This is a genomic window from Pinibacter soli, assembly GCF_029961145.1.
Lineage (GTDB): Bacteria > Bacteroidota > Bacteroidia > Chitinophagales > Chitinophagaceae > Pinibacter > Pinibacter soli.
The window spans coordinates 519,043-612,023 of sequence record NZ_JASBRG010000003.1 but is presented as its reverse complement, the minus strand read 5'-3'; the positions used below and the strand labels follow the sequence as shown (position 1 = coordinate 612,023).

At 42.7% G+C, this 92,981-nt stretch carries 81 protein-coding genes and 1 tRNA gene (1 of these 82 running past the window's edge); 33 read left to right on the top strand and 49 right to left on the bottom strand.

The window, feature by feature from the left end:
• Positions 1 to 182 precede the first annotated feature (182 nt).
• Complete coding sequence (locus QJ048_RS06875) at positions 183 to 2,501, bottom strand: hypothetical protein (protein WP_282333604.1); 2,319 nt, start codon at positions 2,499 to 2,501, stop codon at positions 183 to 185.
• Between the two features lie 154 nt (positions 2,502 to 2,655).
• Complete coding sequence (locus QJ048_RS06870) at positions 2,656 to 5,382, bottom strand: glycoside hydrolase family 38 N-terminal domain-containing protein (protein ID WP_282333603.1); 2,727 nt, start codon at positions 5,380 to 5,382, stop codon at positions 2,656 to 2,658.
• A 356-nt stretch (positions 5,383 to 5,738) separates the two neighbouring features.
• On the opposite strand from QJ048_RS06870, the gene QJ048_RS06865 reads away from it, so the two are divergent.
• The 3 genes from QJ048_RS06865 to QJ048_RS06855 all read left to right on the top strand — a co-directional run bounded on the left by QJ048_RS06865 (position 5,739) and on the right by QJ048_RS06855 (position 8,066).
• Positions 5,739 to 6,143 (top strand): hypothetical protein, encoded by a 405-nt coding sequence (locus QJ048_RS06865; protein ID WP_282333602.1) that lies wholly within the window; start codon positions 5,739 to 5,741, stop codon positions 6,141 to 6,143.
• A 109-nt stretch (positions 6,144 to 6,252) separates the two neighbouring features.
• Complete coding sequence (locus QJ048_RS06860) at positions 6,253 to 7,272, top strand: hypothetical protein (RefSeq protein WP_282333601.1); 1,020 nt, start codon at positions 6,253 to 6,255, stop codon at positions 7,270 to 7,272.
• Positions 7,273 to 7,349: 77 nt separating this feature from the next.
• On the top strand, positions 7,350 to 8,066 hold the full coding sequence (locus QJ048_RS06855; protein ID WP_282333600.1) for a LuxR C-terminal-related transcriptional regulator: 717 nt from the start codon (positions 7,350 to 7,352) through the stop codon (positions 8,064 to 8,066).
• A 43-nt stretch (positions 8,067 to 8,109) separates the two neighbouring features.
• Here QJ048_RS06855 and QJ048_RS06850 read toward each other — a convergent pair whose 3' ends face one another.
• A complete protein-coding gene (locus QJ048_RS06850; RefSeq protein WP_282333599.1) occupies positions 8,110 to 9,132 on the bottom strand; it encodes a TlpA family protein disulfide reductase in 1,023 nt (340 codons plus the stop codon).
• Between the two features lie 175 nt (positions 9,133 to 9,307).
• Between QJ048_RS06850 and QJ048_RS06845 the strand changes: the two genes are divergently transcribed.
• Genes QJ048_RS06845 through QJ048_RS06830 form a run of 4 tightly spaced genes read left to right on the top strand, consistent with a single transcriptional unit; the run spans position 9,308 to position 12,655 of the window.
• Positions 9,308 to 9,832 (top strand): RNA polymerase sigma factor, encoded by a 525-nt coding sequence (locus QJ048_RS06845; protein WP_282333598.1) that lies wholly within the window; start codon positions 9,308 to 9,310, stop codon positions 9,830 to 9,832.
• 43 nt (positions 9,833 to 9,875) lie between these two features.
• Positions 9,876 to 10,916, top strand: a complete 1,041-nt coding sequence (locus tag QJ048_RS06840; RefSeq protein ID WP_282333597.1) for a hypothetical protein — start codon at positions 9,876 to 9,878, stop codon at positions 10,914 to 10,916.
• 24 nt (positions 10,917 to 10,940) lie between these two features.
• On the top strand, positions 10,941 to 11,438 hold the full coding sequence (locus QJ048_RS06835; RefSeq protein WP_282333596.1) for a protein-disulfide reductase DsbD domain-containing protein: 498 nt from the start codon (positions 10,941 to 10,943) through the stop codon (positions 11,436 to 11,438).
• Between the two features lie 20 nt (positions 11,439 to 11,458).
• On the top strand, positions 11,459 to 12,655 hold the full coding sequence (locus QJ048_RS06830; RefSeq protein WP_282333595.1) for a TlpA disulfide reductase family protein: 1,197 nt from the start codon (positions 11,459 to 11,461) through the stop codon (positions 12,653 to 12,655).
• 693 nt (positions 12,656 to 13,348) lie between these two features.
• Here the strand turns inward: QJ048_RS06830 and QJ048_RS06825 are convergent.
• The gene (locus QJ048_RS06825) at positions 13,349 to 14,692 is read right to left on the bottom strand and encodes a Gfo/Idh/MocA family protein (RefSeq protein ID WP_282333594.1); all 1,344 of its coding nucleotides are present in this window, start codon (positions 14,690 to 14,692) and stop codon (positions 13,349 to 13,351) included.
• Between the two features lie 456 nt (positions 14,693 to 15,148).
• On the opposite strand from QJ048_RS06825, the gene QJ048_RS06820 reads away from it, so the two are divergent.
• Entirely contained in the window at positions 15,149 to 15,541 is a 393-nt protein-coding gene (locus tag QJ048_RS06820; RefSeq protein ID WP_282333593.1) for a VOC family protein, read from the top strand.
• Positions 15,542 to 15,630: 89 nt separating this feature from the next.
• Here the strand turns inward: QJ048_RS06820 and QJ048_RS06815 are convergent, their stop codons facing one another.
• Positions 15,631 to 16,281 (bottom strand): alpha/beta hydrolase family protein, encoded by a 651-nt coding sequence (locus tag QJ048_RS06815; protein ID WP_282333592.1) that lies wholly within the window; start codon positions 16,279 to 16,281, stop codon positions 15,631 to 15,633.
• A gap of 261 nt (positions 16,282 to 16,542) precedes the next feature.
• Here QJ048_RS06815 and QJ048_RS06810 point away from each other — a divergent pair, with 261 nt between their 5' ends.
• Positions 16,543 to 16,938, top strand: a complete 396-nt coding sequence (locus QJ048_RS06810; RefSeq protein WP_282333591.1) for an AraC family ligand binding domain-containing protein — start codon at positions 16,543 to 16,545, stop codon at positions 16,936 to 16,938.
• A gap of 91 nt (positions 16,939 to 17,029) precedes the next feature.
• Here QJ048_RS06810 and QJ048_RS06805 read toward each other — a convergent pair whose 3' ends face one another.
• The gene (locus QJ048_RS06805) at positions 17,030 to 18,166 is read right to left on the bottom strand and encodes a glycerate kinase (RefSeq protein WP_282333590.1); all 1,137 of its coding nucleotides are present in this window, start codon (positions 18,164 to 18,166) and stop codon (positions 17,030 to 17,032) included.
• Positions 18,167 to 18,462: 296 nt separating this feature from the next.
• Between QJ048_RS06805 and QJ048_RS06800 the strand changes: the two genes are divergently transcribed.
• Both QJ048_RS06800 and QJ048_RS06795 read left to right on the top strand, forming a co-directional pair.
• Complete coding sequence (locus QJ048_RS06800; protein WP_282333589.1) at positions 18,463 to 18,801, top strand: Bor/Iss family lipoprotein; 339 nt, start codon at positions 18,463 to 18,465, stop codon at positions 18,799 to 18,801.
• A 30-nt stretch (positions 18,802 to 18,831) separates the two neighbouring features.
• Entirely contained in the window at positions 18,832 to 20,337 is a 1,506-nt protein-coding gene (locus QJ048_RS06795; protein ID WP_282333588.1) for an FAD-binding protein, read from the top strand.
• Between the two features lie 60 nt (positions 20,338 to 20,397).
• Here the strand turns inward: QJ048_RS06795 and QJ048_RS06790 are convergent, their stop codons facing one another.
• On the bottom strand, positions 20,398 to 20,898 hold the full coding sequence (locus tag QJ048_RS06790) for a hypothetical protein (RefSeq protein WP_282333587.1): 501 nt from the start codon (positions 20,896 to 20,898) through the stop codon (positions 20,398 to 20,400).
• 158 nt (positions 20,899 to 21,056) lie between these two features.
• A complete protein-coding gene (locus QJ048_RS23435) occupies positions 21,057 to 21,302 on the bottom strand; it encodes a DUF1214 domain-containing protein (RefSeq protein ID WP_425607788.1) in 246 nt (81 codons plus the stop codon).
• 526 nt (positions 21,303 to 21,828) lie between these two features.
• Between QJ048_RS23435 and QJ048_RS06785 the strand changes: the two genes are divergently transcribed.
• Complete coding sequence (locus QJ048_RS06785) at positions 21,829 to 23,634, top strand: DUF885 domain-containing protein (protein ID WP_282333586.1); 1,806 nt, start codon at positions 21,829 to 21,831, stop codon at positions 23,632 to 23,634.
• A gap of 225 nt (positions 23,635 to 23,859) precedes the next feature.
• Here QJ048_RS06785 and QJ048_RS06780 read toward each other — a convergent pair whose 3' ends face one another.
• On the bottom strand, positions 23,860 to 26,223 hold the full coding sequence (locus QJ048_RS06780; protein WP_282333585.1) for a triple tyrosine motif-containing protein: 2,364 nt from the start codon (positions 26,221 to 26,223) through the stop codon (positions 23,860 to 23,862).
• 7 nt (positions 26,224 to 26,230) lie between these two features.
• Here QJ048_RS06780 and QJ048_RS06775 point away from each other — a divergent pair, with 7 nt between their 5' ends.
• The 6 genes from QJ048_RS06775 (at position 26,231) to QJ048_RS06750 (ending at position 36,181) form a co-directional block, all read left to right on the top strand.
• A complete protein-coding gene (locus tag QJ048_RS06775; RefSeq protein ID WP_282333584.1) occupies positions 26,231 to 28,906 on the top strand; it encodes a SusC/RagA family TonB-linked outer membrane protein in 2,676 nt (891 codons plus the stop codon).
• A 17-nt stretch (positions 28,907 to 28,923) separates the two neighbouring features.
• Positions 28,924 to 30,561 (top strand): RagB/SusD family nutrient uptake outer membrane protein, encoded by a 1,638-nt coding sequence (locus QJ048_RS06770; protein WP_282333583.1) that lies wholly within the window; start codon positions 28,924 to 28,926, stop codon positions 30,559 to 30,561.
• 47 nt (positions 30,562 to 30,608) lie between these two features.
• A complete protein-coding gene (locus QJ048_RS06765) occupies positions 30,609 to 31,157 on the top strand; it encodes a glycoside hydrolase family 16 protein (protein WP_282333581.1) in 549 nt (182 codons plus the stop codon).
• Positions 31,070 to 34,195, top strand: a complete 3,126-nt coding sequence (locus tag QJ048_RS06760; protein ID WP_282333580.1) for a T9SS type A sorting domain-containing protein — start codon at positions 31,070 to 31,072, stop codon at positions 34,193 to 34,195. Before QJ048_RS06765 ends, QJ048_RS06760 begins: the two co-directional genes overlap by 88 nt.
• 146 nt (positions 34,196 to 34,341) lie before the next feature.
• Positions 34,342 to 35,730, top strand: coding sequence for a glycoside hydrolase family 2 protein (locus QJ048_RS06755; protein WP_282333579.1), 1,389 nt, complete (start codon positions 34,342 to 34,344; stop codon positions 35,728 to 35,730).
• Positions 35,654 to 36,181, top strand: coding sequence for a glycoside hydrolase family 2 TIM barrel-domain containing protein (locus QJ048_RS06750; RefSeq protein ID WP_282333578.1), 528 nt, complete (start codon positions 35,654 to 35,656; stop codon positions 36,179 to 36,181). The genes QJ048_RS06755 and QJ048_RS06750 overlap by 77 nt, the downstream gene beginning before the upstream one ends.
• 633 nt (positions 36,182 to 36,814) lie before the next feature.
• On the opposite strand, the gene QJ048_RS06745 is transcribed toward QJ048_RS06750, so the two are convergent.
• On the bottom strand, positions 36,815 to 36,949 hold the full coding sequence (locus tag QJ048_RS06745) for a hypothetical protein (protein ID WP_282333577.1): 135 nt from the start codon (positions 36,947 to 36,949) through the stop codon (positions 36,815 to 36,817).
• Between the two features lie 32 nt (positions 36,950 to 36,981).
• Here QJ048_RS06745 and QJ048_RS06740 point away from each other — a divergent pair, with 32 nt between their 5' ends.
• Positions 36,982 to 37,395 carry a DoxX family protein gene (locus QJ048_RS06740; RefSeq protein ID WP_282333576.1) on the top strand — a complete coding sequence of 138 codons (414 nt, stop codon included), beginning with the start codon at positions 36,982 to 36,984 and terminating at the stop codon, positions 37,393 to 37,395.
• 102 nt (positions 37,396 to 37,497) lie between these two features.
• Here QJ048_RS06740 and QJ048_RS06735 read toward each other — a convergent pair whose 3' ends face one another.
• From QJ048_RS06735 to QJ048_RS06675, 13 genes are all read right to left on the bottom strand, one after another.
• Positions 37,498 to 38,181 (bottom strand): hypothetical protein, encoded by a 684-nt coding sequence (locus QJ048_RS06735; protein WP_282333575.1) that lies wholly within the window; start codon positions 38,179 to 38,181, stop codon positions 37,498 to 37,500.
• 217 nt (positions 38,182 to 38,398) lie between these two features.
• The gene (locus QJ048_RS06730; RefSeq protein WP_282333574.1) at positions 38,399 to 39,172 is read right to left on the bottom strand and encodes a DUF1223 domain-containing protein; all 774 of its coding nucleotides are present in this window, start codon (positions 39,170 to 39,172) and stop codon (positions 38,399 to 38,401) included.
• A gap of 144 nt (positions 39,173 to 39,316) precedes the next feature.
• On the bottom strand, positions 39,317 to 40,078 hold the full coding sequence (locus tag QJ048_RS06725; protein WP_282333573.1) for a LytR/AlgR family response regulator transcription factor: 762 nt from the start codon (positions 40,076 to 40,078) through the stop codon (positions 39,317 to 39,319).
• On the bottom strand, positions 40,059 to 41,075 hold the full coding sequence (locus tag QJ048_RS06720; protein WP_282333572.1) for a sensor histidine kinase: 1,017 nt from the start codon (positions 41,073 to 41,075) through the stop codon (positions 40,059 to 40,061). Before QJ048_RS06720 ends, QJ048_RS06725 begins: the two co-directional genes overlap by 20 nt.
• A 47-nt stretch (positions 41,076 to 41,122) precedes the next feature.
• Positions 41,123 to 42,607 carry a heme-binding domain-containing protein gene (locus QJ048_RS06715; protein WP_282333571.1) on the bottom strand — a complete coding sequence of 495 codons (1,485 nt, stop codon included), beginning with the start codon at positions 42,605 to 42,607 and terminating at the stop codon, positions 41,123 to 41,125.
• A gap of 56 nt (positions 42,608 to 42,663) precedes the next feature.
• Positions 42,664 to 43,113, bottom strand: a complete 450-nt coding sequence (locus tag QJ048_RS06710) for an organic hydroperoxide resistance protein (protein ID WP_282333570.1) — start codon at positions 43,111 to 43,113, stop codon at positions 42,664 to 42,666.
• Positions 43,114 to 43,148: 35 nt separating this feature from the next.
• The gene (locus QJ048_RS06705) at positions 43,149 to 44,183 is read right to left on the bottom strand and encodes an alpha/beta fold hydrolase (RefSeq protein ID WP_282333569.1); all 1,035 of its coding nucleotides are present in this window, start codon (positions 44,181 to 44,183) and stop codon (positions 43,149 to 43,151) included.
• Positions 44,184 to 44,531: 348 nt separating this feature from the next.
• The gene (locus QJ048_RS06700) at positions 44,532 to 45,464 is read right to left on the bottom strand and encodes a phosphodiester glycosidase family protein (protein ID WP_282333568.1); all 933 of its coding nucleotides are present in this window, start codon (positions 45,462 to 45,464) and stop codon (positions 44,532 to 44,534) included.
• A gap of 44 nt (positions 45,465 to 45,508) precedes the next feature.
• Entirely contained in the window at positions 45,509 to 46,591 is a 1,083-nt protein-coding gene (locus QJ048_RS06695; protein ID WP_282333567.1) for an SGNH/GDSL hydrolase family protein, read from the bottom strand.
• Between the two features lie 80 nt (positions 46,592 to 46,671).
• Positions 46,672 to 48,429 (bottom strand): RagB/SusD family nutrient uptake outer membrane protein, encoded by a 1,758-nt coding sequence (locus QJ048_RS06690; RefSeq protein WP_282333566.1) that lies wholly within the window; start codon positions 48,427 to 48,429, stop codon positions 46,672 to 46,674.
• An 11-nt stretch (positions 48,430 to 48,440) separates the two neighbouring features.
• Positions 48,441 to 52,019: a TonB-dependent receptor gene (locus QJ048_RS06685; RefSeq protein ID WP_282333564.1), complete on the bottom strand. Its 3,579-nt coding sequence runs from the start codon at positions 52,017 to 52,019 to the stop codon at positions 48,441 to 48,443.
• Between the two features lie 191 nt (positions 52,020 to 52,210).
• Positions 52,211 to 53,407, bottom strand: a complete 1,197-nt coding sequence (locus tag QJ048_RS06680; RefSeq protein WP_282333563.1) for a FecR family protein — start codon at positions 53,405 to 53,407, stop codon at positions 52,211 to 52,213.
• A gap of 65 nt (positions 53,408 to 53,472) precedes the next feature.
• Positions 53,473 to 54,087 carry an RNA polymerase sigma factor gene (locus tag QJ048_RS06675; RefSeq protein ID WP_282333562.1) on the bottom strand — a complete coding sequence of 205 codons (615 nt, stop codon included), beginning with the start codon at positions 54,085 to 54,087 and terminating at the stop codon, positions 53,473 to 53,475.
• Positions 54,088 to 54,662: 575 nt separating this feature from the next.
• Between QJ048_RS06675 and QJ048_RS06670 the strand changes: the two genes are divergently transcribed.
• Positions 54,663 to 54,917, top strand: a complete 255-nt coding sequence (locus QJ048_RS06670; RefSeq protein ID WP_282333561.1) for a response regulator — start codon at positions 54,663 to 54,665, stop codon at positions 54,915 to 54,917.
• Between the two features lie 37 nt (positions 54,918 to 54,954).
• Positions 54,955 to 55,515 carry a helix-turn-helix domain-containing protein gene (locus QJ048_RS06665; protein ID WP_282333560.1) on the top strand — a complete coding sequence of 187 codons (561 nt, stop codon included), beginning with the start codon at positions 54,955 to 54,957 and terminating at the stop codon, positions 55,513 to 55,515.
• Positions 55,516 to 55,672: 157 nt separating this feature from the next.
• Here QJ048_RS06665 and QJ048_RS06660 read toward each other — a convergent pair whose 3' ends face one another.
• From QJ048_RS06660 to QJ048_RS06650, 3 genes are read right to left on the bottom strand one after another with little or no spacing between them, the layout of a single operon-like run.
• On the bottom strand, positions 55,673 to 57,337 hold the full coding sequence (locus tag QJ048_RS06660) for a SulP family inorganic anion transporter (protein WP_282333559.1): 1,665 nt from the start codon (positions 57,335 to 57,337) through the stop codon (positions 55,673 to 55,675).
• On the bottom strand, positions 57,330 to 57,668 hold the full coding sequence (locus tag QJ048_RS06655; RefSeq protein ID WP_282333558.1) for a hypothetical protein: 339 nt from the start codon (positions 57,666 to 57,668) through the stop codon (positions 57,330 to 57,332). The genes QJ048_RS06660 and QJ048_RS06655 overlap by 8 nt, the downstream gene beginning before the upstream one ends.
• A gap of 60 nt (positions 57,669 to 57,728) precedes the next feature.
• Positions 57,729 to 58,358: a methyltransferase domain-containing protein gene (locus QJ048_RS06650; RefSeq protein ID WP_282333557.1), complete on the bottom strand. Its 630-nt coding sequence runs from the start codon at positions 58,356 to 58,358 to the stop codon at positions 57,729 to 57,731.
• A gap of 221 nt (positions 58,359 to 58,579) precedes the next feature.
• On the opposite strand from QJ048_RS06650, the gene QJ048_RS06645 reads away from it, so the two are divergent.
• Positions 58,580 to 59,287, top strand: coding sequence for a Crp/Fnr family transcriptional regulator (locus tag QJ048_RS06645; RefSeq protein ID WP_282333556.1), 708 nt, complete (start codon positions 58,580 to 58,582; stop codon positions 59,285 to 59,287).
• A 629-nt stretch (positions 59,288 to 59,916) separates the two neighbouring features.
• Here QJ048_RS06645 and QJ048_RS06640 read toward each other — a convergent pair.
• Positions 59,917 to 60,153, bottom strand: a complete 237-nt coding sequence (locus QJ048_RS06640) for a hypothetical protein (protein ID WP_282333555.1) — start codon at positions 60,151 to 60,153, stop codon at positions 59,917 to 59,919.
• 22 nt (positions 60,154 to 60,175) lie between these two features.
• Here QJ048_RS06640 and QJ048_RS06635 point away from each other — a divergent pair, with 22 nt between their 5' ends.
• The 3 genes from QJ048_RS06635 to QJ048_RS06625 all read left to right on the top strand — a co-directional run bounded on the left by QJ048_RS06635 (position 60,176) and on the right by QJ048_RS06625 (position 62,278).
• Positions 60,176 to 61,108 carry a hypothetical protein gene (locus tag QJ048_RS06635; RefSeq protein WP_282333554.1) on the top strand — a complete coding sequence of 311 codons (933 nt, stop codon included), beginning with the start codon at positions 60,176 to 60,178 and terminating at the stop codon, positions 61,106 to 61,108.
• 79 nt (positions 61,109 to 61,187) lie between these two features.
• Positions 61,188 to 61,775, top strand: a complete 588-nt coding sequence (locus tag QJ048_RS06630) for a hypothetical protein (protein WP_282333553.1) — start codon at positions 61,188 to 61,190, stop codon at positions 61,773 to 61,775.
• A 263-nt stretch (positions 61,776 to 62,038) separates the two neighbouring features.
• Positions 62,039 to 62,278 (top strand): VF530 family protein, encoded by a 240-nt coding sequence (locus QJ048_RS06625; protein WP_282333552.1) that lies wholly within the window; start codon positions 62,039 to 62,041, stop codon positions 62,276 to 62,278.
• 268 nt (positions 62,279 to 62,546) lie between these two features.
• Here QJ048_RS06625 and QJ048_RS23430 read toward each other — a convergent pair whose 3' ends face one another.
• The 6 genes from QJ048_RS23430 to QJ048_RS06600 are packed head-to-tail and all read right to left on the bottom strand — an operon-like array spanning position 62,547 to position 68,782.
• On the bottom strand, positions 62,547 to 62,912 hold the full coding sequence (locus tag QJ048_RS23430) for a transposase (protein WP_425607787.1): 366 nt from the start codon (positions 62,910 to 62,912) through the stop codon (positions 62,547 to 62,549).
• Entirely contained in the window at positions 62,890 to 63,888 is a 999-nt protein-coding gene (locus tag QJ048_RS06620) for a glycosyltransferase family 2 protein (RefSeq protein WP_282333551.1), read from the bottom strand. Before QJ048_RS06620 ends, QJ048_RS23430 begins: the two co-directional genes overlap by 23 nt.
• A gap of 13 nt (positions 63,889 to 63,901) precedes the next feature.
• Entirely contained in the window at positions 63,902 to 65,833 is a 1,932-nt protein-coding gene (locus QJ048_RS06615) for a glycosyltransferase family 2 protein (protein ID WP_282333550.1), read from the bottom strand.
• Positions 65,823 to 67,031, bottom strand: a complete 1,209-nt coding sequence (locus tag QJ048_RS06610) for an ABC transporter ATP-binding protein (protein WP_282333549.1) — start codon at positions 67,029 to 67,031, stop codon at positions 65,823 to 65,825. The genes QJ048_RS06615 and QJ048_RS06610 overlap by 11 nt, the downstream gene beginning before the upstream one ends.
• On the bottom strand, positions 67,028 to 67,873 hold the full coding sequence (locus QJ048_RS06605) for an ABC transporter permease (RefSeq protein WP_282333548.1): 846 nt from the start codon (positions 67,871 to 67,873) through the stop codon (positions 67,028 to 67,030). The genes QJ048_RS06610 and QJ048_RS06605 overlap by 4 nt, the downstream gene beginning before the upstream one ends.
• Before the next feature lie 42 nt (positions 67,874 to 67,915).
• Entirely contained in the window at positions 67,916 to 68,782 is an 867-nt protein-coding gene (locus tag QJ048_RS06600; protein WP_282333547.1) for a beta-1,6-N-acetylglucosaminyltransferase, read from the bottom strand.
• A gap of 204 nt (positions 68,783 to 68,986) precedes the next feature.
• Here QJ048_RS06600 and QJ048_RS06595 point away from each other — a divergent pair, with 204 nt between their 5' ends.
• The 4 genes from QJ048_RS06595 to QJ048_RS06580 all read left to right on the top strand — a co-directional run bounded on the left by QJ048_RS06595 (position 68,987) and on the right by QJ048_RS06580 (position 71,142).
• Positions 68,987 to 69,313, top strand: coding sequence for an ArsR/SmtB family transcription factor (locus tag QJ048_RS06595; RefSeq protein ID WP_282333546.1), 327 nt, complete (start codon positions 68,987 to 68,989; stop codon positions 69,311 to 69,313).
• Between the two features lie 4 nt (positions 69,314 to 69,317).
• Positions 69,318 to 69,797: an SRPBCC domain-containing protein gene (locus QJ048_RS06590; RefSeq protein WP_282333545.1), complete on the top strand. Its 480-nt coding sequence runs from the start codon at positions 69,318 to 69,320 to the stop codon at positions 69,795 to 69,797.
• A gap of 12 nt (positions 69,798 to 69,809) precedes the next feature.
• Positions 69,810 to 70,382 carry a dihydrofolate reductase family protein gene (locus QJ048_RS06585; protein ID WP_282333544.1) on the top strand — a complete coding sequence of 191 codons (573 nt, stop codon included), beginning with the start codon at positions 69,810 to 69,812 and terminating at the stop codon, positions 70,380 to 70,382.
• A gap of 283 nt (positions 70,383 to 70,665) precedes the next feature.
• The gene (locus tag QJ048_RS06580) at positions 70,666 to 71,142 is read left to right on the top strand and encodes a T9SS type A sorting domain-containing protein (RefSeq protein ID WP_282333543.1); all 477 of its coding nucleotides are present in this window, start codon (positions 70,666 to 70,668) and stop codon (positions 71,140 to 71,142) included.
• 479 nt (positions 71,143 to 71,621) lie between these two features.
• Here QJ048_RS06580 and QJ048_RS06575 read toward each other — a convergent pair whose 3' ends face one another.
• From QJ048_RS06575 to QJ048_RS06515, 14 genes are all read right to left on the bottom strand, one after another.
• Positions 71,622 to 72,356: an alpha/beta hydrolase gene (locus tag QJ048_RS06575; protein ID WP_282333542.1), complete on the bottom strand. Its 735-nt coding sequence runs from the start codon at positions 72,354 to 72,356 to the stop codon at positions 71,622 to 71,624.
• Positions 72,357 to 72,560: 204 nt separating this feature from the next.
• Positions 72,561 to 72,761, bottom strand: a complete 201-nt coding sequence (locus tag QJ048_RS06570; RefSeq protein WP_282333541.1) for a hypothetical protein — start codon at positions 72,759 to 72,761, stop codon at positions 72,561 to 72,563.
• 60 nt (positions 72,762 to 72,821) lie between these two features.
• Positions 72,822 to 73,145 carry a class I SAM-dependent methyltransferase gene (locus QJ048_RS06565; RefSeq protein ID WP_282333540.1) on the bottom strand — a complete coding sequence of 108 codons (324 nt, stop codon included), beginning with the start codon at positions 73,143 to 73,145 and terminating at the stop codon, positions 72,822 to 72,824.
• Between the two features lie 75 nt (positions 73,146 to 73,220).
• Complete coding sequence (locus QJ048_RS06560; protein WP_282333539.1) at positions 73,221 to 73,952, bottom strand: alkaline phosphatase family protein; 732 nt, start codon at positions 73,950 to 73,952, stop codon at positions 73,221 to 73,223.
• 5 nt (positions 73,953 to 73,957) lie between these two features.
• Positions 73,958 to 75,085, bottom strand: a complete 1,128-nt coding sequence (locus tag QJ048_RS06555) for a YncE family protein (protein WP_282333538.1) — start codon at positions 75,083 to 75,085, stop codon at positions 73,958 to 73,960.
• A 42-nt stretch (positions 75,086 to 75,127) separates the two neighbouring features.
• Positions 75,128 to 77,989, bottom strand: coding sequence for an exo-beta-1,4-galactosidase (locus QJ048_RS06550; RefSeq protein ID WP_282333536.1), 2,862 nt, complete (start codon positions 77,987 to 77,989; stop codon positions 75,128 to 75,130).
• A gap of 176 nt (positions 77,990 to 78,165) precedes the next feature.
• Positions 78,166 to 78,975: a hypothetical protein gene (locus QJ048_RS06545; RefSeq protein ID WP_282333535.1), complete on the bottom strand. Its 810-nt coding sequence runs from the start codon at positions 78,973 to 78,975 to the stop codon at positions 78,166 to 78,168.
• A 72-nt stretch (positions 78,976 to 79,047) separates the two neighbouring features.
• Positions 79,048 to 79,575 carry a hypothetical protein gene (locus QJ048_RS06540; protein WP_282333534.1) on the bottom strand — a complete coding sequence of 176 codons (528 nt, stop codon included), beginning with the start codon at positions 79,573 to 79,575 and terminating at the stop codon, positions 79,048 to 79,050.
• Positions 79,576 to 79,746: 171 nt separating this feature from the next.
• On the bottom strand, positions 79,747 to 80,295 hold the full coding sequence (locus tag QJ048_RS06535; RefSeq protein WP_282333533.1) for a hypothetical protein: 549 nt from the start codon (positions 80,293 to 80,295) through the stop codon (positions 79,747 to 79,749).
• Positions 80,288 to 80,674, bottom strand: a complete 387-nt coding sequence (locus QJ048_RS06530; protein ID WP_282333532.1) for a phage integrase SAM-like domain-containing protein — start codon at positions 80,672 to 80,674, stop codon at positions 80,288 to 80,290. The genes QJ048_RS06535 and QJ048_RS06530 overlap by 8 nt, the downstream gene beginning before the upstream one ends.
• Positions 80,598 to 81,107 carry an Arm DNA-binding domain-containing protein gene (locus QJ048_RS23425; protein WP_425607786.1) on the bottom strand — a complete coding sequence of 170 codons (510 nt, stop codon included), beginning with the start codon at positions 81,105 to 81,107 and terminating at the stop codon, positions 80,598 to 80,600. Before QJ048_RS23425 ends, QJ048_RS06530 begins: the two co-directional genes overlap by 77 nt.
• A 244-nt stretch (positions 81,108 to 81,351) precedes the next feature.
• Positions 81,352 to 81,424: transfer RNA gene (locus QJ048_RS06525), tRNA-Lys, on the bottom strand.
• 47 nt (positions 81,425 to 81,471) lie between these two features.
• On the bottom strand, positions 81,472 to 82,866 hold the full coding sequence (locus QJ048_RS06520) for a dihydrolipoamide acetyltransferase family protein (RefSeq protein ID WP_282333531.1): 1,395 nt from the start codon (positions 82,864 to 82,866) through the stop codon (positions 81,472 to 81,474).
• A gap of 182 nt (positions 82,867 to 83,048) precedes the next feature.
• On the bottom strand, positions 83,049 to 84,299 hold the full coding sequence (locus QJ048_RS06515) for a CinA family nicotinamide mononucleotide deamidase-related protein (RefSeq protein WP_282333530.1): 1,251 nt from the start codon (positions 84,297 to 84,299) through the stop codon (positions 83,049 to 83,051).
• 122 nt (positions 84,300 to 84,421) lie between these two features.
• On the opposite strand from QJ048_RS06515, the gene dacB reads away from it, so the two are divergent.
• Complete coding sequence (gene dacB, locus QJ048_RS06510) at positions 84,422 to 85,819, top strand: D-alanyl-D-alanine carboxypeptidase/D-alanyl-D-alanine endopeptidase (protein WP_282333529.1); 1,398 nt, start codon at positions 84,422 to 84,424, stop codon at positions 85,817 to 85,819.
• 50 nt (positions 85,820 to 85,869) lie between these two features.
• Here the strand turns inward: dacB and QJ048_RS06505 are convergent, their stop codons facing one another.
• Entirely contained in the window at positions 85,870 to 86,031 is a 162-nt protein-coding gene (locus QJ048_RS06505; RefSeq protein WP_345774533.1) for a DUF6515 family protein, read from the bottom strand.
• A 214-nt stretch (positions 86,032 to 86,245) separates the two neighbouring features.
• Here QJ048_RS06505 and QJ048_RS06500 point away from each other — a divergent pair, with 214 nt between their 5' ends.
• Positions 86,246 to 86,728, top strand: a complete 483-nt coding sequence (locus tag QJ048_RS06500; protein ID WP_282333527.1) for a YybH family protein — start codon at positions 86,246 to 86,248, stop codon at positions 86,726 to 86,728.
• A gap of 182 nt (positions 86,729 to 86,910) precedes the next feature.
• Here QJ048_RS06500 and QJ048_RS06495 read toward each other — a convergent pair whose 3' ends face one another.
• A complete protein-coding gene (locus tag QJ048_RS06495) occupies positions 86,911 to 88,062 on the bottom strand; it encodes a dermokine domain-containing protein (protein WP_282333526.1) in 1,152 nt (383 codons plus the stop codon).
• Positions 88,063 to 88,661: 599 nt separating this feature from the next.
• Between QJ048_RS06495 and QJ048_RS06490 the strand changes: the two genes are divergently transcribed.
• Both QJ048_RS06490 and QJ048_RS06485 read left to right on the top strand, forming a co-directional pair.
• Positions 88,662 to 90,416 carry a cellulase family glycosylhydrolase gene (locus QJ048_RS06490; protein WP_282333525.1) on the top strand — a complete coding sequence of 585 codons (1,755 nt, stop codon included), beginning with the start codon at positions 88,662 to 88,664 and terminating at the stop codon, positions 90,414 to 90,416.
• 155 nt (positions 90,417 to 90,571) lie between these two features.
• Positions 90,572 to 92,981, top strand: the 5' portion of a protein-coding gene (locus QJ048_RS06485) for a triple tyrosine motif-containing protein (RefSeq protein WP_282333524.1). Its footprint extends 506 nt past the window's final position; the window shows 2,410 of its 2,916 coding nt (coding positions 1-2,410); it begins with the start codon at positions 90,572 to 90,574; the stop codon falls past the right edge of the window.

The window sequence follows — 92,981 nt, the reverse complement described above, 5'->3', positions numbered from 1 at the left end:
GAACGATAAACTATAATCCTTCTGGGTCCTTTTTAGATTACCACTCTTTGTTGCTTTCATTGTATAAGTCAACTTTTGTGTCAACTTATTTCAGGACGAGGCAATCTTTAAATAAAAATGGGGCTAACAGGCGGAGATGCTCCACTGTAAGCCCCATTCTCAAATCCTCAAATTTTCACATTCTACAGCTGTTCTGTCTTTTCAGACAGCCTCACCGTAATCACCGCTTTCACAGATCCATTGGCATCCATACCTGCTTCAAACGACAGAGAGTGTGTCCCCTTCTCAAGAACCGGCAATTGATTGGTGAGTTCTATTTTTTTAATGAATTTTCCTTTGCTGTTATAAATGCTAGCAACATTTCCTTCACTCATTGCAAGGCTTTGTCCTGCCGCAAGCGTAACCGGTATTTCAAGACGAAAGGCATTATCGATTTCTATTACAGGATTTATGATGGAACCATCGTCTCCATGAGCCGTTATTGTTATCTGTGGCCTTTGTTTTTCTTTGTTGTTAATGAAGGTAAAATTTGATGTTGCAGGTTCGCCGGGTTGTAACACTTTTGCTTTATGTTCAAACGAAAACTTGTGAAAGGACTCGAGATAATAACTATTTTCCTTTTTACTAAGACGCACTTCATTGGCTGGATTTTTCAACCACTCAATTTGCGATTGATTAAACATCTTTTTCTTTTGAGCCTCGGTCCACAGATTTATTTGCTCAATGATGCGCGGCATATTCTTGTTTGCCAGTGCATCCTGTCTTACCACCAAAGCATATCCCGCATTGAAGCCTGCAGCCCTTGCCAGCATCCAGTCGATATCATCAGGGGTTGAATTAGCTGTGATAAGAAACCATCCAAGCATATTGGGCATATAATTATCCTGCAAATATTTTTGGTTGTCTATCCTGTAATCTGTCTGGCTTTCCCTCATGCTGCCGTACCATGGCTCGCCCCAGTTCAGGTAATTGTTGATGTGCCAGAAATAATGATTGGCGCGACTTGAGCCAAACACCACAGGGTGCTTTACCTGCCTGAACACATCATCCGCAAATGAACACATGCCAAGGTCGCCCATGCCGCAGGAATACGTGCCTTCATGACCGTCGAAGTCCATTTGATCAGCGCCTGTTTCATTTATAAAGTCTGCAATGTTCTTTGCTACTTCTTTTTGCAATTGGAAATCAGGGAAGAAAACATGGTAAGGATAATCTACCAAACGGCTCACCCGATCTTTCGCTTTGTGAGCACTTTTTGTAGTTCCAAATGCACCACGTGTACATCCGCTTAATTTGTATGGAGCATCAGTGCTCACTGACATATAACGAACGATCTCATCTCCGATGATAACGCTGTTCAAATCGCTGCGCATAGTAAAGTGCAAAGGACTGTTTACTGTTATTTCTGTTGCATCTGCTGTAACATCTCCTGCCAATGTATCCGTGCCTGCCAAAGCAAGGTGCTGGCTGGGTTTCGGCGATACATAAGCATCATTTGTTGTCATAAAAGTGGTGAGCGTATGAAAGCCCACACGAAGCCCCATTGAATGAGCTTTATCAACGCATTTCTTAAACCCTTCCCTTCCATTGGGAAAACTTTTTTTATCCAACACAAAATGCCCCCAGGTTTCAAAAGGCCCTTCATGATAGACGCCGGCCATTCCCATTTGCTTTGCAACGGTCAGGAAACTATCAATATTATTTTCACTAAAACTGGTGATCATATACGGAGCACCACTTGCAGCGGAAGCTTTTATCCATTCTCCGTTCCATGTTGCAAAAGGCAGATTCTCCTGTTTTGTAATCGTCTTAATGGTGTTAAGCACCTGCGAAGGGCTGCAGCCAAAAATAGCTACGGCAGAGCCTTTCAGTCCGCCTTCAGGACTTCCCTTTACTGTAGCTCCCTGCCATTTTTCCCACACGGTAATTACACGATCGTGCGATCTGTTAATGGTAAAAGCTTGCAGTGAAGACCCGAAAGCAGCAGCAGTTGCAGTGGTGCCTCGCTCATATACTGCCCCCTCATCGTTCACCATTTTTCCTCCGGTTGTTTTTTCGTTCAGACATTGTATGCCAAACGCAAACTCTTTATTACGTACAACTCCCACTGTGTTGCCGATGGTATCTTTTATACTATTGTTGAGTGGCCCCCAAATAACAGCATCAATATTATCGCTGATGTCGGTCAGCTCAAAACGCACGTAATCCTTATTCACACTCACTTTTACAGCAGCTTTATATCCTCCCGGATAGAGAAGTGCAATTATTCCCTTTTTGTACTCTGCTTTTGTTGGAGCAATAGTTCCCCCATTCTTTACCAATTGCAACAGTAATCCCGGATCGCTTGCAACGGAATATTCTGTTGACTGATTATTGCGAATCGATGCGACCGACCCTTTGTCATTTAATTGCAGGGAAAATGTTGAAGTATTATACTGCTGCGCAAACAGCATATTCTGAACCAATACGGCTCCAATCAAAAGCAATACGTTTTTTAACATGGCACTTCTAATTAATAGTTGGGCAAGTTATTTATTCTTTGCTCCGTCTGATTGTTTCAATCTTTTTATTTACTCCTGATTATTACCCATCTCAACGATTTTGAAAACGTTTGGAGACTAAGCACCAGGCCGACAAAAACGATTCTAAAACTTTTTATTTCAAAATGAATGTACGCGGTTGATTTGCACCAATTTCAAATTGAAAAGAATTGTTGTTGATGATAATTCCTTTTTTATCTAACAGCTCACCACGTAAATTACACAGGTACGCTTTTTTAAATGTTGCATTCGCAGGCAATGTTGCTGTGCATTTCCCTGAACGCCCCGCTTCTTCCCAAAAACGCACAGATGCTTCGTTTCCTTTTTTATTGAAAGAAGTAACAATAACGCCTTTACGATCCAACGACAGCCCTCCCTGCATATTGGGCAACACACCTTTTGTTTCATAGTTATACGCATAGGATTGCCACGAAGGCTGGTAGAACGCACCGCTTAGCGGCGTGCGTGTTTCTTCAGCAGGTGTAATCAACGTTGGCTCAGCATCGTAGTTTTTGTAACTCCATATGTAAAACTTTGCCGTATGCGAACCTTCGATCCATTCTGTAAAATTGGTTCCCCAAACATTGTTATATAAATTAGAAAACACGGTACCGGTTGATAATGTTTTGGCCGGAGAAAATTTTCCGATACCCGGTTCATCGATACTTACACCAGGCGTGTGCGGACAATTCAATCCAATGCCACCTGCATTGTCATACATTGCCATTGATGTATTAAGGAAATAGAAATCGTGATTTGAATTCTTTACCAAATCCTTTTGCGGATCCACAATACCGCCTGTTCTCAACAACCTGTACTCCGGTTTATTCAGGGCAAATGGAAAAGCGATCCAACCGGCTTCAGGCAATGCCACTGGTTTCTTACCGTCGAGCCCGATAGTAACTTCGATATAGGGTTCGTTTTCATAAAGCGTATAGCTAACAAGATATTGTTGATTGCTACTATCAATTAAGCGGCACATTGCAGTAGCGCGGATCATGCTTTCATTTTTGAGCCACACCAGCTTCTCACACTTTCCTTTGAATGTGAGCGTGTGCTGGTTTGGTATTTGGCTGGGTAACCTGATAAACTCCTGCTCTCCCCAATCCAATGCACTGGGCTTAATATACCCTTTATTGTATTGCCTAATTTCCTCCTGTCCCAACTGTTGATACACATATTCGCCAAAAGCATATTTGCTGTTTACATCAACAAGCTCGCGGTTGTTTTGTTTGTCGAAAACAGATTGCAAAGTGCCCGTTGCCGGATTGACTATTAGCTTAAAAAATTTATTCTCGACTATGTTGTACTGCTCACTCGCATTAAGCGTTGATGAAGCCGTAACTGCATTGTCAGTTACCACAAAAGTCTTGTATCCGCCCGCCGGTACTTCCGTTGCATCGAAAGAAAGCAGGTTGCGTTCCTGGTACACCGGAATGATCTTTCCCGTTTCCAAATCCTTCAGCGCTTTAATGGCAGGAACAGGGTTGTTCGGGTTTTCATAATTGCTTTGAAAAAGTTTTACACGCCCGCTTCTTGGCCATGGCAGCGGGTTGTAAACGGTAACATGCGACGATGTATCCCGAACCGATTTTACCAGTTCAAACAACAGGTTCTCCTTTACCGGCCACATGAGCTTCTCCGCCTTTCTTGCATAGGCTGATTTTTCTTCCCATGACTTTTCAAGGAAATAATAATTATCCTCAGATTTGTTGATCTTAAATTCATCACCATACTTCCAAAACTGCTGACTGCCATGTGATAGGGCTCCGCCAAAAGTATGTTCATTAAACAGTAGCATGTTTTCAGTTGCTTCATTCACCTGCCGGTCAACAGAAACATCTTTGCCTTTCCATAAGTTCATGTGAGTATTGAGCTGCTGGGCAACATAAGTTTCGCGTTGAAAAGTTTTGTCGGTTTTTACTTCTTCAGGCGCCGACATGAAACCATGGATCCATGTATCAGGCATATCTCCTTTTACCACCGGCAGCGTTGGATTTTCCTTCATTAACAGATCATAGAAATCAGACATCCGGCCAATGTGTACGCGAGCATTGGGCATCTTTTCTTTTGCCTCTTTTAGTAATGCAGCTACTTCTTTTGGATCAGGCGCACCGGTATTCTCATGCGTCATGATCATGGCCAGCCATGTTTTGTATGGCCAGTCTTTTGGAGGTAAAATTCCGGAACCATAATATTGCGACCAATAAAACGTGAGCAGCTTTGAGCCGTCGGGCCCCTGCCACCAAAAAAGTGTTGGTACATCAGGAGCCGTAGAACCGGGATTGCAACCAATGTGTAAAATATCAACCCCGGCATTTTTTAATAGGGTTGGGATGAACCAAGAATGTTCCGGTACATCACTCAGCTTCGCATCCCTTGCAGGCTTTAGTCCGAAACGATGGTTAATGCTATCGGCGAATGACAAACTACGTGTAAGGTTTTCCATATCGCTCGCCTCCGTCTCCATAGTAAATGGCAAGGCGTGTGGAATGATGCGCTTTTCCTTAATGGCTTTTTCCAGTCTTACTTTATTTTGAGAAGTGCAATGATCAAGCATATACTGCAGCGGCCATGCAGGAATTGTCCAGATAAATTGTTCAGCCTTTGGCAGCGATGCAGTCTGGTCGATAAATGCCAGCGTTCTTTCAAGCATTGGTCCGGAATATTTTTGCAGCACGGCCTCGGCCCAGTCTGTGTATCCAATGTCTACGTGCATTTTAAATGCCACAACAATATCCGTAACATTCTTATTTTCCGATCCCTTACCCGCATCAGTGGCGCTGATCTGCGCTTGCAGCAAAGCGGGAAATAACAAACAAGCAATCGTAAGTCTTTTCATATTGGGAATGAGTTGTGAGTGACAAGTTTTGAATCGCTTCTTCCAAAAACACAAATCTATTTCCATTGTGTTGAATATTCCAACAAATGCATTGACGAATGTTTACACTATTTTGACCTGTTTTGGATTGTCAGAGAAACTTCGCCGAATTTCAACAAAATTGTTTATTTAAAAATACAGATGGTTAAAGCCAGCATCTCAGGACTATTTCGATTTTGCCGAATAATTAGTAAGTTCACAGTGCACACGATTTATTCATACCAGTAACAAATAGAATCTATTATAGGAGCCGCCCCTTTCCATTGATGTAAACCGACGGCCGCCAATTTTAAATGTCACCCCTAAATTTACCCGTTATGAGAAAGATTGTTTTTTGCGCAATGCTAGTGCTAAGTACAGTAACCTCTTTTAGCCAGCAAACCACTGCAAAGCAAGCGATGACAAAACAAGCCCATTACCTCACAAAAAGCAGGCACCAAAGGACTGCGGCCTGGATACTACTCGGCGGCGGCCTTACACTCGGCGTCTATGGGGTGCTTTGGGCAGGCTCAGCCTGGAACAGTGACGGCCCTTATTATCTTTGGGCAATAGGCGGTACGGCCATTGTGGCCAGTGTACCTCTGTTTATTGCTTCGGCAATCAACAAAGGCAAGGCCCGCAAGGCATCTGCTTATTTGGAATTGCAACACGCTCCTATGCTAACGCAAAATGGAACATCTTTGCAAAATTTCCCAGCCTTGTCCGTAAAAATTGCTTTTTAGTATACCGAAATCTCTACCTTCGACAATAGCACTTTGTTTAACCCAGAAATTCTTTTGCCCAACCTTCCCTGGACACGGCGGTAAAAAATAACAGCAACCCATTTTAAATATGTTACATAGAGAAAGCAGAAAGATAGTCGCTGCCATCATTGTCACCTGTTTGGCATTTTCTGTAACTTATGCGCAGGATCTGTTGGACAACATTAAAGACAACTCAAAGTTGACGAAAGAATTGAAAGATGTTTATCGGGCATTTCATATCAACAATATCATAGTTGAACAAAAGGAATTGATAAATATTTACCAGGACGCAGAGGAAACGGATTTGAAAGAATTATACACCAGTTCTATTAAAGCTTGCGACAGTCTGAAACAAATCCATTTTTATAATGACACTTTAAATTCCCTTGTCAGCAAATATTTGACTTCGACCATCCGGAGTTACAATATTTTGCAGAGCAAGGGAATTAATTCTGTCGATTATAAAAAAGACTTTGAAAAATACAAAGCAGAGACAGAGAAGTACATGAAATACCTGTACTCCACTTATTCGACCAATCATTTTGTAAATCTTACAGAAGATGTATACTGGAAAGCCAACGACAAGAACAATTACATCAAATCAAAAGAATATCCAGGCTACGGAACTTTAAAGACAAAGGACCTGAAAGAGGCATTGGCCCTACTCGAAAGCATTGCAAAACAAACCACGGATTTCCAGGAATATTCCATCTATCAGATAGAACTCGCTGATCAATACGAAAAGAATAGAAAAAGCTTGGGAGACAGTGCCAGTGAAATAGCTGTTGAAAAATACAAAACCATTTTAGATCAGCGGAAATATTCCATTTATTTGTTTGAAGTATGGCTGAAATGGAGAACCGTTACGCAGCAAAATGTTTACGGGCTTTCCAAGACGTCAGAAATTCCAAACCGTGATTACGACAGGCTGCGCGAACAGGTTGCGTTGACGATTCTGCATTTTATTGTTGACCACCCAAAGGACGAAATGGCCATAAATGAGTTTCTGCTAATGGCAACTCATGATATCGTTAAACGATTTGGCGACTACCCGTATGGTAACCAAAACACTGTCGAGTATCACGATTTTTTTGATGAGGCGAAATAATTCAATCCAATTATTGCTAACTTGAACTCATAATCCCTTTATCTTAGCAAATGACCCTAAAGCATACAAGCCAGCTTATGATCAGACAACCGGATGAAGCAACAAATATCGAACGCCATTTGAATCCTTCACAGGGAAGTTTTTCTGAAAAACTCGATAGATTGAAGATGATGGTTGATTTTCTGCCTACGGTGGTCATTGTCCACGACATGACCAATGGCGCGTCAGTGGTTTATATGTCAAAATCAGGACAAGCTATCTTAGGCTTCTCGCTGGAAGAGCTTCAGAAGCTTGGTGTTGAATACCATGACCGATTTTTTAATCCGGATGATATCGTACAATATTATGACAAGGTGCTTAACCTTATGACTAATGGAGATGATGACCTCATCATTTCTTATTTTCAACAAGTAAGGCCTTCGCCGGAGGTAGAATGGAAATGGTACCTGACGAGTTCCAGGATCTTTCACAGAATGGAAGACGGAAAAGTTTCTCACTTAATTTCTACAGCAATCCCTATTGACAAGGAACATCACATTACCGCAAAAGTTGACCGGCTACTTGCAGAAAACAACTTTCTTCGCCGCAACCATGACGTGTTTGCCTCTTTATCGAAACGTGAAAAAGAAATACTTGCCCTGATGGGCAGCGGACACAGTGCGATAGAAATTGCCGAAAAATTACACATCGCAGAAAGCACTGCCAATACGCATCGCCGCAATATCAGATCAAAATTGAACGCACAATCTAATTACGACATTTTATATTTTGCACAAGCTTTTAATTTGCTTTGATGACAGCGAATTTGAACTGTAGCGCCTGCAGTGCCTCGACTACTTATTTTTCCTTTTTTTCTATTTTTTTTAGATACCTGTTTATCTCTTTGTCTGTTTTAGTACACTGAAGAGTCTGAAGGAGAAGACGTTTAGCAAGTTCATAGTCCGGAGTACCGGAAACCTTTACTATAAGATCGCGTTCATACCATATAGCGAGGGGTTCTACAATGTAGGTTGCTACTTTCTTTAATACCACAGGAGCATTATAGTAATCCTGCAAAACCTTTTCCCCGTAAGCTTTAGCTGCCGCCGGATCGACCTTTGTGAGAAGTGCATATTTCGTACCGGTTGTATATTCGGCCCAGTACGGCCACATCAGCGCCATTGAATCAACGAGCTTGATGGCATCTTCATTTCTATGCTCTTTCAATGCCACTTTCAACCTTTCTGAAATTTGCACACCATTGTCGTAATCTTGCTTACATTTCTCTTTGATGGCAACACTGTCCGATGGCTTCAGTGTTCCCGCCCTGGCCAACACAACCGCATCTTCCAATCCCCTGTACGGCATGCCTATCCACCCTATTCTGCCGCTTGCATCCACAACGAAAGATGCCGGAATTCCTTTCGTTCCGGATGCTTCCATCCATTCCCTTGGCATAGCTCCTCTTATGTCGGCAAATGCAACATTATAGGACATCATGTCGCCCGAGGCTTTCACAAACTCAATCGCCTTTTGCGAATCAGCAATGTTTGTTTCCCAGGCGTCCACTCCAATAAAAGTGACGTCGTTATATTTTTTTGCCAGGTTAGACAAATGCGGCATGCTTTCGATGCAGGGCCAGCACCAGGTTGCCCAAAACTCCACCACATAAACTTTTCCACGTTCGAAGCTATCAATTGGAGTTCCTTTCAGCCATTTCATGATATTCAGTTTTGGAGCCGGCGAACCCGGCACCAGTGTAACCGGTATAGTGTCGCGAGGCGATTTTTGTGACTGGGCAAATAACTGTACGGGTAAATAAAGCAATGAAGCGAACGCTACGATATTGCAAATTCGCTTGAGGGGTTTTAGGGATTTCATTTTAATAATTTTATTGCATTCTTCGGGCAGCTTCAGCGTTACACTGCGGCGGGTTATTCAAAGGACAGCCAGCGATTCATGCTGCGTGGCGCGGTGGAACAGAGGAATAATTATAAAAAGGTGCGACATCCAGTAATAGGTAGTTTAAGATAAAAAAAATCATTAACAAAGCAAAATGAACCGGACTTTTTTGCTTTTGCATTTTGATTCGATGCAGCCTCACAATCTAACTATTATTTCAAATCATCGTGACGAACCAATCACCTTTATCTTTATATTTACCACCATGGACCAACCAACTGCTTACTCTGACAAGGTATTGTTAGAAAAAATCAACAATAGCGATAAGGAAGCATTTGCACAATTCTACAGAAGGTATTGGGAGCAATTGTTTTCTACTGCCGCAAAAACTTTGCGCAGTAAGGAAGAGGCGGCGGACCTGGTGCAGGACATATTTGTGTCACTTTGGAACCGCAGGGGTAGCCTGCATATTGAAGGTCCGGCTTCTGCGTATCTTCAGCAGAGCGTAAAATACAAATCAATACACTACATAGAAAAAAACATTACCCGCCGTGATTATCTGGCTGTGTTTTCCGATACAGTCGCTTACAATACACCTCCTTCGGCGGAAATAGACATTGAACTGAAACAAGTAAAACAAATTGTCAATCAGGCTGTAGCAGCCATATCTGCCGGATAATTTTTCCAAACCTGTTGTCTTCATATCCAGCACTGCATCAGAAATGGGCGCAGCCATTGGCCTCAAGCTTGATTGGCTTTGCTTATGCCTGAATGCAGATGCACACCATCTCAATAGCGATCATGCTATTTTCAAAGGCCCGGTAGAACGCGTTAAGCCAACGATGGAAATGAAAAACACACCCGATGGCGTATATCATTACACTACTGGCGCAAACATTCCCAAACAAATACCTATGTGGCAAGTGCAAACCGTTGGATACGAAAGCGGCAAATGCAGAATAGGATTGGTTTCAAGAGGTAACAGGTTTACCGAAGGACCCGATGCAGAAATGATCTCAAGCGGTGTTTGTCAGAAAGATGTAGGGGCTGTTGCATTAGGCAGACAAGGCAATTTCTTTTTATGGGGATTTGGTGCCAACCCTACACAAATGACTGATGAAGCAAAAAAGGTTTTTGTGAATGCGGTGGCTTACATGAAACAATTTAACGGCAAGACGCCTATCACAAAAAAATACAATGAAAAAATGGCTACCACTGATGACGTTCGTGAGGTAATAGCAAACGCATCAAGAAAAAGCTATGAAGAGTATGCAAAAGAAATAACAGCATTCAACGAACATAATAAAACCGAGAAAAAAAGACTGGACGATAAGAAGGCTGCCGGCCAGGCATTAACACCTGAAGAGCAGGAAAGCCTTGCGTACATTGGCAATCAACAGCCGATACCGGAATATGAAGTATTCCTGAAACAACAAATGGGTGCTTATGCTCCACAATTTGGGACAGATGCGGATGCATATCAAAAATTCATGACCAGTAATTTCAACTACCTCTATTGCGATGCCAATGAATTTTTCTCATACAAGATAGATGCTGATGTACAAAAAATAGGTGTGGCTAATCACAGCCTTCAATTGCTAGACACTTGTGTGAAGATGATAGCAAGCAACAAATCAATCCGACCTTGCATTGACAGTGCTGAAAAGATACACATGGGAAAACTTTGCCAGCGCACAGGAATGGAGCAAGTGGCTATCGAAGAACAAAAGCAAGCTGTACTTCTCCGAAACGAATGGATATAAATTCATGATCAACACATACAACTAATGAAGTGGTTATTCATTTTTCTATTATGCTTTCCTGTGTTGTGTGTTAAGGCACAAAAATCCTTCAATGCAACAATTGCACAAACGGTAGAACAACTAAAGTGCCTGCCCGCAGATGAAAGAGAGCCAGTTACACTCAACGCACAATTGGTAAATACAAAAGACAGTATAGCGGTGGTGGTAAAAGTGCAATTGGCACCCGGGTGGCATATATACGAATTTGTACCATCTACCCTGCCTTATATAGCTCTTGAACGGATCCTGCAGGTTCCTGAAAACATTCGCCTGACAGGCGATTGGGATAAAACAAACCCGGCAACATCAGTAAACGATCCGGGAGTGTTGATCTATGAGCAAGAAGCAGTATTTGTACACAAAGCAGTTAAGCTCGATACAGGAAAAAAGGACAATACCATTCGTGCGGGATTATACTATCAAACCTGCAACTTACGGCAATGCTTACCTCCTGTTGAAAAAGTTTTTGAATTAAAATTTTAGAACAAACAAGTTAATCACTCATGAAATACACCATCGTTACAGGTCTGCTCGCATTTTCGGGTTTACAAATACAGGCGCAAACTCCAGCGGGCAATCCATTTCAACTCAAAGGCACTTTGAAAGGAATACAGGATACGGTTTTATACATTCACTATACCGATGCTTCCGGAAAGAACATTAAGGATAGTGTACGTACAGTAAAGGGCCAGTTTACATTGAAGGGCAATATCAGTGAGCCTGCAGCTTCTATGCTATATATTAAATCAGCAAGTGCCTATCCTTCAGATATGGCTACCATCTACCTTGAACCAACCGTTATAACGGCGCAGCTACAATACAATCAATTCAAAGATGTTGTGGTGAAAGGCTCACACACGCAACAGGAACTCGACCTCCTGAACAGCCAGTTGAAACCTGTACAAAATAAGATGAAGCCTGCATCGGAAGCGTACGACAAAGCCAACAAGATTTACATGGAGGCGGTAAAAAATAAAAAACCTGACGCCGAATTGGACTCATTGAAAAATGTTGCATCCAATGTGAAAGACGGATTGGATCCGTATTATGAAGAGATGAGAGCAATCAATTATTCTTTCTTCAAAGAGCACCCCAACTCCTATATTACATTAAACAACCTGCGCTACTATGTAAGCAGCCTGCCGCTCGATTCTTTGCAGGCACTCTACAATAAAATGTCTCCTCAGATGCAACAAAGCAGGAATGGAAAAGAGTTGGCCGTAGAAATTGAAAAATTGCGTGGAGGCTCACCCGGCAGCATGGCAAAAAACTTCACGACGGTAGACATGGATGGTAAAGCCATTAGCCTGGCAGACTATAAAGGAAAATATGTATTGCTGGATTTTTGGGCAAGCTGGTGTGTGCCATGCCGCAAGGGCAATCCGCATCTTAAAGCATTATATGCAAAATACAAAGACAAAGGCATTGAGTTCATCGGCATATCCGACGATGACCGCAACAATGCAGCCTGGAAGAAAGCAGTGGAAAAAGATGGCCTGCCCTGGAAACATGTATTGCGCGGTTTAGACATGGATAAAAGAATGAAGAACGAACCGTACGATACAGACATAAGCGAGAAATTCGGCATTCATACCTTGCCTACTAAAATATTGATCGATCCCAATGGCAAGATCATTGGCCGTTATAGCTCAGAAGAAGAACCTTTGGATATAAAATTGAAAGAAATATTCGGCACCTAAACTGAATACATCTATTCATGGTTATTTTAGAAAAAAGCGCACCTCAATAATATGAAGTGCGCTTTTTTTGTGGGCATTTTGGCCCCAAATAACAACTACATATAAATGATATCTGATGCCGGGATTTTTTAAAATTCTGGTCTGCTATTTTTCCATTCTTCAATGTGCCCTTCAATTGTAATGCTATTGACATTTTTTGTTTTATTATTATTGTTGCTAACACAGCTCATATGGACGGCAGCAATAATGATTAAGATTAGTTTCGTTTTCAAAATATTTTTTTCATTAACACAAGTAAATGACCACGCTCTTCGACATATTTCGCAGCACACGCCGAATAAAAGATACCAAGGAATTAAAATCCCTAAATCAATCGCTCGTTTGTACAGGATTTATATCCGTTGTATCTATCGTTCGAGATGCCCTGCGGAACATCTCGAACAGCACACTGTTTTTTATGCCGTTATTGTTTAATATAAACCGTTGACCCGGCCATGGTGGTTTGTGGCAATGCGATCTTTTGCTGACTGCCATTAAAAGTCAAATAGTCCATTCTCATGTTCTTTTAAAACATAATAGTCCCTCTTTTAAATTTACCTCTATATCACTTCTGATTTTAACGCAATATCAACTACTCCAAAATCATTGAAGACAAAGCTCAACTTAAAACAGTTTCGCTACAATTTGTACAGCTTATATGCTACTCGTTTTTTTTGCCTGCGGAACAAGGTTTGTGAGACTGGCTATGTCGATGGGTTTTCCGGTATCAATACTATTTCTGGCCGCGATGCCTATCAGTATGGCCATGGAACCATCTCTACTTCCGGCTGATTGATGCAGCGGATCACTTTCATTCATAAATATCTGTTTTCGTAAACGCATATCTCCTCCGCCATGTCCCTCTTCATTGTTAGGGATGCGAAATATTTCTCTTTTACCAAACATCTTGGTGAGTTGTATTTCATCGAAAGCATCTTCCTCCCACGGCTGCTTTTCTTTGATCCAGGCATCCAGTTTGCCTTTCGTGCCATTAAATGAAATACGATAACCTTCATATGGAGAATAGGCGGTGAGAGAATAACTCACCTGCACCTGGTTGGCGTACATGATCTGCACCGCCATTTTATCAAAGATGTCTATGTCTTCTTTAAACACGCAACCATCTCTCAAATATCCGTCGTACTGCTCATTGGCTGCATAAATATTCATAAGGCGTTTGTCAGCCGTCATATCGAAATAGAAATTGCATTTGCTTTTATGTGGGCACGGTCTACAATTGGTATGACGGAACGTTCCATTCTTGCCATATACCTCCAGGTTGCCATAGCCAAAAACCTGTTTGGGGTCACTGTCTATCCACCAGTTCAGTAAATCAAAGTGGTGCGAAGCTTTATGGACCAACAAAGAGCCGCTGTTCTTTCGTAGCCTGTGCCAACGACGGAAATAATCTGCACCATGACTGGTGTCCAGGTACCAGTGGAAATCCACTGATTTGATATCACCGATTTCGCCGCTTCTCAACAGCTCATATATTTTTACACGATGCGGGGAATAACGGTAATTGAAAGTCACCCTTACCTTTTTCCCTGTTCTTTTTTCCGCGTCTAAAATTTCCTGACATTTCTTCTCATCGGTGGTCATCGGTTTTTCCGTAAGAATATTGGCGCCATACTCCATGCCTTTCACGATAAATTCGTTATGCGTTCCATCTACAGTTGTCACGATCAATGTGTCTGGTTTCGTTTCTTTCATCATTGCATCAAAATCCGTGTAGGTGGCACAGTCAACTTTCAGTACTTTTTTGGCGTACTCCACTCTTCCCTTATTGATGTCGCACAAGCCAACAAATTTTACATGTTCGGGAAATTCTGCGACTACTGGTTCTCCCCACATCCCCAACCCACGGTGACCCGTACCTACCATTGCTACACGCATTGGTTTTACTTGACTATTAAAGGCGGCTTTTAATGCTCCGGGAATCAGCAGGGAGCCTGCGGCAAGACCCGTCGTTTGCTGTAGAAATTTCTTTCTGTCCATTACTGGTTTGTTTTTTAGGTAAAATGGTATAAGATGTTTATGCTTTTACTCCTTCGTGTTTGTTAATGGGAAACTACTAAAAAATAAGGTAGTGAATAATCATGAAATAACACAACGAAAAAAACATTTTTCAAGTTAGTTGTGGAACAGTTATCCTGCTTTTTTTATTCAATAATAGAACTGTTTTAATCATACAATTCAAATTTGCCTGGAAGGAACATTTTTTCCAATACATTTCGTTTGGGTGACGACCCGAAAATATATTATTCTCGACACGAAATTATTAATTTGGCTATTGAATAAATCATCAACAACCATTCAGGAATCAGCAGCAGTTCCAGCGCGACTGAACGCTAATATCCAGACTGCTGCAATACCCGTTCACTGATGACAACGATACCTGACAATCTATTCGAGACGGTCGTAAAATGTTATTAATATTAAAAAAATAACTTAATGGAACAGGAAAAAAATATATCCTCAAAAATTCATAGTACTGTTCCGGTTATTGGCACGGACAATATTAAAAAGTCAATTATTTATTATACAAAAGTGCTTGGATTCTTATCTGATTTTGAATATGGAAACCCGGTTGTATATGCAGGAGTAAAATCGGGAGATGCAGAAATATATTTTTCTTACGACCCCGAAATTGTCAATTTGATAAAGGATAAAAAAATTAGCCCTGAAATTTTTATATGGCTATCTGATGCAGATAATTTATTTAAAGAACATGTAAAAAATGGTGCAGAAATAATTGAACCTATATCTGACAGACCTTGGGGCGCAAGACAATATGTAGTAAAGGATATTAATGGTTATCATTTGAAATTTGCGCAGCCGCTATGACAGTACATAATTTACCCGGCGCATACTGGCTCAAACTAACAACAAATAATGGCTGCTCATTTGCAGACATAATCAATGTTCGTTCATTATTACACCCTTATCCACTCGTGCGTCGCATTAACCAATATGCTCATAACATCCACTTTCTTGCCCGCCTTGAACGAGTGGTCTGCGCCCTCAATCTTCACCAGGGTGGCCTTCTTCAATGACGCACATACCTGTTCTATCAAGTCCCATTGCGCCAGTGTATCCTTGGTGCCCTGCAAAAAGAGCATCGGCACTTTCACTTCCGCCAGATGCGCCGCCCGGTCAGTACCAGGCTTGCCAGCAGGATGCAACGGGAAGCCGTAAAAGACGAGCCCCGCAACATCTTTACGTGGATGGAGGGACAGGTATTGGGAAGACATCCTTCCGCCAAATGACTTCCCTGCCACAAACAATGGAAGGGAAGGCAGTAGTTTAAGCGCCTTATCAATGGCCGCGGCAATTGCCTGGTGGGCCACTGCCGGCGTATCCGGGCGGCCTTTGCCATGTTCCATAAACGGGAAATTAAACCGCAGTGTGGCGATGCCCGCGACCGCAAGGGCGGTGGCGAGTGATTCCATGAAAGCGTGTTCCATATTAGCGCCTGCACCATGTGCGAGTGTCATGATACAAACGGGTTTTTCCGGTGTTATGTAAATAGCGGAAACTTTTTCCTGCGGCGCAGCTAGTGAAAGCGATAGCCTGGTGGTTTTCATACTTAGTATTTTATGTGATGGCGCTGGAAACTTTTAAATGAATTGCTTCCCAAATTATACAGTTCAATTTACACTTTTTTACACGCAATTTTCTTTGCCCGGCGCGGGCAGCCTACTTTAGTCTTGTTTGATCCAGATTCAGACATTTATTTAATAATAATAGTTTCTAAATCTGTATATTCATCTGATAAAATTATGTGGATAGACCAGTGATGCATGAGCGATTGTTAAATGCTGCTACACTTAATAATAAAGAATTAAATGGAGCTAAGTGAAAGAACCGGCATAAGCCATTTTGATAATCTGGAACTATTGCAATGCAAGTCAACTTCTCATGAATTTCCATTACATTATCACAGCACCTTTTACTTAAGTATAATTCATGACGGTATGATGGGTGAAAATGAAATTGTGGCTCCTGTAGGCGCTTTACTGATTTCTCATCCTTTTGAAATACATCAAAATAAATTAATTAATCAAACAGCTTATTCTTTTACGACCTTTTATATCTCCCCGGATTTGTTTGGTACTGCTGCCAAATCAAAGACAATATTTTTTAAAGAGAAAGTAATATATGACAATTCATTGGTCCGATCTTTTAACCAACTGGCCAGGCAGATATTACTTTCAACTGGGGTTGATGGGGATGTATTGTAACAGCAAGATAAAAAATAACGCATATATTACAACGCTAGCAAAAATGAACATTGTGAATCCTTTGTTCAAAACGGTAATTGTAGTACAAAAATCAGGAACGATATAACGCCAATAGATCCCCCACTTCACGTGCAGTTCTGGTCAGGTTGGCTGCGGTGAGGGATAATGCCTCTTCAAGTGTACCGGCGCCATTTCCGATGGGCAGCAGGATATCAAAAAATTCTTTAAGACGGTCAATATTTTTCACATCAATTTTTCCGGCAAATGCCAACACCGGTATGCCCATGGATTTGGCTTGTTGCGCGGCACCCGTCGGGGCCTTTCCTTGTAATGTCTGCAGATCTATACTCCCTTCACCGGTAACCAGCATACTACTGCTTTTTAACACCTTGTTGAATCCTGTCAACTCCAGGAAATATTCTGTTCCGTTTACCAGTTTTGCATCCAACCATGCGCATAACCCGGCAGCGGCACCTCCCGCTGTACCACCATGCACCAACTTTCCCATGTCAACGCCTTTTTGTCTTTCGGTTACTTCTTTAAAAATGGTCAGGCCTTTTTCCAATACTGCAATGTCGTTGGATGACGCTCCCTTTTGTGGACCAAATACCGCTGCTGCGCCGTTTTCTCCAAGCAACGGATTGTCTACATCACACAAAATAATTATTTCACATGCGCTTATTGCTGCTACCAGGTTCGTGTCGTCTATTGAATGTAGTGCAAAAAGTTGAGCGGGTAAATCGGACAACAAATTACCACCGGCATCAAGGAAACGAATGCCTAGTGCTTGCAATATGCCTGTTCCCCCGTCCACTGTTGCAGAACCTCCCATGCCAATAATTATGCGCTTTACTCCCCGCCGTAAGGCTTCAAGCATTGCCGCACCGGTTCCACGGGATGATGCTTTCAAGGGATGCAGTTCGGATGATGACAGCAATCGCAAACCAGCCGCATCGGCCATTTCAATGATGGCCGTTCTACCTTCCTCAATCAACCCAAAAGAAGAAGCAATTGGGCGACCTAAGGGATTTGTAACGGTTACGGGTATACGCTCTCCTGCAAAATGTTGAATAATCAGGCTACCGGTACCATCACCGCCATCTCCGATAGGAAAACAGGTACAGGCACATGCAAGCTTGCTTTGCTCAAATCCCAGTTTGATGGCATTTGCAGCCTCCGTGGCCGTAAGACTGTTTTTATATGCATTGGGCGCTATCAATATTTCCATAATCTGGTTAAATATTTGTAAAGTTATGGTACAGCAAGATGAATAAAAGAAGGCAACCCTCCAATAATGATAGGATATTGATACATCCGCCAGCTTCACGTCCCAACGTCCTGTTTTACGGGAAAAACAGTTACTTATACTACAACAGAAAGCTGTTCTCTTGATACCAGTAAACGTTAAATTTGAGGTGGATTATAATGGCAAGCCCATCCACATAAAAAGTAAGGAAACGGCCAAAAGAGTCCGGCTCCTTGCTTTTGTCCCGCTCGCTTTCTATATTTAAGAAACATAAGTTCATGCGTTTACAAAGTATGATCGCAGCAACTTCGTTAGTTTGTTGTTGCAGTTTCAGCAGTTGTTATTCCTATCGCTTAGCTACACATGCGCAATCTTCCACCGACGATATCTATCCGAATCATAAAAAAGTGCATAGTATGTTTTGGGGTCTCCTCAATAGTCCACAGGTTATACAAACACCGGTTTGTGATTCGCTGCATGTCCTGGGCGTTTCAGAAGTGCGCATTAAAGTGGGTTTTGGCAACGCGCTGCTAACGGTTTTTACACTAGGCATTTATTGTCCGGCAACCGTTTATTGGAAATGTTCCAAACCCTGCCCCATTACTGATTCCCTTTAATTTTTTGTAGAACAAGCCAGACAACCGCATATGAAGATTCTGAAACACGGACCGCTTACCTGGAGCAATCAACACCTGAATGTCACGCAGCAGTTGGCTGATTATTACGATCTGGCGAACGAAAATGTTGGTTCACCTTTACAGATATACAACGATACTACCAGGGGCATTCAGCAGATCATCAAGGATGCCATTGCGAGCAATACGCCACTGCGTGCACTCGGCGCCAACTGGTCCTTGTCTCCCGTTGCGGCCACTAAAGGAATTATCCTGAATACCAAACCGCTCAATATTTGCTTTACGATTACAGCCGGTAGTATTTCGCCGGCATACAAAGGCGAGTCCAGGAAACTGTGCCTGGCACAGTGTGGGACGGGCATCTGGGAGCTGAATGATTTTTTACACCAGAGAGGTTTGTCATTGTCTGCGTGCGGTGCCAGCAACGGCCAAACTATTGCGGGTGCGATCGCTACGGGTACACATGGCGCCGCTATTGCTTTTGGCGCTACGCAGGATGCGGTGGTGGGTTTGCACATCATTACCGGGCCGGATACGCATATCTGGCTGGAGCGTGCCTCCTACCCGGTGTTGAGTGATGCTTTCCCTGGCAAATTAGGGGCTACACTGATGCGTGATGATGAAGCTTTTTACGCCGCGCTTGTGAGTTTTGGCTCCTTTGGATTTGTGCATGGCGTTTTACTGGAAGCAGAAGATGATTATTTGCTCGAATGCTATATGCGCCGCGTGAAGTACGATCAGTCATGGACAGAAATGGTGACGACGCTCGACTTCACCAATCCCAACTTTCCCTACACCACTGAAGCGCCATTTCATTTTCAAACGATGCTCAATCCTTACGATCTCGGCAACGGCGCGTATATGACAACCATGTACAAACGCCCCTACCGCAGCGACTATACGTCTCCAAAGCCTAACGGTGCGGGCGTTGGCCCCGGTGACGATGCCGCGGCTTTTATCGGGAAGATCACTGATTATTTGCCGGGCGCCATTCCGTTTGTCGTCAATAAAGTATTGGCATCCAGCCTGACCCCTTACGAAAAACAGTTCGGTCGTTTGGCTGAAATTTTCAACAACACCACGCTTAGAGGAAAAATTGCAAGCGCAGCAATTGCGATCCCGGTATCGCAGGTTGCCACTGTGGCGGGTGCCCTCTTAGATGTGAATGAAACGGCAGGACCATTTCCCGGGATGTTTGCTTTCCGTTTTGTGAAATCTTCGAAAGCCACCATGGCGTTTACACATTTTGCACCGGTAAGTTGCGTACTGGAACTCGATGCAGTGCAATCCCAAACCACACAGCAATTCTACAGCGAAGTCTGGCATCGCCTCGAACAGCTTGACATTCCTTTCACATTTCATTGGGGTAAAATGAATGCGCTCAATCCAACGCGGATGAATAGTATGTACGGGAACAATCTGAATCGTTTTTTGGCGGCCCGTGCTAAAATCATAGATCCCGCTATGATAAAAATCTTCAGTAACGATGCGATGATGCAGTGGGGTATCGATAGCTAGCGTCCTATAGTTAGAAAATACTCAAGGCCAACGGTTGCACCCAAATTTGATCTATGGCAATCATGAAACAAAATTATTTGCTTTTAACAATTGATCTAACGCCTCCTTAAACTGGGGCTTACTAGCGCGGGAAGAAGTAATCTCATTCATTTTAAGCAGCCTCACCTTTTCCTTTTGAGCCGCATCGTTTACCTCGGCAAGCAATTTTTTGTCTTTGCAAATGCCGTTATAATCCTGTAAAAGAGAATCATAACAATCGAAGCCAGCCTTTGCATTTCCCTTTAAAAGATAGCCCAGAAGATGCACTTTAATTCTGTACGGACAACTATCACTAATCAGGTTATACTTCATTGCAAAACGCCTGCCTGGATCTTTCAAAGTAAGACTATCTCCTTTCGATACTGTATAACTCCAATAGTTACTCGCAGCAAATCCATATAGTGCGGTGTTAAAATAGAGCCCTTCATCAGTAAAAAATTTTTCCTGAATAGACTTCAGATAATAATCAGGATATCTTGATGAAATATTTCCTTTATTGGTGTCGATATAGATCGGGACCATAAGATTGAATTTCCAGAGAGAATTGATTTCCGCAGAGGCCAACTTCTTAAAACAGTCAGGATGTTTTCCATTTTAAGACGTGATTGTGCTGGCCATTCTGGCGCGGTATAATGTATATATAATTTCTAAAATGGTTTACGGGAGTAAATGAATGTTCATCATTTAACCGGCTCCGCTTCGGGAAACTTCCATGAACCATCTAAAATGGTTTTACGTGGTCGATAGAGTCGCACGCAATAATTCCAGCCAGGCACTATTGGAATGCAGTTGGGCATCTTTCTGTCACAACCTCCAAACTGGATAGTAATCGAGCCATCTGTGTCTTTTTTGGCTGTAAGGTTGTTGAGTGAATAACTGTTGAGATCGTTCTTTTGGAAATAACCTTCTTTATTGTAGACACTAATTGACCAGAAACCATTTACCGGAACATTTTTACTTTTAGTTTATAAACAATATGACCGTCCTTCGACTGGTACAAGGAGATGAAAACAACTATACTTACGAATTGTTCACCATTTCAAAATTTGCCTGCGAATGGACAACTATAGTTATTCTGTGCAATAAACCTGGTTCATTTTTGACCTTCTACCTACCTCCTTCAATACACAAGAAGAAACAAGGCTTTCAGGTTTTAATTCATAGAACTCAATATTCAATTGGCCAAACAGAAAACCTTGCTATCGTTTTAATCGCCTTCGACACCCTGTATTTGAAAGAGTGCAATTCCTTTTCAGACGTTGATTTTAGCTTAGTCAACGAGCTGTTCAAAAACCGGAAAATATACCAATTATTTATTTTTAGATTTTAGGGAATAATTAGTAAGTTCATAAATCAACCACCTAAAGCTTTATCTGTGACTTAGGTGGTGAAGCTGATCTTCGCCTTCCATCAGTTTTCATAACTAACCTTTCATCATAAACCTAACTAACCATGCTGTTAAGATCGAAACGTTTTTTCACTCTTGCATTATTAATGAACCTTGTTGCAAACTTATTATGTACAAAAGTACAGGCACAGAACGATACAGGTATCCATGCCTTGCATACACTCTTTGACAACTATTATGAGGAATATGTACAACTAAATCCACTGGATGCGACCTTTCGCGGAGATTTTCGCTATAATGATAAACTGCCCAATGATGGTACGGTGTCTTACCTGAAAGCACTGCATGATTTTTATAATAAATATCAAACGGCCTTACAGCAAATAACGTATCAAAAACTAAATGAACAGGATAAGATATCCTACGATATATTACGTTTTATAATTGATCGCGAATTAAAGGGAGTAAAATTTCATCCTGAATATTTGCCGATAACGCAATTTGGCTCCCTGCCTTCAACTATGGGTCAATTGGGATCCGGCACCGGCGCACAACCATTTAAAACGATAAAGGATTATGAGGATTGGTTGAAAAGAATCGCTGCATTTGCGGATTGGACAGACACGGCAATTGCCAATATAAGAAAAGGCGCAAAAACTGGCGTTACATTGCCGAAGGCCCTGGTACTGAAAATCATTCCTCAAATGGAGAGCCTGGGAGAGCCAGATTCATCCAAAAGTATTTTCTATGGCCCGGTAAGAAATTTCCCAACAACATTTGCTGAAACAGATAAGACTCGTTTAACTGCTAAGTATTATACTGCTATCAATCAACAACTGCTCCCGGCTTATCAAAAGTTGAAAAACTTTTTCAGCATGGAATATTTGGCAGCGGCAAGAACATCTTCCGGTATTAATGTGTTGCCGGATGGCGATGAAATGTATCGCTACTATGTTTATTCTTTTACAACGCTCCGTAAATCGCCTGAAGAAATATACCAGACAGGGCTTAATGAAGTAGCAAGAATCACAAAGGCAATGGAGAAAATAAAAGATTCAATTGGCTTCAAAGGCTCCCTGAAAGAGCTTTTTGAATACATGAAGACAAATCCGCAATTCATGCCCTTTAAAACCGATGATGAAGTATTGAATGCATATAGAGGAATATTGGGTAAAATTCAACCACACCTGAAAGATTTATTTGGCGTGTTTCCCAAAGCACCCTTTGAGATTAGAGCGGTAGAAAAATATCGTGCTGCGGCGGCATCTCCCCAATACCAGCGCGGTTCACCAGATGGAAACAGGCCTGGCATTTTTTATGTCCCTATTGTTGACCCCACAAAAATAAATGTAACCGGTTGGGCAATGGAGAGTGTATTTCTGCATGAAGCTATACCCGGACACCATTACCAACTATCATTACAACAGGAAAATACAACACTTCCACTGTTCAGAAGATTTCCTTCCTTACCTGCTTTTACAGAAGGCTGGGGTTTATATGTTGAGTCGTTGGGTAAACAATTAGGTTGTTACACAGATCCCTACCAGGAATTAGGAGCCTTAGGAACCGAGATGCATCGTGCTATACGCTTGGTAGTGGATGTAAGCATTCATACGGGAAAAATGACAAGGGAGGATGCCATTCATTATATGATGGACAATGAGGCACTCTCTGAACAGGTAGCGACTGCAGAAATTGAACGCTATATGGCAAGACCGGGCCAGGCACTTTCATACAAAACCGGTGAACTAAAAATAAAATTGCTACGGGATAAATATGAGAAACAATTAGGAACAAATTTTAGCCTCAAACATTTTCATGATGCAATACTTATCGGTGGTGCTATGCCTTTGGATGTATTTGAAAGGTATATGGATAATTGGGCAACAAAACAAAAAGCCAATGAATAACGAGTCTGTCAACCCAAAAAATAGAAGGCCAAAAAAAACGCCCTTTTTGGGTTACAGCGTGTAACCAAACTTTTCATTAGTGATTTCAGCCACTTTTTCATTGGCTGATGTAGCAATGGTTTTAAGGCAATCAGTAAATCATTGGCGATATTCTTTCTTAGTTCCTGCAGGTCATCGACTGTGGCTAACTGAGATGCACTAAAAGCTCCTATTAATCCAAACCAATCAATGCTCCATCTTAATATTCATCAGGAAGTCGAAGAGGTTTTCTTCCGTTGCAATGTTTAGCTTTTTTCTTAATCTATACCTGGCTATCTCCACGCCGCGCACGGAAATGTTCATCAGTTGAGATAATTCTTTTGATGACAGATTCATGCGCAGGTAGGCGCACAGCTTTAGATCAGTGGCGGTAAGCGTAGGATATTTGTTTTTAAGTGCTGTAAGATAATCGCTGTACACTTCATCAAAATGACTGACAAACTGGTCCCAATGCTTATCATTTTTTTCTGCATCGTTAATGGTGTTGATGAGTCGCTTAAAATCGGCGGAAGTGGCCAGCCCCGGGGTGTTTCGCTGTATGCGCAACAACTCTTCCTTTATTTTGGAAAGCAATTTTCCTCTTTCTACGAGGTGCATGGTAGCGTTCGCCAGTTCTTTGTTTTTATGGCTCACATCAGATTCCAGTTTATCATTTTGCAGTTTTACGATCTCTTTATCGTTACGGTCCATTTCCAGCTGGTGCATATATTTAAGATGCTCCTGCTCTTTGGCATATTTTTCCTGCTGCTGTAAAAACTTTTCCTTTTGCCATTGATTGAGTGCATATACAAGTGCCAGGAAAATGCACCCATAAATAATGTATGCCCAAACGGTCTGGTACCATGCCGGCAGTATTTTGAAGGCATAAGAGACTGGCCTGGATTCATTTCCCAGGTTGGTTCTTGCCTTTACAATGAAGGTGTAATTTCCGTAGGGCAAATTGGTGTAATCCTTTTCTGTTTTCTTGGTCCATGTAGACCACTGATCATCAAATCCCACGAGCTGATAGCTGTATTCAATGTTTCTCTCCTGCTCATATTGTGGTGATGAATATTCGAAGTGTATTGAATTAAGCGCATTGGGGAGTGCACTTATTTTTCTTTCATCTGCGCGACGATTTAACTGGTCATCAAAGCCGCCATAGATAATGCTATCCATTATCCCAACCGTTTTTACACGGCCAATTAATACCGCTAATGGAGACACGTGGGCCAGGTAATTCCGCAGGTTGAGATGATACACACCTTTTTCTGCTCCTATAAAAATATTGCCCATGTTGTACGGGTAGATATATTCAAAACCTCTTACCAGTTTGTTGGTCAGTTCAGGAAAATATAAAATCGAATACGTTTCTGCACTCATAGATTTCCGGTAATCGATCATGCCCACTTTTTTATCACATTCAAACCAGATGTTTCCATCTGCATCTTCATTCAGGTATTGAATTGGCTGGTCATTAAATACAGGAGGCAAAATATTCGAGGATACAAATTTATCAGACGATGCATTGTATTCGTATATGCCCTTTTGGGTAGCTACTACTATCTTGCTTTTTATATTGAACACATAATTATTTACATCGCTGGGAAGACCGTTTGCTTTGGTATAAATTTTATACGTGAGCGTTTTTTTGTCTGCCGACAACACAATCTTGTAAATCCCCTTGTAAGGATGCGATGCCCAAACATTGTTTTCGTTATCGAATAAAACAAAGCGAAGCGATTCGCTGATACCTTCAATCTTGCCTTTGCTGATAACATTGCCGCCCACATTTTGCAACAACTGGAGCCCATTATAGGTGCCTACCAGCAACTGGTTATTTTCCGGAAAAGGCAGTGGAGAAAACAGCCACGAGCCCACGCCAGGCAACAAAGGATAGGCCTGGTTATCGCGTATGGCAAAAGAACCTTCATGATGCCCCATCAATATCTCGTTGTTAACCTCGTTTACGTGCCACACCTGTCCGCCGGTATTGGCGATGCGTGCAAAATCACCTTTGGAAAAACTGAGGTCAGGATTATTAGGATCTACAGGCACGCTGTAAAGTCCGTCCGATGTTCCTATATATAGCTTGCCGCCGATGAGCCTGACAGCGTAGCCTGCAAGCTGATTTCTTTTGTCGGGTAAAATGCGTTTGATGGCGGTGTTATACGCGGTCATATCAATCCCATTGTCAAGGCCCATCCACAGGTTCTGGTTTTTATCCAGGAAAAGACAAAGAATATTGTTGTTCTGCAGGCCCTCCGTTCTTGATATGGTTTGTATCAGTTTGCCATCAAGGTTTATAATAAAACAGCCACCTGAAGTGGTGCCTACGGCAAATTCATTTTTATTCACGTTTACCGCACAGTAAATACGATCGTTGTTGAAAATGGGGTCTGCAAGCGTCGGCTTCCGGATAAATTGTGAATCATGCAACAGATAGATGCCATTTTTTAAGGTGGTTATCAGCAGCGTATCGTCGCGATAATCCAGGATGCCAGTTATCAATCCTTCTTTTAACACGGGATGATTACAAGCGGATTGCCATGAATTGTTTTTAAACTCCACGATACCCATGTTCCTGTCAGAGCTGGACCAGATCGTGGTGATTGGTTATGGTACACAAAAGAAGTCAGACATCACAGGTTCTGTGACCAGCGTGCCGAAAGACAGGCTGGCAAAGATTCCTGTGACCAATGTGTTGCAGGCCGTAGAAGGCGCTGTAGCAGGTTGGACACTTACCACTACTTCTGCTGCTCCCGGCCAATCGGCAGGTCAGCAGGTACGTGGATTAAACTCCATCACTGCAAGCACGACACCGCTGATCGTGCTGGATGGTGTGCCATTTGCCGGCACCACCAATGACATCAGTCCCAATACGATTGAGTCCATCGAAGTGTTGAAAGATGCGTCAGCCACCGCCATTTATGGTACACGTGGTTCCAGCGGCGTTATCCTGATCACTACCAAACGTGGCGCAACGGGAAAGCCAACTATCAGTTATAGCGGCTTCGCGGGATTGGAATATATGGCACATCAAATGAAACCAATGGATGCCGAAGCCTACAAGCTTAAAAACATTACATGGCAACAGCAAACGGGCAACACCAATAGTTTTATCACCAGTGACTCTGTATTGAACACCGTAGAAGTGCCCAATAAAAGAGCCGGCAATACTACAGATTGGTTGAAAGAAATTTCCCGCCAGGGTTATATTCAATCACACAACCTTAGCTTTTCAGGCGGTACGAAAGACGTGAAATACTTTGTAAATGGTGAGTACACAAAGGACCTTGGCTTGCTGAAAGGATATCAGTATACCCGTGTAAGTTTCCGCTCCAACCTCAATGCCAACCTTACTGACTGGCTAAGCGTGGGTACGTCACTATTTTACACCAACAACAATAACGATGGCGGCCACGTAGATTTAACACTTGCAGGACAAATGAGCCCTTATGGTCAGCTATACAATGCTGATGGTAGTTATGCCATTTTCCCTATGTATGGCAATACGCTGTACACCAATCCACTGCTGGGTTTGAACAAGCCGTCACTCAACCGGAGCAACAATCTTTCAGGAACGGGTTATATAGAACTAGCACCAAAATTTGTAAAGGGATTGAAGTACAGGCTGAACAGTAACTACTCTTACCTGCCTAGCAGAATCAATACCTACACAGGCCGCAATGCCAACAACAACAATGGTGCCGCCTACGTGTACGCGGCAGAAACGACGAGCTGGATCGTCGAAAATATTCTTTCTTACACAAAGGATATTAAAAGGCACCACTTTGATATTACAGGGTTGTACAGTGCGCAACAAAACAGTTCCTTCAACTCTACCATCAATGCCACAGGCTTTATTAATGATGGTCTGGGTTACAACAATACCAATGCTGCGTCTACCTCGCAGGTTACAGGAACCAACTCTTCAAAATATACGTTGATCTCGCAAATGGGCCGATTGAATTATAGCTACGATGGCCGCTATTTATTAACGGCAACTGTAAGAAGAGACGGTTATTCTGCTTTTGGTGCAATGACAGATAAGTACGGCACCTTTCCTTCTGCAGCCATCGGCTGGAACATTAGCAATGAAGGTTTCATGAAAAATGTTGCGTTGATCAATTCATTAAAACTAAGGGTGTCATATGGTACTACGGGTAACTCTGCTATTGATCCATACAAAACACAAACCTCGCAGATCGTAACGCAATATGTGTACAACAATCAAACTGCAACCGGACTCATCGCGAACAATCTTGGTAATTCCGGTTTGAAATGGGAAAGCACCACTGCTGCGAATCTGGGCCTTGACTTTTCTATACTGAGCAACAGGATCAGTGGTAGCATAGAATATTATCAAACAAAAACAAAGGACCTTTTGCTAAGCAGACAAATACCAATCATGACCGGTTATAGTTCTGTACTGGCCAATGTGGGTAAGCTTGAAAACAAAGGCATTGATATAACACTGAACACGGTGAACATCAGAACTGGCAATTTCACCTGGCAGACAACGGCTGTTTTTTCCACTTATAAAAACAAGCTGACACAACTGTATGGTGATGGCAAAGATGATCCTGTAAACGGATGGTTCATTGGCAAATCACTGGGCGCCATTTATACTTACAATATGCAAGGTGTTTGGCAGGTAGGCGAAGACCACTCGAGTGTGGACCCGGCAGCAAAACCCGGTTATTTGAAATTTGAAGATGTGGACGGCAACCATGTTATCAATGCCAATGATAGAAAAATCATAGGTTATAAAAACCCGGATTGGACAGGTGGTTTAACAAACACGTTCACGTACAAGAATATAAGCCTGCGCATATTCATCCAAACATTCCAGGGCGCTATGAAGAACAACCAGATCTATGACAACGCAGATCAATCTGGTAATATCAACCTGCCTGCTGATGTAGGTTACTGGACAGCGGACAACAAAAGCAACACACGTCCTTCATTGGCTTATACAAATGCGACATACTCCTATCCTTATCCATCCAATTGCAGTTTTACAAGGTTGAAAGATGTAACACTGAGCTATACGGTTTCACAAAAAGTGGTAGAAAAAATGGGGCTGAGCAATTTCTCCGTATACGTTGCCGGAAGGAACCTGCACACATGGACACCGTGGCTGGGCTGGGATCCGGAAGCCAACTACCAATCGCTTCCTGCCGGTACCAACTACAACAATTTTCCACAGGTAGCCAGCTATGTATTGGGCATCAACCTTTCATTTAAATAACTCAAACTTCACTCGCAATGAAAAAATTATTCAGCTATATATTGCTTTCTACGGTCGCTTTTGCTTCGTGTAAGAAAACCTTCCTGGATGAAAATATGCAATCGGCTTATGCGCCGCAAAACACACTATCAGACTCTTTGGGCTTTGAAGCCAATGTGGCCGGTATCCTCAGCCGCATCCGCGCCCAGTACACTTCTGATGATGACCAGGGTCTTTTGGGTGCAATGTTTTTAGGAACAGATGTTGTCATCAATGGACAAACCACTGCTGCAATGTTTCCCTATGTGAATAATGAAACCATGAGTTCATCTGATTTTGCCGCAGGCACATACTGGAGATGGGCCTATACAACACTCAACAATATTAATACTGTTATTGCTGCCAGCCAAAACCCTGCGGTAACGGGCACATCAGAAAACAATAAAGCCTATGTAGGTGCTGAGGCTAAATTTTACAGAGCATATGTTTACAATTTCCTGGTAACATTGTGGGGCCCGGTGCCAATGACCCTAACACCAATTTCCTCTCCTAAAACAGATTTCACAAGGACAACTGTTGACAGTGTAAACGCTCAAATTGTAAAGGATCTTACAGAAGCGGTGGCAGTTCTTCCTGCCGATCCAAGGACTGCAAGAAAAGAGTTCAGACCTAATAAAGCAATGTGTCAACAATTGCTGGCGGAAGTTTACCTGCGCATGAATAAACCAGATCTTGCGGAAGCGCAGTGCCAGGCTGTTATCGCCAATCCTGCATTTGCATTGGTAAAGGCACGATATGGTGTGAAGGCTTCCATGCCCGGAGATTATTACAACGACATGTTCCTTATCGGCAACCAACGTTATGGCCAGGGCAACAAAGAAGCCATATGGGTAATAGAACAAGACCTGAACACCCCGGGTGGTGCGAACTCATCATCATCCAATGCGTCTACAGATCAGCACAGGCGCATGTGGGTGCCTTACTATGCGGGCATCACTAACATGGTGATTGCAGATTCGCTGGGAGGCAGAGGCATTGGCCGCTTCAGGCTCAGCAATTGGGTGATGTATGGCCTGTATGATCAGTATGACATCCGCAATTCCAAATACAATTTCAGGCGCGAGCTACGTTACAACGATCCTTCAAAACCAAAGTATGGCCAGGTGCTGACGATTGCAGATGGTGATACTGTTTGGCACATCAATCCATACGTTACCAAGTGGAACAACTACAACCCTGCCGACATTAACGGCTATGGTACTTACCATGACATAACCGTGATGCGTCTCGGTGAAACATACTTACTGCTGGCAGAAGCGCAGTTTAAACAAAACCGTTCCGCAGATGCGGCAGCGAGTATTAATGTGCTGCGTCAAAGAGCCTATCCTGATTATCCTGCGCATGGCCAGGTTCAGGCTGCTGATATCTCACTCAATTTTATTTTGGATGAACGTGCAAGAGAACTGATATCAGAAGAAAACAGGAGAATGACACTTATAAGAACAGGCACACTTGTACAACGCTGCACGGACTACCTGAACAAATACAATACAGGAACCGGACAAACTGTTACTGGTCTCGACAAAGTAACAGCAAGAAAAGGTTTGCTGCCTATTCCACAATCAGCGATTGACCTGAACACGGGTGCCAAACTGGATCAGAATACCGGATACTAAACGAATAATGGAATTCAATTACGATCACATTAAACGATTATAGTTATATGAAAAATAGTTCTTTTCACTCAGCGGATCCCTATAACCATATAAGTTTCGGCAGCAGGTTAACCAACCTGTTCGCCGTTTCTTTATTATGTTTGCTCCTGCCCAACCTGGCATCGGCGCAGATACTTTGCCAGCCGCAATTGATATGGCACGATGAATTCAACACGCCGGGAAACCTTACCCAATGGAAAGTGTACGAAGGCGATGGTTGCAATGAAGGAAGCGGATGTGCTTTTGGTAATTCAGAACTACAACTATACCGGGCATTGAATGCAGTAGTAGCAGATACAACCCTGAGCCTCAATACAAAGTATGAAACAGTAGTAAATCCTGTCAACAACAAAACATACAAATACACTTCGGCAAAGTTGATGACGAAACTAACAGGTTCGGACAGCTTGCAGACGTTTTTGTTTGGCCGCATAGAAGCACGTATTAAATTATCCTCTGCAGGGGGTGCGTGGCCCGGTTTCTGGATGCTACCGGATGGCCCAATACCGGCGAGATCGACATCATGGAGGCAAAGCATAAAAATCCTTCCGATGTAAATGGTACCATACACTACGCATATCCTGCGGGTGTGCACCAACAATCGGGCAGCAAGTTTTTATCGGGCATTGATCTGTCGGCGGACTATCACGTGTATGCAGTAGAATGGAGTCCTTATAAAATAGATTGGTACGTAGATAACAATCTCTATGTTTCACAAACACCGGAAACAACCGTAGGCGGTTCATGGCCATTCGATGCCAGTAAAATGTATATTATTCTGAATGTCGCAGTAGGTGGCCCCAACACACCATACACAGGAAAGATCGCACCTACTCCAGCCGACTATCCCACCACTATGAAAGTGGATTATGTAAGAGTGTACAAAGGCATTTACAATTATGCAGTGTATGGTAAAAACGCAGTGTATCCCAATGAAACATACCAGGACTATCGCATAGATTCCATACCAGGCGCTACTTACAGCTGGACAGTACCTTCCGGTGCGAGCATCATTGCGGGACAGGGTACAAATGTGATTACCGTTAATTGGGGCAGCACAGAAGGTAATGTTACCGTGAATGTAACCACGCCAGGCTGCTCGCAGAAAACATTTTCACGCAAAGTGATTATGAAAAAAACGTTGGTAGCGGACAAGTTGTTTGATGATTTCGAAACAACACGCATTGCCACGTATGGCCCACTCACGGGCACATTGCAACAAGCTGTTGCGAATCCTCTACCCGGGCGGGTTAACACTTCTACCCTTGTGGGAAAATATACACGCAATGCAGCCAGCCAGTACGATAATATTTACCTTGGCAATATGTCTGTAACCAATGCCATGGATTTTGTACAAAGTAAAAAGAAATTGTTGATAGATGTTTATACAACAGCACCGATCGGCAGCGAGGTGGACATACAATTGGAAAATACGAGCCTTAGTTCTGTTAATCCGTTTCCATCGGGCAGGCACAGCAAATATGTTGCTTATACAACCAGGCAGAACAGTTGGGAAACATTGGAGTTCAACTACACGCAAACCATTGCCAATTCCGGCGTTGATATTTTTTCGATAGATAAGATCTGCCTTCTTCCCGAACCCGGAAAATATACCGGCAACGTTTACTATTTCGACAACGTAAGAACCATACAACAGCCTTCGGCAAAATGGACGGTTATCGCATCAGATACTTTGGAGAATTACGACGGCTTGAGCAAAATAGCGTTCGATCCAACGTTTACGAGTGGCGCATATACTGCGCAGGTAAGCAATCCTGCTATTGGTGGTAATAACACTTCAGCAAAAGTGGCACGCTACATTCGTAAAGACACAACTGCATATGACGTTTTATTTTTCAACACCAATAATACGATTGTCAGCGCTTCGCCATTTAAGAACCAGGTGTATCAATTGCAAATGGATATATACACCAGCGCTCCTGCGGGCACACCGGTAAGCGTGAATCTGCAAAACAATGCACTAGCACAACTGGCTTATCCCAGTGGCCGCAACAGTGTTTACCAGTCTGTCACTACAAAACAGAATCAATGGGAAACACTCACGTTCTATTATTCATCGGCTCCCAATGGCGCCTCCAACCTGGCGATCGATCAGCTGGTGATTTTATTTAGCCCTAATAAGCCCGTGGCGCAGACCTATTATATCGACAATATCCGCATTGGTAAAAAAGTTACTTACGGAAGCAGTGCTACTTATGAAAACTATGATTCCACACATCTTTTCACTTACGTGCAATCAGATGGAGCCTATGTGCCAAACATAAACAATCCTGCCCCTAACACTGTCAACAACTCTGCAAAAGCAGCGAAGTACACAAGAAACACTGCCGTACCCTATGATGTATTATTGTTCAACTCCACAGCAATCAAAGATGGAGAGCAGTTTAAGCAAAGCGCAAGAATGTTTGCAATGGATGTATATACTTCTGCACCCGTCGGCACCATACTTTCATGGCAGTTGGAAAGCAGTGCCAAGTCGACGCCTTCCAATTATCCTACAGGCAGGCACAGCAATTTCCAGGGCAAAGTGACACAAACCAACGCATGGCACACGGTATACTTTTATCTTGAAAGTATTCCTGATCCATCGACCTATGATAATGAAGTGGATCATATTGATTTTCTCTTAGCGCCCAATACAACCAACGGCGATGTATATTATATCGATAACCTGAGGGCATTGAACGGCAGCACTTCTGCAGACAGCACGGTAACACCACCGTCCACAACAGATTTGCCTGCTCCATGGCAACACCAGGATATAGGTGCTGTTGCCGCTGCAGGTGATGCTACTTACAGCAATAATGTATTTACCGTAAAAGCTTCCGGGGCCGATATATGGAACGCAGCAGATGAGTTTCATTATGTGTACCGTACTTTAACCGGCGATGGAACGATCATTGCGAAAGTGGATACACTGGGCAATACCAATGCTTCCGCGAAGGCCTGTGTAATGATACGCGAAACCCTCGATGCTGGCGCTAAAGAAGTGAATACACTGGTGAAAGCGGTAAGCGGAACGGCTATCTCTTACAGGTCCACCACCGGCGGTTCAACAACATCGGTGAATACGGCTGGCGCTCCGCCAAAATGGTTGAAGCTGGTGAGAACTGGAGATGCGTTTAGCTCCTATCGTTCAGATGATGGTGCTGCGTGGACATTGATCAGCACGAAAACAGTCGCTATGACCAGCCAGGTATACATAGGCATGGGCGTTACATCACACAATGATGGCGTGCTCACCATCGCACGATTCAGCAATGTGTCTGTAAGTGGCAACCTAAGTAGTGCCGCGGTAATGCCATCGACCGTTAGCACATTTGTTGCCAGTGATAATGCCGTGGCATTTAAAGCATTTCCTAATCCGGCAAAAGATGTATTGTCGGTGCAATGGCCCGAAACAGCAGGCAGCCTGGTTATTTATGATTTAAACGGACGCGAGGTGTACCATCAGAAAACCAGGGGCGATCAACACGCAGCCGTGATAAACCTTGCAGGCTGGCAAAGTGGTTTATATATACTCAGCATACAAAGCAGCGATGGCGTTCGCAATTTAAAATTCGTGAAGCAATAATTTGATGCATTTCGATAATGATTACTAACAAGTAACTTCATAAAAAATTATCTATAAAAACCAAAATAAAGGAGGGCCGATCAAGAATCTCTTTCACCAGGGATGAATTGGCTCTCCTGATTTTTTATACAAAAGCCATATTTCGTATGCTCAAAAACATTGCTGTTATTATTGCCGCATTTATTCTACCCATATTGGTTGTTAATGCACAGAAGAATCAATTGATCACAGATATTGGTGGAAGAAAAACGATAAGTCTGAATGGAAAATGGCAATATATTGTCGATCCTTATGAAACAGGTTTTTATGATTATCGCTTCAAGGAGCGCAGCGAAAAAGATAATGATGCATTCTGGAACAGCGATGTTCCTAAAGACAAATACGATCACAAAGAATACGGTTACTCAAACAACAACACATTAAAAGTGCCGGGTGACTGGAACTCACAGGACGCTAAATTCCTTTACTACGAAGGCACTGTGTGGTACAAAAAATCATTTGATTATAAAAAGAGTAATGCTTCAGTCAGAGTATTCCTTTATTTCGGCGCAGCCAATTACAAAACCGATGTGTATTTGAATGGCAAAAAATTGGGACAACATATCGGCGGCTTTACACCCTTTAATTTTGAAATACCAGATTCCAGCTTAAAAGCAAAGGGCAACTACCTTGTAGTAAAAGTAGATAACAAAAGAGGCGCAGAAGAAATACCAACATTGAACACCGACTGGTGGAATTACGGCGGCATAACGAGAGATGTAAAACTGGTGGAACTCCCTGCGAATTTTATCATCAGTTATTCATTACAGCTTACCAAACTTTTACCGGGCGACAATAAAATCGAGGGCAATGTAAAACTCGACAATAACAATGTGAGCCAGGTTCAAGTGGAAATTCCTGAATTGAAACTGAAGCAAAGTTTTCCTGTGAACGGCAATACAGCTTCGATCAATTTTACTGCCGCGAATTTGCAATACTGGTCGCCCAAAACGCCGAAGTTGTATCGCGTTGTTGTAACAGCCGGCAATGATCGCATAGAAGATAAAATAGGTTTCCGTACCATTGAAACAAAAGGAGATCAATTGCTGCTCAATGGCAAACGCCTGTTTATGCGCGGCATCAGCATTCACGAAGAAATTCCACAGGAAGGCCGCCGCGCCTATAGCAGAGCCGATGCATTGCAGTTGCTCAGCTGGGCAAAAGAACTGAATTGCAACATGGTGCGCCTCGCCCATTATCCTCACGATGAAAGCATGACCCGCATGGCAGACTCTTTGGGCATGTTGGTATGGTCAGAAATTCCGGTGTACTGGACGATCAATTTTAAAAGTGAAGTAGTACTTGGCAAAGCTAAACAACAACTAACTGAAATGATCACACGTGACCAGAACAGGGCAAGTGTCATTATCTGGTCTGTAGGAAATGAAAACGCCTATTTCAGAAACACGCACAAACTTCATGCATACGTTGTTGCAAACTGCAAAGGAGCTCGATCCTACCCGGCTCGCTTCTGCTGCGCTGGAAGTATCCTATAAAGCAGAAGGCAAAAACATCAATCTTATCGATGATCCATTGGGCCAGTATGTCGACATGGTTTCTTTTAATGAATATCTTGGCTGGTACGTAGGCACGCCGGATAGTTGCAAGACGGCCAACTGGGCCACTATTTACAATAAGCCTCTATTCGTCAGCGAAACAGGCGCCGAAGCAAAGGGAGGCTTTATCAGTAGCACTAAGGCAATGTGGAGCGAAGACTACCAGGCATGGTATTACAAAGAACAAATAGCCATGCTCAAAAGAATGCCTGCGAACTTTAGCGGCATTTCGCCATGGATACTCGCCGACTTCCGCTCACCACGAAGAAACAACCCCACCTACCAGCAAGGCTGGAACACAAAAGGACTGATTGATAGAAATGGCAAGAAGAAGAAAGCATTCTTTTTGTTGAAAGAATATTATAGTGAGATGGAGAAGATGTATCCGTAAAAACGTCCTGCTATATTAAAATTGGCCGCGAAAGGGATTAAATGATTTCTTTTAGAGGTCAAAGAGGTTCATTGAAAGTGTAGACGGGCACGCAGAACCCACTTTTTTTCAAACCAATAATTTGAGCTGCCAACCTATTGGTACTCAAACTTTGCATTAATTATCAACATCGGAAAATGTTCCATTGTCAGAACGACAGAGAATGCAAAGCAGAATTCAAAACTATATTTAGACAAGCCTCTGATAATAAAAAACAATTCGACAAACATCCAAATAAGAAAAACTGCAATCAACACAAACGAATCTGCAGAATGTCAACTACGCGATCAAGATTAATCTTCTGCAAAACCTAATTGCCATCTTACCGGGAGAAGACCAAATACAAACCGTCAATTCCGAGCAAAATAGTGCACCACCAAAATACAAAACGTTTGTTTTCAAAATAAGCACGTATAAATAATTCAAAAAACGATAAGTTTAAACTGACAGTTAAAATAAAACGGAAGTAGTAATATCCTTGGTTTCAAGGTACATTCAAAACTGTCAAATCCATTTCACTTGCAGTATGTCGTTAGAAAGTTTATACAGCAATATTTTCATTCCTTTGATAGGCAACAGCCAAACGGCAAAAGTTCAAATGATAGAACGCTCTCTTGTTGCGGGCAGCAGGCAGGTCTTCGAGCCATGGAAACTTCCGTTGTCTACCTGGCGAACGCATATGTCCGGTTCAAGGGAAAGTAACTGGCAGAGCCAAAAAGATCGTTGCATTTTTGAGTCATCAAATACAAAAACGTACAATCATGACAAGGAAATCAACATCAATTATTTACTGGACCGGTACAGCGCTCACTTCACTTTGGTTCGGCGCAAGTGGCTTCTTTGAATTAGCACACAATGCCGTTGTTTGGGATATTACGCGTGCACTTGGGTACCCGCCGCACTTCATCTACATTTTGGGCGTTGCAAAGCTGACAGGCGTTGCTGTTCTATTGTTTCCGGGCAAGTTGCTTCGCTTGAAAGAATGGGTATTTGCAGGCGTATTTTTTGATATCCTTTTTGCATTTTTCTCTAAGTTAAGCGTGTTGGGCTTTCCGGCAACAATTGATGCAATCGTAGCATTTGTAATGGTGACAACAACTTACCTCATGTTCCGCAAGTTATACCCGGGCTTACGTAAGCCTGAACACGCAAACACAATGAATGCCGCATTCTGAAAAAAACTCTCAAAATATCATACAAATGCCTGAATTCAATTCAGGCATTTTTGTTGACTACCAGGAAGACCAGATAGGCGTTCGAAAAGTTCAACTAAGTTTTTATAAATGGCTTCGGATTTTCGAAACGTACACACCTACCAATCCGAAAACTATGTAAACCAAAGAAAACGTGAATTGGTCCGTATCATTATAAAGTGAGGATTTATTAGAGTAATGTGAAAGTACCTCTGCTATCGAATTAATATACGTCAATACGAAAACAAACAATCCCGCAACAAACGCTTCCATATAAGTGACTTTAAGCAGCGATTTACCGGCCATGAATCCTCCTAAAAAAAATGCCAGACTGCCATATGCAAGCTCCCAGTAACCATAATAAAGTACAATTTTGCTCCCGTCCGAAAAAACATTGTCACCACCGGGCCGTCTCATTACGTCGCCAATATCATCCGATACGCCAACTAAATTTGGTAATATAGTTTCAAGTAAATTTTGAATTGTAAGAAAGATGCCTGTATAAACAAAACAAACCACAATTACCTTGCCCCAGGAGAAGCGATACCTTACAAATGAGCTGTTTTGCGCCTCATTTTTTTTGAATTGCAGGGTCTCGAATTGTTTAAAAATTACGCCTACAATAGCTGTTAATATTCCACCTGCTATGCCGGCCACCTCTTTTCCAAATATTTTGTAGACAAAAACGATAATACAACAATAAACAAATGCGATAATAAAAGTTGACACAAGAAATTTCCGATCGAGTTGTAAAGTACTTGTTGACATACGTAAGGTTTGAGGAATGATTCAGTAGGGAGGAAAGTCTTGACAGGGAGAGATAAAATAAATGTATAAAAAAATAGTCGCATTTCAGAAATCTTATTTTTCATGCCAGAAGACTGTTTTGATGGTTTTTGGGATTCTTAAACAGAAAAAAAGCGATTATGCAAATTCTGCACAATCGCTTTTAAAGCATTGGGTCGTTACTTCTACCTGCTATCAACTAATCGATGCCAATACTGGCGGCCGCGTTAATGGCGCCATTCTGTTTGTTTTGCACAAAACCTATTACTTCCCAGTCTTTCGCACTAAATTGTTCTGGGAGTGTAATATTGAATGTACCGGTTGATTGTCCTTTAAGCTTCATTGAGTAAAGATTACGAACGAGTTGAACATGCGACAACGTTTTGCCTTCATTTTCTCCTGCGCGAACACTGCTTGTTGCCTGGCGCTGTACAACAGCAAGTACCAATTGTTGATCGCTTACAATGCCAGAAAAGTTGTAGCTGACACTTAAACTGTCCTTGTGAAGGTACCCCTTTACACTGAGTGTGGCAGTGGTTGAGCCTTCTAAAGCGCTGCTAATTGCGCCTTCAATTGCTGTGCCTTCAGAACCAACGAATTCTTCCTTTCCATTAATGATCAGTTGTGGCGTATAGACTTCGCGGGTGAATTGTTTATTATACTGGTATTGCCTTGCTGTGAATTTTGCATCACTAAATGGATCTTTCCATCCAAGGCGATCCCAGTAGTCTACATGGTAAGCCAATATATAAATTGGTTTGCCCGCAACATGTTGCTGAATGTTGGCGAGTAATGCTTCTGCTGGCGGGCAACTGGAACATCCTTCTGAAGTAAATAGTTCAAGTACGGCAAAGCCATCGTTTTTCAAGGAAGCAGGTCGCTGCGTTTGCGCAGATGTATTATTGATAAGCACTGCTGTGATAAACGTAAGGGCCAATGAGGTACCGGCTACCATAAGTTTTACTGATTTCATTGTTGTGAATTTTAATAACCAAATTTATCAGCAGAGTACGCACCTGGCTAGTGAAAAGTCGTTCATGCGGGCATATTGAGCGCTCAAGCAGACAAGCAAAATGATGAACCGTCAATTAAACACATTGATTGGCGGTTCACGCTCCTAGCGGTTTTCCAGCCATGTAAGAAAGTTAGTTGACTTCTCTTTATTTACCAAGAGTTTTTCTGGAGTTTCAATGGAAAGCTTTACCAGCAGCTTGCGCAAAAAGTAGGGTTCTATTTCTTTAATGGCTTTAAAGTTGACAAGACACTGCCTGTTGAGCCTGTAAAATTGTTGCGCAGAAACAGCCTGTGTAATCTGATCCAGTGATTGAGTGATAGGATATTGTTGCTTATCGAAACACATGATCCAGGTGGCATCATGACGTATGCAGAAATAAGCAATATCGTCAACGTGCACCGTCTTATACTTTTGCTGCATGAATAACAGGAAGCTTGTTTTGCCGCTGGGAGCCTGTAGTTTGTTGAGCACTTCCTGTAAGTCGACCGTGTTTTTTTGCTGGAAAAAATTCTTCAGCTCATCTACTTTTTTAAAAGCACCTTGTATGTCTTCTTTAGAAAATGGTTTTAATACATAGTCAACGCCATTGCTCTTAAATGCTTTCAACGAATACTCATCATAAGCTGTGCAAAATACAACCGGGCAGGTTATGTCGACCGCTTTAAATATTTCAAAGCAAAGTCCATCTGCAAGCTGAACATCCATGAAAAGGAGATCCGGCATTGGACCATTGGAGAGCGCTGTTACGGACTCTTCAACACTCTGGTAGTGACCAATGATCTTTGCCTGTGGTTGTAGTTCCAGTATGATTTTTTCCAGTGATTGGGCGGTCTTGCGTTCGTCTTCAATTATGATGATGTTCATGGATCAATGGTAGTTTAACTAAAAAAGTTTTTTTATCATCGATAATATCGATAGGTGTATTTAACAGATGTTGATAGCGTAAATCAATGTTTTGAAGGCCTACACCAGTTGAATCGGTTCCGGATTTTAGTTGTACCTGATTAGCCACAATGATTCTTCCATCTTCTTCATACACCTTTATGTGCAAAGGCTTTTGCATAGATACAATATTGTGCTTAAGGCAGTTTTCAACAAGTAATTGTAAGGTAAATGGTGGGATCAATGAAGTCAATGCCTGGTTGCTCAATGTGCTTTCAAATGTAAAGCCTCTATCGAACCTGGCTTTTTGAAGAAACAAATAAGCATTGAGTATTTCCATTTCTTCGTGAACATGTATAAGATCCAGCTTGCGGCTCTCCAGCGTAAAACGATAAAAGTTCGAAAGTTTAAGAATAAAATCCACAGCTTCCTTATCATCATTTTCAACCATTGCTTTCAAGGTATTCAAACTGTTGAAAAGAAAGTGAGGATTCACCTGTTGTTTGAGTAATTCATATTGTGCGCTCAGGTTGTCGTTCTTAATGCGTTCCAGTTCCATGCTTACATGCTGGTTCTCGTAATTCTGTTGCACCAAATGGAGGAACATGTAACAAACAAGATTGATCAAAATTCCTCTTACTTCCACCATCAACATTACCGGGCCGAAATTGATGTGGGATAAAATAAGTTGTTGTATCCATGCGAGGCCAAGCATTACCACCAATCCGAAAAGCAAACTCTTTATGAGCTTTGTGTAAGAGATGCTTTGCTTGCGCGTATCTCCGGGTGGCTTTGAAAGCATGTAGAGATTAAAGTACCACATCAGTAAAGAAAAGGTAGCCGTTAGTGCCGCATTCACAGCGGCTTCTGCTGCATTAAAACGGTGTTCCGCAATTTGCGGTACGGAGGATAACAATCCCAGTACAATAGAACTTATCCAGATCGTTGCATTGGAAATGGTAAAATTGGTTGACTTCATCTAATGGGAAAATATTGTCGTAAACAAATGTATTGATTCTTATCAAACTATGGGAAAACGGATGGCCGGTGTGCAAGGATATCGATAATTCTTTCATCCCCACTCATCGGCTGTCCATTGGTGTTAAGAGGCGCTCTTCCCTGCACCAAGCTGTAGGTGAGTGATTTTGCATCCGAGCCTGTTGCGGTTAGGGTTTCAACACTTAGCATGGCACCGTTAATGTAACTGCCGTACCAATATTTATTATCCTCTTGTTTGAACATAACAAGTTTCAATATTTCGCCTGCAGCATGTGTTTGGTAACCACCGATAGCTGATTTTCTTGCGGCTGCATTTCCGTATAAGACTGACATTGTTTTTTGTTTGCGGTTCGCAAAGCTGGTGATAACTTTCAGATCACCTGCATCAAACATGGGTCTTGCACCCGCTTCATTTTTCAATGGAAGATTGAAGATGTAATCGTTGTTGTCCGCGATCTTGTGACAGTTGTAACATGTACTGTTAAACAAAGGCGTATGTCCGTAAGGAGTCAGTTGTATGCCGTTGAATTTGGCGAAGCCCCAGCCTTTGCTATCGGCAAACTGTGTGTTGTTTTTTGTCATGATCTGAATGCTGTTGAGTGACCCCGGTGTGATATCTCCGTTTTCACTTTCAATACTGTTCCACACGGCTTTGACAACAGTACTCCCTTCGGGAAACGGATGGGTATTGTTGTTGCGTATGGCTTTTACGGCAATGTCGTTTCCATAAAGAATACGTATGCTATGGTTGTCGAAGCGGTTGGTAGTACTGATGATTTGCCAGTTTTGAAAATCGGGAACATACGCAACCCCATTTGCGGCAACGGGTACTTTATTGTTTATGTTGCCTTGCACAAAATCGTGCAACTCTTTTTCTGCCTGGTTGATAACGGATGTGTCCTGGTACCTTGCGGGGCTCATATCTCTCGCATATTTCTGTAACACCTCAATATCCTGAGGGGATAAATTTGCCTTCGGATGCACGGCTGTGTATGAAGTCAATGGCATTTTTCCTGAAATAGCCATGTTCACTATTTCCCAAAAACGCCCCTGCTGATCTGCGGAATGTAAAGTATCCCATGTAGAAAAATTTAAGCGTTGTCTTGCTTCTTTCACATGAGCGTTTACAAACCATGATGCAGGAGCAATCTTGTCATACCAGCGAAGATTGGTTTCGTTGGAGTGACAATCATAACAGGCGCGTTGCAAAATGCTTACAACCTCAGCAGGAGCCTGCAACGGATGCACCACCGTCGGATTTGCAACAGGGCGCTGAACAAACTGCAAGGCGGTTATCAATACTGCAAGGATGACAACAATGCGAAACGGTTTGCTTATTTTTTGAAAAGAGAATGGTATGGTGCTATTTTTTGACCAAGTTAATATGCTTGTGCTGGCTTGTATTTGTCGATTCTTCCGAACCGGACATTTTGAACCGTGAACCGGACAAGGGTTATGATGGTAAATATTTGCCTGGGAGATTGGCACAAAAAAAGGAGAGCCTTTCTGCACTCTCCTTCTGTATTATGAACATCCTGCTAAAGCGGATGGTGTGTTTTTGCTGCTTCTTAAACGGCCAGACTTATCTGTACGTTGATGTTTCCTCGTGTGGCTTTTGAATAAGGGCAGGTTTCATGGGCCGCTTTCACTATTGTCTCAGCCTCGTCATAGGATAATCCAGGCAGACTCACATGCAGGCGGGCCTGTAAACAAAAACCGGTTTCATCGTTTGCAAGATCAACTTCAGCATCTATCGCCGTATCCGCGGGAACAGTGATGCCCAATCGCGGTGCGTTGACTTTAATGGCTCCAATAAAACAGGCTGACCATCCTGCGGCAAACAATTGCTCAGGGTTTGTGCCCGTCCCTGGTGTGCCCGGCGTCGAAAGCTTAATATCCAATCTGCCATCTGCGCTTTGGGCGCTTCCTTCACGACCGCCAATGATGTGCACGTTGCCGGTGTACAGCACCTTTTTTATTTCTCCGTGAACGTTGTTCGTAATTGCTCTTGTTTCCATTTTATTTGATTTATGTTGATGTTATTGAATAAAGATTATTTGGCAAGGCCATCTGCTTCCATAATAGCGTTGGCAAATGCTTCAGGTGCTTCCTGTGGAAGGTTATGCCCCGCACCCGCAATGATATGATGTACATGCCTGCCGGTAAATTTTTTCGCAAAGGCTGATCCATCACTTGCCGGAACCACGCCATCGGAATCTCCATCCAATGTAACGGTTGGAACACCGACGGTTGGTGATGTCGCCAATTTTTGTTCAATTGCATCATATTGTTTTTCTCCATTTTCCAGGCTCAGCCTCCAGCGATAATTGTGAATAACGATGGCTGCGTAATCAGGGTTTTTGAATGAAGCAGCTGAACGTTCGTAGGTTGCTTTATCAAAGTGCCATTTAGGTGAAATGTTTTTCCAGATCAACTCGCTAAAATCGAACCAATTGTTACTGTACCCTATTTTGCCTCTTTCTGTTGCGAAATAGTATTGGTACCACCAGCCCCATTCTGCTTTTGGCGGCAACGGTTGTTTGTTTTTTTCAAGATTATTGATGAGATAGCCGTTCACGGAAACCAATGCTTTGCAACGTTCGGGCCATAGTGCAGCGATAATATCAGCCGTTCTTGCACCCCAATCAAAGCCGCCGAGAATGGCACTCTTAATGCTCAACGCATCCATGAAGGCAATGATATCGCTTGCAACTGCGGCCTGTTGTCCGTTGCGAAAAGTTTTTGCATCAAGAAACGTCGTGGTGCCGTGTCCTCTCAGGTGTGGCACAAGCACATGGTACCCTTTTTCCGCAAGTATTGCAGATGTTTCCTCATAGCTGTGAATATCGTAGGGCCAGCCATGAAGTAAGATAACCGGTTGTCCGTTAGCAGGCCCAAGTTCTGCATATCCAATGTTTAGCACTCCGGCATTTATTTGATGAATGTTGTCGAAGTTGCTGGTATCACTCGGGTTACGCGTTGCTTGTTGATTAATTGAAGCCATTGCCAGCAATGAGTTCAGTGTTATTGCTGTTAGTATCATCATTTTCAAAATGCCGCCTCTGTTGAATGGTGTATTGCTATTCATGATCTCCTGATTTTGGTGGTTAAAAGGATTGTTCATTTTCATTTCGTAAAACTAGTTTCCGGAAGTCAGCAGTTGGAGGCATTTTATTGTGAAGTGGACAAATATGGGGTTGAAATAGACAGACAGTAAATGGCTACCTTATTTCGTGCTTGCTGTTTTTGTTAACCTTAAGAAAATAAAAAACCTCCGCTAACACTAACGGAGGCTATAAACCTTTTCTTGGTTTAACTAATATTTAAGTACTACAGTGATTCCACCTATTCTTTTCCATTGTTGATAAGTAACGATAGTGAAAGCATATTCGTGACAAATTCATTTTTGCTATCAGTACATCAATCCTTGTGACAACTAAATGCATGGAACAATCAATATCGTATTTGCCACTTCACGTTCACCATCATGGTCAAATTTTTTATTGTCAGAAGGATAATTTACTACCCCATTATCAGGCTCGCCTTTGATGTACATGGTAGAAGATCCGCCACCATCCAGGTTAAGCGCGGAAACACAACCGAGCCAGCGCATGACTTGCTGCAATTCGATAAGGTTCATACCCGCAGACTCTTCGAAGCGGCCGTCTACCACTACCAGCATGATGGAGCCGTCAGCCAATTTACCAACAGCGGTACGGGGATGTCGTTTTTGACTAAAGTCATCCTCAGGAATCGGCGTATTTTTTCCATCCAACAGCAACAGTGGTCCGGATGTCATTATATCATGAGATGTAACTGTATTTTCCCAATTAAAATTCAGCGTATCAGCTTTGAGTATGGCTACAGTAGTGTCTCCAATGGCAACGGAGCCCTGCTGATGTCTGCGGCGAGATGTTTGATTGGCCACGACCTTGTTTGGCGCAATCAAATGATCATCACTACGCAGGTAAGTACCAGCACGGTTATAGGCCAGCTTAGATGGTTCCATTTTGGGCACTCCGTTTAGTTCCGCGTGATTGTCGGGATCGGCGCCGCGCATTTTAAAAAATGATCCATTGACTCCCGCAAGCGCATTGTATCTCATCGCTTGTTGCGAGGTGGTTTCCAGCGAATCGGAATAACCAACTACCACGTGCACACTTTTTGAATGAGAAGGAACAACAAGCACGCTAATATTTTCATTTGCTCCAAAGAGCGCATGTTGTGTTACATGCGTCGTTTTCCAAAACACCTCTGCATTTATTTTTTTTATGGTCCATTGTGCATGGGCCAATGCAGTAGAATCAGTTTGTGCAAACAGCAGGATATTTGATAATAAAGCGCTTGATAATAGTAAATATTTTTTCATTGGTTTATTTTGTGAATATAGACTACAACTGGCTGGAAGTTTTTTTACTTAAAATATTTTTTTAGTATCCCTACAATTATCGGTTCAATTTTGTCAACAAAACGATAGAAGCCAAGGTCATTGGGATGAATACCATCTGTACTGCCTTCATGGTCATCTCCTAAAAAACCTTTGGTATCGATGTAATAAAAATCTGGTGTGTGTTGCTTTATTAAAGTGTGGGCAATGCTATCAATGGCAGCATTTTGGGCACGCACCATGTTGCCTACTTTGGTATCAATAAAGCCTGCTTCGCGGGTAATGCTGTTCACCATAATGATGGGTTTTCCCGGATGGGCGGTCCTTATCGCATTGATCATATTTAACGCCCTTTCTCTAACAACAACATCGGATGAGTTGGGAATGCAATCCAGTATATAAGCATCGGCTTGCAGATCATTGACCATATCAATTACAGCAGGTTCCATTTTTGCGCTGCCGCTAAGGCCAAGGTTCATAAAGTTCCAATTGGTCAATCGCGACAGTCTTGCCGGATAAGCTAAACCAGAACGGCTCGCAGATGCACCCTGCACAATGCTCGATCCATACACCAAAATCCTTTTTTGAAAAGGAAAAGGCATTGGCTTGATGGTGGCCATGCTGTCCACACCTATTTCCAGGTTACTTATTTCATCATATATCGGGAGATAAAGCAAACATTCTTTTTCGCCATCGGTCATGTTGTCCACTAACACGCTTTCGCTGCATTGGCCGTCGGGCCTGCCCACTCCTGCGAATTGCCATTTGCCCTCTTTTTTTACATAAAGATCCAGGCCTTTGTTTGCTATGGCAGTTAGGTTTGGATATGGCTTGCTCCCACTGTTGCACCATTTTGCAGATACCTTTTTACTGGTGGTGGTGAAGCAAACAACCTTACCTGCAGCCTGTGTCAGCAAGCGTTTTACCACTGCCGGCAACGCAGGATAGTTCACAGTATCTATCCGGTGATATGGATTTTGAGTGTGTGTTAACTCGCCGGCTATGTTAAGATCGGTGGCTTTTGTGTAAACGGGTTTGGATATTTGCGCATACGCATTGCTGTTAAATAACACGAACGCTACTGATAAAATTCTACATAATTTTTTCATGCTCCCAATTTTTTAAAATGGAACAAAAACAAGCAACAGGGCATAACTACTACCCTGTTGCCATAATGTTAGAGCCCGGTTTATTTCCAACCGGGATTTTGAAGAAGCTTTGGATTTAATGTAATATCCTCGGATGGTATGGGATACAGGTAATCTTTGTTTTCGTCAAATGTAATGGTAATGCCTTTCAGCGGAAAGAAGTTGCCTGATGTGCCATTGGTAAGTGCCTTCTGGGTCACGTTGACAACGCTAGATGTACCAGCTGGTGCACCGGACGCGTTTCCGTTATGCAGGTACACGTCGGTTTTACCATCGTTATTAAAATCAAACGAACCAAGGCTTGGAAAGTAGATGCCAACCATTGGTTGTTCAAGTTTTTTCCCTTCCTTCCAACGCATCAGGTCGTCCCAGCGCAAACCTTCATTAAACATTTCGATCCTGCGTTCGCGCCTGATCTCCAGTATAACACCTTTGTTAACACCTTTCTCTACATTCGGATATTGTGCCAACAGATAAGGATCCGGGTTGGCATTTGCGGCAGCCATATTCATATTCGGCATTCCGGCGCGGGCACGTAGAAGATTAACAGATTTGTCCAGGTCGGCCTGTGTTAATGTACCGAGCTCAGCTTTTGCTTCAGCGTAAACCAAGAGTGCCTCTGCGTACCTGAATAAAATGAAGTCTGAGTACCCACCATTGGAAACCCACTGATCACGTGTGGAAAGCGCTTTGATAACCCTGTAACCGGTAGTAGTGATGCTTAGGTTAACCGGTTCACGAGCGGTCTCGTTATAAGCTGCAAAGTCAGGCCCTGCCGTAGTTTGCGTCAAGCGCGGGTCACGGTTTTGCATTTCATCATAAAACTGTTTGGTTTGATAACCGGGAATGTCCGTATACCTTGTACCATCTTTCATCAGGTAGCTGTTGATCAGATCTTTTGGAATGCCATAGGCACCGCCGGTGGCCGACGTCATGAAATAGTTTACGCCATTCACCTGCACGATCTTACTGTAATCACGGGCAAGTATGGTTTCGGTAACATCCTGGTCCACTCTTGCAAACAAATTGCGGTAGGCAACACCTGCACCGCCTGCAGTGTACAATTTGTAAGCACCGGAATTCATCAATGTTTCGGCAGCAGATGCAGCCTCATTAAGCAGGGTTTCGTAGTTGCTCATGCCATGGTATTTGCGCCATGTACCTTCATACAGGCAAATGCGAGCCTTTAAAGCAAGTGCCGTGTAGCCGGTGATGGTGTTTAACTGAACAGTCTTGGGAATGTTGGCAATTGCATAATTAATATCAGCAAGAATTGTATCCATCACCAATGTTCGTGAATCCCTTGGTTTGTACAGGTCGGGATCATCAGCTGTCAACACTTTTGTGTAAAGGGGTACATCGCCAAAGGTTTTTACTTTGTCATAATAAAAATAGGCCCTGAAATAACGTGCTATGCCTCCATACTGTTTTTTTGCAGCCGTGTCGGGACACTTGCCATAATTTTCCAAAAAGTAATTGATGGATCGCAAGCTGGAAAAGGACCAGCCGCCTGTGTTTCGGGCTACCGGTGTAACCCGCGCACCTTTCACGCGATCTGTGATTTGCAGTGGCAATATGTTATCAGACGATGCATCATCTGTATACACCGTATAGATTGTTCCGTATGGCAATGGCACCTGGTCATAAAAGCCATTGGTATATACTTGCAGGTCCGTTGCGTTATTGAAAAATGCCTGCGCATCTATTTTATCGGGCGGGATTACGTCAAGGTAATCTTTTTTACAATTCATTGCGCTGAAGATTACTAAACCTGTCAACGCCATATATAATTTCTTCATTTTTTTATTGCTTAAAGGGTAATGCTTAAACCAAAAGAATACACTTTACCTAAAGGATACGATTCACCTGCACGGGCAACAGAACCTGATCCTGTGGCTACGTTCATCGGCGTAGAGTAATCAATACCTGAGCCTGCAGTTTCCGGATCGATGTACTTTGTCAAGTGACCGAAGCTCCACGTAAACAGGTTCTCTCCGCTGAAATAAACGCGCAGTTTTTGAATGCTTGCCCTTTGTGTAAGTTTTGCAGGAAGTGTGTAACCTATCGTGAGATTCTTTACCCTGAGATAACCAACATTGGTCAGATAATAATCATTGATCTCACCGAGCGAACGCAAAGATCCCAAGGAAGCATATCCACGCACAGCCTGAGGATACTTGTTGTTGGGGGTTTCTGGTGTCCATGCGTTCTCAATCAGATCCTTGCGGATGAAAGACAGGTAAGGTCTTTCGTACGGACCCCAGAAAATATTTCCGGTTGGATACCAATCCTGATGCATTACCCCTGCTGTTGCTATTATCAGGTCAACGTTTTTCCAATCGGCGATAAGATTAAAACCGAAAGGCAATTTTGGCATCACGTTGCCAATCTTTACAAGATCACCGTGGTCGGCCAAAGTATTCTTTCCTTTGTTAATGGCCCCGTCGCCGTTCACATCTACATACTTAATGTCACCCGCATGCAAACCCTTCCATTGAGCATTCTGCACAATGTTTATTTCATAATTATACACCTGGCCCAGAGAGGTCGCGGGATTAACAAAACTTGCCTGGTATGCTGCAGCGTCCTTGTCTGACTGGAATTGTCCATCGATATGGTATCCATAGATGTCACCCAGTTTTTGCCCTTCATAAAACGAACTCATCAAGCCACTTGCATTTGGATATTTGGTGATTTCGCCAACAAAGTTTGAGAGGTTCAAAGTTGTTTTAAGATGAAACGGTGAGTTCAACACATCAAAGCTGCCATTGTAACCCACTTGCAATTCAAAGCCACGATCGCGCAGGCTGGCAATATTCTCCTTAGGTTCAGATGCACCAAATACAGAAGGCAGTGGCTGGCCCGGCACATACATGCCCGAGATATTTTTCTCGTAGTAATCGAAACTGATATTGATATGATCGTTTAGCAAACCGATGTCTGCACCTACATCTACGGTTTTTGAGGTTTCCCAGGTTACAACACTTGGAAGCGGTGAAGGCGCGGTTACCTGGTTCATACGCACGGCGTTCAATGCCCAATAAGTTTGCCCCGTTGAGAGTATTTGGGAGAACGTGTACAGGTCAATATTCTGGTTGCCCAACTGACCATATGAACCGCGAAGTTTAAATGAACTGATGACGTTCTTCAGCGGTTTGAAAAAGTTTTCTTTGCTCACATACCAGCCCGCAGATACCGATGGAAAAAATCCATAGCGACTACTTTCCGGGAAACGTGATGACCCATCATAGCGGCCGTTTACTTCCAGTAAATATTTGTTTTGATAGTCGTAGTTGAACCTGCCGAAAAAGCCCCTGATTGCCCATACACTTCCCGAGCCGGTAGCTTGCAATAAATTGGTTCCGAGGTTAAGGCTGGAAAGGTTGCTTACCAACAGGTTGCCTTGCTGGGCAGTAACATTGTCGGATCGATAGTTTTCCTGGTTGTAGCCCAACAACAATTTAAAATGATGAGAATCGTGAAAAAGACTTTTGTTATAGGTACCATACACATTTAGTGCATTGTAATAATTGCGGTTACGCGCTTCGGCCAGCGAGTTCACTCCCACCGTTTGCAGATTGGCTCTTAAGGTGGTTAAATAAGTAATCGGATTTTCCCTTGTGGTAATGGCGGCATGGTTAACGGTATTGCTGTAATCGATATTAAAAACCAAGTCCTTTACCGGTGTTAACTTTCCGCTTATTGTATTTACAAATTGCTCTGTGTATGTTTTTTGAAAGCTGCTTTTATCGCCCAATGCCGCTACTTCGCCATAGCCGTTATAATCATAAGGGATACCGTTTATTTCGCTGGGCATGAAGGGAAACAAAAAGTAATAGGTATTGCCATTATAAATGCCGGTCGAGGTCACGTATCCCGCTTTGGAACCGCCATACTCTGTCATGTCAGCAGTGCTTACCTGTATGTTTTCTCCGATCTCGAGCCATTTGGTGGGTTTGAAATTTAAATTGCCTTTAATGTTGTACTTAATTAAGTTGGCATCAACATTGGCTTGTATGGTGCCCACTTTATAGGCACGGCCCGACAAATATCCCTGTATTTTATCATTTCCACCGGAAATAGAAAGATTGTGCGTTTGCGATGGTTGCCATTGGCGAAAAATCATGTCGTACCAGTTTGTCTTGCCAAAAAATTTGTAAGTACCGTCGGCTTGTTTTTCATTGAATGGCGCCAGCGTTCCTTCTGCTACCTGTTTTTCCTTTGCGTAATCGGCATCTGTATAATTCGTATAGGTGGTACCGTTATATCCTGATAGAAATGCATCTACAATTTTACCGTACTGATATGGATCTGAAATATAATCGGTGCGCACGATTGGAGTGGTGCGGCCAAAGTTGTTGGTATAATTCACTGCAAGATTGCCTGACTTGCCTTTTTTTGTAGTGATCAATATCACGCCAAATGCACCACGGGCACCGTAAATGGCAGCTGACGCAGCATCCTTCAGCACTGTTACTGTTTCTACATCCAAAGGATTAACACGTTCTATGTCACCTTGTATTCCATCAATCAGAATTAATGGAGACCCGCCGTTTACTGAATTAAATCCACGGATGTTGATGTCAGGTTTTTCCGATGGATTACCACTATTGGCCTGTATGTTCAGGCCCGGGATCAAACCCTGCAATGAATTGGTAATGCTTGGTGTTGCATGATAACCGATGTCTTCACCTGACACCTGTGAAACGGCACCTGTGAGGTTAACTTTTTTCTGGGTGCCGTAACCAACCACCACCACGCCGCTCAGGGCCTTTACATCTTCTTCCAGCACCACGCTGTTTATCCGTGAACTGTTTGCTGCTATCTTTTGGCTAACATAGCCTGTGTAAGAAATTACCAGTGTTTCATCATAGCTGATGTCTTTCATTTCAAACCTTCCGTTGGCATCGGTCACAACAGTTTTTTTGGCTTTTTGTGCAGTAACGTTTGCGCCTGCTAAAGGTGTGCCTTTGCTGTCGGTAACCTGTCCTTTCACGTCAATAAGAGCGACGGGTATTTCAGCTATTACCGGTAATTCCTTTTGCTGAAGCAAAATGGTTTTGTCGGCAATTTTATAGCTCAGCGGAAGGTTCCTGAAACACTCAGCCAGAGCGTCTTCAATTGTTGCGTTGCTGACATGGATATTTACCTTTTGTCTGACGTCCTTTGAGTCGTAAAAAAATACATAGCCGGATTGTAATTCAATAGCCTGGATCACTTTTTTTAACGGCGCATTGGTTTCGTTCAGCGTTATGCGCTGACCGAGGCCCTTTGCACTGACCTGCAGGAATGTGATTAAAAGCAAAAACGTGGTTAGTTTCATCACCAGCAATAATTTTGGAGGCAGCCATACCCTGGGCACGGCTTTAGAAAAAACATGAAATTTCATTACTTTTGTAAAGTTTGAGTTTATGACATTGAATAGTTCGCCAATTATTTAGGTCCACTCAAATGTTGCCGTAGATGTGCTTCGACTCACTTCTGCGGTTTTTTTTTGAGCAACCCGCCACATTATGGATATCGTGGTAGATATTTTTTCATGTCTTTATGGATTGTGTTTAATTTGTTTTTTGCATGCTGTTATGGCATCACAATTATCGTACGGTCCTCAATTCTAAAATGGATCTGTTTATAGTTTAAAATGTCTGATACTTTCAAAGCACTTGTGTTACGATAAATTTTTCCGGAAAAAGAACGCTGTGGTATATTGCCCTCATAGCGCACCTCTACATCGTACCAGCGGGCAAATTGACGCATTACTGTTTCAATACTCGCATCATTAAATTTAAACAAGTCATGGTGCCATGCGATGGCTTCTTCCATATCTGCATCCTGATTAATTGCTATGGACTGGTTGGATTGTGTAACCGCCTGCTGGCCAGGCTTTAACGTTACATTGCCGGTTGAATTGGATACCCTCACGCTACCTTCCAGCAATGTTGTTTTAATAACTGGTTCATCGGAATAAGCGTTTATATTGAAGTGTGTACCGAGGTCATCTATCACTTGTCCGGCTACACGTACACGAAATGGTTGCGCAGCATTGTGCACCACTTCAAAGTAAGCTTCCCCCGTTATCTCTACCTCGCGGTTGCGCCCGGTAAATGCCAATGGATAGGTAATGGACGAAGCTGCGTTCAGCCATACTTTTGTACCATCTGAAAGCGTAAGGTCGTACTTGCCGCCGCGGGGAGTTTTAAGGGTATTGTAAGCAACCTCTTTCGCTTTTTCATTTTTCTCTGGCCGATAAACGACTTTGCCATCGGCAGTTTTAGCAATCACTACATTGGCATCTTTAGCTACGTTGCCATTTTGCGCATTACTAAGGTTGATTTGCTGTCCGCGGGATAGAATAAGGATCGCTTTGTTACCACCCGGAGCGATATCGGCCGGGGGCACCTGTTTCGCAACAACAGGAGGAACGTTAGATGGGCGATGTGCAATAAAATAACTTGCAAGGCCAACAATAAACAAAACTGACGCAGCGACAGCTATCCGTGGCCAAAGCCTGCGGAACTTATGGTTCGGGATGCTTACACCGCCATCGTTCTGTTTGTTTATTTCACTGCGAATATGGCCAAAAGCCTTGTCAGTTAAAGCTTGCAGATGTATGTCATTCCCGATATGTTCAGGCTGATCTAATTCGTAAAGGATCAGTTGACGTAAATACACTTCACTACCGGTATCAAAGTGGCGGACAAGCGTTTCCACTTCATCTGCAGTGCAGCGGTTTTCGAGGTATTTTCTAAAAAGTTCTTTAAGCTGAAGATTTTCCAAACTGAGCGCTTTTCATGCTATTACGAATGAAGCGCTACAGACATATGCTCTACCGAAAAATATTTTTAAGATTTAATGCAATGCTGCAAACTGGCCATTACCAGCGCCAGGAATACAAGGTCGGCGGAGTTGAAATATTTTCTAATGGCACGACCGGCTTTTACCATGTGATCGTTTACCGTGCCTAAAGAAATGCCCAGTAATTCGGCGGTTTCCTGGTAGCTTTTCCCTTCAATTTTACAGAGAATAAAAATCTTTTGACGCTGTGGCGGAAGTGAACTGATGGCTTGTTTCAGCAAGGATTGCTGCTCTTTAAAATCAATGGTTTCTTCAGTAGAATTGCACAATTCGGCTGCAGCAGCCTGCAAATGCGCCAGTAACTTTTTATCGTGGGCGGCGCGTCTGAACAGGTCCGTGATCTTGTTTTCGGCTATGCGAAACAAATAAGACCTGAAGGATTGATCAGGATCAAGCGTTTCTCTTTTTTCCCAAATCTTTAAAAAGATGTCCTGCAAAAGCTCGACTGCAATATCCTCATGTTTAACCAGTCGGATGAGTTTTTTTAGAATGCGAAGCTTATACAGATCGTACAATTTTTCGAACGCACGCTCATCCCCCGCCTGTAACAGTCGAACCAGATCTTTTTCTTCCTGTATAGCAGTCGGGCTTTGGTAATACATGCAAAATGGTAGTTAACGGATAAATTCTTCTCCTAAAACTAAAAACAATTTGCGAATGCAATGCACAGGAAACAATTATTTAATTTATTTCTCCGGCTTTCTGAATCCGAAAGATTTCGGAATGATTAACTATATAGTCAGGCTGTCTTTTTTTTCATCATTAAGAGTTCCGGTGTCCCCGTGTTATTTGGGATGTGACCAGTGGATTCAACTTGCTGGTCAGATATCCCAAATGTGGTGACCTGGTTGCTGGGTACGCATTTGCAGGTAAACAAACCAGTCACCCGGTTTATTGAGCGCTCTCAAAAAAGGAAACCTTCAATCTGTCACATTAGTTGTCGATAATAAAGAAATCAAATATTTTATCGAAGCCAATCCACAATTCAACACAATCAATGTCTACAACGATAATATGCAAAGGGTAAGTGACAAGCAGGAAAATCGAGAATCGAAATCCGTTTCTCAAAAAGAATGTGTAAAACAATCACCAACGGAGGAAGCAGAAACGATAAACAAAAAGAATTCTAAAAACACGGATAAACTATTTAGCCGGCGTTACAAACTGAGTTATAGCAATGACGTCCTCTGCAGAACTTGAAAGCATTCGCTATAAAAAGATTGCTTCGCAACAGGATATAGAAGCACCCATGCTTTCCACGGAGCCTGATTATGCAAAAAAACACATACTGATAGTAGGTGACAATGAAGAGCCGCGAACGTTTCTGCATGCATGCCTGAGCGATCGGTATCGAATATCTCTCGCAGAAAATGGTGAACAGGCTTTGAAAAAGCAAAGGAAGAAATGCCTGACCCTATCATCAGCGATGTGATGATGCCAGTAATGAACGGCATTGATTTTGCAAGAACGTGAAAGAAGATATTAACACGAGCCACATTCCTTTTATTTTGCTTACCGCAAAGGATGCATTTCAAAGCAAGCTGGATGGCCTCAGCGGCGGAGCAGATCACTATTTTAGCAAACCGGTAAGTATAGAATTATTGCAATTGACCATCAAAAACATTTTTGCGCAGCGACAAATAATAAAGGATCGTTTTTCCCATGATTATAAAGTGGAAGTAAAGGAACTTGTACACTCAACGAAAGATAAGGAGTTTATGGACAATTTGCTTCAAATGGTGAAAGAGCAAATGGAAAACACAGATTTAAACGTGGATTTCATCTGTCAGAAAATAGGCATGAGCAAAACAAAACTCTATAAAAAATTAAAAGACATCACGGGCCAAACAATCAACGAATTCGTAAGATCGTTCCGCCTTAAACAAGCTGTGGAAATAATGGTGCATGAAGACGTTTCAATTACGGAAGTGATGTTCAGGGTGGGTATACAATCCAATTCTTATTTTACAACCATCTTTAAAAAAGAATACAATAAAACACCTTCACAACCATTTGGCTGGATAATGTAACAGATGAAGAATATCGTCGGAAATAATTCTTTGGACTAAAGGACTCAAAACGATCAGTGTACACCACAAACACACTTGCATCCTTGAGTCCGGTATGGCTTTCTAAGATTAAGCAAAGCCGTTTCCAGGTATTCGTTTTTTCTTACTAACGGAGCAACTATATATGGTGGTCCGGAAAAATTGTCTTGCATCTGCGTATCGCGTCGTCAAACGTGACCGTAACATTCGCTTTACCAATTTTAAACAGCAAACGGGCATTTTTAAGCGCCTCCATAACCTGCTCGCTTTTCACTTCGGAAAGTATAATTTTTGTGCCTCTGTGCGTAGCTTCTTTATAAAATTCTTCAATGGCTTTTAGCCCGGTAGCATCAATCATGGGCACCTGCCTCATTCGAATGATCAGTATTTTTGGTGGACTTTCAACCAGCTTCATTGCATCTTTGAATTTGTAAACAGCACCGAAAAATAAAGGCCCCCTAATTTCAAAAACTTCCACGTGCTTGTTAATGGCAATTCCTTCCACTTCATCAACCGACAGGGTATAATCCGGTATAGATGTTTTGGCAGTCAGCCATTTCACATTGGTTAACTGGATCATCGTACGCATAAAAAGAAATCCGGCCAGCACCATGCCGATTTCAATAGCCACTGAAAGATCTACCAGTGTTGTTAAAACAAAGGTGATCAAAAGTACGGCTGCATCCTTGCGACTGCCTTTTAACATGGATACGAATGTTTCCCATTCGCTCATGTTGTAGGCCACGATGATCAAAATGCCCGCAAGTGTTGCCATAGGAATATAAGTCACGAGTTTGCCGGCAAAAAGGATGATGACTAGCAGGGTGATCGCGTGCATCAAACCGGCAACAGGGGTTCGTCCGCCGTTTTTGATGTTGGTAGCTGTCCTGGCGATGGCGCCCGTTGCAGGGATGCCACCAAAAAGAGACGAAAAAATATTCGCTGTTCCCTGTGCAATCAGTTCCGTGTTGGAATCATGCTCATCGCCCGTCATGCCATCCGCCACCACTGCAGACAATAATGATTCAATCGCACCGAGCAACGCAATCGTAAATGCAGGTTGAATAAGTTTTTGGATGGAGGCAAAATTTAATCCGGGCTTTGACAACGAAGGGAACCCATAAGAGATTGCTCCGAATCGATCACCGATGGTTTCAACCGGTAAATGAAGTACATGAACCAGCCAGGCGGTTGCTGAAATAGCAATCAGCGAACCGGGAAACTTTCGTGTAATAGTGGGCCATAGAAGGCCTACCGCAATCGTAAACAGTGTAACGCCAAGGGCATACCAGTTTACTTTGTTGATGTGGTGCCAGTAACTTTGCCATTTGCCGCTGAAATCGGCAGGAAGATTGGTAATCGGCAATCCAAACGCGTCTTTGAATTGCGATGAAAAAATGATCAGGGCAATGCCACTGGTAAAGCCTATGATTAGAGGGTACGGGATAAACTTAATAATGGAACCCAGTTTGCTGAAACCCATTATGATCAACATGCAGCCTGCCATAAATGTAGCAGCAATTAAACCAGCCAGGCCATGTACCTGGACGATGCCGTACACAATCACGATAAAAGCCCCGGTTGGACCACCGATTTGTACACGGCTTCCTCCCAGGGCAGAAATAATAAACCCGGCAATAACGGCTGTAAACAATCCTTTTTCGGGTGAAACACCCGATGCAATGGCAAATGCAACGGCTAAGGGTAGCGCTACAATACCAACAATTACTCCAGCCATTAAATCCCGTCCAAACTGGCGGAAAGAATACTGTCGTAATATGTCAAATAGCTTGGGATTAAACATTTCTCATGGAATTGGATGTTGTATCGGAAGCACCTTGTTTCCATCTGTACAGGATAACTTTTGCCATCGCAATATTGCTCCATTGCTGTGGGTTTTTATTCATTGGACTGAACCAGGACAACTGAAGGTTAACCCTGTCTACAAAACTGTGTATAATAGTAGCGTTCACTCCGCGTTGTTCTAAGACTTTTATTGATGCAGTAATTAAACCCTGCACTTCTTCCTGGGAAGAAGCTTGTAAAATATTGTTGATTACTGCTGTTTTGTACTGATCAGGCAAACCTTCCATGATAATTAATTTGTTGTTATTTGCAGTTAGCTCTTTATTCATACACTCCCCCTGTCTGTCCTCCCTTATCAAATTGCCACCTCTTCACCTTTTTTAAATTGCTTACTGTTTCACCCAGAATTTTAAAGTGTTGTCAAACTGGGATAACACCAAACAATAGTCTTCAGGTATTTCATCTTCCAGGCTGTGATAGGTTACGAGCCTTGTGCCGCGCGGCTTTTGATCCAGCTCTTTGTAGAGATAGCGGGCATAATAGCTATAGAGTTCGCTTGAAAGATCAATGGTGTCATCTATTTTTCGGACACCAAAAAGATTTTCATAAAAAGAGTTGAAGAAATAGAAATGATCGTAATGGGCGAAGTTCAACTGGGTGAAGTTACCATGCATAAATACGGCGTTCTCAATGCAGAGCGTATCCTTCACTGACTCTGCATGATCAACAAGTGATTTTCGTTGCTCTATCCCGTAAAATGTCACCTGCGGATAATAATGTCCTGCTACGAGGCAGAATTTGCCGACACCACTCCCAATATCCAATATTTTTATTTGCTTATCCTGCGCCAAAAAATCGGCCGACTTCCTGGCAACATCCACCGGCGTCCAGTGAAAGCGGGCCAACGATTGCACGGGTGGCACATACAGTTCGTTAAAAGCTTTATCATGGGTAAAAAGATAGTCGCGCAAAAAAACATTTTCTTCCTGCAGTTGCGCCAGCTGTTGTTGATAGGGCATTTTATTTCGCGTATTTATTATTGTTCATCTGGTATTGTTTGGGAAGCAAAAGATCCGTCCGGTCATGCGGCTTCCATTCATGATCTTTCGTGTAATAAAGGTCCCTGGACGTCTTCTATGCATTTTGCAAAGTTATTTCTATGCGTTTTTCGCTCCGGTAAACCTTAACTGTCCAAAAAGTGATATTTATCAATTTTATTTAGCTCTACATTTGCTTTAATATGAGTATCAAAGGCATCTTTCCAATTGACAAATGGGACTTTAAAAGCAGGTCAGTACTGGCAGGTTTACCGGATGGTGACCTGGAGATGTTAATGGCCAATCAAACAGAAAAAGTATACAAACTCTCGGAGGTTATTTTTTGGGAAGGCGCTTATCCTTCGGGAATATTTTACATAAAAGAAGGTAAGGTAAAAAAATACAAACTGGATAAAGATGGACGTGAACACATTATTTACGTTGCCAATGCAGGTGAGTTGCTCGGCTATCATGCCATTCTTTCGGAAGACCGTTATCCCGATTCCGCAGCCGCATTGGAAGAAACCAGGATTGCATTTATTCCCAAAGAAGACTTCCTTAAAACATTGCAACACTCAGGTGTTTTGAATGGCAGATTATTAAAAAATCTTAGTCATGAATTTGCTGTGTTGGCAAACAGCTTATCGATGTTTGCTAAAAGTTCTGTCAGGGAAAGACTCGCATTGCAATTGATCATTTTACGGGAAAAATACAAAGTCAATTTTCAGCCGGGAATGCCTGTAGCAATCAACATGAGTCGCGATGACCTTGCAAGCCTTGTGGGTACCGCCAGGGAAAATGTAGTTCGCCTGTTGTCGGACCTTAAAGAAGAAAAAATAGTAGAAACGAAAGGGCGGACCATTACTGTACTTGATGTGCAAAAGCTTATCAAGATTGCAGGTTATAAGTAGTGAGGGTTACAACAAATAATCATTCCCCTCCCATTTCCATAATAACCCGTGCACAATTTTCTTCTTTTGTTATCCGCTTCTTTTGCTATCCTATTGCAACGTTATTGGCTTGCTTCGTGGATGCAAGATTTGAAACCAGCCTACACTCCCGCTTTTTGTGGGGACTAAGCCGGCGCACAAACCTTCGCTGAAGGTGTGGTAATAAAGGGAGGGTGTTAGATATCAAGGCTGCAACAATGATATAAGCTTTTTAGTGGTAGATGATTGATCAATTAAATTGTTTGTGTATTGGTTCGCTGTTCGCGAATGGCGAACAAACTCAATTTTAAAACAAGAACTGGCCTGTCAATTAGCGGTCAGTGAAACGGATACGTTTTACCAGGTCTTTGAAGTAATGGCTGATCCTGCAAGTGTCATACTTGAATGAGATTAATAAACCAACTGCATAAGCCATATTTCACTACCCTCCTCTCTCTGGGCAACCATTATAGATACCCTGTCATCTTGATAGGCACCAATGCTATAAATCCAACACAATGGACATCCTAATGTTATTATTCATTGTCGCTGCAATATTCATTGTTGCGCTCGACAAGTTAACTCGGCTTTCGCGATCCGAATCCAAGCCCCTAAGTCGTCGCGACTATTACAGGAATGTATACCTCAAGTCGGAAGCCTGGAAGCGTAAGCGCTTTGTAGTACTCAGACGAGACAACTGGACCTGTGTATATTGCGGGGCCCGGGCGACCCAGGTCCACCACCTGCGATATGCCAAGATCAATATCGGCAAAGAACCGATTGAATGGCTTGTTTCCGTGTGCAGACCTTGCCATGAACGGCAACATCAATAATCCTGCAATTGGCATTCAAAACACAAATAAAACGATCATGGAATTTCTGTCAACCACCACCATCGCAAAAGAACTCGACATGCCGGCGGCTGAACTTTTCAGCCTATTAAGGTCCCTTGGATGGATAGATCGAAAACAGGACAAATGGATATTGACCGCTGTCGGCAAACAAAAAGGCGGACAGACGAGAACGAATCCGAAATTCGGTGAATACATTGTGTGGCCAGAGGACATCCCCTTGGACATCTTTGAGGACGACGTGAAAAAAACTACACTCATCAACGCTACAGCCATCAGCAAACATTTCAATATTTCATCACAGCGATTGAATTTGATTTTGTCTGAACTTGGTTGGATAGAAAAAGACCTTTCGGGTTGGGGACTGACCAAGCTTGGCAAGACGGTCGGAGGCCGGCAATATGAACACGAAACTTCCGGAAACTCCTATGTGCTGTGGCCGGAAAATATCCTGTCAAACAAAAGTTTGGTGGAGGTCTTCAGTGACCAACCCGTACAAAAAGAAACGGTAAAATCCACCTCGAATGATCATCCTGCACAACGGGCCATCGCCCCCACTCCTGCTGCAACGTCACTAGCGCCAGCTACACCCGACAACTTCAGGGATAAGTTTGAAGCGAAGCACAGGACCAAGGATGGACATTATGTGCGGTCGAGAGCAGAGGTAATAATAGATGACACACTTTACGATTATGGCCTGGTGCATGCCTACGAAAAGAAAGTTCCGATTGAAGAAGAGCTTTACACAGACTTTTACTTACCAAACGGCAAAGTCTACATTGAGTTTTGGGGCCTAGAAAATGATGCAAAATACCTGGAGCGTAAACAGAAAAAATTGGAATTATACCGAAAGTATGAATTAAAATTGATTGAGCTGACAGATAGTGACATTCAAAATCTTGATGACCACCTCCCAAAAAAATTACTAAAATTTGGGATACGGGTTTATTAAGTATAATCATTCACGATAAATCAAGAAAACGGAAACCTGTATTGGTCACCGATTCTGAAATCATTAATATACTTTCAACATGAAAAGAAGCGCCGTATTATTGATAGCCATCTTATTAACCATTGGAACATCCGCACAAATGGCAACCGGCAATAATCTTAAATTTTTTTGGGATGCAAAAGAGTTCAGTAAAGACGTGGCACTCTTCCACTCAAAACAATTTCTTTTTACAAATGTATTGGGCGTATCAACTAATACCGTGCAATTTGAGGTGATCCCTCTTGCTGCGGCAAGTTCAGGAGAACTGACAACTTTGCTGTATAATTGTAACAGTAAAAAAAAGGAAGGTCTGGTACTTGGTTTTTTTGGTACGTATCGAAACAACAACGGATTCGCATCGCAGGTATATGCTTATAAGAACCTGGAAAAGGAAAAAGCCACCGAGTTCCTTACAAAAATTCAAAAAGCAATTGAAGACAATACCAGGTACCTCAAAGGTGAAGACAATAACAACATCTATTTTAGCTATGACGATATTGACGTATTAATTTGTAACGGTGACGACAACCGATATTTGATTCGTCTTTTCTGGAATGGCTTCGACAGCTCTTGGGAACAAACCGCCTTTCAACATTCAAAAAAACGTTTTGAAAGAAATTTGAAATAGGTCTGGATCAAAGGTTCCAGTAAGTGCCGGCAATATGCCGTAAAAAGCCTGTATATGCTTTTAATTGTGATGGCTAAAAAAACACCAGCAGTGACCCCGCTTCATCACGACGATTTACACGTAATTTCTTGTGCGGAGGTGAGGTTAACATTGCCAAATTTTCCACTCAAGTAATTGAAGACGGCTTCTTTTCATTTCGGTTATCATCTTTGCCTAACACTAATCTTTTTCAATGGTTTATCTTTACATCATAAACAACCCTTATGGAAGGAGGAGTGCAAAAATCAAAAGATCCGCTACATGGCTTAACGCTGGAAATGATTGTACAACATTTAGAGGCAAGCTATGGATGGGAAGAGCTGGGGAAACATGTTGCCATCAATTGTTTTACCAGTAATCCCTCTGTACAATCGAGTCTAAAGTTTCTACGCAAAACGCCTTGGGCACGAACCAAAGTAGAGAATTTTTATAAATACTCTTTGCGACATAACAAATTGAAGTAATCGCGCATATTTTACCTGCCTGCTATTATTCATCCTGACAAATACTAAGGGAACGGATTCGAGTCCCGCCCCGTCCGCAAAAAGAGGCCGTCTCAAAAATATTTGAGACGGTTTTTTCATTTTAGGATATCTAGCCCTGTATTGGTGATTATATAGATGCCGATATTCAGATATTTTGGAAAGATAATTTTTGATATAGAGATTGGGTAGTGGCGGGAGTTGCGCAAGTTTGATCGAACGGGGAAAACTAGGGCTTCAATCGCCTTTCTTATGCGACTTTCTTTCTTAAGTTATGAGCTAATGCCAATAATCCTGTTTCAACGGAGACTTTCTTAATACCTCTGAGCATAAAGCGTTTGAAGTTGTGATTGTGTTTGATGTTTGCGAAGACTGGCTCAGTATCAAAACAACGCTGCTTTCGTTTTTCAACTCCCTTGGCTGTTTTCAACCTCTTGTTGGCTTTATGTTTCAAGCGATTCAGGTTATGATTGACCTCTATGATCCGATTATCTTTTTGCTTATGACAGGCCTCTCTTAGTGAACAGCCTTTGCAGTTTTTAGCCTGGTATTTGGTAAGGGTTTGCTCAAAATAATAACCCGGGCATCTTTCCTTATCTCTGCGCGCCCTGTTTATACCGTATCAACACCTTCAACAACATCTTAAACACAAAATAAACCGTCACCTTATTCTGATGCAGCCAAAATGCCTGTAACGCCTGTTCCAGCGCCTGCCGCGGCCTATTATACTTATGATAGGCCATGTCCGATGTACGGGCAAAATACCGGGACCAGTTGCGTTGCGCCGTTCTTTTTAACTGCCGTTGCTGTTGTGCCGGCAGGTAAGGCTGTATAATGTTAATAACTTTTTTTATATCCTTAATGTGCTGACCTGACTGAAAATACCTGCTTGTAATATTGTTGGTATGAACGCGGTAGGCAGCGAGCGTTTGAGGGGTATAGGCCACCGGATAATGTGCGGCTATTCTCACCCACATCTCCCAGTCTTCCCCATAGTGAATACCAAAAAATCCACCCAGATGTTCATATACCGCTCTCTTTACAACGACCGCAGGTGGTTGTAATTTCTGTTGCGTTGCAATGGTAGGCAACCAGTTGCTAATGATGCCCGGCGCGGGTAACAGCGTATTTCCCGGCCACACAAAATTGCCATCTTCATCGATATATGTATAGCCTGTACATACAGCGCCTGCTTCGGGATATTGCTCAAACAGTGCCGCAGTAGCCGTATACAGGCCGTCACCGGCCATGTCATCACCATGCAACAGGTGTATCAACTTCCCCCTGGCGCGGTTTAAACAGGTTTCAAAATTCCGTGGACTGCCACAGTTCTCCGGCTGTCGGTAAAATTCGACACGGCCTTTGCCGATGGTGGCTACCAATGCCGCTACATCGGCGTCCGTGCTGCAATCATCTACTACTTCTATTTGCATCAGCCCGGGACCGGGGTCCTGCATCAACACACTTTGCAGGGTAGCCGCCAGATAACGGCTACAGTTATAAGTAGGTATCATCACCGACCAAAGAGGACGGTGCACATCCGGCGCAACGGATGGTATCACCGGAGGCTTGCTTGGTATCTGCTCGTTCATTTCCATGCGGGTTTCATTTAGTATAGTAGGATGTCCAGTTGTTCAGTCCCTCTTGCAAAGCGAGTCTTTCGGCTTCATTCTGCAATGCAGGTATCTGTTTTTGTAATACCTCGCAGGCCCCTTTCAGCATACGTGCTTTATCGGTGGACATATTCATATCGTGAATGCGATAGGCTGCAATTCTATTGTTGTGATGAAAAACAAAAAGGTGTCGGGCAATACTGAGGTTGAGATCATAATCTTCACACACGCCTAGCCGGGTATCAAAATGGAAATGAAAAAAAAGGTCTCGTCTGTAGAGCACACATGATTCCATACCAATATAATTCCCATGCAACAACGACCAATATCCATCACCATTATTATATACGGTATTCAGGAAAGCGCCGTATTTATCTACGCGGTCATGTGCACCGGAAATGAATCCTGCATGTGGATATAGTTTGAAGTAGTGCAGTTGCAGTTCTGCTGCGCCTGCATATAAATAATCATCTGCGTCCAGGAAGATCAGGAATTGTCCTTTGCTGAGTTGTACGCCTATATTCCGCGCGGCGGCTAATCCTACCCGCTCCACGCGTGTATACGTAATCTGCTTTGAGTAAAGTGCGCAAACTGCCGCTGTGTTATCGGTGGACCCATCGTCAATGACAATCACCTCTACCTGTTTCCAGCTTTGTGCAAGTACACTGTCGATAGCCTGTTTCAGATACTCCGCATGGTTGTAACAGGGAATAATAACAGAAACAAGGCTTTGTTCTGTTACCGCAGCGGGTTGCCGTAATGCAGATGGAAACACGGTAATATCCTGTCGTTGTATTTGTTTATGCGCATTATAAAACTGCCATCCTGAATAGCACCCTTTTATCTCCGTTATAATATGCCGGAGACTTTCATCGCGGTCGCGTTGCAGCCATTGTTTCAGCCGTTTGAGATAATAGTGTGGCAGTCCTTTGTACAAACGCCGCAGTTCCCCGCGTTGCTGGTAGTTTTCATGCTGTACCAGCAGGGCGCTTACATGTCCGCGCATGTAGCTGAACAGTTGCTGACGCAGGCCTGTATCGGATGACCGGTGTTCATGAAATACGTATAGCTCCGGTATGTAGTAACAATTCCATCCTTCTGCCAGTACCCGGTACCACATTTCCGAATCGCCACTACAGCCGGACGCGCCCACATCGAGTCGTTCGTCAAAAAGACCGGCGAGCAGGAATGCGTCTTTTCGAAAGGCCATGTTAGCGCCGGCGCCAACGTCCCAGGCGGGTACCCCATAAGCGCTGTGATCAAGAAAATAACGGTGATCGAACCTACGGGGCAGATATCCTTTATTGAATCCCCATTTCTTTTCAAAAACATATTGTGCGTATGTATCCAGTGAGGCTGGGATCACGAGGCCTGTAACGGCCATTACCAGCGGATCACTGAAACTGGCTTTGAGGTTAGCAATCCAGTTGACAGGAATCTGCACATCATCGTCGGTATAGGCAATAAGATCGCCGGTAGCACAACGGGCACCTGTATTGCGTGCAATGTCAAGTCCTTTCCTGTTTTCACGCACATATTTTACCGTTGGGAATTTACGTACAACCTCAAAGCTGGCATCGTCATCCGGTGCGTTATCAATGACCAGCAGTTCGAAATCCTGATCTGTGCAGGATAACAGGGATTGCAAACAGATGGCGAGTGATTGTGGCCGGTTGCGGGTGCAGATCACTACGGATAAGCTATTGGCAGTATTAACTGTATGCAAAGAAGAGCCGCGCTCCCGGTAGTAGTCGAGTGCCGGTTGGATAGCTACCCGGAGTTTTTCACGTGCCTCTTCCGGTTGCGCGATCCAGGCATGCCCCAAAGGGATATTATTCCACCAAACAACCACATAATGATCGCCGGCCGTTAATACGAGGGTATCCAGTTCCGTGAGCTGTACGTGAGATATTTTATACAACATCTTGCTGATTTAGAATTACTGGAAAATCCGGGCGTACATACCCCATCCATTTCCCAAACCAGGCTGTATTTTCCCGATAGTCTTCCACATTAAACGAAAGACAACCTTCAAAGTAGAAAAGACGGGTGGTGGTATCTTTTACAAATACGATGGAAAGGTAATAGGCGCCATTGTTCAGGAAATTGCCTGGTATCCGGCATTCACCGCTGATGAGGCCCGGTTGCAACGGCGCTCCTTTTGAGGCTACATCGAATATGCATTCGCCGGCCATATTAAACAGGTGTATTCCGGCGATCAGGCTGCCGGGATCCCGATCAGCGTACCAGCATTCGAACCGGATGATAAAGGGAGTCCGGATATCGAACAATTCTGTGTCATATTGCAGGGATACTTTCTTTATCCTGATATAATCGTTACCTGGCGCGGCATCAGGAGTATCGTACTCCTGGTAAAGATAATCTGATTGCAAATTTTTCAGGTAGCTGCCAATGACTTCTGCCGGCTTTCCATCGTCGATGAGCTGACCTTTATGTAAAGTAATCACCCGGTCGCAAAGATTAAGCAGTGCCTGGGTATTATGGCTAACAAACAGTACCGTTTTTCCCTTGCGGCCGGAAATTTCCTTCATTTTGCCCAGGCATTTGCGTTGGAATTCCACATCCCCAACAGCCAATACTTCGTCAACCACAAGGATTTCCGGGTTAAGATGAGCAGCTACTGCAAAGGCGAGTCTCATATACATGCCGCTGGAGTAACGTTTTACGGGGGTATCGATAAACTGTTCTACGCCGGAAAAGGCAACAATTTCGTCGAAGCAGGCCTGGATCTCACGTTTTTTCATGCCCAGGATATTCCCGTTAAGAAAAATATTCTCGCGTCCGGAGAGTTCTCCATGGAAGCCTGAGCCTACCTCCAGCAAACTTGCCACCCGGCCCTTACCAAATGCCCGTCCGGAAGTAGGCGCAGCTATGCGGGAAATGATCTTCAACAAGGTTGACTTACCGGCGCCATTATTGCCGATAAACCCCATCACTTCTCCCTGGTTTACCTCGAAGCTCACCTCCTTTAATGCCCATACCAGGTGATCTTCTACCGGCTGTTTCTTCAGCCAGTGGCGAATATCTTCCCGCAAGCGACCGGCGCTTATAGTACCAAGGCGATAAGATTTGGAAATATTTTCTGCTTTGATGGCGATCATATCACATCTATTACTTTTAATTCCTGTTTTTTAAATAAGGTGATACCTACCAGTATCAGCAACAACACTTCCACACAGCTAAAAAGCAGGTGCATGATATACACGGGCTCATTTGAGAAGAACCCTGCCCGGAAGGTTTCTATCACCGCTGTAAGCGGGTTAAGCCAGAAAAAAATCTGGTATTGTTCCGGCACAATGGATGTGGGGTATACCACCGGGGTAGCGAACATAAAGAGCCGCAACAGGAACTGAAGGGTATAATCCAGGTCCCGGTAGCGGGCGGTGAGTACGCTTACAATCAACCCCGCTCCCAGTCCGAAGCCAGCGGTAATCAACAGCAACACCGGCGTTAATAACATGTAATAACTGCCTGTGATTTCTCCCTGGGAAAAGTAATACAGGTATATGAAAATAAACAACAGCAACTGGATGACAGTTCTCACCGTATGGGAGATCACACTACTGAGAGGAACGATGAGCCTGGGGAAATAAACCTTACTGAAAACATTGGCATTTTGCAGGAAGGTGTACATGGTACCATTCAGACAATCTGAGAAGTAGCCCCAGAAGAGTATACCGGAAAGATAAAAGAGGATAGGAGGAATTCCGCTGGTAGAGACCTTAACAATTCGTCCAAAAATCAGGTAGTATACCAGGGTGGTCAGTACCGGTTGCAGAAATACCCAGAACGGCCCCAGTAAGGTTTGCTGGTAATTAGCAATCAGGTCTCTTCTAACAAACCGCAGGAGCAAGTCTTTATAATGCCAGATCTCCGACAGGCGCCATTGAAACCATTTTGTACCGGAGCTGATCTCCCAATCCCAGGCGTCTTTATTTTCCATTGGTTGTATGCTTTATATCGTTAATATGCTGCCAGCGTTGGTTTATACCTTTCTTTTGGGACGGAGGATTGTTTCATCAATCCGGTCCAGTACCCTGGCATCCACGATTGGATCAAACTTCCTTGCAAACAACCGGCTGCTGGACTGCAAACTGCTCAGATCTGCCATCGTCAGCACTTTAGGATGTGCTCCGCCCTTTGATCTATCTATATAACGGTAATTATCATTGACAATATGATCCCTGAAAGGACTATTCATCAGAATGGTATTGATCAGGAACTCATCGGGCGACCAGGTATGTTTGAAAAAAAACCGATGGTTACTTTCCGCCAGGGATTTCTGCAGGTAAACCGCTGCGGATGCACTTATTGTCCAGTAAGCAGCCAGTGGTCCTCCGTAAAGCTGCGCCGGCAGCGAAAAATTCCTTTCCGGAAGCAGGAGTGAAAGGATATTTTCCAACCGGTGTTTCCCTCTAAAATTATAGTCGATGAGATGATACCGGGTGATCCGCTGTATAGCCTCGTCCCACCAGAGTGAAGGCGGTGTTTCCGAAGCAAGGAAAGAGACGCCCGGGTGAGCCTCGAAAAATGCGTGTATATCACCTGTTGGTTTAATCGGGTAATCCTGCCCGCTCAGGAGATTGATGCAATCGTAAGAACGGCCACTGGAAAATATGGCATCGAGAGATGCTTCAATAGCTTCCAACTGGCTGAATCCACCCCAATTCACATTCTTCCGGCCTGTTACAAATCGGGTATTAGGCAGTGTTGCCAGGTATTCGAACGGAAAAATATCAACCTTTTTATCCAGGTGCAGGTAAAAATCAAATTGCGGATGATGCAATCTTTTAATCATTCTCGCCGCCAATCCTGGATACTGATGCAGGATAACTATATTGGCCATTTTCATAATAGTACGTTCTGTAGGTTTACTATAACCACATAGTAAAGTCTATGTATTAAAAGTACTAAGATTATCTATATATGCAAATGCCGGCTAAGAATTTCGAAGCTGTGGTCAGGCGCGATATGTCCATTTTTTATAGGATTGGTTAAAATAAATTTGCGCAAGTCAAACCTTGCATATACATTTGCAAGAAATCACTTGCGCAATATGGCACCAACAAAAGACATCTTTCAGGCAATAGCAGATCCAACCCGCAGGCAAATTATTGGTATGCTGGCTCGGAAATCACTAAATGTTAATGCTATTGCCAGGGAGTTTGATATTACCCGTCAGGCAGTTTCATTGCATGTACAATTTCTTAACGATTGTGGTCTTATTGTAATCAAACAGCAGGGCAGGGAAAGATATTGCGAAGCCAAACTCGAAAGATTAAAGGAAGTAACAGACTGGGTAGATCAATATCGAAACTATTGGGACAATAAATTAGACTCATTGGAAAATTATCTGGCTAAAATTCAAAAAAAGAAAAAATAGACAGATGGAGAAGTATAATACATTCAAACAAGAAGGGAACAGTCTTATACATACGAGAATGCTCGATGCTCCAAGGGATTTGGTTTGGGAAGTATGGACCACCCCGGAGCATATAAAAGAATGGTGGGGGCCAGATGGTTTTTCGCTGACTATAAAATCAATGAATGTAGAATCTGGCAAAACCTGGGATTCTATTATGCATGGTTGGGGACAGGACTGGGATAGCAAAGTTGAGTATTTGGAAGTAGAAAAACCTTCCCTTTTATCTTATAAACATTTTGGCGAAAGCGAAGATTATGACTTTACTGTTTCAATTTCATTTGCAGAGGTTGAAGGAAAAACATTGCTGACAATGAAGTCAATATTTAAGTCAAAAGAAATTATTGAAGAACTGAATAGACGCGTAAATGCCATTGAAGGTGGCAAGCAGACTTTAAATCGACTTGAAAACTATATTAAAATATTACAAAGTAACAAACCATAAATAATAAAAAATATGAGAAAAATAATTTCATTTATGCACATATCGCTTGACGGTTTTGTAGCAGGACCGAACGGAGAGATGAACTGGATCAACCATGGTGAAGAAATTTTTGATCATGTTGGCAAGCGGATCGGCGAAACCGATACAGCAGTATACGGACGAGTAACTTACCAGATGATGGAAAATTACTGGCCTACCGCAGGAGACAAGCCGGATGCGACCAAGCACGACATTCAACATTCAAAGTGGTATAACAAAATTCACAAAGTTGTGTTATCGAAAACAATGAAAGACGCGGGTTTGACTGATACAACAATTATTAGCGACAACGTTTCAGATAAAATAAGCGAAATAAAACAACAGGCAGGTGGAGAAGTCTTGCTTTTTGGTAGCCCGACAGCCACACATTCACTTATTCAACAGAACTTAATTGATGGCTATTGGCTATTTGTTAATCCAATTATTCTTGGACGAGGCATTCCATTGTTTGTAGACATCAAAGACAAAATAAAACTAAACCTGGCGACTACCAGACAATTTACTTGTGGGGTAACTGAACTGAATTACATAGTGGACAGACAATAACAACGAACCGCTAACAGGATATTAGCGGTCATTGAAACAAACGAAAATATAAACATTGACTTCAAATCCACTGGGTGAAAAATGTAACAATCACTCTGTTATTTATAACACAGAATTTTTCTGTAAAATCGCAGTCCGTTCTGGATTCCGTAAGGCGAATAAATCCAAATGAATTCAGAAATGACATGGGGCAATAGGTCGGAATCTGGCAAGACTTACCCAACCCGCTTCAGCAGAAAGCGGTGTAGTTGCTATAGTAGTGAACGCAAATAAACCCGCAAACGTGTCAATCAAAGCTTCATTAACCACAATATGCAAAGGAGATAACGTTACATTTGTTGCCACAGTTGCAGGCGAAAACTATTCAATCATAATATACCATCCTTTACAGACAGGGGATAAAATAAGGGCCGTCTTGAATACGAATTCTACCTGCGCCGTTGTCCCCGCGACAATTTCAAGTAATACATTAGCCTTTATTTTAACTCAAACGGATTCCATAACGCAGGGAGTAACACTCTATCCAAATCCGGTTAGTTCATTGTTAACAATCACTGAATTAAAATTGAACGAAGAGTGGCTAAACCTTGAAATTGTTAACATTTCAGGAGAAAGAAAAATATTTTTCCAAGATCTGATAGGGAAAAAACAACTGTTGATTCCTGTACAAACGCTTTCACCTGGTTATTACGTTGCTATATTAAAAAAACCCCAATGGAGAATCTGTCTATTTGAAGTTTTTGAAGCTATAAACAAATAGAATCTATGTTAAAGAATTCTTATCATCTGCTGCGTAATAAGTGAATGATGCTCACAACTATTGCTAGGGCATCATCCAACAGAGATGAAGAATCGTGGAAATTGGTCTTCGAGAGTCCAACAAAAAACCGGACTTGATAACCACCTTCTCTTCGCTGTTTCTTTGCAATGAAAATGCAATGCGTTCCGCGTTATTTAGTTGGGTTAGATTTTCTTTCGAAAATTGCTTTTGCCCTTGGCGCTAAAATTGAGTTGGTTGATTTCGTTGCACCTAAAAAACCTTAAAGTTATGGTCAACGTAAATCACTTTGAAAAAAAATGCGAAGGCATTTACAAAGGTGAAGGATATTCAGTTCCTGACAACGGAGCGGTATGACGCTACCCAATTGAAAGGAAACGACCAAGACCAACCGACAACAATTGGACTTTTGGCAAAATATCTTTTAAGATTAAGACGCAATTTATTGCAATCAAGTTGAGTTAATTATTTACAAACTCCAATATATTCTTTAAAGTCTCTGCTAGTTGCTGATCTCTTTCAATATCAGCTCTATTGTCGCCCAATTGAAATCCGTAGAAACCAAATTGAGAATGATTTGCCCCGGCTATTCTTGCAAATTTCGCGTTTTCAGGGAGTTTGGATTTATTTGCAAGTACTGATTTTTCGTCGGCTATGCCATCTTTTGAACCGTATATTTTTAGAATTGGAATTTTGCAATCAGCAAGCGAGATGTCTCTCGGATGCGAAGTTCCAATCAAAATAAGTTTATCTACGAGGCCAAGATTTTCATACACGAATTGTGCCGCCATTTTTGCTCCTTGCGAATGCCCAGATAGAATATAAGTTTTAGTTGTATCGGAAAACAAATCCAATTCTTTGGGTTTGTTATAGCCGGTTGATGCAAGTCTCCAGGGCATTTTTATTAAATACACCTGTATGCCGCTTTCCGAAACGCTTCTACAAAGTGGTATATACGCTTTTGGATCCACTATTGCCCCTGGATAAAAAATGAACACGTTCCTAAATTCTTTGGTTGGAGTAAATAAGTAGAAGGCATTTGTAATATCAACAGTTACTTTGAGGTTACTCTGAAATAGCCGCCTATCAATGCCATGAGATTGATAAGAATAAAATAACCAAAATGTAAAAGCTGTTCCAATCGTTATCCAAACTGTGGTTACTATTTTTGGTATTCGCCGTTTCTTCTTGATCATAACTTTTCTATATCACTGTTGCTTATACTATTGTTAACTTAGCAATGCTTGCATAAGCTCGAACGCCGTAAATTTAAGCATTGTATCTGTTCCACCAGTGAATCAAACGTATATTTTGTCCCGTTTATAAAAGGAAGCACAAAGCCATCCTGATCCTTCATGCCGTTGACTCCAGGATATACAAATTCACTCAGGTCTAATCCCTTAATGCCTTCCTAACTCGACGTCCATGCCTGCAATCCGAAAACGCGTAGCACCATTACCGGCGTATACATTCGTAATCGTTCCATTGTCGATATTTGTTTTGTAAAAAACTATATATGCTTTTTGTGCATTTGGAAACCCAACAAAGTATACCCAAAGCTGCGTAATAGTGAGCCAACAAGAAGAAAAGTTATTAGCCACTAGTTACGTTTAATATTTTCCTTGCTTGTCATTTGCTTTATTTTTGAAAAAAAGCCTGTCTCAATCTTCATCCTTACCTGCAAAGCGTTTGGGATAGCGCCTATTTTTATTGCTGTAATGCCATAAAATGCGGTTCATCAACTGATCATCACCCCTGTCCAGTAAATCAAATGCTGGCATTGAAGACATCTCGGCAAAATAATGGTCCTTGCCTTGTAAAGTGCTGAGCGCTTTATTCATTTCGTTTATTGGTACCCGGTTGGCCAGGCATAGGTAGGGCGTATAAACCGCGGTGTCAGAAAAACAGGAGAACATGGGCGAAGCTGTAGCATCTATAATATTCATGGGCGGAATGCCTAAAATCTGTTCGATGGAGCGCAACATGCAGGTTTGATTATAATTGGTGTGGATCGTCTTTTGTAACCGGCTGTACGGACTAATCACAAATCCTGTCGTCCGTTAGGCCGAAACGTGGTCCCAGCCGGCCTGGGAATCATCTTCTGTTACAAAGATGACCGTTTCCTTCCAAAAACGGCTGTGGGAAAGGGCTTCAATGATCCTTCCCAGTGCCAGGTCATTATCAGCAACCATGGCATTCGGGGTTGGCGCACCCGGCCTTGTGCCCAAAGTATGATCATTACTTAATGCCATCACCATCAGTTGAGGTAGCTGGTCACCCGCCATGTTTTCATATTCATTTAATTCTTTGATAAAGCCATCGGCGCGGTACTGATCACTGATCGGTAGGTCATCCCCGGCGGGATAATTTTGAGACAGAATAGGACGCACTCCGGCAATGGTAGATACATTGGTAAACGCAAATGCCTTGCGCTGCTCCGGGTCCTGGAACTGGGTGATCAAATCCTTTTTTTGATAGGTTGCCCTACAAGCTTCTCCATAAATTCTAACGGATTTACCATAGGATAAAGCATGGTTCCAGATAAATCCGTTTGCACCGTAAACAAGTGCATCATATTGTACGTGCGGGTAACTTCTGTACCATGCACCCACATTCTTCTCAATGTAATCAGTCACCATGCCCGCATCTGTCCACTGGTGACCTTCTGCCGAGCATTTGCCGGCAACGTAATAATTATCCATTAATTGAAAATCTCTCGCCAGTTGATGTTGATTGGGTGTAATGGTCGCTCCAAACGAACATAAAGAGGCCTCGCCATCCCCTTCTTTCATATCGCCTAAAACCTGGTCGTAGGTGCGGTTTTCTTTGATGATGTAAAGGACATGTTTAAATACAGAAGGTTCGCCAATCCGCTCCGGCTTGGTTTGGGGGTCATATGGTTACGGGGTTTCAACCGGCTAAGTTCCGTCCGGTAAGCCAGATTCAATGCGTTCACTTTCTGTGTGTAAGTGGCCAGCAATGCTTCGTCAGGTACAGAAATAATGGTGACAGTTGCTTTTTGTTTGTGCGAATTATAAGCGCCGCCTTCGTTTTCTGCTTTATCCTTTGCCGGGTTATTTATCTCCCGGCTGTTAACCCTTGCGCCAATTCCTTCAATATTAGCCACTACAAGTTTATCACCCAAGATCGCCAGTCCGCCGGGATAGGTTTCAGTGGGTATAAACCCTTCGACTTGACTGGCTCCCTTGCCCGGATTAGCTGCTGCTGCCCCCAGCTTGATCACTGCGAGTGCATTGTCGAGTCCATTCGCAACATATAAGTGACTGCCATCGGGCGATATCGCCAGCGCATTGGGAGAGTCCCCCAAATCACCCACCCCGGCTGTGTGCAACCGCACGGATATGGTTTCGGTAACGACTAAACTGGCACTATTCAACACCGTTACATTGTCACTATTGGCATTGGCCACATAAACATATTGCCCGTTCGGGCTATGGATAATGTCATTAGGATGCAAGCCAACTTTAATTTCTCCTGTCAATTGACCATTATCCGGATTGAATACCGACACGCTGCCGCCGGCAGTAGCGCCTGTCACCGGATCGACAGAAACGGCGCCATAAGGTACTCCCGCAGTTTTATCGTCGCTTGTATCAGTGGGAATTTGGCCGCCCCAGTTGGTAACAAAAACCTTGTGGTTGACCATTGTCAAGCCATAAGGAGCAACACCTGCATTGACACTGTACACGGTGGTGTGCGTGTCCAAATTGATCTTCACCAATTGATTATTGCCATTGAGCACGACATATAACATTTTGCCCTCTGCCTCTTTATTGATCATTACTTCATTGGGCAAAGCGAGCGGGGCCGGGGCAACGGCTTTAAAATCAGCCACACTTTTTACGGTTATATTTTTACCGTCCCATGCGGCGCATAATACAACAGATGTACCGGCGTTACCCACGGCACTCCAATAGATTTCCGTTGTACTATTATCGTCATATGCCTATTTGGGTTTTAATTCTTCTGGACTGTCAGCGGTATACATCCTGTATTGTTCCCTGGAAGGACTTACAAACAAATCTTTTATTACTTCATAACGCACATTATCCTTCGGATTGAATTGGTTGGACGCCATATACTTTAAAAGGCTGTAGTACAGTTGCTTTGCAGCTGGATCATTCGCATTTTCATTCAAATTGGCGCTGCTCACAATTATTTTACCTTTCCCTACTCTTGCCTCCAAAATCAAGCCTAGCCTTCTATTAATAAACCAGGTATCAATTGGTTGCACCAGGGGTTTAAATCCTTTGGGAAAATCTTCCAAAACCATTACCTGTGAACGATGTTGAATGGCCCACCATTGCAAGTCAGCATGACCACTTGTTGGGAAATCAGTAAATGCTTTGCTTTGATCCTGTATAAGCATGCCCGTTACATGAGGTGGTTTCATTTGAAACCATGAGGTATTCCAAAATACAGGAAGGAAATGCATAGCAACTTCTTTTCCCTTGATAACTTTTCCAGCCGCGTTGAGAAAGACTTTCCCTCCATTTTCTAAAACACTTTTTGCACGCTCATCCATTTGGGTGGTGTAATACACACCACTGTCGGCTATGCTCAAATTCGCAGGATAAACCCAGAAGTCCCAATCATTCACGAAAGCTGTATTTTTTAATGACACTTCAAGATTCAGTCTGGATGGTTTTGTAACAGCGCTTAATGGCAACTGGATTTGACCAATCGGAATGCCGTTACCAATTGCGATAGTACCAGCATTGAACTGCCCGTTTGCTATTAGTTTACCCTTCTCATCTTTGATGACCCATTCAAGAACGGCATTACGAATAGGCGCATGACCTGAGTGGAAAATATCAATACGCGCTTCAAATGACTCATTATTGGTGAAAACAAATTTTGAAAGACGGGCAAGCGGAACGGTAGCATTGCAGAAACGAGCGAACGCTTTTGCAGAGATATACCCTTTTTCATCCCAAAATGCATCTAAAATACCCACTAAAGCAGTCCCCTGCCCTGGAAAATCCTGCAATCCGAGCAGTTGAAATCCCGCATACTCCGGCGTGCGCAACATCTTTTCAATTTCGTGTTTATAACACAGTGCCTGCAATTTACCGGAGGCCACTAAAAAATCATGGGCTTGCTCCAACATACCGTGGTCGGCTAAATCCTGTTGGAACATTTCAAAATTCTTGGCACGATACACTCCGGTATATTTCTTTATTGCATCAAAATCTGGAAAAGCACAATACTGACCAATTTCATGGGCAACAAAAGGCACAATGAACTTTGATATCGGCTCACTAAAATCTGACATTGTTTCAGGTGGAGCATCCCATGCAAGGCCACGAATTCCCCCTCTTACAAGGTATTCGGCATGGGGAACCACGGGCCAACTGCCACCAACACTCATACCAGTGTATACACGGCGATTATCTCTGCTTTTCCAATAGTCTACGAACTCATTTAAATAATTTACCTGGTTACCGGCAGGCTCGTTGCCAGCAGAGAGCATGACAAACGACGCATAATTGCCATAGCTTTTTGCCATGCGGTTTGTTTCATCATATAGGTATTGATCAATAGGTTCACCCATGCCGATCTTAACCCCATGATTGGGCCAGCTTGGTCCCTCCGGCTGGATATAAAGACCTACAATATCTGCGGCAATAAAAGCCGCTTCTGGCGGACACCATGAATGAAAACGGATATGGTTTAATCCATGGGCCTTCGCAATTTTAAACAAGCGTTCCCAGGTCCCGACATCCGTTGCCGGATAACCAGTAAGGGGAAATTCACAATTATGCAATGTCCCTCGCAAAAACACCGGCCGTCCATTGATAAGAAACTTTTTTCCATCTGTTTTAAACTCTCTCATGCCGAATTGAACGAGTGTTGAACTTTCACTATTCCCTATTTTTAAACTAGCCGTTAATCTATATAGCGCGGGATTGAATTCATCCCAAACCTGCATGTTATCATCAAAGGTCATGGCAACTACCAACGTATCGATCTCCCCTTTTGATAATGAAAAGTCTTTTGAAAAAACGGCTGTTTTATCATTGACAGCACAATTAAAACTTTGGGCCGAAATTGATACCCGGCCGGAAGTTTTTTCAGCGCTGGCATTCTTTACCACCAATCGAACTCTGGCTTGTTTTTTTTTCAGGTCAGGGAAGATTTGAATATCCTCGAAATAAACGGGAGAACTGGCTTGAAGGTTTAACTTACCCACAAGGCCATTCCAATTACCTTGCGTGTGATCAGTCACACTGTGTGAATCAACGCCAACGTTGACTTTTAAACGATTATCGACGCAGACCGTGATTCGATGAATACCCGGATGAAGATATTTAGATACATCATACTGATGAGCAGCAACAAGGCTGTTTTGCAAACCTATTTCTTTATCGTCTATCCATAGGCGTGTTTCGATATGGGCTCTTTCTAAAAAGAGTACAATCCTTTTCCCCTTCCAATTGGCAGGTATACGCACCATTTTCTGGTACCAGGCTGCACCGACATAATACTTTGAAGGGGTTAACCAAAATGGGAAATAAATATTACCGGGTTGATGATATTTCTCATATTTCGGATTAAAATAAAAAGAACTATCATAGATGCTTCCAGTCCATTTCGTTTTTAATGTGATGTCATTGCCCTTGCTATTTTCAGCCATCGACCCAGGCAGGATAATTTTGTCTGGCAGGGCAGTCGCAAACCATTTTTTACCAATCCCACTGTCCATTGCGTCTATTGCAAATCGCCATTCTCCGGCAAGTGAAATTTCCTGTGCCTTGACCAACTGAACACAAATACATATCCCGATAAAAAGAATGAATTTTTTCATGCTGATTTTTTGTGCTTGAATATTCCAAGGCAGTTTACGTAAAATTGAAAGTTCTTGCCTATTCATCAAAGTAGCCTAATCTTTCAGGAAATAATGTAAGGCTCGACATGGCATGACTGGTCGAGGAATTCATAACAAAATTTGCGCAAACACAAATTCTGTCCTGATTATCTATTTTATCTAACTGAATAATCATAAGAAAAATCGATTGTCTCCACATCTGAGCTTGCATGCACTTTGGTAGGGAAGCTACCCCAGTGATCATTCACCACGTATTTTGCGATAACGGTATAATTTGGGGCATTATTGCCATCTGGTTTATTAGTTTCAGTGGCAGTGTAATTCGGGCTCATGTAACTCCCGGCGCCAAAAAGAAAATTAATTAAACGGCATTCTCCATTGATCAAGAGTGGATTCCTGTACTCCTTAAAATAGGTGTATGTAATGGTTTCTTTCGCAACGCTTCGCATTTCTTTGATAACATTGCCAGACGCATCATACACATAGTCTGTTTTCTCATTCAACTGCTGACCATCCCATTCTTCAATGGTTGTAATAAGACTATCCTTCAAGGTTAAAAATCGGGTAGTTACACCACTATAACCGTTTTCAAAAGACTGCCAGTTCTCTATCATGGTAATCTTATCCTGTGTATAAGAAAGTTCATAAGTTGAAGCGCTAGTCGTCTCTCCTTTTACAGTAGCAGTTTGGTCCCTAAAATGGATGAGATTCCCTTTATCGTTACGCACAAAATCATAAAGCGTGTCGCCAGGTTCAATGGAGATTTTGGATATCTCCTTTCCTGTCATCCAATAATTAACACGGACGGGATATTGTTCATTGGTGGCAGTGACGTGAAAAAACATAGAACACTTCGTAAGAACTGTGTCACCAATCAATTGAGGAGAAATGTCTGCGTTTTTCTGACAAGCAATCGCGGAGCAGACAAGAAGTGCAGCAGATGCAGCATATATAAAACATTTCATAAGTAATGATAGATTATCAAAGGGTAAAACAATGATGTCAAGGCTAAATGCTAACGGACATGGCCAGTCGCATCAATCTCTTCGTCCGAAACAAAAGGCATGGGCAATTCTGAGGGATACCATATGGATACCAACCGGTGCGAAAATGTGTTCATACCGTACACCGAGGTTAAATTGTATCGGCAAGGCGCCTTCCGAGATAGGAAACAGATAGCCGACCGTTATACCGGCTGCGGCCCCCGCAACTTTTTGATCAGCGTAATTCCCATCGCCGGTATTCACCTGGATATCCGATCCGCCAAAGCTATAACCAACATTGGGTTCGGCATAGAGTCCGACGCCGGTTCTATTGAAGGTGTACCGGTAACCAGCCACCAAGGGGGCAAGACCGATGTTGTTCTGGTTGCTTGAAAATACGCTAAGACCCAGTTCTGCGGTAACGTAATCGGCGTCAGAAACAGGGACGCTTCCATTAAAAAAAGCACCGAATCCCCAGGCCTTGAAGTTTTTGGTAGATAAATGAATGGCTTCCAGTTGCGCATTCGCTTTCAAAATAAAAAGTAAACCGGCTACAAAAAGAAAGGACAATTTGATTTTCATATGCATGTAATGTAGAAATTAGGGTTGGGTGAACTATGATAGCAGTTGTGAAAACTCGACACTAAATAAAAAGCTATTTTTTCATTTTGGCAATACTTTAATCAGGCGTTAACAAAAGCATACATACAAACACTTAGACAATGTCATTGGGGTGGATATGGCACGGACCCGCTATCCCCTCACCTGTTTTATCCCCACCTTCACCATCCCCGTGACGTTGATCGCATACTCCCCAAACTCTTCCACGATCAGTCCTTTGATTTTATAAAAGCCTCTTCCCTGGAATGTATAACGCATGGCCGCGTTCGGAAAATGCACGGAGTCTAGCCAGTTGCCTTCGGCGTCGACCCAGGTACCAAAATGCATAAGCTGCTGTTCTTTCTTTGTATAGGTATCTTTCGTACAAACGAGGTAACCAATGAACACCGCTTCTTTTCCCAGCAAGCCAGGAATATCTTTGGCAAGCTTGTACGCGTAAGGATCATCTTGTAAGAGGTCAAAGATGTTGCCCAGCGGAAAGCGAAGCGTTTCGATTTCCTGCAACATATCTTCCAAAGGATGGTCTTCGAGCATGGGTAAATCAAACACGGGTAGTGGATCTTTGAAAAAAGACTGGTGGGCCGGAATGTGTTTGCCCGCTTTGGACTGCACAAAAGATGCTTCCCATAGCAATTGCTTTTTTGTCTTGCCGGTAAATCTAAGTGCCCCTACATCAATCAACACCGGGAGTCAGATTGTAAACGTCCTGGTAAGCGAAGCCTGTATAACAACAGAAAACATAAACATCTCGTACCGCCCTTAATCTATCGGAGTTAAACTCTTTTAAGTACATGGCGGAAATTTCCTGCATCGTTAGCTTATGCCTGACTGACTCTTCATAGGTGCATTTGAAAGTTTGGAAAGGACTTGCGGGTATCCATTCCTGTTCAACCGCAACAATAACAACCTGTTTTAGAATCTTGAGATATTTCGTTGCCGTATTGTAGCATGATCCTTCAATAGCCATTAAATAGTGTTCAAAGTCAGCAATGAATGAGTATTTCAACTCGAACAACTTTCTGTCGGTTACACCATATTGTGATTTCATAAATGCAATCACCTTGTTTAGCAATTTTAAACCTTGCTAAACTTCCGGGCGATTTGTGACCAGCCTTTACTTTTTGTTCGAACTTTTGAATGTGAAAATCAAAAATATCGCACAGTGACCTTGGCTTTGGCCCAATACCCACATAGGCGTTTTTTAACAGCTCTGCCGTAACCGTTTTATCCAGCGAAGTTAGGATACTGAAGTTCTTATTAATGTTACTAACAATGGAGCTAAGCTGGACATTGATGTTTTTTGCCGCCTCCGTCTTTCCTATGACCTTTTGCGCTTTTTGATCCCATAATAAAGGATCGATAGAAATGCCCGTTGAAATTTCAACGCGCTGGTTGTTTACCGTCAGCCGGACATAAATTACCGACTTTGAATCAATGACCTTCTGTTTTTTCGGCCAAAATAGCAATGTCAATGCCTGATGTACCTGGTACATACTCAAAAGTTTTTAACTGTGATTTAATAGAATCAACAAAATGCCGAGTTGAGAAAGGTGAGATGTAGGCCAGTAAAGAATTTGAACGTGTTGGAGGTGCGTCAATTTAATTAAAAAACCTGACGCACCTTTTTGCTCACCTTTTGATTTGTATTCTTTTGAGGCTTTTTGACATATTAAAATGAAAAAACCTGCATAAAACGCTCATTTTATACAGGTTTCTAACAATTTGGCTTTATACCAGTGTCCCCGTAGGGACTCGAACCCTAGACCCATTGATTAAGAGTCAATTGCTCTACCAACTGAGCTACGGAGACATAACAGTCAGCAATAGGCTAACTGTTGAATGAAGATAACAAATTTATTAAATCGAACGGTTTACATCAAAGTTTTCTAACTCATTTGCTACCGCAGTTAAAAAAGTGGCGCCGAGACTGCCATCTACAATTCGGTGATCATAGCTCATGCTTAGATAGATCATGTGACGGATCGCTATCGCATCGCCTTGCGGTGTTTCGATCACAACTGCACGTTTCTTAATGGCACCAACTGCCAGTATCGCAACTTGTGGCTGGTTGATGATCGGTGTACCCATAAGACTTCCAAATGAACCCACATTTGTTAGCGTAAAGGTTCCGCTTTGTGTATCGGTTGGCTTTAATTTACTGGTGCGTGCTTTGTCGGCAAGGCTATTTACTTGTTTAGCCAAACCAACAAGGTTTAATTGATCAGCATTTTTAATTACTGGCACGATCAGGTTACCACTTGGTAAAGCAGTCGCCATACCAATGTTGATGTCTTTTTTAACGTATATCTTATCTCCTTCCAGCGAGCTGTTGATGAGCGGATATTTTTTGATGCAACGCGCAATAGCTTCGATAAACAAAGGCATGAAGGTGATCTTTGTCCCCTCTTGCTTTTCGAAATTCTTTTTCACTTTATCGCGCCACAGCACCATGTTGGTTACGTCTGCTTCGGAGAAACTTGTAACGTGCGGGCTCGTGTGCTTACTTCTTACCATGTGCTCGGCAATCAATTTACGCTGGCGATCCATTTCGATGATCTCAACGTCAGCGTCCTGGCCAACATTATAAATAGTGGCAGGCGGTTTCGGTCCTGCAGTCACCACATTAGTGTTGTCAGCTACAACCGGTGCATCCTGTTTGAAAGTGATGGCAGTTTTTTCCTCAACAACCGGTTGAGGTTTTGGTGCAGCTTGTGTAACTACGCCTGCTTTTTTATCGTTTACGTATCTTAATATATCGTTTTTGGTAACCCGTCCTTCGTTGCCTGTGCCTTCGATGTTTTCAAGCTCATGCAGACTTACGCCTTCATTTGCAGCAATATTCAGTACAAGAGGAGAATAAAACTTATTACTGTTAAGTACCGGTGCTTTCGCTTCTTCAGCAACTGAAGTATATCCGTTGCCGCCGCCATGGCTCTGTACAGCTTCTGCTGCCTGAGATGCCTGATGTACCGGAGCAGCGATTGGTTGGGAAGAGGGGCCGCCTGCAGCAACGTCGGTGCGGATCCTGGCGATCACGGCTCCAACGGGAACTACCTCATTTTCCTTAAATAAAATTTCTTCTATTACACCATCTTCTGTTGCAGGAACTTCGCTATCGACTTTGTCCGTGGCTATTTCCAGCACAGTTTCATCCTGTACTATCATATCACCGGGCTTTTTGAGCCACTTTAATATGGTGGCTTCCATAATGCTTTCTCCCATTTTTGGCATTACAAGGTCAACTAAGGCCATAAATTTCTCATTTAATTTATTAGGTCAACAATCGTTAGAATGAAAGTCAAAATTTGAAAGTTATAAGTCAAAAAATGGTTGCAACCCGATCAAAACCATGTTATTCGATCATTTTTTACTTTTTACTTTTCCCTTTTGATTTTATAGAAGGTCAAAGGTAATGAATTGAATTTTTGTACACGTTAAGAGTTTTCTAGAATAAATTTCCGCAAAAGATTCAATGCATTTATTGCCGTCAGTTCAATGTTTCGCTTGCGTTCGTAGCGGAACCACAATTTCTGTGTAGTAATTTTTTTATTATTTCCAACGGCGACCCAAACTGTGCCAACGGGTTTCTCAGCAGACCCTCCATCGGGGCCCATAATACCGGATACTGCAACAGCATAATCCGTATTGAGCTGCGCCAGTGCACCTTTTACCATTTGCATAACCGTTTCTTCACTCACCGCTCCTTCTTTTTGGAGGGTTTCGTTGGTAACACCGAGCAAGTCGGTTTTTACCTTATTGTCGTAACTCACTACGCTTCCTTTAAAATAAGCGCTGCTACCCGCATGGCTAGTGATCAAATGCGCTATGTATCCGCCGGTACAGCTTTCGGCGGTTCCAACGGTTTGTTTTTTTGACAACAATAATTTGCCGACCACTGTTTCCATTGGTTCGTCTACATTGGTTACCAAAACATCCGGAATCAATGTTTGCAGCGTCGCAAATTGTTCGTCAATCTCTTTTTCAATGGCATCCACATCATAACCGGTGTCGGTTAAGCGCAGTCGCACCATACCGTAGGATGGCAGGTAAGCCAGCTTTACATTGGAAGGGAGTTTTGCTTCAAAGTTCTTTATCCTTTCTGCCAGGAACGACTCTCCAATTCCTGCGGTCAGCAACGTGCGATGTGCAATGTGCGCCATTTTGAAACGCTGCGGCAAAAGCTTCAATACATGTTCGCGCATGATGGTTTGCATTTCAAACGGCACACCAGGCATGCTTATAAAAACTTTGCCTTCTTTTTCAAACATCATTCCCGGTGCTGTACCCACACTGTTGAACAGAACAGTGCATGTATCCGGGACGTCAGCCTGCTGCGCATTAGGCTCGAGCCATGGCCTGCGGAAAACCTGTTCGAAAAGATGTTTTACGTGAGCGAGCACCTTTTCATCCCTAACCATTTTGCCGTTAAAATATTCGCAAAGCAATGGCTTCGTGATATCGTCTGCTGTCGGGCCCAGCCCGCCCGTTATCAAAATAATGTTGGAGTGTTTGCCTTCTTCATCCAGAGCGTCCCAAATAGCATCCCAGGCATCGCCGACCGCCACGCGACGTTTTACGGGAACACCAATAGCGTTTAACTGTTGCGCAATCCACGCACTGTTTGTATCTATAACCTGTCCTATCAATAGTTCGTCGCCAATCGTGATAATTGAAGCCTGGATCATGTTTGCTGATTTGAGGAAGGCAGATTTTCATGATTTTCATGATTAATCAAGATATTTTTTGAAATCATAATAATCTTGACAATCATGAAAATCTGCGTTCTTTGTTGTTCTAAAGTTCAAAGATGCGAAAAGTTTATTTATCAATTATATGCATGTTGTCTTGTTCGTTTATTCTCGCACAATCAATAAAAGAGAGATTGATTAAAGCGACGAGTGAACTTGAGAAGGACACGCAAATGAGACATGCCGTTTATAGTCTTTTGGTAGTTGATGAAAAAACAGGCAATGTGGTGTTTGATAAAAATTCGCAGATAGGGTTGGCTACGGCTAGTTGTTTAAAAGTGGTGACGAGTGCAACGGCTTTTGAATTATTGGGAAAAGATTATCGCTATAAAACAGATTTCGCGTCCCGCAAAAATGGAGACTCCATTAACATCGTTATCATGCCGCATGGTGATCCAAGTTTTGGTAGCTGGCGCTACGCTTCTACAAAAGAAGATGCTATATATAAAAACATCGCAAGTGCATTAGTGAAGGCAAACATCAACAGCTACCTGGTTTCTTCAATTAACATTGTCGACAAAGGTTTCTCAAAACGTTTCTTTCCGGAAGGTTGGATATGGCAGGACATTGCCAACTATTATGGTGCAGGCCAAGGTGCTTTGAACTGGCGGGAAAATCAATTTGACATTGCTTTCAATACAGGCAGAGAGGAAACCAAACCTCAGATTTCAAAACTACTACCTGCTTATGCCAATATTAATATCAACATAGATGAGCTAAAAACTGGCGTTAAAAATTCCGGCGACAATACTTACGCATATTTTAATCCGACAAATAATCAGCAAATATTGGTAACAGGCTCTGTGCCAGCAGAAAAAAACGATTTTTCCATCTCTGCTACTTTCCCGGATCCTTCGAAATATTTCGCCAATTTCCTACAATTTTATTCAAATAAACATGTAGACACCGGGCTAAGCAAAGCACTTGCAAAAACTCATACAACAAACAATTTGCCGGCAGGCTATTCCATTTTTTATACCTATTACTCACCTTCACTCGATTCGCTTGTTTACTGGTTTTTGAAGAAAAGCATTAATCTATATGGTGAGGCCTTATTAAAAACGTTTGCGTACGAGAAGAAAGGATTTGGAGCAACAGACGAAGGTGTAAATATCGTGCAGGATTTCTGGCAACAAAAAGGGATCGACAAAACATCGTTGAACATAATGGATGGTTCGGGGCTTTCTCCGCAAAACCGCGTAACAACGGACGCGTTGGTAAAAGTATTGCAGTATGCGAAACAACAGCCATGGTTTTCATCTTACTACAATTCGTTTCCCGAATACAATGGAATGAAACTCAAAAGCGGCACCATTGGCTGTGTAAAAGGATTCTGTGGTTATCACACGTCCAAAGACGGCAACAAATACATCATAGCCTTTCTGATCAATGGCTTTAATGGCCCATCAGCGTCGATGGTTACGAAGATGTACGAGGTACTGAATGTGCTGAAGTAATTGAAAATTGAAAATGCCTTGCTTGCTAACTTTCAACTTTCAACTTTCAATTATTTGCTTGCCTGCTCCACTTGTGCCACTTCGTACTTTGGTTTGCCGTCTATTTTCACCGATTGATAATAAGTCTCGCCAACCTTCATATAAGTTTGATCACCTATTTTCACTTCTTCGCCGCCTATTGGAAAATTTGGCAAGTTTGACCCAACTTCCACACTAGAAATTAGGTGTAAACCGTCGTGATGAAGCGAGGCCACACTTGGTGTTTTTTCCACAAGGCTTCAATGTTAGTCGGATTGCTGTTTTACGTTTGTAAAAGGTTGAGTTTTTTAAAGCGCATCACCAAAAGGAAAATTCAATTGAAACATCGCATTATTTTTTAATAGGTGTGTTTATTCTTATATTAGTAAAATAATAAAAATTCAATTTATGCCATACCTAATTCTGAAAAGATGCACGTTACCTTGTATAGTGGGGCTACTGCTCGCCTGTAATGCGAAAACAGAAAACGCAGCAGAAGTAATCGATAAAGAACAAATCAAAAAAGAAATCCAGGCGAAGGAAGATTCATTTGCTTCCGTATACAATAGTGGCGAGGTGAGAAGCATTAATTATTATGCAGAAGATGCGAAAAGTTTTTATCCCAACAGGCCACCGATAGAGGGCAAGCAAGCAATCATCGCTTTTTTAACATCTGATATGACTTCACCTATTGATAAGATCAAATTTACAACCAACGAGGTTTTTGTTTCAAATGATGGAAAACTTGTTGTAGAACTTGGTGTTTTTTCAGTGACTGATTCTCTCAATACGAAACTCAATACGGGAAATTATATGAGCCTTTTTGAAAAGAGAAATGGCCAATATGTTGCTGTAAGAGATATGAGCGCCTCCGACGGGCTCACTAAATAAAAAATGATGTAGCACTTATCAAACCGCTCTCCAAAAATATGTTTGGAGAGCGGTTTTTTTATAAATCTCTCTTCTTGTGTTATGCGCACAAAATTCCTGATCACCTATCCTGTTACGAGGTTCATTATTTAATTATTCAGGCTTCAAGTTACTAACTACTGTATTGGTACAATGTAGTGAAGCTAGCGTCTTCTGCCTCCGCCTCCGCCGCCGCCCATGGAAGAACGGCCACCACCCATAGAACGCCCACCGCCACTGTACCCACCACCACCAAGTGACCCGCCTGATGATTGTCTGTTTGACATTGAAGGAGATGAAGATTGCCTGTTTGAGGTTGAGGGCCTGTTGGATGCTGAGGGCGATTGCCTGTCTGACGTTGAGGGCCTGTTAGATGCTGAGGGCGATTGCCTGTCTGACGTTGAGGGCCTGTTAGATGTTGATGGCCTGTTAGATGGTGAATTAGATGGACGGTTTGATGCCGAATTTCTGTTTCCCGAGCGATCTATAGTGCCATTACCATAACTACCTCTATTCTGGTTATTGCGCACTGTGTTGGATACGTTCCTGGTGTTATTGTAATGATTTATACTGTTTCTGTTATTAATAATCACGGTATTTCCGCCGCCATGATAGTGACCACCGTAATAGCCCCCATGATAGTAGTGATTGGACCGATATATACCTACAGCCATAACAGTTGCAAATCCAAACCACGGGGGGGGATAGCCGTAGTAATAAGGCGGATAATAAGGTACATACGCGGGCGAATAAACATACTGTACGATTGGTGCAGATTGCACCACCACAGTCGTTGTGGCCGGAACATTAACCGTAACCGGGTTGTCTCCGGTGTACCCAGGGTTACTGGTAATCGACGAATTTCCTTTAGGTTCAATAACATAATCTTTGCCATATAATTCCTCGTCACCAACAATTTGCAGGCTAACCTTCCCACCTTTGAGTTTATCTAACAGAATGACAGCAACATCCTGCGATTCAGTTTTACTAATATCATCCCGCAGTATGAATGTATACGAACTGTCTTTTTGCGTAGTGACCACTTTAATAAAATCAACTTTTTTATCCAGGTTCAGATCCAGGTTATTGATCTTCAATTTTTCATCATTGAGCGATTTTTCAAACGCTTCAATTGTTTTTGACTTTTGAAACAGGTCTAATACAGCATAAAGATCCAGGTTGTCGCCAGCAAGCCCTAAGGTAGCTGTTGTATCCTGGCTAGCTGGTTTGTCCTTAGACTTTTTGTCCTGAGAAAAAGCCTGTACACTTAACAAGTTAATGGCTGCTGCCAAACAAATTAAAATGAGTTTATTCATAACAAGACAATTGAATGTATAACATACAGTATTAAACAAATGTAATATTAATTTTTTCGATAATAATAGTGAATGTATTAATACGCACTCGGTTAAATAATTTTTTATTGTTGCCTAAGATTATCGGGTAAGCTAAAGGTGAGGAACGCAACTACCTTGCTCCCCAAAGGTCCAGAAATTACCGGGCGTCTCGGTAACTTCTCGGCCTCTTGCAGGAGGATCCTTATGCGTACAAGCTCGCGAGAGATATTCCTGATTTGCCTGGCAAGGACCACCATTGAATAGTTTTTTGAAAATTAAAGAGTATTAATTAGGCGAAATGCCCTCTTTATAAACAGACGAGCGGACGAGAAGTTGGGTAACCGGGCAAAAATTTAAGTGTGAGGTGTCGGACGTAAGATGTAGAATGATTGATTTCCAGTGTGCGATGTACGAAGTACGGTGTACGAGATTCGTTCGGGAGCAACATTGTAAAGCATTTCGTACGGCGTACTTCTTACACCATACACAATTCACTGATGGCGAATGAATGAAGTAGCACCTGGCGCCTAATTGCAACCCCGCTCTCCTATATTTATACAAACCACATAAAGCGCATTATGCTAGCCAAAAAATTACGCAAACCCTTATGCATTGCTTTAGCTGTTACAGCTTTGAATGCAAAAACCTCAGCCCAGGGATTTTTAAAGGCCGACAATCAACGCATCGTTAATGAAAAAGGAGAAAACATTTTGCTTCGCGGCATTGGCCTTGGTGGCTGGATGCTCCAGGAAGGATACATGTTGCACATTAACAAGGAAGGCCAGCAACACTTGATCAAGGCTAAAATAGAATCGATCATCGGTGCCGAAAAAACGAATGAGTTTTACGATGCATGGCTTGCCAATCATACCTCAAAGGCAGACATTGACTCGCTGAAAAAATGGGGATTCAATTCTGTTCGCCTGCCAATGCATTACAATCTTTTCACTTTACCGATCGACCAGGAAAAAACACCCGGCGAAAATACCTGGCTCGCAAAAGGTTTTGCACTCACTGACAGCCTGCTTGCATGGTGCAAGGCGAACCAAATGTACCTGATTCTCGACCTGCATGCGGCACCGGGCGGACAGGGAAATGACCTGAATATTGCTGACCGCGACGGATCCAAACCTTCTTTGTGGGAAAGCGAGGCAAATCAGCAAAAAATGATCGCCCTTTGGAAAAAACTGGCGGATCGCTACAAAAACGAACCATGGATCGGCGGTTACGACATTATCAACGAGCCCAACTGGGGCTTTGATGACCTGGCAAACGACAAAAACGGAACCAAAGAACAACACAATGTTCCGTTGAAAAAACTAATGCAGGACATTACCAAAGCCATTCGCGAAGTGGACCAGAAACACATTGTCATCATTGAAGGAAATGGCTGGGGTAACAACTACAACGGCATTTTACCAACATGGGACAACAACATGGTGCTAAGCTTTCATAAATACTGGAACTACAATGATGTGAACTCTGTTAAACACATCCTCGATGCCCGTAGCAAATACAATGTACCGGTTTGGATAGGCGAAACGGGTGAAAACTCCAACGTTTGGTACACAGAGGCCATTCGATTAATGGAATCGCAAAACATCGGTTGGGCATGGTGGCCCCTGAAAAAAATAGGCAACAACAATCCGGAGGAAATCAAATCAAACCCGGATTATGATAAACTCGTAAACTATATAAATGGAAATGGCGCGAAACCGGATGCTACCGAGGCTTACAACGGTTTGATGAAACTGGCGAAGGCTACCAAAGCCGGCAATACAGTTGTTCATACAGATGTGATCGACGCGATGTTCAGGCAGCCTTTTGCTTCAACAGCGGTTCCTTTCAAAACTCACAGCATATCCGGCGGTAATGCTGTAAACGCAGTTGAGTATGATTTGGGCAGAAACGGTTTTGCATATTTTGATAAAGACACAGCCGACTACCACGTTTCCAAAGGTAGCCGTGGTGGCAATCGCGGCAGAAGTTTCCGGAATGATGGCGTGGACATTTTCAAAGATTCCGCTGACGCGAAAAACTATTATGTTGGAAGTACAGAAGCGGGCGAATGGTTGCAGTACACTATCGACGTTTCCAAGCCGGGAAATTATTCCGTACTTATTAATATTATGTCGGCAACAGACAAGGGAAATGTAACCCTTAATATTGACGGTAAAAACACATCAGAAAACACGAAGATCCCTGCATCCTCATCATGGCAGTCTGTCGATCTTGGAAAAGTAAATCTTGCCAAAGGAAAGCACACGCTCAGGTTGATAATAAATGAAGGAGGGTTCAATTTAAAAGACCTGCAATTTGATCTGAAGAAATAGGCTTAATGCGCAATGCCTAGCGCCTAACGCCCAATACGCTGGCGTTAGGCGTTAGGCATTTAGCGTTAAACTTTCTGCATTTTTTCAAAAAATCCTATCCAAAATCCCCGAAACACCTGTTATATTTACGTTTTAACCAACTGATTGCTTCGCAGATGAGGAAGATACTGACGACAATACTGCTTCTACTTTTTGCAACAATAATCAATGCCCAAAACCAGGTTGGCCTGCCGTCCATCTCCAATTTCTCCAGACAGGTTTATGAAGCCGGCAAACAAACACGCTGCATTGGGCAGGACAGGCGCGGCATTATGTATTTCGCCAACGACGATGGCTTGCTTGTGTACGATGGCACTTACTGGAATACATACCAGCTCCCCAACAAAAGTATCGTTCGTTCATTGATGATCGACAACGACAGGATCTATGTGGGCGGACAACAGGAATTCGGATACTTCTATTTTGACAGCAACAATGCACTTGTCTATCACTCTTTCAAAGACATCATTCCTCCAAAGGAAAATGAATTCACCGATGTATGGAACGTGATCAAGTGGGGCGACGATATTTTTTTCCGCTCCGCTAAAAGAATATTCTGGCTGCACGGCAATACCATCAAAGCATACGAAAGTATTAACTGGGGCTTCCTGGGCGTTACGAGAAATTTGCTCGTAGCCGAACAGTTTGAAACGGGACTTGTATATTTTTCAAATGGCAAATGGATACCATTGCCAAACGGAGACGATTTCAAAGGACACAATACCGTAGTAAAAGCAATCACGGATTTTACCGGAGATATGTCGCTGATCACAACATTGAAAAATGGCTTGTATACCATACGCGACAAGGACATCGAAAAATTTAAATCTCCGGACGTTACTGCCATTAGCCAGGATAACCTTTACTCTGCCTGCGTGCTGGATGGTAATCTTACGGCAATAGCAACGAACCTTAATGGTCTTTACATTATTGACAGCCAGGGAAAAGTCGTTCAGCATTTAACCAAGAAACACGGTTTGCAAAAAAACAATATAATGTATGTTTTTGCTGACAGGAATAAAAACTTATGGCTCGGTCTTGATAACGGAATCGATCTTATTGCACATGATAATGCTATTGCGCACATCAATCCTGATAATGAGAATAAAAGTCCCGGTTATGCTGCGATCGTGTACAAAAACAATCTTTACTTAGGAACTGCTTCAGGCGTGTATCGGGCACCCTTGCAGAATGCAGATCAACTGAACCAAACGGCTGCACAATTTAATATCATTGAAAAAAGCCAGGGACAGGTATGGGGAATGAACATTGTAAATGATCATTTGCTGATCAGCCACAACGAAGGAGCTTATATCGTGAATGGCAACGCCGCCTCTCCACTTGATGAGACAACTGGCTTCTGGCTATTTCGACCGCTGGGTTCGCAAACGCCCGCTCCTCTTATGCTTGCGGGAACATACAATGGCATCAATCTCTACAGTTATGAGAATGGACAGTTTGTAAACAAAAAACAACATACTCATTTTGAGTCTGCGAAATTCGTAGCAATTGAGGGAAACAATATCTGGGCGGCGCATCCCTACAAAGGTTTATACAGGATATATTTTGACACAGCCGGTGTATTGCAGAACAAGCTGTACAATGATAAAAACAAAATACTATCGGAAAATCATAACCATGTCTTCAATGTTCAGGGAAAGATTGTACTAACCACTGGCAAAGGCATTTTCGAATTTGATCCTGCTATCAACGACTTTAAAAGATCAGATTTTTTTACAAAGATATTTGGCAATGCAAGCGTTTCCTATTTGAAAGACGATGCGCATGGCAACATCTGGTTTATACAGGACAAAAAGCCAGGCGTGATTGACTGTAGCGATCCGCATCAGCCGAAGATCGTCTTCATTCCAGAGCTCAACAGTGTAATAATGAGCAATGGTGAAGAGTTTATTTATCCTTACAACAACAGCAATGTTTTGATAGGAAGCGAGGAAGGTTTCTACAATGTTGATTATGAGAAATACAAAAACAACAAACGTTCCGTAAGTGTTTTACTAAGAAAAATAACGGCCTCCAGCAAAACAGACAGTGTACTATTCGGAGGCTACCTATCACTAAAAGACACAACGTCGTCAGTAGAAACAGTTAAGTTTTCGCGAAGCATTTCTTACAAATACAACTCTGTTCAGTTTGAATTTTCATCACCCATTTTTGTGCAGCAGGCAGATTACAGCTGCCGCCTGAAAGGTTTTGAAAGCGAGTGGTCACCATGGTCGAAGAAAGCCGAAAAATCATATACAAACCTGCCTGCAGGCGATTATACTTTTGAAGTAAAAGCAAAAGATGATCTCGGAAATGTTTCTCCAGTAAGTACTTTTTCATTCACGGTATTGCCGCCGTGGTACCGAACCATCGTTGCATACCTGGTATATCTTTTATTGTTTGCTTACATTATTTATTGGTTCTACAAAAGACAACAGAAAAAGTATTTACTGAATCAGAAAATAAAATTGCAAAAGCAGCAGGAAAAATATGAAGCGGAACAAGAACGCCTTCAATTCGAGC

Bases quoted from the DNA above. Each gene is read 5' to 3' on its own strand.
- QJ048_RS06875 (WP_282333604.1), bottom strand. From the start codon at position 2,501: ATGTTAAAAAACGTATTGCTTTTGATTGGAGCCGTATTGGTTCAGAAT.
- QJ048_RS06870 (WP_282333603.1), bottom strand. From the start codon at position 5,382: ATGAAAAGACTTACGATTGCTTGTTTGTTATTTCCCGCTTTGCTGCAA.
- QJ048_RS06865 (WP_282333602.1), top strand. From the start codon at position 5,739: ATGAGAAAGATTGTTTTTTGCGCAATGCTAGTGCTAAGTACAGTAACC.
- QJ048_RS06860 (WP_282333601.1), top strand. From the start codon at position 6,253: ATGTTACATAGAGAAAGCAGAAAGATAGTCGCTGCCATCATTGTCACC.
- QJ048_RS06855 (WP_282333600.1), top strand. From the start codon at position 7,350: ATGATCAGACAACCGGATGAAGCAACAAATATCGAACGCCATTTGAAT.
- QJ048_RS06850 (WP_282333599.1), bottom strand. From the start codon at position 9,132: ATGAAATCCCTAAAACCCCTCAAGCGAATTTGCAATATCGTAGCGTTC.
- QJ048_RS06845 (WP_282333598.1), top strand. From the start codon at position 9,308: ATGAACCGGACTTTTTTGCTTTTGCATTTTGATTCGATGCAGCCTCAC.
- QJ048_RS06840 (WP_282333597.1), top strand. From the start codon at position 9,876: ATGGGCGCAGCCATTGGCCTCAAGCTTGATTGGCTTTGCTTATGCCTG.
- QJ048_RS06835 (WP_282333596.1), top strand. From the start codon at position 10,941: ATGAAGTGGTTATTCATTTTTCTATTATGCTTTCCTGTGTTGTGTGTT.
- QJ048_RS06830 (WP_282333595.1), top strand. From the start codon at position 11,459: ATGAAATACACCATCGTTACAGGTCTGCTCGCATTTTCGGGTTTACAA.
- QJ048_RS06825 (WP_282333594.1), bottom strand. From the start codon at position 14,692: ATGGACAGAAAGAAATTTCTACAGCAAACGACGGGTCTTGCCGCAGGC.
- QJ048_RS06820 (WP_282333593.1), top strand. From the start codon at position 15,149: ATGGAACAGGAAAAAAATATATCCTCAAAAATTCATAGTACTGTTCCG.
- QJ048_RS06815 (WP_282333592.1), bottom strand. From the start codon at position 16,281: ATGAAAACCACCAGGCTATCGCTTTCACTAGCTGCGCCGCAGGAAAAA.
- QJ048_RS06810 (WP_282333591.1), top strand. From the start codon at position 16,543: ATGGAGCTAAGTGAAAGAACCGGCATAAGCCATTTTGATAATCTGGAA.
- QJ048_RS06805 (WP_282333590.1), bottom strand. From the start codon at position 18,166: ATGGAAATATTGATAGCGCCCAATGCATATAAAAACAGTCTTACGGCC.
- QJ048_RS06800 (WP_282333589.1), top strand. From the start codon at position 18,463: ATGCGTTTACAAAGTATGATCGCAGCAACTTCGTTAGTTTGTTGTTGC.
- QJ048_RS06795 (WP_282333588.1), top strand. From the start codon at position 18,832: ATGAAGATTCTGAAACACGGACCGCTTACCTGGAGCAATCAACACCTG.
- QJ048_RS06790 (WP_282333587.1), bottom strand. From the start codon at position 20,898: ATGGTCCCGATCTATATCGACACCAATAAAGGAAATATTTCATCAAGA.
- QJ048_RS06785 (WP_282333586.1), top strand. From the start codon at position 21,829: ATGCTGTTAAGATCGAAACGTTTTTTCACTCTTGCATTATTAATGAAC.
- QJ048_RS06775 (WP_282333584.1), top strand. From the start codon at position 26,231: ATGTTCCTGTCAGAGCTGGACCAGATCGTGGTGATTGGTTATGGTACA.
- QJ048_RS06770 (WP_282333583.1), top strand. From the start codon at position 28,924: ATGAAAAAATTATTCAGCTATATATTGCTTTCTACGGTCGCTTTTGCT.
- QJ048_RS06765 (WP_282333581.1), top strand. From the start codon at position 30,609: ATGAAAAATAGTTCTTTTCACTCAGCGGATCCCTATAACCATATAAGT.
- QJ048_RS06755 (WP_282333579.1), top strand. From the start codon at position 34,342: ATGCTCAAAAACATTGCTGTTATTATTGCCGCATTTATTCTACCCATA.
- QJ048_RS06750 (WP_282333578.1), top strand. From the start codon at position 35,654: ATGCATACGTTGTTGCAAACTGCAAAGGAGCTCGATCCTACCCGGCTC.
- QJ048_RS06745 (WP_282333577.1), bottom strand. From the start codon at position 36,949: ATGCAACGATCTTTTTGGCTCTGCCAGTTACTTTCCCTTGAACCGGAC.
- QJ048_RS06740 (WP_282333576.1), top strand. From the start codon at position 36,982: ATGACAAGGAAATCAACATCAATTATTTACTGGACCGGTACAGCGCTC.
- QJ048_RS06735 (WP_282333575.1), bottom strand. From the start codon at position 38,181: ATGTCAACAAGTACTTTACAACTCGATCGGAAATTTCTTGTGTCAACT.
- QJ048_RS06730 (WP_282333574.1), bottom strand. From the start codon at position 39,172: ATGAAATCAGTAAAACTTATGGTAGCCGGTACCTCATTGGCCCTTACG.
- QJ048_RS06725 (WP_282333573.1), bottom strand. From the start codon at position 40,078: ATGAACATCATCATAATTGAAGACGAACGCAAGACCGCCCAATCACTG.
- QJ048_RS06720 (WP_282333572.1), bottom strand. From the start codon at position 41,075: ATGAAGTCAACCAATTTTACCATTTCCAATGCAACGATCTGGATAAGT.
- QJ048_RS06710 (WP_282333570.1), bottom strand. From the start codon at position 43,113: ATGGAAACAAGAGCAATTACGAACAACGTTCACGGAGAAATAAAAAAG.
- QJ048_RS06705 (WP_282333569.1), bottom strand. From the start codon at position 44,183: ATGAATAGCAATACACCATTCAACAGAGGCGGCATTTTGAAAATGATG.
- QJ048_RS06700 (WP_282333568.1), bottom strand. From the start codon at position 45,464: ATGAAAAAATATTTACTATTATCAAGCGCTTTATTATCAAATATCCTG.
- QJ048_RS06695 (WP_282333567.1), bottom strand. From the start codon at position 46,591: ATGAAAAAATTATGTAGAATTTTATCAGTAGCGTTCGTGTTATTTAAC.
- QJ048_RS06690 (WP_282333566.1), bottom strand. From the start codon at position 48,429: ATGAAGAAATTATATATGGCGTTGACAGGTTTAGTAATCTTCAGCGCA.
- QJ048_RS06685 (WP_282333564.1), bottom strand. From the start codon at position 52,019: ATGAAATTTCATGTTTTTTCTAAAGCCGTGCCCAGGGTATGGCTGCCT.
- QJ048_RS06675 (WP_282333562.1), bottom strand. From the start codon at position 54,087: ATGTATTACCAAAGCCCGACTGCTATACAGGAAGAAAAAGATCTGGTT.
- QJ048_RS06670 (WP_282333561.1), top strand. From the start codon at position 54,663: ATGACGTCCTCTGCAGAACTTGAAAGCATTCGCTATAAAAAGATTGCT.
- QJ048_RS06660 (WP_282333559.1), bottom strand. From the start codon at position 57,337: ATGTTTAATCCCAAGCTATTTGACATATTACGACAGTATTCTTTCCGC.
- QJ048_RS06655 (WP_282333558.1), bottom strand. From the start codon at position 57,668: ATGAATAAAGAGCTAACTGCAAATAACAACAAATTAATTATCATGGAA.
- QJ048_RS06650 (WP_282333557.1), bottom strand. From the start codon at position 58,358: ATGCCCTATCAACAACAGCTGGCGCAACTGCAGGAAGAAAATGTTTTT.
- QJ048_RS06645 (WP_282333556.1), top strand. From the start codon at position 58,580: ATGAGTATCAAAGGCATCTTTCCAATTGACAAATGGGACTTTAAAAGC.
- QJ048_RS06640 (WP_282333555.1), bottom strand. From the start codon at position 60,153: ATGCCAATTGCAGGATTATTGATGTTGCCGTTCATGGCAAGGTCTGCA.
- QJ048_RS06635 (WP_282333554.1), top strand. From the start codon at position 60,176: ATGGAATTTCTGTCAACCACCACCATCGCAAAAGAACTCGACATGCCG.
- QJ048_RS06630 (WP_282333553.1), top strand. From the start codon at position 61,188: ATGAAAAGAAGCGCCGTATTATTGATAGCCATCTTATTAACCATTGGA.
- QJ048_RS06625 (WP_282333552.1), top strand. From the start codon at position 62,039: ATGGAAGGAGGAGTGCAAAAATCAAAAGATCCGCTACATGGCTTAACG.
- QJ048_RS06620 (WP_282333551.1), bottom strand. From the start codon at position 63,888: ATGAACGAGCAGATACCAAGCAAGCCTCCGGTGATACCATCCGTTGCG.
- QJ048_RS06615 (WP_282333550.1), bottom strand. From the start codon at position 65,833: ATGTTGTATAAAATATCTCACGTACAGCTCACGGAACTGGATACCCTC.
- QJ048_RS06610 (WP_282333549.1), bottom strand. From the start codon at position 67,031: ATGATCGCCATCAAAGCAGAAAATATTTCCAAATCTTATCGCCTTGGT.
- QJ048_RS06605 (WP_282333548.1), bottom strand. From the start codon at position 67,873: ATGGAAAATAAAGACGCCTGGGATTGGGAGATCAGCTCCGGTACAAAA.
- QJ048_RS06600 (WP_282333547.1), bottom strand. From the start codon at position 68,782: ATGAAAATGGCCAATATAGTTATCCTGCATCAGTATCCAGGATTGGCG.
- QJ048_RS06595 (WP_282333546.1), top strand. From the start codon at position 68,987: ATGGCACCAACAAAAGACATCTTTCAGGCAATAGCAGATCCAACCCGC.
- QJ048_RS06590 (WP_282333545.1), top strand. From the start codon at position 69,318: ATGGAGAAGTATAATACATTCAAACAAGAAGGGAACAGTCTTATACAT.
- QJ048_RS06585 (WP_282333544.1), top strand. From the start codon at position 69,810: ATGAGAAAAATAATTTCATTTATGCACATATCGCTTGACGGTTTTGTA.
- QJ048_RS06575 (WP_282333542.1), bottom strand. From the start codon at position 72,356: ATGATCAAGAAGAAACGGCGAATACCAAAAATAGTAACCACAGTTTGG.
- QJ048_RS06565 (WP_282333540.1), bottom strand. From the start codon at position 73,145: ATGTTGCGCTCCATCGAACAGATTTTAGGCATTCCGCCCATGAATATT.
- QJ048_RS06560 (WP_282333539.1), bottom strand. From the start codon at position 73,952: ATGAAAGAAGGGGATGGCGAGGCCTCTTTATGTTCGTTTGGAGCGACC.
- QJ048_RS06550 (WP_282333536.1), bottom strand. From the start codon at position 77,989: ATGAAAAAATTCATTCTTTTTATCGGGATATGTATTTGTGTTCAGTTG.
- QJ048_RS06545 (WP_282333535.1), bottom strand. From the start codon at position 78,975: ATGAAATGTTTTATATATGCTGCATCTGCTGCACTTCTTGTCTGCTCC.
- QJ048_RS06540 (WP_282333534.1), bottom strand. From the start codon at position 79,575: ATGAAAATCAAATTGTCCTTTCTTTTTGTAGCCGGTTTACTTTTTATT.
- QJ048_RS23425 (WP_425607786.1), bottom strand. From the start codon at position 81,107: ATGTACCAGGTACATCAGGCATTGACATTGCTATTTTGGCCGAAAAAA.
- QJ048_RS06520 (WP_282333531.1), bottom strand. From the start codon at position 82,866: ATGGCCTTAGTTGACCTTGTAATGCCAAAAATGGGAGAAAGCATTATG.
- QJ048_RS06515 (WP_282333530.1), bottom strand. From the start codon at position 84,299: ATGATCCAGGCTTCAATTATCACGATTGGCGACGAACTATTGATAGGA.
- dacB (WP_282333529.1), top strand. From the start codon at position 84,422: ATGCGAAAAGTTTATTTATCAATTATATGCATGTTGTCTTGTTCGTTT.
- QJ048_RS06500 (WP_282333527.1), top strand. From the start codon at position 86,246: ATGCCATACCTAATTCTGAAAAGATGCACGTTACCTTGTATAGTGGGG.
- QJ048_RS06495 (WP_282333526.1), bottom strand. From the start codon at position 88,062: ATGAATAAACTCATTTTAATTTGTTTGGCAGCAGCCATTAACTTGTTA.
- QJ048_RS06490 (WP_282333525.1), top strand. From the start codon at position 88,662: ATGCTAGCCAAAAAATTACGCAAACCCTTATGCATTGCTTTAGCTGTT.